This is a genomic window from Microbacterium sp. LWO14-1.2, assembly GCF_038397715.1.
Lineage (GTDB): Bacteria > Actinomycetota > Actinomycetes > Actinomycetales > Microbacteriaceae > Microbacterium.
This window is the reverse complement of the sequence record NZ_CP151633.1, coordinates 2409097-2522418: the sequence shown is the minus strand read 5'-3', so window position 1 is coordinate 2522418 and position 113322 is coordinate 2409097. Positions and strand designations below refer to the sequence as shown.

Annotated in this window: 102 protein-coding genes and 1 tRNA gene (2 of these 103 cut by a window edge); 31 read left to right on the top strand and 72 right to left on the bottom strand. The window is 69.7% G+C overall.

Features of this window, described 5'->3' with window-relative positions; all coding sequences use genetic code 11:
• Positions 1-902, bottom strand: partial view of an amidohydrolase family protein gene (locus tag MRBLWO14_RS12060; RefSeq protein WP_341933400.1) — the 5' portion only. 127 nt of this gene lie to the left of the window's left edge; the window shows 902 of its 1029 coding nt (coding positions 1-902); its start codon is at positions 900-902; the stop codon falls past the left edge of the window.
• A gap of 106 nt (positions 903-1008) precedes the next feature.
• Here MRBLWO14_RS12060 and MRBLWO14_RS12055 point away from each other — a divergent pair, with 106 nt between their 5' ends.
• Positions 1009-1932, top strand: a complete 924-nt coding sequence (locus MRBLWO14_RS12055) for a LysR family transcriptional regulator (protein ID WP_341933399.1) — start codon at positions 1009-1011, stop codon at positions 1930-1932.
• Here MRBLWO14_RS12055 and MRBLWO14_RS12050 read toward each other — a convergent pair.
• The 5 genes from MRBLWO14_RS12050 to MRBLWO14_RS12030 form a co-directional block, all read right to left on the bottom strand.
• Positions 1929-2588 carry a hypothetical protein gene (locus MRBLWO14_RS12050; protein WP_341933398.1) on the bottom strand — a complete coding sequence of 220 codons (660 nt, stop codon included), beginning with the start codon at positions 2586-2588 and terminating at the stop codon, positions 1929-1931. The two genes, MRBLWO14_RS12055 and MRBLWO14_RS12050, sit on opposite strands and share 4 nt — an antisense overlap.
• A 65-nt stretch (positions 2589-2653) precedes the next feature.
• On the bottom strand, positions 2654-3064 hold the full coding sequence (locus MRBLWO14_RS12045) for a hypothetical protein (RefSeq protein WP_341933397.1): 411 nt from the start codon (positions 3062-3064) through the stop codon (positions 2654-2656).
• Positions 3065-3201: 137 nt separating this feature from the next.
• A complete protein-coding gene (locus tag MRBLWO14_RS12040) occupies positions 3202-3891 on the bottom strand; it encodes an SDR family oxidoreductase (RefSeq protein WP_341933396.1) in 690 nt (229 codons plus the stop codon).
• 45 nt (positions 3892-3936) lie between these two features.
• Positions 3937-6135 carry an acetate--CoA ligase family protein gene (locus MRBLWO14_RS12035; RefSeq protein WP_341933395.1) on the bottom strand — a complete coding sequence of 733 codons (2199 nt, stop codon included), beginning with the start codon at positions 6133-6135 and terminating at the stop codon, positions 3937-3939.
• Between the two features lie 125 nt (positions 6136-6260).
• Positions 6261-7841: an ABC transporter substrate-binding protein gene (locus MRBLWO14_RS12030; RefSeq protein WP_341936195.1), complete on the bottom strand. Its 1581-nt coding sequence runs from the start codon at positions 7839-7841 to the stop codon at positions 6261-6263.
• Between the two features lie 281 nt (positions 7842-8122).
• Here MRBLWO14_RS12030 and MRBLWO14_RS12025 point away from each other — a divergent pair, with 281 nt between their 5' ends.
• Genes MRBLWO14_RS12025 through MRBLWO14_RS12015 form a run of 3 tightly spaced genes read left to right on the top strand, consistent with a single transcriptional unit; the run spans position 8123 to position 10592 of the window.
• Positions 8123-9391 (top strand): acyl-CoA dehydrogenase family protein, encoded by a 1269-nt coding sequence (locus MRBLWO14_RS12025; protein WP_341933394.1) that lies wholly within the window; start codon positions 8123-8125, stop codon positions 9389-9391.
• Entirely contained in the window at positions 9391-9876 is a 486-nt protein-coding gene (locus tag MRBLWO14_RS12020; RefSeq protein ID WP_341933393.1) for a flavin reductase family protein, read from the top strand. The genes MRBLWO14_RS12025 and MRBLWO14_RS12020 overlap by 1 nt, the downstream gene beginning before the upstream one ends.
• 11 nt (positions 9877-9887) lie before the next feature.
• Complete coding sequence (locus tag MRBLWO14_RS12015; RefSeq protein ID WP_341933392.1) at positions 9888-10592, top strand: helix-turn-helix domain-containing protein; 705 nt, start codon at positions 9888-9890, stop codon at positions 10590-10592.
• 6 nt (positions 10593-10598) lie between these two features.
• On the opposite strand, the gene MRBLWO14_RS12010 is transcribed toward MRBLWO14_RS12015, so the two are convergent.
• From MRBLWO14_RS12010 to MRBLWO14_RS11960, 11 genes are all read right to left on the bottom strand, one after another.
• Complete coding sequence (locus MRBLWO14_RS12010; protein WP_341933391.1) at positions 10599-11447, bottom strand: ATP-binding cassette domain-containing protein; 849 nt, start codon at positions 11445-11447, stop codon at positions 10599-10601.
• The gene (locus MRBLWO14_RS12005) at positions 11396-12406 is read right to left on the bottom strand and encodes an ABC transporter ATP-binding protein (protein WP_341933390.1); all 1011 of its coding nucleotides are present in this window, start codon (positions 12404-12406) and stop codon (positions 11396-11398) included. The genes MRBLWO14_RS12010 and MRBLWO14_RS12005 overlap by 52 nt, the downstream gene beginning before the upstream one ends.
• On the bottom strand, positions 12403-13266 hold the full coding sequence (locus tag MRBLWO14_RS12000) for an ABC transporter permease (protein WP_341933389.1): 864 nt from the start codon (positions 13264-13266) through the stop codon (positions 12403-12405). The genes MRBLWO14_RS12005 and MRBLWO14_RS12000 overlap by 4 nt, the downstream gene beginning before the upstream one ends.
• A complete protein-coding gene (locus MRBLWO14_RS11995; RefSeq protein ID WP_341936194.1) occupies positions 13263-14189 on the bottom strand; it encodes an ABC transporter permease in 927 nt (308 codons plus the stop codon). The genes MRBLWO14_RS12000 and MRBLWO14_RS11995 overlap by 4 nt, the downstream gene beginning before the upstream one ends.
• An 89-nt stretch (positions 14190-14278) precedes the next feature.
• On the bottom strand, positions 14279-15706 hold the full coding sequence (locus MRBLWO14_RS11990; RefSeq protein WP_341936193.1) for an amidase: 1428 nt from the start codon (positions 15704-15706) through the stop codon (positions 14279-14281).
• Positions 15706-16074 carry a hypothetical protein gene (locus tag MRBLWO14_RS11985; protein ID WP_341933388.1) on the bottom strand — a complete coding sequence of 123 codons (369 nt, stop codon included), beginning with the start codon at positions 16072-16074 and terminating at the stop codon, positions 15706-15708. Before MRBLWO14_RS11985 ends, MRBLWO14_RS11990 begins: the two co-directional genes overlap by 1 nt.
• A gap of 207 nt (positions 16075-16281) precedes the next feature.
• Entirely contained in the window at positions 16282-16875 is a 594-nt protein-coding gene (locus tag MRBLWO14_RS11980) for a hypothetical protein (RefSeq protein WP_341933387.1), read from the bottom strand.
• Between the two features lie 32 nt (positions 16876-16907).
• Positions 16908-17441 (bottom strand): DUF3237 domain-containing protein, encoded by a 534-nt coding sequence (locus tag MRBLWO14_RS11975; RefSeq protein WP_341933386.1) that lies wholly within the window; start codon positions 17439-17441, stop codon positions 16908-16910.
• Positions 17438-19123: an amidohydrolase family protein gene (locus MRBLWO14_RS11970; RefSeq protein ID WP_341933385.1), complete on the bottom strand. Its 1686-nt coding sequence runs from the start codon at positions 19121-19123 to the stop codon at positions 17438-17440. Before MRBLWO14_RS11970 ends, MRBLWO14_RS11975 begins: the two co-directional genes overlap by 4 nt.
• Before the next feature lie 38 nt (positions 19124-19161).
• Complete coding sequence (locus MRBLWO14_RS11965) at positions 19162-20817, bottom strand: ABC transporter substrate-binding protein (RefSeq protein WP_341933384.1); 1656 nt, start codon at positions 20815-20817, stop codon at positions 19162-19164.
• A 115-nt stretch (positions 20818-20932) separates the two neighbouring features.
• Positions 20933-21412, bottom strand: coding sequence for a MarR family winged helix-turn-helix transcriptional regulator (locus MRBLWO14_RS11960; protein WP_341933383.1), 480 nt, complete (start codon positions 21410-21412; stop codon positions 20933-20935).
• Positions 21413-21500: 88 nt separating this feature from the next.
• Here MRBLWO14_RS11960 and MRBLWO14_RS11955 point away from each other — a divergent pair, with 88 nt between their 5' ends.
• The 4 genes from MRBLWO14_RS11955 to MRBLWO14_RS11940 all read left to right on the top strand — a co-directional run bounded on the left by MRBLWO14_RS11955 (position 21501) and on the right by MRBLWO14_RS11940 (position 25406).
• Positions 21501-22433: an SDR family NAD(P)-dependent oxidoreductase gene (locus tag MRBLWO14_RS11955; protein ID WP_341933382.1), complete on the top strand. Its 933-nt coding sequence runs from the start codon at positions 21501-21503 to the stop codon at positions 22431-22433.
• Positions 22434-22438: 5 nt separating this feature from the next.
• Positions 22439-23326 (top strand): amidohydrolase family protein, encoded by an 888-nt coding sequence (locus MRBLWO14_RS11950; protein WP_341936192.1) that lies wholly within the window; start codon positions 22439-22441, stop codon positions 23324-23326.
• A gap of 19 nt (positions 23327-23345) precedes the next feature.
• The gene (locus MRBLWO14_RS11945) at positions 23346-23798 is read left to right on the top strand and encodes a MaoC family dehydratase (protein WP_341933381.1); all 453 of its coding nucleotides are present in this window, start codon (positions 23346-23348) and stop codon (positions 23796-23798) included.
• A gap of 66 nt (positions 23799-23864) precedes the next feature.
• Positions 23865-25406 (top strand): long-chain fatty acid--CoA ligase, encoded by a 1542-nt coding sequence (locus tag MRBLWO14_RS11940; protein WP_341933380.1) that lies wholly within the window; start codon positions 23865-23867, stop codon positions 25404-25406.
• A gap of 69 nt (positions 25407-25475) precedes the next feature.
• On the opposite strand, the gene MRBLWO14_RS11935 is transcribed toward MRBLWO14_RS11940, so the two are convergent.
• From MRBLWO14_RS11935 to MRBLWO14_RS11920, 4 genes are all read right to left on the bottom strand, one after another.
• Positions 25476-25814, bottom strand: coding sequence for a hypothetical protein (locus MRBLWO14_RS11935; protein WP_341933379.1), 339 nt, complete (start codon positions 25812-25814; stop codon positions 25476-25478).
• Between the two features lie 103 nt (positions 25815-25917).
• Positions 25918-26157, bottom strand: coding sequence for a hypothetical protein (locus MRBLWO14_RS11930; RefSeq protein WP_341933378.1), 240 nt, complete (start codon positions 26155-26157; stop codon positions 25918-25920).
• A gap of 477 nt (positions 26158-26634) precedes the next feature.
• A tRNA-Ser gene (locus MRBLWO14_RS11925) sits at positions 26635-26725 on the bottom strand.
• A gap of 125 nt (positions 26726-26850) precedes the next feature.
• Complete coding sequence (locus tag MRBLWO14_RS11920) at positions 26851-27897, bottom strand: hypothetical protein (RefSeq protein ID WP_341933377.1); 1047 nt, start codon at positions 27895-27897, stop codon at positions 26851-26853.
• A 95-nt stretch (positions 27898-27992) separates the two neighbouring features.
• Between MRBLWO14_RS11920 and MRBLWO14_RS11915 the strand changes: the two genes are divergently transcribed.
• Complete coding sequence (locus MRBLWO14_RS11915) at positions 27993-28769, top strand: hypothetical protein (protein WP_341933376.1); 777 nt, start codon at positions 27993-27995, stop codon at positions 28767-28769.
• A gap of 140 nt (positions 28770-28909) precedes the next feature.
• Here the strand turns inward: MRBLWO14_RS11915 and cydC are convergent, their stop codons facing one another.
• The 5 genes from cydC to MRBLWO14_RS11890 form a co-directional block, all read right to left on the bottom strand.
• Positions 28910-30589 carry a thiol reductant ABC exporter subunit CydC gene (gene cydC / locus MRBLWO14_RS11910; protein ID WP_341933375.1) on the bottom strand — a complete coding sequence of 560 codons (1680 nt, stop codon included), beginning with the start codon at positions 30587-30589 and terminating at the stop codon, positions 28910-28912.
• Positions 30586-32271 carry a thiol reductant ABC exporter subunit CydD gene (cydD, locus tag MRBLWO14_RS11905; protein WP_341933374.1) on the bottom strand — a complete coding sequence of 562 codons (1686 nt, stop codon included), beginning with the start codon at positions 32269-32271 and terminating at the stop codon, positions 30586-30588. Before cydD ends, cydC begins: the two co-directional genes overlap by 4 nt.
• 79 nt (positions 32272-32350) lie before the next feature.
• Positions 32351-33379, bottom strand: coding sequence for a cytochrome d ubiquinol oxidase subunit II (gene cydB / locus MRBLWO14_RS11900; protein WP_341933373.1), 1029 nt, complete (start codon positions 33377-33379; stop codon positions 32351-32353).
• 14 nt (positions 33380-33393) lie between these two features.
• Positions 33394-34809 (bottom strand): cytochrome ubiquinol oxidase subunit I, encoded by a 1416-nt coding sequence (locus MRBLWO14_RS11895; RefSeq protein WP_341933372.1) that lies wholly within the window; start codon positions 34807-34809, stop codon positions 33394-33396.
• A 90-nt stretch (positions 34810-34899) separates the two neighbouring features.
• The gene (locus MRBLWO14_RS11890; RefSeq protein WP_341933371.1) at positions 34900-35544 is read right to left on the bottom strand and encodes an ArsR family transcriptional regulator; all 645 of its coding nucleotides are present in this window, start codon (positions 35542-35544) and stop codon (positions 34900-34902) included.
• 100 nt (positions 35545-35644) lie between these two features.
• On the opposite strand from MRBLWO14_RS11890, the gene radA reads away from it, so the two are divergent.
• Positions 35645-37012, top strand: a complete 1368-nt coding sequence (gene radA / locus MRBLWO14_RS11885) for a DNA repair protein RadA (RefSeq protein ID WP_341933370.1) — start codon at positions 35645-35647, stop codon at positions 37010-37012.
• A 93-nt stretch (positions 37013-37105) separates the two neighbouring features.
• Here radA and MRBLWO14_RS11880 read toward each other — a convergent pair whose 3' ends face one another.
• The 5 genes from MRBLWO14_RS11880 to MRBLWO14_RS11860 form a co-directional block, all read right to left on the bottom strand.
• Entirely contained in the window at positions 37106-37516 is a 411-nt protein-coding gene (locus MRBLWO14_RS11880; protein ID WP_341933369.1) for a dehydrogenase, read from the bottom strand.
• Between the two features lie 324 nt (positions 37517-37840).
• A complete protein-coding gene (locus MRBLWO14_RS11875; protein ID WP_341933368.1) occupies positions 37841-38497 on the bottom strand; it encodes a hypothetical protein in 657 nt (218 codons plus the stop codon).
• Positions 38498-38538: 41 nt separating this feature from the next.
• The gene (locus tag MRBLWO14_RS11870; RefSeq protein ID WP_341933367.1) at positions 38539-39597 is read right to left on the bottom strand and encodes an ABC transporter permease; all 1059 of its coding nucleotides are present in this window, start codon (positions 39595-39597) and stop codon (positions 38539-38541) included.
• Positions 39594-41093 (bottom strand): sugar ABC transporter ATP-binding protein, encoded by a 1500-nt coding sequence (locus MRBLWO14_RS11865; protein ID WP_341933366.1) that lies wholly within the window; start codon positions 41091-41093, stop codon positions 39594-39596. Before MRBLWO14_RS11865 ends, MRBLWO14_RS11870 begins: the two co-directional genes overlap by 4 nt.
• A 70-nt stretch (positions 41094-41163) precedes the next feature.
• Positions 41164-42201 carry a substrate-binding domain-containing protein gene (locus MRBLWO14_RS11860; protein ID WP_341933365.1) on the bottom strand — a complete coding sequence of 346 codons (1038 nt, stop codon included), beginning with the start codon at positions 42199-42201 and terminating at the stop codon, positions 41164-41166.
• A gap of 244 nt (positions 42202-42445) precedes the next feature.
• On the opposite strand from MRBLWO14_RS11860, the gene MRBLWO14_RS11855 reads away from it, so the two are divergent.
• A complete protein-coding gene (locus MRBLWO14_RS11855; RefSeq protein ID WP_341933364.1) occupies positions 42446-43336 on the top strand; it encodes an AraC family transcriptional regulator in 891 nt (296 codons plus the stop codon).
• Between the two features lie 27 nt (positions 43337-43363).
• Here MRBLWO14_RS11855 and MRBLWO14_RS11850 read toward each other — a convergent pair whose 3' ends face one another.
• From MRBLWO14_RS11850 to MRBLWO14_RS11830, 5 genes are all read right to left on the bottom strand, one after another.
• A complete protein-coding gene (locus MRBLWO14_RS11850) occupies positions 43364-44296 on the bottom strand; it encodes an aldose 1-epimerase family protein (RefSeq protein ID WP_341933363.1) in 933 nt (310 codons plus the stop codon).
• On the bottom strand, positions 44293-47271 hold the full coding sequence (locus tag MRBLWO14_RS11845; protein ID WP_341933362.1) for a DUF5107 domain-containing protein: 2979 nt from the start codon (positions 47269-47271) through the stop codon (positions 44293-44295). Before MRBLWO14_RS11845 ends, MRBLWO14_RS11850 begins: the two co-directional genes overlap by 4 nt.
• Positions 47272-47472: 201 nt before the next feature.
• The gene (locus MRBLWO14_RS11840) at positions 47473-48435 is read right to left on the bottom strand and encodes a hypothetical protein (RefSeq protein ID WP_341933361.1); all 963 of its coding nucleotides are present in this window, start codon (positions 48433-48435) and stop codon (positions 47473-47475) included.
• 345 nt (positions 48436-48780) lie between these two features.
• On the bottom strand, positions 48781-49281 hold the full coding sequence (locus MRBLWO14_RS11835) for an amino-acid N-acetyltransferase (protein ID WP_341933360.1): 501 nt from the start codon (positions 49279-49281) through the stop codon (positions 48781-48783).
• A 98-nt stretch (positions 49282-49379) separates the two neighbouring features.
• Positions 49380-51908, bottom strand: coding sequence for an ATP-dependent Clp protease ATP-binding subunit (locus MRBLWO14_RS11830; RefSeq protein ID WP_341933359.1), 2529 nt, complete (start codon positions 51906-51908; stop codon positions 49380-49382).
• 227 nt (positions 51909-52135) lie between these two features.
• Between MRBLWO14_RS11830 and MRBLWO14_RS11825 the strand changes: the two genes are divergently transcribed.
• The 5 genes from MRBLWO14_RS11825 to MRBLWO14_RS11805 all read left to right on the top strand — a co-directional run bounded on the left by MRBLWO14_RS11825 (position 52136) and on the right by MRBLWO14_RS11805 (position 54507).
• Entirely contained in the window at positions 52136-52753 is a 618-nt protein-coding gene (locus tag MRBLWO14_RS11825; RefSeq protein WP_341933358.1) for a hypothetical protein, read from the top strand.
• On the top strand, positions 52753-53526 hold the full coding sequence (locus tag MRBLWO14_RS11820; RefSeq protein WP_341933357.1) for a hypothetical protein: 774 nt from the start codon (positions 52753-52755) through the stop codon (positions 53524-53526). The genes MRBLWO14_RS11825 and MRBLWO14_RS11820 overlap by 1 nt, the downstream gene beginning before the upstream one ends.
• Complete coding sequence (locus MRBLWO14_RS11815; RefSeq protein ID WP_341933356.1) at positions 53523-53753, top strand: helix-turn-helix transcriptional regulator; 231 nt, start codon at positions 53523-53525, stop codon at positions 53751-53753. The genes MRBLWO14_RS11820 and MRBLWO14_RS11815 overlap by 4 nt, the downstream gene beginning before the upstream one ends.
• 77 nt (positions 53754-53830) lie before the next feature.
• A complete protein-coding gene (locus tag MRBLWO14_RS11810) occupies positions 53831-54076 on the top strand; it encodes a type II toxin-antitoxin system VapB family antitoxin (protein WP_341933355.1) in 246 nt (81 codons plus the stop codon).
• Positions 54073-54507 (top strand): TA system VapC family ribonuclease toxin, encoded by a 435-nt coding sequence (locus MRBLWO14_RS11805; protein WP_341933354.1) that lies wholly within the window; start codon positions 54073-54075, stop codon positions 54505-54507. Before MRBLWO14_RS11810 ends, MRBLWO14_RS11805 begins: the two co-directional genes overlap by 4 nt.
• Positions 54508-54510: 3 nt before the next feature.
• Here the strand turns inward: MRBLWO14_RS11805 and MRBLWO14_RS11800 are convergent, their stop codons facing one another.
• Entirely contained in the window at positions 54511-54867 is a 357-nt protein-coding gene (locus MRBLWO14_RS11800) for a YbjQ family protein (RefSeq protein ID WP_341933353.1), read from the bottom strand.
• A gap of 101 nt (positions 54868-54968) precedes the next feature.
• On the opposite strand from MRBLWO14_RS11800, the gene MRBLWO14_RS11795 reads away from it, so the two are divergent.
• Positions 54969-55313 (top strand): hypothetical protein, encoded by a 345-nt coding sequence (locus MRBLWO14_RS11795; RefSeq protein WP_341933352.1) that lies wholly within the window; start codon positions 54969-54971, stop codon positions 55311-55313.
• Between the two features lie 176 nt (positions 55314-55489).
• The gene (locus MRBLWO14_RS11790) at positions 55490-56911 is read left to right on the top strand and encodes a dicarboxylate/amino acid:cation symporter (RefSeq protein ID WP_341933351.1); all 1422 of its coding nucleotides are present in this window, start codon (positions 55490-55492) and stop codon (positions 56909-56911) included.
• A 311-nt stretch (positions 56912-57222) separates the two neighbouring features.
• On the opposite strand, the gene MRBLWO14_RS11785 is transcribed toward MRBLWO14_RS11790, so the two are convergent.
• Positions 57223-58956: a sodium:proton antiporter gene (locus tag MRBLWO14_RS11785; RefSeq protein ID WP_341933350.1), complete on the bottom strand. Its 1734-nt coding sequence runs from the start codon at positions 58954-58956 to the stop codon at positions 57223-57225.
• Positions 58957-58997: 41 nt separating this feature from the next.
• Positions 58998-59288, bottom strand: a complete 291-nt coding sequence (locus tag MRBLWO14_RS11780; protein ID WP_341933349.1) for a MerR family transcriptional regulator — start codon at positions 59286-59288, stop codon at positions 58998-59000.
• Between the two features lie 125 nt (positions 59289-59413).
• Between MRBLWO14_RS11780 and MRBLWO14_RS11775 the strand changes: the two genes are divergently transcribed.
• The 3 genes from MRBLWO14_RS11775 (at position 59414) to MRBLWO14_RS11765 (ending at position 61466) form a co-directional block, all read left to right on the top strand.
• Positions 59414-59836: an Hsp20/alpha crystallin family protein gene (locus MRBLWO14_RS11775; RefSeq protein WP_251589176.1), complete on the top strand. Its 423-nt coding sequence runs from the start codon at positions 59414-59416 to the stop codon at positions 59834-59836.
• 252 nt (positions 59837-60088) lie between these two features.
• Positions 60089-61174 carry an LLM class flavin-dependent oxidoreductase gene (locus tag MRBLWO14_RS11770; protein ID WP_341933348.1) on the top strand — a complete coding sequence of 362 codons (1086 nt, stop codon included), beginning with the start codon at positions 60089-60091 and terminating at the stop codon, positions 61172-61174.
• Positions 61175-61259: 85 nt separating this feature from the next.
• Positions 61260-61466 carry a methyltransferase gene (locus MRBLWO14_RS11765; protein WP_341933347.1) on the top strand — a complete coding sequence of 69 codons (207 nt, stop codon included), beginning with the start codon at positions 61260-61262 and terminating at the stop codon, positions 61464-61466.
• A 39-nt stretch (positions 61467-61505) separates the two neighbouring features.
• Here the strand turns inward: MRBLWO14_RS11765 and pheA are convergent, their stop codons facing one another.
• Positions 61506-62456 carry a prephenate dehydratase gene (gene pheA / locus MRBLWO14_RS11760; protein ID WP_341933346.1) on the bottom strand — a complete coding sequence of 317 codons (951 nt, stop codon included), beginning with the start codon at positions 62454-62456 and terminating at the stop codon, positions 61506-61508.
• 171 nt (positions 62457-62627) lie between these two features.
• Between pheA and pgm the strand changes: the two genes are divergently transcribed.
• Positions 62628-64271 (top strand): phosphoglucomutase (alpha-D-glucose-1,6-bisphosphate-dependent), encoded by a 1644-nt coding sequence (gene pgm / locus MRBLWO14_RS11755; RefSeq protein WP_341933345.1) that lies wholly within the window; start codon positions 62628-62630, stop codon positions 64269-64271.
• Positions 64272-64541: 270 nt separating this feature from the next.
• Here pgm and MRBLWO14_RS11750 read toward each other — a convergent pair whose 3' ends face one another.
• The 6 genes from MRBLWO14_RS11750 to MRBLWO14_RS11725 form a co-directional block, all read right to left on the bottom strand.
• Positions 64542-65642, bottom strand: coding sequence for a glycerate kinase (locus tag MRBLWO14_RS11750; RefSeq protein WP_341933344.1), 1101 nt, complete (start codon positions 65640-65642; stop codon positions 64542-64544).
• Positions 65639-66697 (bottom strand): LacI family DNA-binding transcriptional regulator, encoded by a 1059-nt coding sequence (locus tag MRBLWO14_RS11745; RefSeq protein ID WP_341933343.1) that lies wholly within the window; start codon positions 66695-66697, stop codon positions 65639-65641. The genes MRBLWO14_RS11750 and MRBLWO14_RS11745 overlap by 4 nt, the downstream gene beginning before the upstream one ends.
• Positions 66698-66821: 124 nt before the next feature.
• Complete coding sequence (locus tag MRBLWO14_RS11740; RefSeq protein ID WP_341933342.1) at positions 66822-67685, bottom strand: sugar phosphate isomerase/epimerase family protein; 864 nt, start codon at positions 67683-67685, stop codon at positions 66822-66824.
• Positions 67682-68884, bottom strand: a complete 1203-nt coding sequence (locus MRBLWO14_RS11735; RefSeq protein WP_341933341.1) for a dihydrodipicolinate synthase family protein — start codon at positions 68882-68884, stop codon at positions 67682-67684. The genes MRBLWO14_RS11740 and MRBLWO14_RS11735 overlap by 4 nt, the downstream gene beginning before the upstream one ends.
• Positions 68881-70044, bottom strand: coding sequence for a Gfo/Idh/MocA family oxidoreductase (locus MRBLWO14_RS11730; RefSeq protein WP_341933340.1), 1164 nt, complete (start codon positions 70042-70044; stop codon positions 68881-68883). The genes MRBLWO14_RS11735 and MRBLWO14_RS11730 overlap by 4 nt, the downstream gene beginning before the upstream one ends.
• A 159-nt stretch (positions 70045-70203) precedes the next feature.
• A complete protein-coding gene (locus MRBLWO14_RS11725) occupies positions 70204-71211 on the bottom strand; it encodes a LacI family DNA-binding transcriptional regulator (RefSeq protein ID WP_341933339.1) in 1008 nt (335 codons plus the stop codon).
• Positions 71212-71282: 71 nt separating this feature from the next.
• Between MRBLWO14_RS11725 and galT the strand changes: the two genes are divergently transcribed.
• The 3 genes from galT to galE all read left to right on the top strand — a co-directional run bounded on the left by galT (position 71283) and on the right by galE (position 74734).
• Entirely contained in the window at positions 71283-72467 is a 1185-nt protein-coding gene (galT, locus tag MRBLWO14_RS11720) for a galactose-1-phosphate uridylyltransferase (RefSeq protein WP_341933338.1), read from the top strand.
• On the top strand, positions 72464-73642 hold the full coding sequence (gene galK / locus MRBLWO14_RS11715; RefSeq protein WP_341933337.1) for a galactokinase: 1179 nt from the start codon (positions 72464-72466) through the stop codon (positions 73640-73642). Before galT ends, galK begins: the two co-directional genes overlap by 4 nt.
• A 114-nt stretch (positions 73643-73756) precedes the next feature.
• Positions 73757-74734: a UDP-glucose 4-epimerase GalE gene (galE, locus tag MRBLWO14_RS11710; RefSeq protein WP_341933336.1), complete on the top strand. Its 978-nt coding sequence runs from the start codon at positions 73757-73759 to the stop codon at positions 74732-74734.
• 121 nt (positions 74735-74855) lie between these two features.
• On the opposite strand, the gene MRBLWO14_RS11705 is transcribed toward galE, so the two are convergent.
• The 4 genes from MRBLWO14_RS11705 to MRBLWO14_RS11690 all read right to left on the bottom strand — a co-directional run bounded on the left by MRBLWO14_RS11705 (position 74856) and on the right by MRBLWO14_RS11690 (position 79720).
• Entirely contained in the window at positions 74856-76181 is a 1326-nt protein-coding gene (locus MRBLWO14_RS11705; RefSeq protein WP_341933335.1) for an MFS transporter, read from the bottom strand.
• Entirely contained in the window at positions 76178-77086 is a 909-nt protein-coding gene (locus tag MRBLWO14_RS11700; protein WP_341933334.1) for a polysaccharide deacetylase family protein, read from the bottom strand. Before MRBLWO14_RS11700 ends, MRBLWO14_RS11705 begins: the two co-directional genes overlap by 4 nt.
• Complete coding sequence (locus tag MRBLWO14_RS11695) at positions 77083-78222, bottom strand: ROK family transcriptional regulator (RefSeq protein WP_341933333.1); 1140 nt, start codon at positions 78220-78222, stop codon at positions 77083-77085. Before MRBLWO14_RS11695 ends, MRBLWO14_RS11700 begins: the two co-directional genes overlap by 4 nt.
• Positions 78223-78286: 64 nt before the next feature.
• Positions 78287-79720 (bottom strand): gamma-aminobutyraldehyde dehydrogenase, encoded by a 1434-nt coding sequence (locus tag MRBLWO14_RS11690; RefSeq protein WP_341933332.1) that lies wholly within the window; start codon positions 79718-79720, stop codon positions 78287-78289.
• Positions 79721-79820: 100 nt separating this feature from the next.
• On the opposite strand from MRBLWO14_RS11690, the gene MRBLWO14_RS11685 reads away from it, so the two are divergent.
• The 3 genes from MRBLWO14_RS11685 (at position 79821) to MRBLWO14_RS11675 (ending at position 82100) form a co-directional block, all read left to right on the top strand.
• Positions 79821-80288, top strand: coding sequence for an Lrp/AsnC family transcriptional regulator (locus tag MRBLWO14_RS11685; protein ID WP_341933331.1), 468 nt, complete (start codon positions 79821-79823; stop codon positions 80286-80288).
• Between the two features lie 61 nt (positions 80289-80349).
• Positions 80350-81756: an FAD-dependent oxidoreductase gene (locus tag MRBLWO14_RS11680; protein ID WP_341933330.1), complete on the top strand. Its 1407-nt coding sequence runs from the start codon at positions 80350-80352 to the stop codon at positions 81754-81756.
• Entirely contained in the window at positions 81753-82100 is a 348-nt protein-coding gene (locus MRBLWO14_RS11675) for a cupin domain-containing protein (protein WP_341933329.1), read from the top strand. The genes MRBLWO14_RS11680 and MRBLWO14_RS11675 overlap by 4 nt, the downstream gene beginning before the upstream one ends.
• 9 nt (positions 82101-82109) lie before the next feature.
• On the opposite strand, the gene MRBLWO14_RS11670 is transcribed toward MRBLWO14_RS11675, so the two are convergent.
• From MRBLWO14_RS11670 to MRBLWO14_RS11595, 16 genes are all read right to left on the bottom strand, one after another.
• The gene (locus MRBLWO14_RS11670) at positions 82110-83681 is read right to left on the bottom strand and encodes a carboxylesterase family protein (protein ID WP_341933328.1); all 1572 of its coding nucleotides are present in this window, start codon (positions 83679-83681) and stop codon (positions 82110-82112) included.
• 27 nt (positions 83682-83708) lie between these two features.
• The gene (locus MRBLWO14_RS11665; RefSeq protein WP_341933327.1) at positions 83709-84641 is read right to left on the bottom strand and encodes a site-specific DNA-methyltransferase; all 933 of its coding nucleotides are present in this window, start codon (positions 84639-84641) and stop codon (positions 83709-83711) included.
• Complete coding sequence (locus MRBLWO14_RS11660) at positions 84620-85669, bottom strand: biotin/lipoate A/B protein ligase family protein (RefSeq protein ID WP_341933326.1); 1050 nt, start codon at positions 85667-85669, stop codon at positions 84620-84622. Before MRBLWO14_RS11660 ends, MRBLWO14_RS11665 begins: the two co-directional genes overlap by 22 nt.
• A 46-nt stretch (positions 85670-85715) precedes the next feature.
• Positions 85716-86453 carry a DUF1684 domain-containing protein gene (locus MRBLWO14_RS11655; RefSeq protein ID WP_341933325.1) on the bottom strand — a complete coding sequence of 246 codons (738 nt, stop codon included), beginning with the start codon at positions 86451-86453 and terminating at the stop codon, positions 85716-85718.
• A 323-nt stretch (positions 86454-86776) separates the two neighbouring features.
• Positions 86777-87631 carry an alpha/beta fold hydrolase gene (locus MRBLWO14_RS11650; RefSeq protein WP_341933324.1) on the bottom strand — a complete coding sequence of 285 codons (855 nt, stop codon included), beginning with the start codon at positions 87629-87631 and terminating at the stop codon, positions 86777-86779.
• Positions 87632-87654: 23 nt separating this feature from the next.
• Entirely contained in the window at positions 87655-88431 is a 777-nt protein-coding gene (locus MRBLWO14_RS11645; protein WP_341933323.1) for a copper homeostasis protein CutC, read from the bottom strand.
• 23 nt (positions 88432-88454) lie between these two features.
• A complete protein-coding gene (locus MRBLWO14_RS11640; protein WP_341933322.1) occupies positions 88455-90077 on the bottom strand; it encodes a helix-turn-helix domain-containing protein in 1623 nt (540 codons plus the stop codon).
• 16 nt (positions 90078-90093) lie between these two features.
• Positions 90094-91200, bottom strand: a complete 1107-nt coding sequence (gene menC / locus MRBLWO14_RS11635; RefSeq protein WP_341933321.1) for an o-succinylbenzoate synthase — start codon at positions 91198-91200, stop codon at positions 90094-90096.
• Positions 91197-92006 (bottom strand): GNAT family N-acetyltransferase, encoded by an 810-nt coding sequence (locus MRBLWO14_RS11630; RefSeq protein WP_341933320.1) that lies wholly within the window; start codon positions 92004-92006, stop codon positions 91197-91199. The genes menC and MRBLWO14_RS11630 overlap by 4 nt, the downstream gene beginning before the upstream one ends.
• Positions 91994-93133: a M20 family metallopeptidase gene (locus MRBLWO14_RS11625; protein WP_341933319.1), complete on the bottom strand. Its 1140-nt coding sequence runs from the start codon at positions 93131-93133 to the stop codon at positions 91994-91996. Before MRBLWO14_RS11625 ends, MRBLWO14_RS11630 begins: the two co-directional genes overlap by 13 nt.
• Positions 93130-96495 carry a serine hydrolase gene (locus tag MRBLWO14_RS11620; protein ID WP_341933318.1) on the bottom strand — a complete coding sequence of 1122 codons (3366 nt, stop codon included), beginning with the start codon at positions 96493-96495 and terminating at the stop codon, positions 93130-93132. Before MRBLWO14_RS11620 ends, MRBLWO14_RS11625 begins: the two co-directional genes overlap by 4 nt.
• A 55-nt stretch (positions 96496-96550) precedes the next feature.
• Positions 96551-97300 carry an ATP-binding cassette domain-containing protein gene (locus MRBLWO14_RS11615; RefSeq protein ID WP_341933317.1) on the bottom strand — a complete coding sequence of 250 codons (750 nt, stop codon included), beginning with the start codon at positions 97298-97300 and terminating at the stop codon, positions 96551-96553.
• Positions 97297-99132, bottom strand: coding sequence for a dipeptide/oligopeptide/nickel ABC transporter permease/ATP-binding protein (locus tag MRBLWO14_RS11610; protein WP_341933316.1), 1836 nt, complete (start codon positions 99130-99132; stop codon positions 97297-97299). Before MRBLWO14_RS11610 ends, MRBLWO14_RS11615 begins: the two co-directional genes overlap by 4 nt.
• 17 nt (positions 99133-99149) lie before the next feature.
• Positions 99150-100145, bottom strand: a complete 996-nt coding sequence (locus tag MRBLWO14_RS11605; RefSeq protein ID WP_341933315.1) for an ABC transporter permease — start codon at positions 100143-100145, stop codon at positions 99150-99152.
• 41 nt (positions 100146-100186) lie between these two features.
• Entirely contained in the window at positions 100187-101764 is a 1578-nt protein-coding gene (locus MRBLWO14_RS11600) for an ABC transporter substrate-binding protein (protein ID WP_341933314.1), read from the bottom strand.
• A 69-nt stretch (positions 101765-101833) separates the two neighbouring features.
• On the bottom strand, positions 101834-103255 hold the full coding sequence (locus tag MRBLWO14_RS11595) for a serine hydrolase domain-containing protein (RefSeq protein ID WP_341933313.1): 1422 nt from the start codon (positions 103253-103255) through the stop codon (positions 101834-101836).
• A gap of 141 nt (positions 103256-103396) precedes the next feature.
• Here MRBLWO14_RS11595 and MRBLWO14_RS11590 point away from each other — a divergent pair, with 141 nt between their 5' ends.
• From MRBLWO14_RS11590 to MRBLWO14_RS11580, 3 genes are all read left to right on the top strand, one after another.
• On the top strand, positions 103397-103837 hold the full coding sequence (locus tag MRBLWO14_RS11590) for a MarR family transcriptional regulator (RefSeq protein WP_341933312.1): 441 nt from the start codon (positions 103397-103399) through the stop codon (positions 103835-103837).
• A gap of 5 nt (positions 103838-103842) precedes the next feature.
• Positions 103843-105195, top strand: coding sequence for an MFS transporter (locus tag MRBLWO14_RS11585; RefSeq protein ID WP_341936191.1), 1353 nt, complete (start codon positions 103843-103845; stop codon positions 105193-105195).
• Positions 105196-105263: 68 nt separating this feature from the next.
• Positions 105264-105683, top strand: coding sequence for a hypothetical protein (locus MRBLWO14_RS11580; protein WP_341933311.1), 420 nt, complete (start codon positions 105264-105266; stop codon positions 105681-105683).
• Positions 105684-105717: 34 nt separating this feature from the next.
• On the opposite strand, the gene rocD is transcribed toward MRBLWO14_RS11580, so the two are convergent.
• The 6 genes from rocD to MRBLWO14_RS11550 form a co-directional block, all read right to left on the bottom strand.
• Positions 105718-106929, bottom strand: coding sequence for an ornithine--oxo-acid transaminase (gene rocD / locus MRBLWO14_RS11575; protein ID WP_341933310.1), 1212 nt, complete (start codon positions 106927-106929; stop codon positions 105718-105720).
• Positions 106926-107816, bottom strand: coding sequence for a dimethylargininase (gene ddaH, locus MRBLWO14_RS11570; protein WP_341933309.1), 891 nt, complete (start codon positions 107814-107816; stop codon positions 106926-106928). The genes rocD and ddaH overlap by 4 nt, the downstream gene beginning before the upstream one ends.
• A 247-nt stretch (positions 107817-108063) precedes the next feature.
• Complete coding sequence (locus MRBLWO14_RS11565) at positions 108064-109125, bottom strand: NAD(P)-dependent alcohol dehydrogenase (RefSeq protein ID WP_341933308.1); 1062 nt, start codon at positions 109123-109125, stop codon at positions 108064-108066.
• A gap of 1 nt (position 109126) precedes the next feature.
• The gene (locus tag MRBLWO14_RS11560; RefSeq protein WP_341933307.1) at positions 109127-109357 is read right to left on the bottom strand and encodes a helix-turn-helix transcriptional regulator; all 231 of its coding nucleotides are present in this window, start codon (positions 109355-109357) and stop codon (positions 109127-109129) included.
• Positions 109357-109791, bottom strand: a complete 435-nt coding sequence (locus tag MRBLWO14_RS11555; protein ID WP_341933306.1) for a hypothetical protein — start codon at positions 109789-109791, stop codon at positions 109357-109359. Before MRBLWO14_RS11555 ends, MRBLWO14_RS11560 begins: the two co-directional genes overlap by 1 nt.
• Before the next feature lie 157 nt (positions 109792-109948).
• Positions 109949-113322: the 3' portion of a proline dehydrogenase family protein gene (locus MRBLWO14_RS11550; RefSeq protein ID WP_341933305.1), read on the bottom strand. It continues 280 nt past the right edge of the window; 3374 of the gene's 3654 nt are visible here — the last part of the coding sequence; its start codon lies off the right edge, out of view; the stop codon is at positions 109949-109951.

Here is a 113322-nt window from a genome sequence, read left to right as displayed (position 1 = left end):
TCGAAATAATGCCCGGTGCGCGGGTCGATGTCGCGCACGGCACCGATCATCTCGCTGGCAAACAGGATGTTCCTCGTCGGAATGACTTCGGCCAGCAGATCGATCCCCGACTGGTGGTAGACACACGTGTCGAAGAACACGTTGCCCAGAAGATGCTCCTCGAGCTCCGGCTTCCCCAGTGCCATGGCCAGTCCACGAAAGCGACCCCAGTGATACGGGACCGCTCCGCCGCCGTGCGGGATCACGAACTTGAGGTCGGGGAAGTCGCGGAACAGATCGCCTTTGAGTAGTTGCATGAAGGCAGTGGTATCGGCACCGAGATAGTGGTCGCCGGTTGTGTGGAATACCGGCTTGCAAGACGTGCTGACGTGGATCATGGCCGGCAGCTCGTACTCCACGAGCTTCTCGTAGATCGGGTACCAGGATCGATCCGTGAGCGCGGGAGCCGTCCACAGCCCGCCGGCCGGGTCGGGGTTGAGATTGACCGTGACGACGCCGAGCTCTTCGACCGCACGCGTAATCTCGGCGACGCTCGTCGCGGGATCAGCCCCTGGGGATTGCGGGAGCATCGCGCCGGGGAGGAACCGGTCAGGGAAAAGCTCGCTCACCCGGGCGCACAGGTCATTGCAGATGCGCGCCCAGGTCTCGCTCACATTCAGATCGCCGATGTGGTGCGCCATGAAGGACGCGCGAGGGCTGAACAGGGTGAGGTCGCTGCCGCGGTCGTTCATCAGGCGAAGCTGGTTCGCCTCGATCGTCTCGCGGATATCGTCGTCGTCGATGCGGAGAGCAGCCGGATCGGGGGATTCTCCGTCGCCGTTCGTGAATGCGATCTGCAGATCCCGCCACGCACCGAGTTGAGCGGGGGCTGTCGTGTAGTGCCCGTGTACATCGATGATCACGGCGTGTCGTCCTTCTCACTGGAGGTGTGAATACTTCGAACGTAGATCGCCGCCGCTCAGCAGTCCAATAGATGCGTGCCGCCACCCGCATAGATAGGGTCTATTCGTGGACATCGTCGATCTGAACCAGCTACGCACCTTCGTCGTGCTCTACGAAATGCGCAGCGTGACCGCCGCGGCCGCGCGGCTTCATGTGACGCAGCCGACGGTGAGCTATACGCTGCGCCGTCTGCGGGAGCGCTTCGAGGATGACCTCTTCCGACGCGAGGGGCACGACATGGTCCCGACAGCCAGGGCGACAGCCCTCTTCGTGCCGTTGCACGAAGCACTCGCGCAGATCGACTCCGCGGTGGGCGACCCCCGTACGTTCGAGCCCGCAGGCTTTCGCGGAGAGCTCGTCATGGGGCTCACGTCCATCGGCGAACAGACGTTTCTCCCGCCGGTGATGGCCGCCCTGGCTCGACAAGGGTCTCGCCCCCACCTGAAGGTCGAACGACTAGACGCGGACCACGTGGAAGATGGACTCACCCGAGGCAAGATCGACCTCGCCATGACCGTCTCGATGGTCGGCAGCCCACGGCTGTGGCGCACGCACGTGCGCGCCGTGGAGTACGTCGCGCTCTCCTCGACGCGCCACCCCTTACCACCGACTGCTCCTGACATGTTCGACGGCCGACACTTCATCCGAGTGTCCGCCCGCGGGGGTCATGTCTTCCCGCTGCAGGCGTTGATCGAGCACGGACTGATGTCGCAGGTATCGCTCACCGTGGAGGAATACGCCACCGTACCCGCCGTGGTTCAGACGACCGACCTGGTGGTTTTGCTGCCGCGGCACGTCGCCGAGGTCTTCCGCGGATGGTTCCCTGACCTCGACATCACTGACCTCCCGTGGCCAGGACAGAGCACACCGGTTTCGCTGTACACCAGACGGGAGGCAGCACTATCCCCCGCGCAGAAATGGTTCCGGGAGCTCGTACGCGAGGCAGTGAGCACAGAGGAGTATCGACGCGCGCCGGCGGACGCCCTCTAAGGCTGCCGCTTTCGACCCCAACTCGCCTTCGTGGGGGCGAACGGACTCCGCACGTGGATCGACCAGGTCGAGTGCGGGTGTATCGAGAGAATCGCCTGCTCGTACCACGCGCGGGCATCCGGGTCGAGAGCAGCCAGGACAGCGTCCTTATCCACGTCATCCTCTGGTCGTGGTCGAAGCGCCTTCCACACGAGCTGCACCTCGGGAGCACCGGTGGGAACGCCGCCGATGTCGCGGACGGCACGATCCCACGGCAGCTGGAGCCGGGGGTCGCGCTTGTATACCCAAGCACGCTCCCCGCCGTCCTCGACGTTCACCTGGAGCACCCATTCCGTCGAAGAGTCATTCAAGATCTTCACACGATGAACGTCAGCGTCTTCGGGGACATCCCGGAAGAGGAGATGATCACAGTCATCGCCGATCGCCGCCCACGCGCTGAAGCGATCCGGCAGAGCTCGCACCAAAGCGGGCAGATCGTCACGGATAACGCTGATGTCGACGTCACCGCGCTTTCTGATCTCGCGCCCGACCCACCGGTCGAGAGCCACCCCTCCTGACAGCCACCACCGGATTCCCGCCGCGGACAGCAGATCGACGATCTCGCCCGCTGCGAGCGGTCGCCAAGGGGCGTCAGAGTGCGGGGTGGAGTCAGCCATGCGTCGAGAATAGGGCAAGAGCGGTGCCTTGTGATGAGCGGTCGGCGTCTATTCTCGGCAGGTGGTCAGCGACCGGACACCTTGCCGAAGAGCTGCGCGATCCCCGCGATCACCACGGGTCGAGCGGCGTGAACGCCACCGCCCATCACCGCGAGCGACGCCAGGAACAGCCCGAGGCCGAGCCAGCTCGCCGAGTCGTCGGCTGCGTAGATGTGGTTGAGGTTGCGCAGAGCCCCTGTCGCGAGGACGAGATCCCCGGGAATGATCTCGATTTCGAGGGCCCGGATCTCGGCGATGTCCTTCTGCTCCGACGACGATGCGGAACCGATGGCGGCTGGACGAAGCAGCACATTCACGGAGGCCCCGGGCACATCAGCCGTCCGGCGGGCGACGTTGCGCAGAACCGGCATCGCCAACTCCCCCGCTCCGATAACGAGGATCTTCCGCGATGATCCTTCCCGGTCTTGCGTGGTCATGTGCGTTCCATCCTCGGCGTCCCGAGGTCGGTGCCGAGTTCAGATACGAGCGTAAACCTTGACATCATTGTCAAGGTCTAATCTCGTCGATGGAGCGCTTGTGGGGTTCTCGGGAGAGCGACGGCGAACCCCGCGCATCAGCCCGGGTGCAGCTCAGTCACCACTAGCTCCGTAGGCGCAGCGTCACGGTCCCAGAGGCCTGCGAAGGACTCCGCCAGAATGCCTTCGATGCCGGCTAGGGATCTGACGCGGAACACCGCGCCGAACGACCTGACCTCGCCGTGATCATTCAACCCGTGCGCTCGAAGACCATGGTCGACAGCAAGCATCCAGGTCTCCGCTGCCGACTTGAGGGCGGCGTAGTTCGCAGAGCTGCCAGTCGGGCGGGAGACGACGACGGAAGAGACGATCGCCGTGCGACCGGCCGAGGACAGTCTCAGATCAGTGTCGAACGCTCGCGACACATGCCTCAGGGCACTGAGACTCGACTCCAACGACCTGTACGCTTCGTCGGTCTGCCCGGCGAGACCACCGCCCCCACTCCAACCGCCGACGAGATGGAGCACCCCGTCGACCCGCCCCCACGTGTCGAGGATTCGCTTGCGTAGCTCTGCGACCGATTCCTCGCTCGAGAGGTCCGCCCGCTGTACGTGCACCTGCGGGAGTTCGTCTCGGCACCGAGCCAGCTTCCCCGCATCCCGACCAACGATGATCACTTGTGCGCCGCGGTCGAGAAGCGCCTTCGCGGAGGCGAATCCCGAAGCGGACGTGCCCCCGGCGAGCAGCACGAGCCTGCCGGAAACGGGATGTTCGAGAGCGGTCTTCATCTGAGTTCCTCGTTCGTTCAATGCGACCCGCTTCTGCGGAGCGTTCTAGGAATCAGCCGCGGCGCCTTGCCGAAGTGCAGGAACCTGTCGAAGCGCAGGAACGCCATCTCCGCTCCGCTCCTGTGCGACCAGCAGCGCATCGACCACGAACGCGGCTCCTGAGGCCGGTTCGATGATCAGCGGGTTGAGGTCGCCCGCAACCAGGATGTCCTTCAAATCGACTGCCATCCACGAGAGCTTCACGAGGAGGTTGACGACGGATCCGACATCGACGACGGGATGAAGGTTCCTAAACCCATCAAGGAGCTGTGAGAGTCGAGTACCGTCGAGCAGGCGGCGCGCTGACTCCGGCGAGAGGGGCGCGATCGCATACTCCACGTCGTCGAGTAGCTCGACCAGCACTCCGCCGATGCCGATTCCTACAGCCACGCCGATGTCAGGGTCCGCGACGAAGCCGAGGAACGCTTCGATGCCCGTAGGGATCTGTCTCTGCACCTCGATGCCGCGAATTTCGGCATCTGGACGATGGCGATGCGCAGATCCGAGAATCGCCGCCCACGCGTCGCGCAGTTGCTCCTCATCCTGCAGGCCCAGCGCCACACCACCGACATCGGACCGATGGGTGATGTCGGGAGAATCGATCTTGGCCACGACCGGGTATCCGTTGCGCTCGCACCATCCGACCGCCTCGTCCACATCGCCGAACGAATGCGAACTGACGGTATTGATCCCGTAGACATCGAGAACCCGTCGCACGGAGTCCCGGTCGAGCACGCCCGATGTGCGCGCGAGAGAGCCGCGGATCTCTTCAACGATCGCAGAGCCGGGAACCGAGGACGGGCGGTCGAGCAGGCGCGGGCCTTGCCCTGCAACCTGAGCGGCTGCGCGGACGGCCGTCAAGGCGTTGCGAAGACCCCGGAGCACCGGGATGCTCGCGTCGGTCGTGGGCACCCGCACTGGATGCACGGTCATCGAGGAGCTGGAGGCAAGGAGCACGGGGACCTCGGCCTCAGCACTCAGTAGCGTGAAGGCGTCGACAATGTCGTCTTCGTACTCCAACTCGATCGCAGACAGGCTCGACTGCGCGTCGATGACACCGAGTACGACATCGACGCCCTCGTCCTCGCTGATGATCTGCAGGGTGCGCTGGAACGTGTCGTCGTCCGCATCCGCGCTCCCCCACGCATCGAGCGGGTTGATCGCGTGCATGTCCGGGAGGACTTCCTCGAGTCGCCGCTGCGTCTCCGGCGAGAAGCGCGCCAAAGTCGCGCCCACCTGTTCCGCCAGATCGGCTGCCAGGGCCGCCTGCCCTCCGGAGAGAGTGACGATTGCGGTCCGCCCCGCTCCGACGGCTCGCCAGTCGACGCGGGCGAGCAGATCGATTGCGGCGGCCAACTCGTCATAGTCCGCCAGAAGGGGCACGCCGATCTGCTCCATGTATGCGTCGATGACCGTTCGGTTGCTGAGCATCGCTCCGGTGTGAGCGAGCGTCGCCGCCCGCCCTGATTCGGAGGAGCCCACTTTCAGCGCCACGACCGGCTTACCGACCTCCCGTGCGGCTTCGACGGCCCGCGCCAAGCCTTCGGAGTCGTACACCGACTCCAGGATGAGTGCGATGACGCCTGTTCTGGAGTCCTCTGCGAGGTATCGCACGTAGTCGGCTGTGGTCAGGGCCGCTTCGTTTCCGGTCGACACGATGTGGGAGAAGCCGACGCCGCTCGTCGACCGCGCGACGAAGATCGCCCCCGACCCCGACTGCGAGACGATGGCGACGTTTCCGGCGGGAAGATCAGCGAGGATCCCCTCGTCCGCCCACAGCATCGTGCGGTCGTGGACGTTGATCAGTCCCATGCAGTTCGGCCCGTGGATGTGCATGCCGGAGCTGCGTGAGAAGTCGTTGATCGCCCGGATCTCATCAGGGGTGAATCCCACACTCATCACGAGTCCCGCCTTGACGCCGACAGCCGCGAGGCCACGCAACGCGGGGAGCACGGCGCCTGCGCGAAGGGTCACGACGACGAGGTCGGCGCCGGCCGCCTCGCTCACGTCTGAAAGCGCCTCGATGCCCTCGATCGTGCCACCACTCTGGCTGAGGACATCGATCCGGCCCCTGAACCCCCCATTACGGAGGTTGCGGAGCACCTGATTTCCGGTCGCGTCGGTCCGGGTCGAAGACGCGCCGACGACAACGACTCGCCTCGGGGAGACGAATGTGATCAGCGGGATGAGATCGGCGAGCGACATGAGGACTCCTTTTATGTAGCACTAACTATATAAAAAACTCGCGGGCTCGTCCAGCGACCGTGCCCAAGTCCGAGCGGTGGTCAGCCCGGCCGCTCCGGGCTGACCACCGCTCAACTCACAGGCGCCTAGTCGGCGCTCCCGATGAAGGACAGAGAAGGAAGGTTGACGTACACCGAAGAGGTGATCACGCCGCCCACACGATCGCTGACGAAGTTCACCTGGTATGGATTGACGATGGAGATTGTCGCGGCGCGCTCTTCGAAGCGATCCTGGATGTCAAGAGTGAGCTCGGTGCGGCGATCCTCGTCAAGCTCGGCGACAGCTTCACCGAAGAGCCCCTCAAGCTGCTCGTCCACGTAGCCATCCCAGTTGTAGAGGCCGTTGGGCAGGTAGTAGTAGCGGATCGAGGCAAGCGGCTCCTGCACGACGTCGCCACTGCTACTCAGGAGCAGATCGCTGTCGCCGCGCACGGCCGGATCGTACATCGCCTGAGCGTACTCGAGCGGCTGGAGTGCACGGATCGACACACTAAGGCCCGCCGCCTGCGCCTGGGCCTGAACGAGCTGACCGAGTTGAGAAGCCGTCTCGTCTCCGCTCGCCACGATCAGCTCGATCTCCTGATCCTCGACACCGGCCTCTTCGACCAGCTGCTTCGCCTTCTCCGGATCGTAGCCGCGACCGTCCGCGATCGCGGTCGTCCGCTTCTCTGTGCTGTCCCGCACAGAGGCCGGCCATGAAATGGGACTGATCGCGGTGCGCCACGGCTGGGCCGCACCATGGAAGACCGCCTGCGCGATCGCGTCCCGGTCGATCATCTGCTGAAAAGCCTGCCGCAGTGTTGCGTTGGTAGCGAGGATGCTGTCAGGGCTCGCGACACGGAGAGACCAGATCGTCGTGGTACCGCCGAAATACAACGAGCCCGTGTCGACGGCCTGCAGGGCGGGGATGGACGAGGCGGGAATCTCCCATCCACCGTCGACTTCCCCAGTCGCCATCGCCTGAGTGAGAGCACTCGTATCGGTGATGAAGGTGAGACGGACGGCGTCCGCTTTGGCCGCTCGGCCCTTGTCCCAGTAGTTCTCGTTCTTGACGAGCCGGATGTCGGTACCGACGTTCCACTTGGAGATCTCGAAGGGACCGGAACACATCAAGCCTCCCGCGGGAGTGCCGAGCGCCTCTCCGGCGTTCTCGCTGAACGCCTTCTCCATGACGACACCTCCGACTCCGACCATGGTCGGCAGGAAGGTGGCATCAGGTGCACTGAAGTCGATCGCGACCTCTGTGTCCGAGATGGCCGAGATGGCCGCGACGTTGGCGAACGTCGGCGCGAGGTAGGACGACGGCGAAGCAGCCCGGTTGAGACTGTAGGCGACGTCCTCGGTCGTCAGCGGTGCACCGTCCCAGAATGTCGCGTCGGTGCGGAGTGTGAACACGGCTCTAAGCGGAGACTCCTGCGTCACAGACGCGAGACCGGGTACGATCGCCCCCGACTCGTCGACTGAGAGCAGGGAGTCGCAGACGCTCGTGACGACAGCCATCGCCGAGTAGGTCGGGACGTTCGGCGGGTCCAGCGTCCCGGGCTCTCCTGACCCGAGGTTCCAGGTGATGGAGTCGACGGCTCCGTCCCCTCCCGGGGATCTGAGCACCGTCTTGACAGCGGTGTCCGGCGTCGTGTCAGGCACCGTCGCGGCGCATCCGACCACCATGCTCACGGTGGCGACGCTGACGGCGGCGACGAGTGCGGCCCTACGCTGGGCCCGGCGCGATCGATCCATGTCTCGTGCTTCCTCTCGACGTTCATCGTGAAGTCCTCGGGGCGGACTCCGGTTCCGTCATTGAAGCGCAGATCGACTTAAATGTGGTGACTTTTATATAACGATTGACTGATCACCGTGGATGCTCCCCTGATTAAAAAGTTCCTGTTGCGCTCGTCACTTTATTAATACAAGATGTTGCCAACCGTATCAATTATGTGACAGGAGATGCTGTGAGCACCGTCGTCAGCACTGCAGAGACCACCCTCCTCGAGCGCGTGACCGAGATCTTCCCTCTGGTTCGCGATTCCGAAGAGATCATCGAGAACGAGCGGAGGATGCCCGAAGAGATCACCAACGCGCTCTACGAGAACGGCATGTACCGCGCGTTCCTCCCCAAGGAGCTGGGTGGGCTCGAAGCGCACCCCGTCGAATGGCTTGAGGCCGTCGAGGCCCTCTCCCACGTGAACGGCTCGGCCGGCTGGCTCTGCATGCTGCACACCGGGCAGACCTGGGCCGGAAAGGAGGCCATGCAGCGCATCCTCGATGACGAACGCTGGATCATCGCCGGTAATGGAGGGCGTGCGGGAGGCGTGGCTCGCGCAGTCGAGGGCGGGTACTGGGTATCGGGTCGGTGGCCGTTCTCCAGCGGATCCCCCGAGGCCACACACCTCTTCGGCCTCTGCGTTCTCCATGACGACAATGGCGACGTCGTGCTCTCGCCGAAGGATGGGACGCCGTGGTTCGTGGTTCCCTACTTCCGCAGGGAGGACGTGACCCTGCACGACACGTGGGATGGCCTCGGTCTTCGCGGAACGGGAAGCGGAGACTTCTCGGTCGACCAGGAGGTCTTCGTGCCAGCCGACATGGTGGACGAGCGCGGCATCTGGGGCATCACCTATGGAACGCCGCACGAGAAGGGCCCGTTCATCCAGGCTGCGCACTCGGCTCATGCGCTCGGACTCGCAACCGCCGCGCTGGAGGAGTTGATCAAGCAGACGCATCTGAAGGCCCGACGCGGCTCCTACCGTCAGCTTCGCTTCGCGACCGACGAGAACCTGCACATCGCGATCGCTCGTTCCGACGCGCGGATCCGCGCATCGCGGCTGCTGCAGAACGACGTGATCTCCCGCGCATTCGAGAGTGCGCAGAACAACCGCTTCATCGACTACGAGCTCCGGGTGCTGATGGCGGAGATCAACACGTTCATCGTTCACGAGTGTCGCGATATCGTGAACACCCTGTTCGTCGAGAGCGGCGTCGGCGGCGTCGGAGCGAAGTCCCGGCTCGCGCGCATCTTCCGCGACATGGCGGTTGCTGCGAACCACATCATCATCGCTCAGAATCAGCTTCCCTCCGTGGGTGCCTACTGGATGACTCGCGACATGGAAGGCGGCCCCTTCATCGAGAACATCGAGATGTCTGCCATCTACCCTCCCCACCCGCAGTTCGCCGATCGCGCGAACATCCGGGTCGACCTCCCCACCCGGAAGCGGTCATGATGAGCACGCCGACACTGCCTACAGCGCCTCTGCTCGATTCACAGGCACTGCGTGGCGCGTTCTCGCGTTTCGCCACGGGCGTCACGATCGTCGGCTTCGAGGACCAGGAAGGTATCCACGGACTCACTGTCAACGCCTTCACCTCCGTGTCGCTGGATCCCCCTCTCCTTCTCGTGTCGATCCAGAAGACGTCTCGGTCACACGAGCGGCTCCTGCAGCAGTCGTTCTCGGTCAGCGTGCTCAACGACGCGCACGGCGCAACAGCGCGGTCCTTCGCCTCGAAGGACCGCTCCGGAGCGCCGGACTGGGATCGCTCCGGTCGGTTGCCTCGAATCTCCGGCGCGCTCGGATGGTTCGAATGCGATCATTGGGCACAGCACGACGCTGGTGATCACACCCTCGTGATCGGTCAGGTCTCTGACTTCGGGACAGCAGCTGGCGACCCGTTGCTATTCTTCAATGGTGCTCTCACCGGACTCAGCTGACGACTATGGCGATGCCGAGTTTCTTCGTGATGTCCCACGGGAAGCGGCGCTCTGAGTTGACGACGTCCGATTCCTCGACGACGGTGGAGCGGTCGATCGCTCTGCTCTGGGAGCTCTACGCGAATCCCGAGGGGCTGTCCGCTTCCGACCTCGCGCGTCGGCTCGACACCCAGCGCACTGCTCTCTATCGCCTATTGCGGCCGTTCCTGCGTACGCAGTTCATCCGCAGAGACGACCGCAAGCGCTACTATCTCGGATTCGGCATCACGGCGCTGGCTCGAGCGGTCGCAGAGCCCATCGAAAGCCTCGTGCGGGATACGCTCCAAAAGCTCGCAGATGCGACGGACTGCTCGGCGATGATCATCGCCGACACGGACGGCATCCTGGTCACCGTCGCCAGTGCCAGCCCGCAGCGTCCCGGAATGCATGTCGCCGCCCCTCCGGGGTTCGTGCATGAGAACAACGACGTCGCTCTCCGAGCGATCGACGCAGGCAGGGGGGGCGCTGCGGGGAACGATCTGCTCGCGGATGCCGCAAGACCATTCAGCAACGAGAATAGGGGGAGCGCGACGACCATTGCACTCCCCCTTCACGTGCCCATCATCGGATCGGACGCGTGCATACTCCTGGCCTCCGTCACCCCGTTCCGGCTCGACGACGTGCTCCCACTACTCTCGCATGCCTGCGAAGTCGTCGCTCACTCGCAGGACCCGTGACCTCCCTCACCGAGGCTGGCGCTGCGGCGGCGTCCAACCAGGGACCGGCACCGACTCGATGAGCCTGCGGGTATAGGCGGCCTGAGGATCGTCCAGCACCTGCTCGATTCCGCCCTCCTCCACGACCGCTCCGTCCCGCATCACCAGAACGCGATCGCAGATCTGACGGACGACCGCCAGATCGTGTGAAACGAACAAATACGCCAGCTGGGTTTCCTCGCGGAGATCACTGAGCAGCCTGAGCACCTGCGCCTGGACGCTGACGTCGAGAGCCGAGACCGCTTCGTCGAGGATCAACAGGTGCGGCTGCGGCGCCAGAGCCCGTGCGATGGCGAATCGCTGCCGTTGCCCTCCGGACAGATGCCGGGGATAGGAATCGGCATGGTGCGCCTCCAGCCCGACACGCTCTAGCAGCGTGCGCGCGAACTCGTTCGTCGATTGACCGGCCGGTGTGCCGTGGATGGCGAGGATCTCCGCGAGACACGCTCCGAGCTTCTGGCGAGGGTCCAAGGATCCGAACGGGTCCTGGAAGACCATCTGCACTCGACGGGCCTGGGCGCGGCGAGCGACCGCTGTCCGGGCGGGTCTCGTCTGCTCACCCCAGAAGGTGATCCGCCCCGCTGTGGTCCGCTCGAGTCCCGCGATCATTCGCGCGGTGGTGGACTTCCCCGAACCCGACTCACCGACGATCCCGACCGCCTCGCCGGCCATCAGGTCGAAACTCACGTCGTCGACGGCTCGGAACTCACCTCCGGGAGAGGGGAAGACCTTCGACACGTGTTCCAGTGAGACAAGAGATGCGGTCACTGTGCGGTCCTCTCCAGCCGGGTTCGAATCTCGTGAGTCCGCACGCATGCGGACACGCTGTCGTCGCCCACCGGCTGCAAGCGCGGTTCGCTCTCGACGCATTCGGGCTCGACGAAGCGGCATCGATCCGCGAAGGCGCAGCGATCGTGCACTGACGACGCGAGCGTCGGGACTCCCGGGATGCTGGCGGGAAGCTCGCGTCTCGTCAGAGAAGGACGCGCAGCCAGCAACGCAGAGGTGTAGGGATGCGTCGGGGTGCTCGTCACCGAGCGAGCCGGCCCCGCCTCGATGATACGCCCGGCGTACATCACCACCAGCCGATCGGTCGTGGCCGCAGCGAGATCGAGATCATGGGTCACGAAGAGGAGCCCGACATCGTGAGCCCGGATCACATCTCCGAAGATCGACATCACCTCCGCCTGAACGGTGACGTCGAGCGCGGTGGTCGGCTCGTCGGCGAGCAGGAGCTGAGGTTCGGGCATCAGGGCGGCGACGATCATCACGCGCTGCAGCAGACCCCCCGAGAGCTCGCCGGGGTACTGCTTCATCTGCCGCACAGGATCGCGGAACCCCACCTCTTCGAGCAGTCGCCCGGCGCGATCCCGCGCTTCGCGGCGGGAGAGACGACGATCGGCCACGACCGCCTCTGTGAGGAAGTCGCCGATGGTCCACAGTGGGTTGATGTGCGCTCGAGGATCCTGATAGATCATCCCCACCCGACGAGATCGAAACCTCGCGAGGTGCGAAGGTCGCATCGAGAGGACGTCCTCACCGTCGAACTGGATGGTGCCCTCGCTGCTGAAGCCCTTGGGCAGCTGTCCCATCACCGCGCGCAACGTCATCGACTTGCCCGAGCCGGACTCCCCTACGACGCCGACGGCTTCGCCGGGGCGCACGTCGAGGTCGACTCCGCTGAGGACCGGGATGAGCTCGCGCCCGACCCGATTGCGTACGTCCAGGCCCCGGATCGAGAGAAGCGGGGGACGAGGGTCTTCTGTGCGTGTCATCGACTCGCTCCCAGCATCCTCTGCAGACGTTCCCCCAGGAGGGTGAAAGAGATCACGGTGAGGACGATCATGACTCCGGCCGCTGTCGTCTGTTGAGGATTCCCGGCGAGGAGCTCGGTGCGGCCGGCGATGACCATGGCCCCCCATTCCGCGGTCGGCGGCTGGACTCCGAGTCCGACGAACGACAGCGCACCGAACTCGAGCAGCGCGACGCTGAAGCCGAAAGTGGCCTGAGCGAGCACGATCGGCATGACACCGCGCAGAATGTGCGCATTGATTCGCACGGTCGACACTCCAGAGAGTGCGAGCGCCTCGACGTAGGGGCGGTGCCGCTCCTGCAGCGCAGTTCCCCTGATCACGCGCGCCACATAGGGCGAACTCGCGAATGCCATGGCCAGCACGGGCGCCCAGAATCCGGCACCGAGAACCGTGACCGCGATGATGGCCACGATCATCCCGGGAATGGCGATGAACACGTTGAGAACCGAGGACGTCGCACTGTCCACGAACCCGCCGTACCAGGAAGCCAGCAGAGCGAGGAAGGTGCCGATGATGACGCTGATGCACACGATGAGCAAAGCCGCCGCGTAGCTGATCTGCGCGCCCCAGAGAATCCGGGAGAGCAGGTCTCGTCCGAGCGAATCCGTGCCGAGGAGGTGCGCCGGGCTCGGGCCTTGGTTGGCGGCGAGGAGATCAGTGGATTCCGGGGCGTACGGCGCGACCAGCGGCCCGATCACGGCCATCACGATAAGCGCCCCGCAGAGGACGATGAGGAAGATCGTGTACGGATCCAGGGCACGCAGGCGTGTCCGGCTCCATCGAGGAATGCGCAGAGCTGAGGTGATCCCGGCGAGTGTCATGCTCTCCCCTTTCGGGACCGGAGCGACGGATCCAGGAGCACATGGATCACATCGACCAGTGCCATGACGATCACGTACACGGCAACGACGATGACGGAGACCGCCGCGACCACAGGGACATCCTTTGTTCCCACGCTGCGGACGAGCAAGGATCCGATCCCGTCGAGCGTGAAGGCCGTCTCGACGATCACGCTGCCCGCGACGAGTGCGGCGAGGGTGAGACCTGTCGCTGTGACGATCGGGACCCCGGCATTGCGTAGCACATGCTTCCCGATCACCAGATGTCGCGGCAGTCCCCTGCCGATCGCTGTACGGACATGCTCCTTCGACCGCTGATCGTCGATGGACGCCATCGAGATCTGCGCCATGTAAGCGATCCACGACACCGAGAGCGCGATCGCCGGGAGGGTCAGATGCCAGAACCGATCCACGCCGGGCGCGCCCGCGCCGAAGCTCGGAAACCACCGCAGGTTCACTGCGAAAAGCCCGAGGAGCGCCGTCGCCGCAACATAGCTCGGTATCGAGATCAACAGGGCGATCAGTCCCGCGATCGCAGGCCTGATGCGCTGGGTGAGCCCGCCGATCAGACCGAGCGCGATACCGAGCAGCACGATCAGGACGGCGGCGTAGAGGACGAGTTGCAGAGTGACCTCTGCGCGAGGCGCGAGCACGGAGACGACAGAGTCCCGGTAGGTGTAGGAGGTGCCGAGGTCTCCACGCAGCAGACCTCCGATCCACTCGACGTAGCGCGCGATCAGCGGCTCGTCCAAGCCCAGCTGCTCTCGCATGGCCGCGCGGGCCTCGTCGGTCGCCTTCCCCCCGAGGATCTGAGCGATCGGGTCTCCCGGCGTGAGGGACAGCGCCGAGAAGACGAGGAACGACGTCACGAGTATCGTCGCCACGGGGAGCACGAGCCAGCGCACGAGCCGTTGGCGCCCTCTGGTCGCCGCAGAGGCGCGCCTTCCGATCGCCCGCACGCTCGCGGTCGATGGCCCCACATCGATCCCCGCTGTCACAGCCGGAACTCCGGGCGCAGGTGAGCCCACGGTTGCAGCGTCTCCCAGACGGCGGCCATCTGCAGAAGCCGCGCGTCGTGATGCTGAGGCATGTGCAGCTGCATGCCGACAGGCATCCCGTCGGAATCGAACCCCGCCGGCACCGTGATCGCGGGGATCCCGGCATGAGATGCGGGTTCGGTGTACCGATGAAAGTCGATCGCCGGGTGCGCGACGGGCACCCCGTCTATCTCGGTGTTGCCCCCCGCTGCGCCTGGATGCGGGAACGCCGCCACCGGGCTCGTGGGAGTGATGAGCAGATCGAACTCCTCGAACACGCGGTTGTAGGTCCGAGTGATTTCGGCTCGAGTCTCGGAAGCCGTGTGAAGGTGTCTCTCCAATGTGAGCCGCTGCGCCGCCTCGCTGACGCTGCGCATGGCGGGATGCGGCAGCGGAGCGTTCGGATCGAGGAAGGCGGGACCCCAGAAATCGATGAAGTACTCCACCGGGTCCGGCAGAGGCAGCTCGATGAGGTTGACCTCGGCTCCTGCGCCCGCCAGCACGTCGATGGCCCGACGGACGACGGCGGCCACCTCAGCACTCGGGGCCGCACCGGACGGGCTCTGCGCGTAGGCGATGCGGACACCGGCTAGGTCGGCGGGAAGGGCGCGCATGGCGCTGACGAAGTCGCGGACGGGCAACGGCGTCGAGAACGGAGCCGTTGGGTGATGCCCCGCCGTGACCTCCAGCAGAAGAGCCTGATCGACGACGGTACGGGTGAGCGGACCGTCGGTCACCGCCGAGTCCCAAGGATGCTCACCCGGGATCCAACGCAGCGAGGCTTTGAGCCCGACCACACCGCAGTAGGACGCGGGGATGCGCACCGACCCGCCGCCGTCTGAGCCCCAGGCGAGCTGTCCCATGCCGGATGCACTCGCCACTGCTGCACCGCCGCTGGATCCGCCGGCGGTGCGCGACAGCCGCCAAGGGTTGTTGGTGACTCCGGTGAGTGCGCTCTCGGTGACTCCGAGCATCCCGAACTCCGGGGTGGTCGTCTTGCCGATGAGGATAGCCCCAGCGCCTCGAAGACGGCCCACTGCGAGAGAATCCGCATCGGGGACGTGCTCGGCGAACTGCGTGCTGCCGAAGGTCGTTCTGATCCCCGCTGTGGCCGAGAGGTCCTTGACGGTGAGCGGCACGCCGAACAGCGGAGGCAGGTCTGCGGGATCTGCTCGCATCACCTCGTCGTCCGCACGCGCCGCCTGATCCATTGCCTGCTCGGCGAGGACCGTGACGAAGGCGTTCGTCTGCGCTTCGTGCTCATCGATCTGCTGAAGCGCGGCGGCCACCACCTCCGACGGCTTGACGCTGCGCGAGCGGATGAGGGACGCCACGTCTGCACCGGACATCCAGGCGAGTCCGTCGGAGCGCGGAATCGTCGACATCACGCCTCGTCCTCCTCGTCCACGCTCCACAGCGCCTTCCACGTCGCGACCATCGCCGGTCGCTCGGATCCCTCGATCTCCATGACGCAGTCGTAGGTGACGAGATAGCCGCCGGCTCGAGGCTGCAACTGCGTGATCTCACCCGCGACTCGCACACGGTCGGAGATGGTCACCGGAGACGTGAACCGGACTCGATCGAGACCGTAGTTCCACCCCGTCCACGCGTCCGCCTCCACGTACGACACCTGGCCCACGAGGTGATCCAGGAGCGCCAGCAGGTGGAATCCTTCCACCAGGCCCTCCGGATATCCTGCAGGATCGAACGGGCTCTCGGCCGGATCCAGGTAGGACGCCTTCTCGAAATGCATTCTGGCGTCGTCTGAGATCTCAAGCCATTCGCTGACGAACCGTCGTCCGACGAGACTCTCGATCTCGCTCCAAGGGGCCACGGCGCGCTCTGCGCTGGTTGGGATAGTGCTCACGGTGCTCCTCGGGTACTCACACTCATGGTCGGGTGAAAGCACTCTACGAAAAACCTCGCCGTTTGTATAGAGATCGTCACAAAATAATCATCGTCAGCCGTTCGCGCTCTGCTCACCCACCAGGCCGAGCGCCGCTAAGCCGCGCTCCACCACCGCTCGCTGACGCTCTTCCGTCCAGTACTGCGGGTGTTCGACCGCGGAGAGCACGGCTCCGTTGACGAGCATGCGAAGGAAGTCGATCGCCTCCCCCATCGCATCCTCATCGATCAGACCGTCGAGCCTCGCCCGGAATGCCGAACGGGCTCTGCCCTCCATCGAGTCGAAGAAGCCCGCTATCGCGCTGTTGTCCGCGGAGTGGACGAGCGCGACTCTGCAGCGCTCGATATCGATCTCCTCAGGCGTCAGCGGAACCATCCACAGCAGGTACGCGCGCAGGTCCTCGACACGGTCGCCGGTCAGAGGCAGCGATGCGACATCATCGTCGTAGTTCGTCGACAGCTCATCGATGATGCCGGCCAGGAGCGTCTTCCTGTCCGCATAGAAGTGCGTCACCAGCGTGATGGAGCCGTTGAGTTCACGCGCCAGCGCACGCAACGTCAGCCCGTCGGGGCCGCTGCGGGCGAGCACGCGCATCGCCGCCACGCTGATCTCATGCCTGCGCGCCGCATGGTCGACGATCTTCGGCATGATCTCTCCTCCGTCTGTAACACCCCGCCCGGTCAGAGCAGCTGGAAAACGCGGATCCGGATCCGCTGGCCTTCATCGCTCGCCACCCCGATGAACTGATTCTCCGCCAACCATCGGTACGTGGGCGAATCCGTTCGGAAAGTGAAGGCCGTACGAAAGTAGTACGAGCCTTCCTCGACGGGCTGCCCTGCCTCGAGAAGCTCCTCGACCTCGAGAGTCGCACGGAAGTAGCCCACGTTGGTGACGTCCACCACGACGCCATCACTCGTCTTGATGAGATACCGGGCCTCGACACGCGTCGTGTCCTGCCGCTTCACCGACCAGTCGCCGCCGCCCGAGAGCACCTCGCCGGAGAGGCGTGGCCCTTCGAAACTCCCCCCCGTGATGGGGGTGAACCACAGCTTCTCGTCTTCTCCGACACCGATGTGCCACCCCTCATCGATGTCGACGAGGATGTCGAAGGCGAACTCGAAGGACGGCATAGTCAGGTCGGGCATGGGGTTCCTTTTGTCGTGGTCTTTCGGGGGAGTCCTCCCGACGGGCGGGCGGACCGGGCGCGCAGTCACCGGGGCGACGGCAGAGATCCCGACACCACCGCGCCTGAGAAGACGACAGCCGTCGGCTGAACGGTCGCGAGCTCGTGGGCCGGGGTCGCGAACGGGTCTATGTTGAGCACGACGAGGTTCGCGAGTTTTCCCGGAGACACACTGCCGTAATCCTTCTCGATACGCAGCTGCACAGCGGCATCGATCGTGTATCCCCGCAGCAGTTGCGCGATCGACAGCGAGGCAGTACTAGCGGGACGCCGGCTCTCGGCGAATCGTTCAGGGTCGAGAGGCACTTCGGGATCTATGCGGGTGGCGGCGATCTGCATGCCGAAGAACGGTGCCGCCCGGTGGAGTTCGGCGGCGGACACCACATCGCTCGAGAAGGTCAGCCGGGCTCCGGAGTCGGCAATCGCGGTGAAGTCGTACATGCGCTCCCAGCGATGCGCACCGAGATGGCGTGCGGCTTCTTCCCCGAAGTATCCGCCGGACCAATGATTGGTCCAGTTGACGATGACCCCTAGCTCAGCGGGTCGAGCAAGGTCCGCCGGATCGACAAGCTCACAGTGAGCGAACGTGACCTGGAGGCTCCACTTGTCGCCCTCGGCCTCCGCCCGGGAGCGCGCACGCTCCACCGCGTCGCACGCCGTGCGGAAGGCCCTGTCACCGACCATGTGGATGTGAAGATCCACGGCCGCCCCGTTGCACAGGCGCATGCACTCCGCGAGGTCGTCGAGCTCCATCTGGATCGCGCCGAGCGGGCCGGCGTTGTCCTCGCTGAGCAGCGGGTCGAGGACGGCCCCGCTGCCGAGCTCATTCGTGCCGTCGAGGAACAGCTTGACGGTGCGTACCCGCACTCTGCTCGACGCGGAGTCGTCATCGAGCGCAGACACCGTCGCGAGCGCCTCGGGGAGATCACCGAGAGTTCGAAACCGTACCGCTCCCTCGTAGTGCAGGTGGAGGTCGCCACGGCTCTCCAGCTCACGCATCGCGGCGACGACCTCCGGCGTCTCGATGAGCGCGTCGAAGACGGCAACGACGCCGGTGCTTCCGAGGAAGTCCAAGACCGGGCGGATGATCTCCGGGGTCGGCTGCTCCGGCGGAGTCCAGCCCAGGGTCTCGTACATCCGCGGAAGGAAACGTACATGCGCGTTCTCGAATATGTAGCCTGTCGGACGTCCGTGGGCATCCCTCGCGAATCGTTCCAGGCCTGGCACGGGGTCGGGAGTGGTGTCGTCGACACCGAGGAGCTCCAGCATCCGGGTGTTGACCCAGCTCGCATGATCGCCGGCGTCCTGGACAAGCACCGGACGATCGGAGATCGCACGGTCGAGCAGCTCCTTGGTCGCACCGCCCTCACCGAGGAGAGCAGTCGGGAAGTACTCGAAGTACAAGTACGGCTCGTCCTCCTGAGGATGCGCCATCCCATACTCGCGGATGAAGTCGATGAGCTCATCCACGCTCTGCGTCTCGGGCAACTGTACGTGCCATCCACTCATCGCGACCAGCGCGGGGTGGGAGTGAGCATCGATCAGACCGGGGATCACCGCCCTCCCGTCGAGATCCACCACAGGAAGATCGATACTCCTGGGGAGATCGGAGGCGCGACCCACCCAGTCGAAGCGGCCGTCCCTGATCACAAGGGTGTCGGCCGCGGGACTCTGGTCATCGGAGGTGAGAATCACCGCGTTCGTCAGGATCATCCCGGACCTCTCCTCATCGTGAGCCTGGTCTCCCCGGTTCATTTGCCGTCACCTGTGCCGCCGAGGTAGGCGACAGAGGGCATCGACATGTACGCGAATGACGTGATCGCGCCACCGAGACGGTTGTTGAGGAACGTCGTGGTGTGGAGACTCAGCAGCGGGATCGCGGCCGACGTCATCTCTCCGATCTCTTGCGCCTCGATCACGAGGCGGGCGCGGTCTTCGGGGTCGACAGCCGCTCGGGCCTGATCGAGGAGACTGGTGAGCTCGGGGTCAGCGATCTGTGTGTAGTTGTACGGTGCACCTTCAGTCAGGGTGAATCCGAGCGGCTCCAGCGGCTCCGCCGTCGCGTTGAAAGACTCGCCGAGCATCAGATCCAAACCAAAGCGCTCGCGGACGACCGCGTCATACGCGGCGGTCGTGTAGTCGAGGGGCTGGAGCTCCTTGATCTCGATCTGGATGCCGACAGCCTCGGCGTCCTGCTGCACCAGTTGCGCCACCCGCGAGATGGTGGCCTGTCCCGTCGGCACACCCAGCACCAGCGTCTCCCCGGCATAGCCGGAGCCCGCGACGAGCTTCTTCGCGGCCTTGGGATCGAATGCCCGCGCGTCCGCCCACTTGTCATAAGCATTCTGGTAGAGCTCGCGTTGAGCGGTCGGCCACGTACGCGGGGTCACGGTGGTGTATAGAGGCGCCGCTGCTCCAGAATAGACGGTGGACGCGAGCACCTCCCTGTCGACGGCCTTCTGCAGGGCGTCCCTGAGGGCGACGTCGGCGAGCGGACCGTCCGCCCTCGCCACGTAAAGCTGCAGACTCTCCATCGACGGGCCGAAGTAGAGCTGCCCGTTCGAGGCTGTGCTGAGGGTCGGCACCGCCGAGGGATCGATGCGGTATGCGCCGTCGATCTCGCCGGTCGACAACGCCTGGGTCGCGGCCGTGCTGTCGGTGATGAAGGTGAACTTCGCACGATCGACGAGCAGCGGGAGATCTTCATTCCAGTAGTCGGGGTTGCGCTCGATGGTGATGTCGCTTCCGGAGCGCCACTCGTCGAGCATGTAGGGGCCGCTGCACATGATCCCTCCCGCCGCGGTCCCGAACGATGCGCCGGCCGTCTCGGCGAAGGAACGTTCGACGACAGCACCCGCGAACGTCGCCATCTGCGCGTTGAACATCGCGTCGGGCTGAGCAAACCGAACCGTCACCGTGACATCGTCCGTCTTCTCTACCTCGGCGACGCTCGCGAACAGGAAGGAGGTGGTCGCCGCCGGGTCTGCGGCTCGGTCCAGGCTATAGACGATGTCGTCTGCGGTGACGGGCTGGCCGTCCCAGAAAGTCGCCTCCGCTTCGATCGTGTAGACGAGCGTCAGGGGATCGGGGGCTTCGAAGCTGACGAGGTTCGGATGCAGCGTGTAGTCCTCATCGATCGCCAAGAGCGGGTCGCAGAGGTTCGCGACCACCGTCGCGCCCGAGTACGTCGCGGAGTCCCGGGGATCCAGGGTCGTCGGCTCACCATCAGGGAGGTTCCACGTGATCTCCGGCACCGCCTCCGCGGCCGACGGCGCACGGTCGGTCAATTCGACCTCGATCTCGGCAGGCCCTGTCGAGGTCGAGCATGCGGTGACGGACAACAGACCGGCAGCGAGGCTCGCGGCCATCCATGCTTTGCGGTACCGAGGGGACGTGCGTTCGGCCATGGTTGTCCTCCAGATGGGCGACTGTTCAGACTTTTATAGAACATTCGCTATTAAAAAAGCAAGAGCGCCGCCTCCTGTCGTGGATCACGCTGTCGAGACTCTGTGGACAAATGCATCAGTCGCGCGGCGTGAAGGCTACCTCGCGCAGGGTCGCGGCCAGGTGGCTCCGAGTCTCCTCGTCGAGCACCGAGTACAACCGCTCCTCCGCCGCACGCGCCGAGCGGTGGGCGATCCGGTGCAGGCGCACTCCGGCATCCGTCGCGACGACGACGTTCGCGCGGCGATCTCGTGGGTCAGGCTGCCGTTCGACCAGACCGTCTTCCTGGAGGTCATCGATGAGCGCCACGACCTGACTGGGGTCGAGCCGGAGGAAGTCGGCGAGCTCGCGCTGTGACGGACGCTCGCCGGACGCGGCGAGCGCGAGCACCGAGTAGGACCGCACACGCAGCCCGTGCGCGGCGAGCGCCACATTCCCCGCAGCGAGCGATAGGGCATTCGTCCGAGCGAGCAGGAAGCTGAGCTCATCGCCGAGGCTGCTGCCTCGCAATCGGTCGACAGCCGCGCTCACATCATCAGTCGGGATCGGAGAGGTCACGAAGTCACGATAACAAATAATGAGAGAACACACTGATTGACTTTCTCAATGATTGTGTGATTCGATCATCCTGATTCGAAAGGACACCATGTCTGTCAACGGAAAAGTCGCCATCGTCACTGGTTCGGGCCGCGGGCTAGGCCTCGCCTACGCGCAGGAACTCGCACGTCAGGGAGCCTCCGTCGTGATCAACGACGTCGATGCCGCCATCGCCGACGCCGCTGTCGATAACATCCGCTCGACGGGGGGGAAGGCCGTCGCCGTCGCGGCGCCTGTCGGTTCGGCAGACACCGCCCAGGCACTTGTCGACGCCGCTCTCTCCAGCTTCGGGCGCCTCGACATCCTGGTGACGAATGCGGGAGTCCTGCGCGACACGGTGCTGTGGAAGATGAGCGACGACGACTTCGACACCGTGATCGATGTTCACCTGCGCGGCACCTTCACCACCGTCCGCGCCGCCGTGACCCATATGCGAGAGAACGAGATCGCCGGCCGCATCATCTGCATCGGATCGCCGACCGGTCAGCGCGGCAACTTCGGGCAGACCAACTACGCGGCGGCGAAGGCGGGAATCGTCGGGATGGTGCGCACGTGGGCGCTCGAGCTCCGTCGCGCGGGGATTACCGCCAACGCGGTCATCCCCGTCGCCGCCACCGCGATGACCGCGACGGTGCCGTACTTCGCCGCCGCCGTCGAGGCGGATGCCGCAGGCCGGCCGATGCCGGACTTCTTCCGACACGACCTCGGCTTCGGCACTGCTGACGACGTCAGCGGACTCATCGCCTACCTGGCCTCGGACGACGCGGCCAGCGTGACCGGTCAGGCGATCGGCATCGGCGGCGACCGCATCCAGTTGTGGTCCCACCCCGAGCCCGTGGTCACGGAGTACCGCGAAGGCGGCTGGACGACCGCCGCGCTGGAAGAGAACTTCGCCACGCTGATCGGCGAGCAGCTGCAGGACGTCGGCGAGAAGTTCCCGCCGCTTCCCGCAGAACTCCAGCGTCCTGTTCCCCAGGATTGATGACCATGGCCCGCTACGAGTCGGCCATCGACCTCACGTCGATCACCGCCATCGACATGCACGTGCACATCGAAGTCGATGGACACGGGCACACGTCCCTTCCGACCGACCTCGCCGACGCCGCCTCTGCGTACTTCTCGACAGAGGGGCCGCGCCCCGATCTCGATTCGGTGGCCGCGTACTATCGCGATCACCGCATGGCCGCGGTCGTATTCACGGTCGACGCGACGACACAGCTGGGCCACAGGGGGCTCTCGAGCGAGGAGATCGCCGGGGGTGCGGCGCGCAACAACGACGTGCTGATCCCGTTCGGCTCAGTGGACCCGCGCCTCAGCGGCGAAGCCGTCGATCGCGCACGGCGCCTGATCGACGAACACGGCGTCCGCGGATTCAAGTTCCACCCGACCGTCCAGGGCTTCGATCCCAGTGACTCGACCTACTATCCGCTCTATGAAGTGCTGCAAGATGCCGGGATGGTCGCCCTCTTCCACACCGGACAGACGGGCATCGGAGCCGGGCTGCCAGGCGGTCGCGGTCTGCGTCTCGGGCTCTCGAACCCGATGCTGCTCGACCCGGTGGCTGCGGACTTTCCCGACCTACAGATCATCATGGCCCACCCGTCCGTGCCCTGGCAGGACGAGGCGCTGTCTGTAGCGACCCACAAGCCCAACACCTGGATCGACCTGTCCGGTTGGAGCCCCAAGTACTTCCCCGAGAACCTCGTGAGTCATGCCAACTCGCTTCTCCGTTCCCGCATCCTGTTCGGATCGGACTTCCCGCTCCTCACCCCCGAACGCTGGATGCGCGACGCCGAGAAGACCTCGCTCAAGCCCGAGGTGATGCCAGGGATCCTCAAGGACAACGCCGCACGCCTACTCGGTCTCACACGCTGACACCATCGAAAGGAACATCATGACCACCACCGTCGCCTATGCCGATGTCAACGGACTCGCCGGCTGCGATCTCGGCTGGTCCGAGTGGCTGGAGGTCACGCAGGACCGCGTGAACCTCTTCGCCGACGCCACCGACGACCACCAGTGGATCCACACCGATCCGGAGCGCGCGAAAGACGGCCCCTTCGGAAGGCCGATCGCCCATGGCTTCCTATCCCTGTCGCTCGTCATCAAGTTCTGGACCGAGCTTTTCGACGTCGAAGACGTCTCCACCAGGGTCAACTACGGTCTTGACAAGGTCCGCTTCATCTCCCCCGTCGTCGTCGGCGCTCAGGTGCGCGGCAACGCCGTGATCGCCGAGGTCACCGAAATCCCGGGAGGCTACCAACTCTCCGTCGACCACACCATCGAGATCCACGGTGCCGTCAAGCCCGCCGTCGCCACACGGAGTCTGTACCGCTTCTACGCGTAATACCCCCGGCGCTCGGCATCCGCCTCGCGCCGGCTCCACCCCGGCGCGAGGATGCGCCCTACCTCGATGAACAGAATGATGCACACAAAAGGATTGGGTGCCTGGCTCCCTCGCCGCCGTCTGCGAAACCCCGACAAGACGGCGATCGTTTTCGGAGACGGGCAGCGGCTCTCATACTCGCAGCTCGCACACTCGGCGGAGCGCGTCTCGCAAGTCCTCGTTGCACGCGGGGTGCGTGAGGGCGACAGCGTCGCCTATCTCGGCGAGAACAGCCCGGACTTCTTGATCACGCTGTTCGGGGCGGTACGTATCGGCGCCGTATTCGTCCCCGTCAACACTCGCCTCGCGATCCCCGAGATCGAACATGTCCTCTCCGACAGTGGCGCTCGCATCCTGATCCACGATCCGGAGTTCGCCCATCGGCTCGAGCGTCTGCTCACCGCTTCCGGAGCCCCGGCCCATGTTATCCGCACCGGCTCTTCGGGCCGCGATGGCACCCTCGGCCTTGCGCGGCTGATCGAGCAGGCCACAGACATACCGCCGTTGCATGCCGCAGACGACGACACTCCCGCAGCTATCGTCTACACCTCCGGAACCACAGGCCGGGCCAAAGGCGCCGTGCTCACACACGCGAACCTCACCGCGGTGGCCGTGAACAACCTCATCGACTACGACGTCTCCTCCGATGATGTCGCGCTGATGATCTCGCCACTGTTCCACGTCGCAGCATTGGGTATGGGCGCGTTGCCGGTTCTCCTCAAGGGCGGCACCCTCGTTCTCGAGAAGGGCTTCGATCCCGGCACGGCGCTGGATCTGGTCGAGCGCTACCGAGTGACGATGCTGTCCGGAGTCCCCACCACGTTCCAGCTCCTGGTGGATCACCCCGAATGGGGCTCGACCGACCTGTCGAGTCTCGACAAGCTGACCTGCGGAGGGTCTGCGGTGCCCTCGCGCATCCTCGCCGCCTATGAAGAGCGCGGGATGTCGTTCTCCCAGGGTTACGGGATGACCGAGACCTCACCGGGCGCGACCTCATTGTCTCCTGACATGACGGCGCATAAGCTCGGCAGCGTCGGTCTTCCGCACTTCTTCACCGACGTGCGGGTCGTCGACGAGAGTGGCGGGGCCGTCGAGACGGGGATCGTCGGCGAGATCCAGGTCGCGGGTCCCAATGTCTTCGCGGGCTATCACGGCCTTCCCGATGCGACTGCCGCCTCGCTCACCGCCGACGGATGGTTCCGCTCAGGTGATCTCGGATACGTCGATGACCACGGCTACCTCTACATCTCCGACCGACTGAAGGACATGATCATCTCCGGAGGGGAGAATATCTATCCCGCCGAGATCGAATCGCTCATCGCGGACATCGACGGGGTGACCGGAGCTGCCGTGATCGGCGTCCCCGACGAGAGGTGGGGCGAGGTGCCGATCGCGGTCCTCACGGTTCGAGATGGCTTCGACATTACGCTCGACACCATTCGCGGCACGCTGGAAGGACGTGTCGCCCGGTACAAGCTGCCCACCCGTGTCGAGATCGTCGGCTCACTGCCTCGAACCGCCTCGGGCAAAGTGCGAAAGCACGAACTGCGCGGGCTGTTTCCGCGGTAACGGCAGGGGTCTCAGGGCCCTATTCGTCGACGGCACCCAAGCACGCGGGTCTCAGCCGGACAAGGCGCATCATGTCGGCGATGAGAATCGCCTCATGATCACCCTTCGCCCACCGGAGCGTGAGCACGGAGTCGTCGGCATCGCCGTCTCCTCGTCGGAGAGCAGCCCCGCCACATCCACGACGCCGATTCCATCATGCATGTCGAGCGTCGTGAACTGCTTGCGGGGGCAGATCTCCAGCCAGCTGCGCAACCGATCGGTTCTTCCGGCCATGAGCGCGTGCAACATCAGCATCGGAAGCGCGACACCGTACCCCCAGTGTCCGCGTACGGACATCGCGAGCTGGACGCGGAAGTTCTCGTGGATCTCGGGGAGCATCTGCGTGCCCCGTTCACGGAGCGGCTCCATGCCGATGTCCAACACGTCCCACACATCGGGTTCGATGAAGAAGAAACTCGTTTTCGGGCTTTTGGCGGCGTTTGTGTTCGGCGTTGAGATCGTCGACTTGCTGTCAGCGACCGGACACCTTGCCGAAGAGCTGCGCGATCCCCGCGATCACCACGGGTCGAGCGGCGTGAACGCCACCGCCCATCACCGCGAGCGACGCCAGGAACAGCCCGAGGCCGAGCCAGCTCGCCGAGTCGTCGGCTGCGTAGATGTGGTTGAGGTTGCGCAGAGCCCCTGTCGCGAGGACGAGAACGACGTGGACGAGAATGAACAGCGCGAAGTAGATCATCACGGGGAAGTGCACGGCTCGAGCGAACCTGATGGGGTACACCCGATTCAGCCAGCGGGAACCGCCGGGCCGGAGATGCGACAGTCGGAATCCCGTCAGCGCGGCGAGGGGAGTGCAAACGCTGCGCGCGTCATTCCCCACATCTATTCCGCCGTCACGAGCGCAGCTGCCGCTAGCGCGATGCGATCAGACTGAACTCTCACCCGCAACTTCAACAGTCGTAACCATCCCGCAACAACCCCTGATAGACCCTCGCCGAAAATCTTGGGATCTTCGCCGTCATCTTGGTCGAGCCGCCTCGTCTTTACTGGGTTTGCCCCGAGGCACGGCGTCGTCGATGGCGGCATACGTAGCGATTGAGCCGACCCGGGCGGATCTGCGGCGAGAACCCCACCCTGGCTCGCGTTACTGCTGCGTTACCGCACGCCCCGATCGGAGCAGGACAAAGGCCCCGCATCCCAGTCTTTTCAACGGGATTCGGGGCCTTCGTGGTGGCGGTGACGGTGGGATTTGAACCCACGGTAGGGGGTTACCCTACACAACTTTTCGAGAGTTGCACCTTCGGCCGCTCGGACACGTCACCGCGGACAAGCTTACGACACCGCGCGCCGCGGCGCGAATCGGCATCCTTCCAAATCCTCGCGGAATTCCCGCACGGGGGCGCCACCTCACCCCGTAACAGGCGCGACCCAACCCGCGCACCCCGCCTCACCAGGGCAGCGCGACCTCCGCGTGCGTGCGCAGGATGCCCTCGGTCGTGCCCGCGGGCGCGCGTCCGATGCCGCACTCGGTCGCGACGCCGAACTCCGGCACGTACCGCTGCGCGACCGCGATGCGCTTCTCGGCCCCGGCCGCGGCGTCCTCGCGGTGCACGAGGCCGAGGTACAGCTCGCCGCCGTAGGCGAGGTCGGCGAGCGGCGCGAAGTACGCGTCGTCGTCGCGCTCGATCGGCACGGGCAGGTGCAGCCAGGTCAGCTCGCGCCCGGATGCCGCGACCACGGCGTTCGCGTAGCGCACGAGGTTCCCGGCATCCGTCGGCTCGAAGAAGTGCTTCTCGGCGACGTCGCCGTAGCAGAGGTGCACGCCGACCTCGACGTCTACCGGAACGGCGTCGATGAGTTCCGCGAGCTGGGCGACGAGCCCGGGGAACGGGTCTCCCTCCCACCACACGTCCATGACACGACCGAAGGCGGGCGCGGCCTCGATCACGCCCATCTCGCTCGCGACATCCCACTGGATCGCGAGGTCGTCGTGCGGGATCGCCGCGAGGATGCCGTCGAGCTCACGCCGCAGGGCGGCCGTGTACACGGGAGCGATCGCGGCGCGGTCGTCCCTGAAGAAGAACGAGGTCACCACCGCGACCGGCGTCGGCAGCGAGACCTGGAAGCGGGTGCCCTCCGGAACGACGCCCTCCCCGCGCAGACGCGTGAAGATCGCGTACGACTCGATCGCGGCATCCGCGTAGCCGAGGGCGGGAAGACGGATGCCGGCGGCATCCACCCCCTCGCCGATGCGCAGCGGACGCGCATCGATCCCGGCCGGGAACGGGACGGGTTCGTCGCCGATGCGCTCGATCCCCTCCGCCTCGCCGAGCACGTCGGGCTGGAACATGATCCAGTGGAAGCGCTTGCCCACCTCGCCGTCGGGGATGCGACGCAGCCGCGTGCCGAGGACCTCCGCCGCCGTGCGGATCGTCGTCTCGGCATCGTCGTAGTTCACACTGCCCACGAGGAGGGCGCCCTGCGGCTGAGTCATCTCCCCAGGGTATCCCCGCGGTTTTGTCCGGTCGCCGGGTCCCGGCGACGCCACGGCATCCAAGTTAGGATTGCCTAAACGGGAGGATGCGCACCATGGCTTTCATCACGTCGGCGGCTCTCGCCGAGACCGGATACGTCGTCCTCGACGATCACGACCAGACCGCCGACCCCGCCGAATGGCTCGACCTGCAGTACATCGGCTGGCGGTCGTCGGGCGTCACCCGCTTCGCACCGCTCGCCAGCTACGCGGGCGACATCGAGTGCAACGGCTTCTGGAACCACACCCCGCCCCGCACCGACAAGGACGGCGTGTGGGTGCCGTCGCAGGTCGCGCTCGCCCCGACGCTGCAGCGCCGCGCCCTCGAACCCGGTGCCGGCGTCGGCCGCTGCCGCGTGATCGAACTGCAGCCCAACACCTACGCCGACGCGATCTACAACCTGCACCAGGACGACAACAACCGCCTCAACGACGACGGCACCGGGTGGGTCGTCCGCGGGTACTACAACCTCACCGACGACCCCGACTCGCTGCTCATCCTGCGGTCCGACCGGTTCGACCCGGCGACCGAGATCAGGATGCCGCTGCACGCCGGATCCCGCATCATCGTCGACACGCAGCGTTTCTGGCACGCGGTGTGGCACCGGGGCGTCGCCCCGCGCTTCGCGCTCATCACCTCGTGGACCTCGGGTACGGAGCTCGACGCGTACATCGCGGCGAACCACGGCGATCCGCACCCGGCGACCGTGGACCTCGACCCGCAGCTCGTCGATGAGGCGCAGCAGGAACTGCACCGCCGCATCGAGGAACGCCGCCGCGTCTTCGAAGCGCAGGGCATCGTGATGGAACCCCGCGCCGATCTCAGCGTCTGACGACAGTCACCGCGTTTCGTCTCGTCGCTGCGCTCCTCGCTCAACGGCCCGCGGGGACGGGCACCGGTCGTTGAGCGAGCGGAGCGAGTCGAAGTCTGAGCGAGCGGAGCGAGTCGAAACGCGCCACGAGCCCCGCGGCGTCAGACCGTGCGGCCGTCGTCGAGGCGCACGACGCGATCGACGCTGCCCGCCGGCGGGGTGACATGCGAGATGAGCAGCACTGACTGCTCCCCCGCCGCGCCCAGCAGATCGGCGAGCAGGGCGTCCGAGGCGTCCGGATCGACGCCGGCCGTCGGCTCGTCGAGCACGAGGACGGGGAATCCGCGCAGCAGCGCCCTGGCGAGCGCGATGCGCTGAGCCTGTCCGCCCGACACGAGGCCGCCGCGGTCGCCGACCCGCGCGTCCAGTCCGCCGCGGTCGCGCACCCACTCTCCGAGGCCGACCCGGTCGAGCACGGCGAGCAGCTCCTCGTCCGTGGCGGTGTCCCTGGCGAACAGCAGGTTCTGTCGGATGTCCTCGTCGAACAGCTGCGGGCTCTGCTCGCACAGACCGATCGTCCGCCGCAGTGCCTCGCCCGACAGCGCCGACGCGTCGGTGCCGCCGACGGTGTAGGTCCCCTCCGCGCGCAGGAACCCCACGAGCACGGCGGCGAGCGAGCTCTTGCCCGCCCCGCTCGGCCCTGACACCAGCACCCGCTCCCCCGGTCGCAGCTCGAGGTCGACCCCGCGCAGCGCAGGCGCACCGCCCGGCCACTCCGCCCGCACAGCGTGCAACCGCAGCGCGGGCGTCCCGTCGATCTCCGTGTCGGCACCGTCGTCGGAACGCAGCTGCTCCGGCATCCGGTCGGGGAGCACGTCGACGATGCGCTCGGCGCTCGCGCGCACGCTGCGCCAGGATGCCGCGGCGATCGGCACAGCCCCGAACACCTCGAACACCACCATCGGCACGAGCACCGCGACCGCGAGCCACGGACCGTCGATCGCCCCGGTGACGAGACCGGGAGCGGCGGCGGCGAGCGCCCAGACGGAGGCCGCGCCCGCCACGGCCGACACGACTCCCGCGGCGACGGCCTGCGCGAGCGACGCCCGACCGACGGCGCGCCGCAGTGCGGCATCCGCCTGCTGCACCCGCTCGCGGGCCTGGGATTCGGCACCGTAGGCGAGCAGCACGTCGAGTCCGCCGATGTAGTCGGTGAGCGCGGCGGTGAGGTCGCCGCGGCGGGTCGACACGACGGCTTCGGCCCGCGAGCCGAACAGCCAGCCGAGACCGACTGCGGCCAGCGCGGCGACGACGAGGCACACCGCGAGCGTGAGCGCGGCGGGCACCGACACGAACAGCAGGAATCCGACTGCGCCGAGCGCGACGACGCCCGAGACCGCCAACGGCTGCACCACCCGCAGGGGCAGGTTCTGCAGGTTCTCGACGTCGTCGACGAGGGCCGACAGCACCCGTCCGTGGTCGGTGCGTCCGAGACCCGCGGGCGACAGGGGCGTGAGCCGGCGCACCATGTCGGCGCGCGTCGTCGACAGCTGCCGCAGGGCGGCGTCGTGTCCGCTCAGGCGTTCGAGATACCGGGTGACCGCGCGCGTCACAGCGAAGAACCGCACGCCGACGACCGCGATCGACAGGGGCACGAGCGAGTCCACGATCGACGCGCTGACGATCAGCCAGCCGCTCACCGCGAGGAGGCTCACCGCGGCGCCGGCCGACAGCACCCCCCACACGAGCCCGGGCAGGAAGCGCAGGAACGGCGGCTGCGCGAGCCTCAACACCTCGCGGATGCGGTCGGCGCGCGACACGGAGCGGATGCTGTCGCTCACACTCTCACCCCCAGCTCCACGATCCGGTCGGCGATGCGGCGGGCCGAGCGGCGGTGCGAGACGACGAGCACGGTGGCTCCGGCATCCGCGCGTTCGCGCAGCGAGTCCCACAGCCGCTGCTCGGTGTCGGGGTCGAGCGCGCTCGACGGCTCGTCGAGAGCGAGCATCGCGTCGGGCCGACGAGCCTGCCGGTACAGCGCGCGGGCGACGGCGACGCGCTGCGCCTGGCCTCCGGAGAGTCCGCTCCCCTGCACGCCGAGCTCCACCGAGGGGTCGAGGTCGTCGGCGCAGGCCGCGTCCAGCGCGCGGCGGACGGCGACGGCGTCCGGCGCCTCGTCGCCGAGGGAGACGTTCGCGGCGATCGTCCCGCGGCTCAGCTGCGGGCGCTGCCCCGCCCACGCCAGCCAGTCGGCGGGCGACAGCCCGCGAATGTCGATGCCGCCGACGGTGGCGGCCCCGTCGAACGCGACGGCCCCGCGCAGCGCGGCGAGCAGACTGGACTTGCCGGCTCCGCTCGGGCCCTCGATGAGCGTGATCGTTCCGGGGGTGGCGGTGAAGGAGACCGGCGGCAGGTCGCGCACGCGGAGTCCGGTGACCTCGAGCAGACTCCCGGCGCGTTTCGTCTCGTCGCTGCGCTCCTCGCTCACCGACCGGGGGGCGTCGCTGCGCTCCTCGCTCACCGACCTTCCCCCGGTCGCCCCGCGAGCGGGGCGAGACGAAACGCGGTGAGCCGGCGCCCGCGCCTCGTCGAGCACCGCGAAGACGTCCTCGGTCGCGGCCACACCCTCCGCGGCGGCGTGGAACTGCACGCCGACCTGGCGGATCGGCAGGAACGCCTCCGGGGCGAGCAGCAGCACGAACAGCCCGACCTCGAGCGACAGGTCACCCGACAGCAGCCGGAACCCCACCGCCACCGCGATGAGCGCGACGGCGAGCGACGACAGCAGCTCCATCGCAAAGCCCGACAGGAACGAGAACCGCAGCACCTTCATGGTCTCGCGGCGGTACTCGTCGGCCGTGTGCTCGATCTGCGCGGCGGCGCGACGCTCGCGGCCGAACAGCCGCAGGGTCGCGAGCCCCTGCACGGTGTCGGCGAACCGCGCCGCGAGCCGCTGCAGCGTCTGCCACTGGCGGCGCTGCACGGTGCGGGTCGCGATGCCGATGAGGATGAGGAAGAGCGGGATCAGCGGCAGGGTGATCGCGGCCGTCAGTCCGCTCGGCCAGTCCTGCCACCACATCACCGCGAGGATCACCGGGGTCGCGGTGACCGTGAGCACGAGCTGCGGGATGTACCGGGCGAAGTACGCGTCGAGCGCTTCCAGCCCGTGCCCTGCCGTGACGGCGAGCTCGGTGCGGTTCCGCTGCGCGAGCCACCCGGGGCCCAGTCGGCCGATCGCCGCGATGAGGGCTGCGCGCAGCTGCATCCCCGTCTTCGCCGCCGCCCGCGTGCCCGCCGCGTCGGACGCCGCGATCAGCGCGCCGCGCAGCAGCGCGAGACCCAGGAGCCACAGCAGGGATGCCGTCACGTCGCGTCCCGCGAGGGCGCCGGTCACGGCATCCGTCAGCATCCAGGCGAAGGCGACGGTGACCGCCGTCTGCACGACGCCGATCACGCCCGACAGGAGCAGGAACCCGCGTGCGGCGCTCGCATACCGGACGAGCCGGATGTCGACCGGTTTCACGCGTCGCCCCGATCCCCGTCGCACGACCAGGTCGTCGAGCGAGCGGAGCGAGACGAGGCGCACCAGCCGGACGGATCACTCACGCGTGCGCCGGAGCCCCCTCGATCGAGCGGCGGGTGACGCGCTTGCGGAACACCCAGTAGGTCCACGCCTGGTAGGCGAGCACGAGCGGGGTCGCGATCAGCGCCGTCCAGCTCATGATCTCCAGCGTATATCGCGTGCTCGACGCGTTCGCGATCGTCAGGCTGTAGGCGGGGTCGATCGTCGACGGCATCACGTACGGGAACAGCGCCGCGAACAGCATCACGACCGCGAGCATGACCGTGACCATGCCGGCGAAGAACGCCCAGCCGTCGCGCCGCACGAGCGACAGCCCGACGGCGGCGATCAGGGCGACCGCGGCGAGCGCCCCCGCGCCGAGCACGAGCCACAGCAGCGGCGCCTCGCGGTTCATGGCGATGACGGCCGTCCACACGACGGTGCCGGCGGCCGCGAGCACGGTGGGTCCGGCGACGAGCTTCGCGAGCCGATGCGCGTCCTCGTGCACGGGTCCATCGGTCTTGAGCGCGACGAAGAGCACCCCGTGCAGGAAGAACAGCAGCAGCGTGGTGACGCCGACAAGCAGCGCGTAGGGGTTCAGCAGGGCGAAGAACCCGCCGACGTAGATGTGGTCGGCGTTCAGCGCGACGCCCTGCACGATGTTGCCGAACGCGACGCCCCACAGCAGTGCGGGCACGACGGAGCCGATCACGATCATGCGGTCGAACCCGCGCTTCCACGCGAGGCTGTCGCGCTGATGGCGGTACTCGAACGAGACGCCGCGCAGGATCAGCGCGAGCAGGATCAGCAGCAGCGGCAGGTAGAACCCGCTGAACAGCGTGGCGTACCACTCCGGGAAAGACGCGAACAGCACGGCGCCGGCGACGATGACCCACGTCTCGTTGAGGTCCCACACCGGGCCGATCGTGTTGATGACCTGGCGGCGTGAGACGTCGTCCTTGCCGAGGAACGGCAGCGACATGCCGACGCCGAAGTCGAAGCCGTCGAGCACGAAGTAGCCGACGAAGAAGAAGGCGACGATGAAGAACCAGAGCGTTGCGAGATCCATGGTGTTCCTTCCTCTCAGTACACGACCGACGGCAGCTGGGCCGTCTCCTCGTGGGGTTGCTCGTCGGTGTCCGGGCCCTTCTGCGCGGCCTTGACGATGAGGCGCACCTCGACGATCGCGAGCGAGGCGTAGATCGCCGTGAACGCGATGAGCGAGATCAGCACGTCGACTCCGGTGACGCCGGGTGAGACGCCGTCGCGGGTGGTCATGAGTCCGAAGACGATCCACGGCTGGCGACCCATCTCGGTGAACACCCACCCCATGATGTTGGCGAGGAGCGCGAGCGGGAACGACCAGATCGCGAGCTTCCACATCCACGGCGCCGGAGGCTTCTTGGCGCCCTTGCGCGTCAGCCACAGGCCGACGACGGCGACGAGGCCGGCGGCCATGCCGAGGCCGATCATCCAGCGGAACGCCCAGTACGTGACCCAGAGGATCGGCGCGAACTCGGTGAGGCCGGTGTCGGCGAACGTCGTCGCGTACTCGGCGTTGAGGTCGTTGATGCCGTGCACGCACGCGTCGAACGTGTGCGTCGACAGCAGCGACAGCAGGTACGGCACGCGGATGCTGAACAGCTCGGAGCTGCCGTCGGGGGTGCCGAGCGTGAAGAGGCTGAAGGAGGCATCCGGCCCGCAGACCGTGTTGAACGTCGCCTCGGCCGCGGCCATCTTCATCGGCTGCGCCGCGTACATCGCGAGGCCCAGCTGGTCGCCCGTGAGCACGACGCCGGCGGTCGAGACGATCATCGCCCACAGGCCGAACTTCAGCGAGATGCGCATGGTGTCGAAGTGCTGCCCGCGGGCGAGGTGCCAGGCCGACACCGAGATCACGACGCCGGCCGCGAACATGAGCGCACCGAAGATCGTGTGCGGGAACGCGGCGAGCGCGACGGGGTTCGTGAGCAGCGCCCAGAAGTCGGTGAGCTCGGCGCGGTTCGTCTCGGGGTTGAAGACGTAGCCGACCGGGTTCTGCATGAACGCGTTCGCGGCGATGATGAAGTACGCCGACAGGATGCTGCCGATCGAGACGCACCAGATCGTGGCGAGGTGCAGCTTCTGCGGGAGCTTGTCCCAGCCGAAGATCCAGAGCCCGATGAACGTGGCCTCGAAGAAGAAGGCGAGCAGTCCCTCGAACGCGAGCGGGGCCCCGAACACGTCGCCCACGAACCGGGAGTAGTCCGACCAGTTCATGCCGAACTGGAACTCCTGCACGATGCCGGTGACGACGCCCATGGCGAAGTTGATGAGGAAGATCTTGCCGAAGAACCGCGTGAGGTGCAGGTACTGCACCTTCCCGGTGCGCACCCATGCCGTCTGGAAGATCGCCGCGACGAGCGCCATGCCGATCGTGAGGGGCACGAAGAGGTAGTGGTAGACGGTCGTGAGACCGAACTGCCATCGGGACAGTGCGAGCGGGTCGAGCCATTCCATGGGACCACTCCTTCTTCTCTGTCTGCGGGTACGCCGGTGAGAGGTCTGCCGCCCCCGTCGGGCGGCTGACCGTGGATCAGGTGACGCGCGCTAGGCGGCGGTCATCTCCGTGAGACGCAGCTGCACGACGCACTCCTCCGGCCGCGCGGAGTCCTCCGCGAGGTCGGTGGTGCGCACGGCCTCGGCGGCGAGCGGCCCACCGGCTTCGGTGAGCACCCCCTGCATGAGGCCGAGGTGCACGGAGCACAGCATCGGACGGTCTTCGGCACGACCCGCGGCATGCGGGCAGGGGCTGAGGTCGACAGTGAGCTGCTCGTCGTCGACGACGGGCTCGAAGCCGCTCTCCTCCAGGTGTTCGATCAGGGCGTCCAGCTGGTAGGTCGCGTCGCGACCGAGAGCGGATGCGGTGGCCGGCAGCATCCGACGCAGCAGATCGCCGCGCTGGGCCGCGGCCTTCGCCTTGTCGCGGGCGATCGGGCTGGATGCGTCGCCCGCGCCGGTGGCCGCACTGTAGAGGGTGCGCGGCCGGCCGCGGGTGGTGCGGTGCTCGGTGGCCTGGATGACGTAGCCGCCCTCGATGAGGCGCTGCAGGTGCTCGCGCACCGTGTTGGGATGCAGTCCGGTGGCCTCGCACAGCTCGCCGATCGTGCGCTCGGCACGGCTCTGCACCAGGTGCAGGATCCGCACCCGGGAGAACGTCGAGATCGGCCCGCAGACGGGCGCTCCGTTGGCCATGGATCCAGTATCCCGCGCCGGTCGGGGCCGTTCGAGGCTTCCGGCCGTGAATAATGCCCGCCGCGATAGGGATGTCGGATACCGGCGATAGCCTGGCTGCATGGCTGCCCGCAAACCCGCTCCTCCCGCGTACGTCTGCACGGAATGCGGGTGGACGACGGCGAAGTGGGTCGGCCGCTGCGCCGAGTGCCAGCAGTGGGGCACGGTGCAGGAGCAGGGCGCGCAGACGGGCATCCTCAGCCGCGTCACGCCGCTCGCGCCGAGCGCCGACCGGGCAGCGCGCCCCATCACGCAGATCACCACGACCGACGCGCCCCGACGTACGAGCGGGGTGTCGGAGTTCGACCGCGTGCTCGGCGGCGGCATCGTGCCGGGGGCGGCGATCCTGCTGAGCGGTGAGCCGGGCGTCGGCAAGTCGACCCTGCTGCTCGAGGTCGCCGCGCGCGCCGCGCAGGCGGGGCGGCGCGTCCTGTATGCGAGCGCGGAGGAGTCGCCGGCCCAGGTGCGGCTGCGCGCGGAGCGCACCGGCGCTCTGCACGACGAGCTGTACCTGGCGAGCGAGACCGACCTGGCGACGATCCTCGGTCACATCGACGAGGTCGCGCCGCAGCTCGTCATCGTCGACTCGGTGCAGACGGTGTCGTCGTCGCTGATCGACGGAGCGGCCGGCCAGCCGAGCCAGGTGCGCGAGGTCGCCGCGACTCTGATCCGCATCGCGAAGGAGCGCGGGCTGCCGATCATCATCGTCGGTCACGTCACGAAAGACGGGCAGGTCGCCGGCCCCCGGGTGCTCGAGCACCTCGTCGACGTCGTCTGTCACTTCGAGGGCGACCGCCAGACGTCGCTGCGCTTCATCCGGGCGCTCAAGAACCGTTTCGGCCCGACAGACGAGGTCGGGTGCTTCGAGATGACCGGAGACGGCATCGCCGAGGTCCCCGACCCCTCTGGCCTGTTCCTGTCGCAGGGCGAGACCGAGCCGGGCACGTGCGTCGCGATCTCCCTCGAGGGGCGCCGCGCCCTGCCGGTCGAGGTGCAGGCGCTGACCGTCAACACCACGGCGCCGAATCCGAGACGCGTCGTGAACGGACTCGACTCGTCGCGGGTGGCGATGGTGCTGGCGATCCTCGAACGCCGCGCGCAGATCAAGACCAGCACGCTCGACGTGTACGTGTCGACCGTCGGCGGGGTGCGGTTCACGGAACCCGCCGCCGACCTCGCTATCGCCATCGCCGTGGCCGGGTCGATCCAGCAGATCTCGGTGCCGCGCACCGTCGCCGTCGTCGGTGAGCTCAGTCTCGCGGGCGAGATCAGGCCCGTGACGCAGTCGGCACAGCGGCGGTCGGAGGCCTCACGGTTGGGTTACGAGCAGGTCGTCGACGACCGTTCGAAGACGCTGCGCGCCGCGCTCAACGACGTCAGGGCGCGCAACACCTCGCGCCGTCGCGAGGGCGACATCCCGCCCTTCTGACACGCCCCCGCGGCACGGCCCTCACCGCGCGAACCCACGGGTCGTTGACCGAGAACGGCGCAGCCGAGCGAGACGAAACGGTCCCTGCCCGGGTCAGGCGTCGAGGGCCTTGAGGATCTCCTCGGGCGAGGCCTGCATCGGGTGCGGTCCGGCGATGTCGAGGAACACCGTCGTGATCGGGTGCGCGGAGAGGAACTTCCGCAGCCAGTCGGCGCCGTAGATCCCCACGCCGGGCGGCAGGTTGGCCGGCTTGTTCTTCGCGTCGCTGAACAGCAGCAGCGCGAGGTCGCCGCTGTTCGGGTCGCGGTAGGTCCATACCTCGCCGCTGTCGAGCGGGTTGTCGCGGGCTCCGGGCGAGATGAGCGGCACGACGGTGGTGCCGTGCCGCAGGGCGAGGGCGACGGCCGCGACGTCCTGCTTCTCGAGCGCCTGGGCGAGAGCATCCGACCGGAAATCCTCGGGGGCGGGCTTGTTCTTGCCGTTCTTCGCCTTCTTCGCTGCCATGCCTCCAGCATATTCAGCGGACTCCAGGACGAGCCTCCGACGAGTCGGGCCCGGAGACAGAATGGGGCCCTCTCGAGTCCTCCATTGGGGACTGGGGTACTCGAGAGGGCCCAGGCTCTCTGGCGGCAGTGTCGAAGCGCTGGGGACGCTGTGAGTCGACGCCACTGGGGATGGCATAGCGCCGCAAAGATCTGGAGAGCCGTGTCAATGGTATCCCAAAGAGGGCTCGCAGTCACCATCGAAGCTGAATCCGGGTCGGTATTCACGCGCCGGACACGCACCGGAAAACTGCACCGGTATTCAACGATTGGGCTTGCGCCGAGGTCAGTACAGGAGGATCTGCTTGGTCGCCGCGGCGGCGAACCCGCCGATCTCCACGGCCACGTGGTAAGACGATCCGCCGCCGGGGGCGCGCGGACGGTTCTCCTGCGCGCAGGTCTCGACACTCGACCGCGTGCGGTCCCACACGACGGGGACCTTGCTCGTGACCGTCGCGCCGGCCGCGAGCGTGGCGATCATGCTGCTCGGGTTCTCCTGGCAGTCGGTCGACCGCCACCACACGTCGGCGCCGCTCGACACGGTGAACACCTGGGTGCTGGATCCGACGTCGATCGTGCAGTCGGTGGGGCCGTTGTTGGTGAGCGAGATCGACAGGTTCGGCAGCTGACCGGCCGCGTAGGTGTCGGCATCCGTCACAGCCGAGACCACGACGTCCTTCGCCTCGCACGCGACGACCCCGGGTGTCTCCTCCGCCACCGGCTCCTCGGAGGGGTCCGCGGAGGGAGTGTCGGTGGGTGCGGCATCGGTCGTCGGAGACGGCGACGCCGACGGGCTCGGCACGGGTGCGGTCTCGGCCGCGCTGGCCCAGGGCCGCGACACGAGCAGCCAGACCGAGATGCCGAGCACGGCGAGGAACAGGATCAGTCCGACGACGGCCACCAGCCGCCGACGGCGGTAGACGGCGGCGGACTGACGAGGCATGACTCCAGGTTAAGCGATCGAGCTGTCGATCTCCCGGAGCGTCAGCCCGGTATTCCGATGCGGCGCTCCCCCGACCGCAGCTGCTGGATCACGACGGCGATCACGAGCAGGGCGCCCTGCGCGACGTTCTGCCAGAACGAATTCACCCCGAGGATGGTCATGCCGTTGGTCAGCACGCCCAGCAGGATGACGGCGAGGATCGTCCCCGAGATGGTGCCCTTGCCGCCCTTGAGCGCTGCCCCGCCGAGCGCGGCGGCCGTGATGGCCTGCAGCTCCAGCCCCTCCGACCCGGAGATCGGCTGACCCGATCCGGTGCGGGCGGTGATGAGGATGCCGGCGATCGCCGCCACGGCACCGGTCACCATGTAGACGCCGATGATGTACCGGTTGATGTCGATGCCCGCGAGGCGGGAGGCGATGTTGTTGCCGCCGACCGCGTAGATGTTGCGGCCGACCGAGGTGTATCGCAGCACGATGTGGGCGAGCAGCGCGACGAGCAGCAGCACGAGGATGAGGGTCGGGATGCCGCCGATCGCGCCTCGTGCGAGGAAGACGAAGAACGGGTCGGCGCCGGTGTACCCCTGCGCGCGTCCGTCGGAGATGAGCTGCGCGATGCCCTTGAACGCCGCGAGGGTCGCGAGCGTCGCGATCACGGGGTTGACCCGTCCGAACACGATGATGCAGCCGTTCACGAGGCCGCACAGCACGCCGATCCCGATCGCGCCGGCCACCCCGAGCACGGGGCCGGCGGCGGTGAAGATCATGGCCGATGTCACCGAGGTGAGGCCGGCGATGGACCCGACCGAGATGTCGAGCGCCCCCAGGATGATGACGATGGTCTGCACCACCGCCAGCAGACCCATGATCGCGATCGCGGTGCCGATGACCTTGAGGTTCGCGACGCTGAAGAACAGCGGGTTCTGCAGTCCGATGACGGCGACGACCAGCACGATCGCGAGGATGAGCGACACGTTCTGCACGCCCACCCCGCCGAGGATCCGGTGCACCAGGGAGGGGCGCTCCGCGTCGGGTCTCTCGACCGTGGCCGCCGCGGCCGCACCGGTCTTCACGACCTCCGGGTTGTCGATCCTGTCGCTCATGCGGCGACCTCCTCGTCCATCGCGAGCGCGAGAATGCTCTCTTCGGTTGCCTGGGCGCGCGGGAGCTCTCCCGTGATGCGGCCGTGGGCCATGACATAGATGCGGTCCGAGACGCCGAGCACCTCGGGGAGTTCGCTGGAGACGACGATCACCGCGACGCCCTCGTGCGCGAGACGGTCGATGATCGCGTAGATCTCGGCCTTGGCACCGACGTCGATACCGCGCGTGGGCTCGTCGAGCAGCAGCATCCGCGGTGCCGTGGCGAGCCATCTGGCGAGCACCACCTTCTGCTGGTTGCCGCCCGAGAGGCGTCCGACGAGCTGCTCCGTGCCGGGGGTGCGGATGCGGAGCGAGTCGACGTAGCCCTGCGCGAGCGCGGTCTCGGCGGAGTCCATGACGAAGATCCAGCGGGAGAGCGATCGGAGCACGGCGAGGGCGGCGTTGTCTCGCACGCTGCGTTCGAGCAGCAGCGCCTCGGCCTTGCGCTCCTCGGGGGCGAATCCGATGCCGGCGCGGATGCTGTCGCGCGGGCTCCGGAACCGCTTGGCCTTCCCGTCGACGCGGATCGTGCCGCCGTCGACGGGCAGATCGCCCGCGATGGTCTTCATGAGCTCGCTGCGTCCGGCACCGACGAGACCGGCGATGCCGACGACCTCTCCGACCCTCACCTGCAGCGAGATGTCCTGCACGAACTCGTTCGACACGTTGTCGAGCTCGAGCACGACCTCGCCGAGAGCGGCGGGCTCGCGGTGGAAGAACTGGGTCAGGTCGCGGCCGACCATCATGCGCACGAGCTCGTCGTGGTCGGTCTCGTCGACGGTCTTCGTGCCGACGTACGCACCGTCGCGGAGCACGGTGATGCGGTCGGCGAGCTGGAAGATCTCGCCCATGCGGTGCGAGACGTAGCCGATCGCGACGCCTTCCTCCTGCAGTTGGCGGATGAGCGCGAAGAGCAGCGTCACCTCCTCATCGCCGAGCGACGAGGTCGGCTCGTCGAAGCAGATGACCTTCGGTCGGGCGATCACGGCGCGCATGATCTCGACGATCTGGCGCTGTGCGGGAGAGAGGTCGGCGCCGAGCGTGCGGGCGTCGATGACGCGGTCGAACCCCCATCGGCGGAGTTCCTCGGTGGCGGTGCGTTCGAGGTGGCTGCGGCGGAACCCGCCGGCGCCGAGCGCCCCGATGTAGATGTTCTCGGCGACGGAGACCCAGGGGACGATCTCGGGCTCCTGGGCGATGACGCGCAGCCCGGCGTCCCGGGCGTCGGCGGGGCCGGAGAACGTCACGGCCTCTCCGCCGATCGACAGCTCGCCGCCGTCGGGCTGGTAGTCGCCGCCGAGGATCTTGAGGAGCGTCGACTTGCCCGCCCCGTTCTCGCCCATGAGCGCCGTGACCTCGCCGGCCCGGAGCTCCAGCTCGACGCCGCGCAGGGCGCGCACGGGGCCGAACGACTTGGTGATCGCCTGCGCGCGCAGCGCGACGGCCTGATCGGTCATGGTGTCCTCTCGTGATCGGATGCCGGGAACGCGGGGCGGCCGTGCTCACGGCCGCCCCGCGGGTGGGGCGTCAGGTGCAGACGACGCCCTTCTCCTCCCAGTTGGAGGCATCGACGATCTCGGTGTTCGCGACGGTCTTCGGTGGCAGCTCGGTGCCGTTGCGCAGCAGGTCGACCATGGAGGTGACGGCGGCCTTGCCGACCTCGACGCCCGAGATGAAGAGCGCCGACTTGTTGCCCGTCTCCTGTCCGGCGTTCCAGTCCTTGCAGGTCAGGTATGCGCCGAGTCCGACCCCGACGATGTCGGCGGGGGCGACGCCGGCGTTCTGCAGGGCCGTCACGACGCCGGTCTCGTTCTCGTCGTTGCAGCCCCAGACCACCCAGTGCTTCACGCCGGAGTTGGCGGTGATGACGGCACCCGCCTTGTCCTGCGCGTCGGTGGCGGAGTTGTCGGTGCCCACCTCGATGACCTCCGGTCCGTCGGAGACGGCCTTCGAGAAGGCGTCGATAGCGCCGTCGACCCGCTCGACGCAGTTCGGCTGGTCCTGCTTGTAGGCGGAGAGGATGCGGGTGTCGGCGGCCGTCCATCCGGCCTCCTGGTAGAGGCGAGCGGCGTCCGCGCCGACCTTCTCGCCCATCGAGGTGCCGTCGAAGCCGGTGAACGGCGCGGCGTCTCCCTTGGCGTCGACGATCGGGTCGTCGGCGGCCATGAGGGGGATGCCGGCGTCGGCGGCGAGCTGGATCACCTGGGGGCCGATCTGCGTGTCCGGCACGACGATGATGATGCCGTCGACGCCCTGGGCGATCGCGGCCTCGACCTCGGAGATGGCCTTGTTCGAGTCGGTGCTGACGTCGACGACGTTGATGGTGACGTCGCCGTCCTCCTTGGCCGCCTCCTTCGCGCCGTTCGCCTCGTCGATGAAGTACTGCTGGTCGCCCTGCTTCTGGATGAGGGCGATGGTGAGCGGGCCGTCCGACGTGCCTCCGCCGCCGGCGGCGGGCTCGGCGGTCTCCATTCCGGACGAACAGGCGGTGAGCGCTGCGAGCGCGAGGACGGCGGCGCCGCCGGCGGCGGTCCGCGCCCAGAGGCGGCTGCGGGTGGCGAACATTGAGACTCCTTCGTCTTCGTGCGTGACCGGCCAGGACGACCGGCAGGTGTGCGGAACAGATCGAACGTACATCGCGCGACCTGCGCGCGTGGAGGACGATCAAACGGATCATATGGACGTTCCTCTGACTCCACCACACCGCCGTTCACACTGACCTTCTCGTACCGTGATCGTCCAGGGGCATTAGCCTGGCAGTATCGGTCGCTGCGGCGACCCGTGTCACCGCCGACCCTCAGGACAGCTCATGGACGAGACGCCTATCATCCCTCCCCCGCATTACCGGATGGAGGGGTTCGAGCATCAGCGTCTGTGCGTGCTGCCGAGACCCCTCGTCGACAGCGCGCTGAACACGGCGGGCACGCGCCGCCTGCTCGTCACGGATGCCGGGTACTTCCCGCGCGCCCGCGGTCACCGACGGGTGCGGCCGCGGGGTGCCGCCGAGACCGTCGTGCTGCTGTGCGTGGCCGGGCGCGGCACCGTGACCATCGCGGGCGAGTCGCATGCGCTCACCCCGTCGACGTCGATCGCGATCTCGGCCGGCACTCCGCACTCGTACGAGGCGTCGGACGACGACCCGTGGAGCATCTGGTGGCTGCACGTGCGAGGGACGGATGCCGCGGAGCTCGCCGCGCAGACCCTCGGCCGACAGAGCCCCACCACGCGGCTGCGCTCGATCGACCGGGTCGTCGCCCTGTTCGACGAGCTCGTCACGGTGCTCGAGAGGCGCCTGTCCCCTCCGCAGCTGCTCGTCGCCTCGGGCATCGCCTGGAGCCTGCTCACCCGCATCGCGGCCGACAGCATCCTGCCCGGCGAGGGGTCCGCGCTGGAGCGGGCGATGCGGTACCTCGAGTCGCGCATCGACGGCAACATCCAGGTCGCGGAGCTCGCGGCACTCGTCGGCATGTCGCCGTCGCATCTGAGCGCGCTGTTCCGTCAGGCCACGGGGAGCGGTCCGGCGGCGTTCCACACGTCGCTGCGCATGACCCATGCGCGCAATCTGCTCGACACGACCTCGCTGTCGGTGCGCGAGATCGCGACCGCGGTCGGCTACACGGATCCGCTGTACTTCTCGCGCCACTTCCGTCGGCTGCACGGAGTGAACCCGACGAGCTACCGCGCTCAGCACAAGGGCTGAGCTCAAGGGCAGCAGGCGGATGCCGCGTCACCGCCCGACGCTGCGGATCACCCACCCCGCGCCCGTCGATCCGCCGGGCGGCACGACGAGGAGGTCCTGGCCGGAGCGGAACGCGTCGGGCGGGCAGGTCGTGGGTTCGACCGCGAGGCCGGCCCGGTGGTCGGCTCCGACGCCGTGGTCGGCCGTGTAGACCTGCACCCACGGGCACCGCGCGTCCCACTCGACCTCGGCGCCGCGTCCGTCGTCGTCGGTGAGGCGCGCGCGAGCGCGTCCGTCGCGGAGGGCCAGACCGGTGAACGCGTTGTTCACGACCGCGTCGCCGATGCGACGAGGACGGCGGAAGTCGCGGTCTCCCGCGTCGTCCCCGAGCGCGACGAGGCGGTCGGGCAGCATCCGGTCCTCGGTCACGAGCAGCACTCGCGCGGCATCCAGCTCGAAGGTCAGCGCGTCGATGGAGCGCGCCCCCGCAGTCCCCGCGGTGAGGTACGGATGCCCGCCGAGCCCGACCGGCACCGCGGTGCCGCTCTCGTTCGTCGCCGTGACCTCCTGCGCGAGACCGTCCGGCCCGAGCCGGAACTCCACGTCGATCCGCACTCGCCACGGATACCCGGGCTGCGGAGCGACGACCGCCGAGAGCACAGCGCGGTCGACGGCCGAGTCGACCACCGCGAAGTCGGTCCACGCGACGAGGCCGTGCGCAGCGGTTCGCGTCTCCGGCTCGTTCTGCACGAGCCTGTGCACGTCGCCCTCGAACGCGTACTCGCCGTCGGCGATCCGGTTCGGCCACGGCGCGAGCAGCGCACCGCGCATCGCCGGGCGCACCTCCCCCGCCGCGAACGGCACGATCAGGTCGACGCCGTCGTACTGCAGCACGCGCACCGTCGCCCCGACGCCGGCGATCGAGGCGCGGTAGCGGCCCGACCGCAGCTCGACCTGGACGCCCGAGAGCGGCGTGCTCACGACTCGTCCTCGCCCTCCTGCGTGAACAGCAGCAGTTCGGGCAGGCTCGTGGCGAAGTAGTCGGTCACGCCGTCGTCGCGCTTCGCGACCGGCGGCACGTAGGCCGCGCGAGCCTCGCCGAGCGACGCCGGCGGGTCGGTGCGCGGCATCCCGAGCGCGTCGAGCGTGAGATCCCAGGTCGCGATCGCCTGTCCCTCCCCGCCCTCCCACGGTCGGAAAGGACGGGTGAGCAGGATGCGGTGGGCGCGCGCTGCATCGCCTTCGGCCACCAGCAGCCTCGCGTACTCGATCGTGAAGTCGTCGCGCGTGAGCACGAGCTCCTCCACCGGACGCAGCGCGGCGAGGCGCCGCGACGCGTCGTGACCGAGGCGCGCCGCGAGCTGGTCCTGCTCGTACCGGATCCGCGCGTCGTGCGGCGCGAGCTCGACCGCCTCGGCGTACAGCGCCCACGCCCGGTCGGCGTCGTGCTCGACGTTGTAGGCGGCGAGCCCCGCGTTGCGCAGCAGCACGGCATCCCGGTGTCCGCTGTCGATCGCCCTGTTCCACGCCGCGGCCGCGTCGCGTCGGCGGCCGTGCGCATAAAGCAGCATGCCGAGGAGCGAGAGGGCGACGCCGTCGGACGGGTCGGCCGCGATCGCGCGCTCGAGGGCCTGCAGCGCGTCGAGGCCGAACGGGAAGGCCCAGCGCTGATCCGCCGCGCGGGCCCTGGCCCGGTGACGCGCGGCCCCGGCCCGGTCGCCGCGGTCGTCGAGGATCGCCGCCGCGACGTAGTCGGCCACGGGGCGGACGTTGCCCGACCGACGCACGGGAGCTGCGACGGCCGCATCCAGCAAACGCAGCGCATCATCGCCGGCACCGGCGAGCGCCAGGTCGAGGGCGACGTCGAGCAGCAGTCCGGCGTCGTCGTCGAGGTCGCGCCCGGCGAGCACGCGCAGAGTCGCGTCGAGCGGATCGACGGCCAGCGCCCGCCGCGCGATCGCGCCTGCCTCGGCGGCATCGCCGTGCGCGCGCACGGCCAGCACCCGGAGCGCGGTGCGGCGGGTGTCGTGACCGACCGTGGCGTCGAGCTGGTCGAGCACCCGCAGGGCGGCGCGCACGCGCCCCGTGCGCAGCAGCGACCGCACGAGCTCGACGCCGGCGGCGGCTGCCCAGGATCCGTCCCAGCCGGCCTTGCCGAACATCCGCTGGGCCTCGTCCTCGCGCCCGAGCCGGGCCAGGGCGAGCCCGGCGAGGTAGTAGGCCTCGGTGTCGGTCGGGTTCGCATTGCGACGCGTCAGCCGGGCGATCGCGGCACGCGCGTGCTCCAGCGCGCCCTCGAACCGCCCTGCCCTGAACGCGCGGTCGGCGAGGGCGAGATGCGTGCGGGCGTCACCGGGGTCGATCCGCAGCGCGGCCCGCCAGTACGGCAGCGGCGAGCGGGTGGGGTGACGGTTCTGGGCGAGGTGCAGCCCTGTGAGGTACAGCTCCTCGACACTGTCGATGTCGTCGGGGCCGGGCGGCTCCTCGGCCACCCACGGTTCCTCGTCCGGGGCGTCCGACGGCTCCCAGCGCACGAGCAGCCGGCCGTCGGCGTCGAGGAGCTCGACCGACAGATCGGGCGTGGGCGCGGCATCCGAGTCCAGCGTCTGCGGCTCGCCGGGCACGAGATCGGCCGTGCGCTCGGCGATGACGCGCTCCCCGTCTCGGATGCGGAGCACTGCACCGACGCGCGGGCTCGTCACGGCGAACCGCGCGGACACCGTGCTCTCCCGCGCGACGTGCACGGCGGCATCGGGAGTCGCCTGGTGCGCGGCGCCGATCGCGGGAATCGGATACCAGTACTGCGAGAACACCTTCGTCTCGCCGGGCAGCAGCCAGGCGAAGTCCGGCTGGTTGTCGGTGTAGACGCCGGCCATGAGCTCGACGTACGGACCGTCGGCATCCGTCAGCTGGGCGTCCCAGGCGTGGCCGAACGGCGCATCGCCCCACGTCCACTGCTTCTTGCCCGGGGCGTGACGGCGTTCCGCCCAGTGCACGAAACCGGCGCCCGCAACGTGGTCGTAGCCGCCGAAGAAGTCCTGCTGCGAATCCACGATCATGTACGACGTCGGCACGGGGATGTTCCGGTAGAAGTCGATGCGATCGGCGCCCTCGTGCTCGGCGGCGAGCGCCGGGTAGTCGACGCCGTAGTACGGGCGGTCGGCGCGCGGGAACGCGGTGAGCGCACGCCGCGCATGGTCGGCGACGTACCGCACGTCCTCCGGGAAGAACGACTGGTAGTCGTCGTGCACGCGGGCCGCGACGTTCGCCCACCAGAGGAACGACTGCCGTTCGCTCGTGCGGTTGTGCAGGCGGACGACGAGCTCGACCACCGCGCTCCCCGGACGCAGGCGGATGCCGTGCTGCGCCGACATGCGGGTGAAGGGGTCGTGGTCGTGGCACCAGACGGTGACGGATCCGTCGTCGGCGCTCTCGATGGACGTCTCGACGGGCAGGTAGGTGCCCGGCCTGTGGTGCTGGGGCCAGTTGAACTCCACGCCGCCGCTGATCCACGGGCCGGCGAGGCCGACGAGCGCGGGTTTGATGACGTTGTTGCGGTAGAAGAAGTCGTAGCCGGTGGTCTTGTCGACGCCGATGTGGATGCGCCCGCCGAGCTCGGGCAGCACGACGAGGCGCAGGTACTCGTTCTCGAGGTGGATCGCCTGCCACGCGCGCATGACCGGCTCGTCGGCGATGTGCTCGGTGAACGGGATCGGATAGACCTTGCCGCTCGACCCCTGGTACACCCGCTGGTCGAGGTAGAGGGGATGGATGCTGGGCTCACCCGCCTCGTAGGTGCGGATCTGCAGCGGCTCGCTCCACGCCACCGCGGCGCCGCGATCGAGAGCCTGACGCACGGTGCCCGTCGCTTCGGGCAGGACGATCCTGTGATCGATCGGCGCCTCCGTCGTGGGCGGGTCCATGGTCGATCCGACGTCGGGGCGGCGGTCGTTCATCTGAGGGTCCTCCGTGCAGCAGCGTGCCGCCGACATCGCTCCATCGACGACAGGACGCATGGTCCTGCCACGAAGCTAGCCGCGCCGCGAGCGCGTCCCCATGGTGCGAACGGGGAAGAACATGGACGATCCGATGGATCGCCCCGCCTCAGAGGTGACGCGTTCCGTCTCGCCGCCCCTCAGGGGACCAACGTCAGAAGATCACTTCCTGCACTTCACGATCGAGGGGATCATCGACGGAATGTCGAGCTGTAGGCACCTTCCGTCGCCGACGGCGTTCGATGCGGTCGTGGCGATGATGCCGACCGCCGCCGCAGAGGCGGCGTACACCGCGGCCACGATGGCCGGAGCCGCAGGACCGGCCGCCGCGGCGATGGCCGCCCCCAAGCCGACAACGCCCGCAATGATCACTCCCTGATCGCGCATCCCCCGGGTCTCAGCCTTTGAATACGTCAGGCGAATGAAATAACCCATCCACTTCACTTCGGGATCCGCCACCACCGGAAATGCCGTCACCGCGTCGAAGTCGATCGACTGCGTCAGGGTTGAGCCATTCAGATGGTATGAGGTCGGAATCGACACGCCGTTCGCATCCACTGCCCAGGCTGGCTCGATCTGGGCAATGACCATCTCGACTTCTACATCGTCCGTCTGAGCCTCTTCCGGCCCGGGCGCAACGAGATTGATACCTCCGTCCGCCCGAGGCTCCGCGGCTACGCCGGGAGGGACCTCGATCGCAAAGTCGTAGGACGACGGCGCCTCCTCATCTGGAATTACGACGACTGCCCGCGCAGAGATCGCGCCGCCGCTATCGGACTCTGCGCGGGGCTGGGTATATTGCGTCGTCACCAAGGGTTCATCTCCCAGCGTCTGCGAGGTATCATCCGTGAATTCTGCGTTACTGGGCATACCTATCGACATGGCGTTTCCATCAGCATCCTCGAATTCGATGCTCTCAGCATTCGCGTCTCGCGATACCGACACGCTGAGGTCGGGAACCAGCGCGTGACTCTCGAGCACGCGGTCCGCACCGGGTGCTCCCGCGAGCAATTGCTCGATACTCGGCTCAGCGGTGCTCTCATCCACGACGGCCGTGAGCGAACCAGTCAACGACAAGGTGACTACCGCAGCGATGGAAATGGCTGCGCGGAGTTTGGGGGCCATCTTTTCTCCTCGATTGCGTACGATGATGCCGTGGAGATAATGTGGATGACCCTCATCATTCTCGCCAGCTTCGGCGTTATTTCTCTTGCAGTGCGACGCAAGAGATGACGCCGGCCCTCGGTACCGAGGGATGAAGTCAAGGTACGCGTCAGGAGCGAGGTCGAATAGCCCCGACCGTGCGGATTGCAAATCGGGTTCCGGAATATGGGAATTTTGATCTCACTGCGATTCCCGTAAAGATCGGCGGCGGCACTGGCTTGCGCCTTGGATCAAGTCGCATGGCGATCCTCGGAGGCGGCAATCGCCCTGCGCGATCCGATGGATCGCCCCGCCTCAGAGGTGAGGCTAGAGCCGCTTGAGCATCCGCGTGTTGCCGAGCGTGTTCGGCTTCACGTGCGCGAGATCGAGGAACTCCTCGACACCCGCGTCACCGCTCCGCAGCAGCTGGGAGTAGACGTCGGAGTCGACGACCTGCTCTCCGATCGGGGTGTAGCCACGGCGCCCGAAGAAGTCCACCTCGAACGTGAGGCAGAACAGGCGACTGAGTCCGAGCTCCCGAGCCTGCTCTTCGAGACGGTCGACGATCGCGCGACCGACTCCGTGGTGCAGCCAGTCGGCGCGCACCATGAGGGTGCGCACCTCGCCCAGGTCCTCCCAGAACACGTGCAGCGCGCCGCAGGCGATGAGCTCGCCGTCGGCCTCGGCGACGACGAACTCCTGCACGGCGCCGTAGAGCACCGCGAGGTCCTTGCCGAGCAGGATCCGCTGCTCGACCATCGGCTGCAGGAGGTCGCGGATGCCGAGGATGTCGGCGCTGCGCGCCGGCCGGACGATGTACTCACTCACCCGTCCAGCCTAGAACCGAAGGTCCGCCGCCCGCCGGGAAAACCCCGGGTACGCACGAGGGGCGGATGCCGCAGCATCCGCCCCTCGTGTGTGGGTGATCAGTCGTTGCCGGTGATCGCGAGGTCCGGCGTCGCCGAGATCTCGCCGCCGGTGTTCACGCCGACCGCGACCTTCTCGCCGCGCGGGCCGTGCTCGAACAGGAACTCGCCGTCCTTCGCATCGACCTTGACGTGGTCGCCGGGGTTGAGCTCGCCGTGCAGGATCTTCTCCGACAGACGGTCCTCGACCTCGTGCTGCATCGCGCGACGCAGCGGACGGGCGCCGAGAGCCGGGTCGAACCCGATCTCGATGAGGCGCTCCTTGGCGGCCAGCGAGAGCTCGATCGTCATGTCGCGGTCCAGCAGACGCTCGCCGAGGCGCTTGGTGAACAGATCGACGATCTGCACGAGCTCCTCCTTGTTCAGCTGCGGGAACACGATGATGTCGTCGACACGGTTCAGGAACTCGGGCTTGAAGTTGCGCTTCAGCTCCTCGTTGACCTTGCCCTTCATCCGCTCGTAGGTCGTGGCGTTGCTGCCCTCGATCTGGAAGCCCACAGGGCCACCGGCGATGTCACGAGCACCGAGGTTGGTGGTCATGATGATGACGGTGTTCTTGAAGTCGATCACGCGACCCTGACCGTCGGTCAGACGACCCTCTTCCAGGATCTGCAGGAGCGAGTTGAAGATGTCCGGGTGCGCCTTCTCGATCTCATCGAAGAGCACGACGCTGAACGGCTTGCGGCGCACCTTCTCCGTGAGCTGACCGCCCTCTTCGAAGCCGACGAACCCGGGAGGGGCACCGAACAGACGGGAGACCGTGTGCTTCTCACCGAACTCGCTCATGTCGAGCGAGATGAGTGCGGCCTCGTCGTCGAACAGGAACTCCGCGAGCGCCTTGGCGAGCTCGGTCTTTCCGACACCGGTCGGGCCGGCGAAGATGAACGAGCCGGAGGGGCGCTTCGGGTCCTTGAGTCCGGCGCGCTGACGACGGATGGTCTTGGAGAGAGCCGCGATGGCCTCCTCCTGACCGATGACGCGCTGGTGCAGCGCCTTCTCCATGAAGACGAGCCTGGAGGACTCCTCCTCGGTCAGCTTGAACACGGGGATGCCGGTGGCCTGGGCGAGCACCTCGGCGATCAGGCCCTCGTCGACGACCGCCTGGGTCGCGACGTCACCCGAACGCCACTGCTTCTCGAGGCGCAGGCGCTCGGCGAGGAGGCTCTTCTCCTCGTCGCGCAGCGATGCGGCCTTCTCGAAGTCCTGCTCCTCGGAGGCGATCTCCTTCTGCTCGCGGACCTTGGCGATCTTCTCGTCGAATTCGCGCAGCTCGGGCGGGCTCGACAGGATCGACAGGCGCAGGCGGGCGCCGGCCTCGTCGATCAGGTCGATGGCCTTGTCGGGCAGGAAGCGGTCAGACACGTAGCGGTCGGCGAGGTTCGCCGCCGCGACGATAGCGCCGTCGGTGATCTGCACCTTGTGGTGCGCCTCGTAGCGGTCGCGCAGCCCCTTCAGGATGTTGATCGCGTGAGGCAGGCTCGGCTCATTCACCTGGATGGGCTGGAAGCGGCGCTCGAGCGCGGCATCCTTCTCGAAGTGCTTGCGGTACTCGTCGAGCGTGGTGGCGCCGATGGTCTGCAGTTCGCCGCGCGCGAGGAGCGGCTTGAGGATGCTGGCCGCGTCGATCGCGCCCTCGGCGGCACCCGCACCCACGAGGGTGTGGATCTCGTCGATGAAGACGATGATGTCGCCGCGCGTGCGGATCTCCTTGGTGACCTTCTTCAGGCGCTCCTCGAAGTCACCGCGGTAACGGGACCCGGCGATGAGCGAGCCGAGGTCGAGCGAGTAGAGCTGCTTGTCCTTCAGCGTCTCGGGGACATCGCCCTTGACGATCGCCTGGGCGAGGCCCTCGACGACGGCGGTCTTGCCGACGCCGGGCTCGCCGATCAGCACGGGGTTGTTCTTGGAGCGGCGGGAGAGGATCTGCATGACCCGCTCGATCTCCTTCTCGCGCCCGATGACCGGGTCGAGCTTGTTGTCGCGGGCGGCCTGGGTGAGGTTGCGACCGAACTGGTCGAGCACCTGCGACCCGCCCTGCGCACCCGAGGGGGTGTCGTTGGACTGAGCGCCGACGGATGCCGGCTCGCGGCCGGGCGCACCCGACAGGAGCTGGATGACCTGCTGGCGCACCTTGTTGAGGTCCGCGCCGAGCTTGACGAGCACCTGTGCGGCGACGCCCTCGCCCTCGCGGATGAGACCGAGCAGGATGTGCTCGGTGCCGATGTAGTTGTGGCCGAGCTGAAGCGCCTCACGGAGGCTGAGCTCGAGCACCTTCTTGGCGCGCGGCGTGAACGGGATGTGGCCGGTCGGCTGCTGCTGACCCTGGCCGATGATGTCCTGAACCTGCTCGCGGACGGCGTCAAGGGAGATGCCGAGACTCTCGAGCGCCTTGGCGGCGACGCCCTCGCCCTCGTGGATGAGACCGAGCAGGATGTGCTCGGTGCCGATGTAGTTGTGGTTGAGCATCTTCGCCTCTTCTTGGGCGAGGACGACCACACGACGGGCTCGGTCGGTGAATCTCTCGAACATGCTGTGACTCCTTATTCGCACTGGGGCGAAGCGAGGATCCCTCGACGGTCTCCGCGCCTGTACATCGAGAGTAACCACCGCGCGCAGGCAGTATGCCCGTGTTCGCCGTCGGCATATCGCCGGGTCGCCGGATGACGAGCGGATGCCGGAGCCACTGTTGACGCGCATATCGAAAGTCGATATGTTAACGATTGTCGGTAACAACGATAGTCGATAAGGAGCGGACCATGTCCTCCACGAAGAACGACCGCGCGCTGAGTCGCGGCGACGTCGCATCCCTCGTCGGATTCTGCGTCGCCGGCGCCGTCATCGCGATCTACTTCACCGTGTTCTCGATCATCCGGATCGTCGAGCTGGCCCGCGGGACGGACGTCCCGGTGCCGGTCGAATTCCGCGGCGACAGCGTCGACCTCCCCCTGTCGACCGGCGGAACCATCGCGGTCGGCCTCGACAGCGGCACGATCATCGCACCGCAGCTCCCCCTCGTCGCCGTCGTGCCAGGCATCATCGCGCAGGTCGTGCAGATCATCGCCGTGGTCGTCGTGATCGCATGCCTGATCCTGCTCGCCCGCAGCACCATCGGCGGGAGGATCTTCGGCCGGGGGCGCACGGCGCTCGTCGCGACCGCCGGCATCACCGGGCTCCTCGGCTTCTCGGGGGTGCGCTTCTTCGACAACATGCTCGCGAACGCCACCGTGGCGCGCCTCACCGACAACGGCATCGACAACGCCGTCCTCACGGTCGAGCCGTTCACGTTCATCCTCGCCGCGTTCGTCGTGGCACTCATCACCACGGTCTTCTCCATCGGCGACCGCCTGCAGAAGGACACGGAGGGACTCGTCTGATGTTCACCTTCACTTCGGAGACCGTCTGGCCGGCGCTCGCCAACATCGCGATCGCTCTCGCGGTCTTCGCCGTCGTGATCCTGCTCGTGGTGTGGATCGGGCGCCGCCGGGGCAGCACGACCATCGCACTCGACGCCACGCTCGTCCTGACCAGCGTGTGGGCGCTCGGATCCGTCGTGGGGGCGGTCGTGTACGTCGTGAAGGCCTTCACCGTCGACTGGGCCGAACTCGACGGCGCGACCACCGTGTACCTGGACTGGCCCGACGGCATCCCCTGCTCGGTGTACGGCGATGCCGCGACGACCATGCTCACGTGCGGTTCGGAGTCGCTGACCTCGTTCGTCGTGGGCCACGCCTCGCTCGGACTGCGCCTGCTCGCCGCCACCTCGCACGTCACGGGCCTCGTCTTCGAGACGACGCCGGTCGTCGTGCTGGCCGTCATCTGCTTCAACACACTGCGCGGACGTGCATTCACTCGGACCCTCACACGTGCCCTCGTCGGCGGAGCCATCGCGATGCTCGTCTTCGGCATCGCATCCGACCTGCTCAGCGGCATCGCCGCCACGGCGGGATTGCGCGAGGCGCTCCCCACCGACAGCGAGTGGTACCCGTGGGGATATCAGGTCACCGTGACGCCCCTGCCGTTCTACGGAGCGCTCCTCCTCGCCGCTCTCGCCGGCGTCTTCCGGCAGGGGATGAAGGTGCAGCAGGAACGCGATGCGCTGCGGCGCGAGAACGAGACGCTCGCCGACGACACCCGGGGCCTCGTATGAGCCCGGCCGAGAACGACGACGAGCTCACCGGCATCCACTGCCGTCTCGACGAGCTGCTGGCCGAGCGCGGCATGACACTGACCGAACTGAGCACACGCGTGGGCGTGAGCATCGTGAACCTGTCGGTGCTGAAGAACGACAGGGCCAGGGCGATCCGCTACTCGACGCTGCGGGCGATCTGCGACGCGCTGCAGTGCGAGGTCGGAGACCTGCTCGTGCTGGCCTGAGACTCGAGTGCTGTGCGAATGTCGATCCGAGAAGTCGGTCCAGGCAGATGTCTGCGGTAGGGCGTATGCTGGTCTGCATGCGGACCACGTTGAACCTGTCTGAGGCCCTCGCGGCGGAGGCGAAACGTCGCGCGGCGAGCGAGGGACGAACCCTCACCAGCTTGATCGAGGAGGCGCTGCGAGATCGTCTCGCGCGAAGTGAGACGCCCGCAGCAGCTCAGCCGCTTCCGACCTTCGGCGACCCGAGCACCTCGCGTTTCCTCGTCGACATCGATGACCGCGATGCCCTGTGGGAGGCGCTCGACGAGGGTCAGGGCCGGTGATCGTTCCCGACGTGAACATCCTCGTCTACGCGTTCCGCGCGGATGCGGACGAGCATCACATCTACGCGCCATGGCTCAACGAGACACTGGCGCGGGAGCCTCTCGGCGTCTCCGACACGATCCTCAGCGGATTCTTCCGGATCGTGACCCATCCGCGCATCACCACGTCACCCGCGCCCATCGCGGCGGCGATGGCATTCACCCGCAGCCTGATCGCAGGTCCCCGCACGCAGTGGCTCACTGCCGGAGCGCCGGCGTGGGAGCGGCTCGATGCGTTGACTTCGACGGATGCCGGCATCCGCGGCAACCTCGTCCCCGATGCGTACATCGCCGCGCTTTGTCTCGCGAACGGCGCCCGCCTCGCGACCCGGGATCGCGGTTTCGGGCGCTTCCCGCAGCTGAAGTGGTTCGATCCGGCGACCGTCGCCTGAGGTTCAGGCGACGGGCGGCTGCGGAGGCTGGGGCGCGGGCGGCGTGAGGGGTTCGACGACGACGGCGGTGCCGTAGGCGCAGATCTCGGTGAAGTTCGCGATCGATCCCGCGTCGAACCGCATGGCGACGATCGCGTTGCCGCCGCGCTGCTGCGCCTCGGTCCACATGCGCCCCATCACCACCTGGCGGGCCTCGTACATGACCTGTGTGTACTCGGGGATCTCGCCGCCGCCGAGGGAGCGGAACCCCGCGGCGAACCCCTGCCCGAAGTCGGTCGAGCGCACCGTGAGGCCCATGACCTCGCCGAGCACCTGGGTGATGCGGTAGCCGGGGATGTCGTTCGTCGTCACCATGAACATGACGCCATGGTGACAGAGCGCGAAGTGCGGGAACAGATCATGGCGTGGTGATTTCTCCCCATGCAACCCCCTCTATGAATTCGCTGTGCGCCAATATTCTGATGAGCATGAAGCTCAACGACCGGAACCTGCGCCCCGCCACCCGCCTCCTCATGGCCCTGCCCGTCGCGGCACTCGCCTTCTCGCTCGCCGCCTGCGGCGGCCCCTCCCGCCCGTCCGCTGACGACGTCGCCGACGGCATCCAGAAGGTCTACACCGACATGGGCATGGGCGACGCGATGACGGATGACGTCGCGCAGTGCTTCGCCGAGAAGCTCGTCGACTCCGACCTGAGCAACGAGACCCTGAACTACATCGCCAACGGCGAGGACAAGCAGTCCAGCGAGGAGGACAAGGATCTGACCACGAAGATCCTCACCGACAACATCCAGGAGTGCGCGGCCTGACCCCGCGAGTTCTCCTCGAAGGATGACGGATGCTCGGCATCCGTCATCCTTCGTCATATCGGCCCGGGGAATGTCAGCGCACTCCTAGCGTTGAGCGATATGGCGTGCATTCGCGCGCATCGTTCTGTTTCTCGCGCGCACCCCAGGCGCGCATCGATCCTGGAGTTCCCCACCCCATGAGCACCACTGCGCGCACCAAAGCGCCCGACACTCGCGGGCCGGTCCGGAAGCTGCTGACCTCGTTCGGCTTCCAGATCCTCGCCGCCCTCGTCCTCGGCATCGCCGCGGGCCTCATCGCCCGCCAGCTCGGCGCGACCGCCACCGAGCCGAACGGCCTCTCCGCCACGCTCGACACGATCGGCAGCTCGTACGTGACGCTGCTGCGCGCCGCCGTCGTGCCGCTCATCTTCACCGCGATCGTCGCCAGCATCTCGAACCTGCGTCGCGTGCAGAACGCCGCCCGCCTCGCCGGACAGACCCTGCTCTGGTTCGCGATCACCGCCTTCATCGCGGTGACCATCGGCATCGTCCTCGGCCTCGTCATCCAGCCCGGCTCGCGCGCCGGCGACGGACTCGAGCCCAGCGACCCGTACACGGTCGGCACCTGGTGGAACTTCCTGCTCGGTCTGATCCCGCAGAACTTCCTCGGGATCGGCGTGAGCACGAACCCGGGCGCCACCGACGGCACCTTCACCTCGAGCGTGAACTTCAACATCCTGCAGGTCATCGTCGTCGCCGTCGCCGTGGGCATCGCCGCGCTGAAGGCCGGTAAGAAGGCCGAGCCGTTCCTCGCGTTCACCGAGTCGCTGCTCAAGGTCATCCAGCGCGTGCTGTGGTGGATCATCCGCATCGCCCCGATCGGCACGTTCGGCCTCATCGGCGCTGCCGTCGTCAAGTACGGCTGGGAGAAGCTCGCCGCACTCGGCTGGTTCGCGATCGCCGTGTACATCGGCCTCGCGATCGTGCTGTTCGTCGTCTACCCCGTGCTCGTGAAGACGCACGGCCTGTCGATCAAGCAGTACTTCTCGGGCGTGTGGCCCGCCGTGCAGCTCGGCTTCGTCAGCCGCTCGTCGATCGGCACGCTGCCCCTCACCGAGCGCGTGACCGAGCGCAACCTCGGCGTGCCCCGCTCGTACGCGTCGTTCGCCGTGCCGTTCGGCGCGACCACGAAGATGGACGGCTGCGCCGCGATCTACCCCGCCATCGCCGCGATCTTCGTCGCCCAGTTCTTCGGCATCGAGCTGAACTTCGTGCAGTACCTGCTGATCGTGCTCGTCTCGGTCGTCGGATCCGCCGCCACGGCCGGCACCACCGGGGCGACCGTCATGCTCACGCTCACGCTGTCGACCCTGGGGCTGCCGCTCGAGGGCGTCGGCCTGCTGCTCGCGATCGACCCGATCCTCGACATGGGCCGCACCGCGGTGAACGTCGCCGGGCAGGCGCTCGTCCCGGCGATCGTCGCCAAGCGCGAGGGCATCCTGAACGAGGAGCTCTACAACGCGCCGCGCGAGGGCCTTCCCTTCGCCGACGACAGCGACGACGACGCGGACGAGGCGGATGCCGCGGCATCCACCACCGCGCCCGCCGGAGCCCGCTGACCCGCGGTCCGCTGCTCGAAGCGCCTCGCCCCTCCCGGGCGGGGCGCTTCTGCGTGCGCCCCTTGTCTCGCGCCCGCCCTGGTGCCCGGTCCCTCCCCGTCCCTCCCCGTCCCTCCCCGTCCCTGGCGCCGAAACCCATCACCCGCGTCGAAACCCACCCCGGGCGACGTCTCGCGTGGTGGGTTTCGACGCTCGTGGTGGGTCTCGGCGGGGAGGATGCCGCGGGACGGGACGGCCGGGCGGGAGGGACGCGGGGCGGGGAGGATGCCGCGGGGCGGGGTCAGGCGCGACCCTGCTGCGGCGGGGCTGAGTCAGGCGCGACCCTGCTGCCGTGTGGCGCCGCGGGTGTCGAGGGCCAGCTCCTCGGCATCCATCGCGGCGAGCAGCTCGCGCATGACCTCCTCGTCGAGGTTGCCGGCGTCGCGCTCCTCCAGCAGGATCTCCCGCCGCACCTGCAGCCACCCCCGCGAGAGCGCGGCGAGGTCGTCGAACGAGGGGCGGCGCTGCACGGCATCCTCCACCTCCTGCGCCTCGTCGGTGTCGCGCTCGACCCGCGTCATGCGGCGTGTGAAGGCGTCGAACATCTCCAGATCGACGTGGCCGTGCGTGGCCTCCCATTCGGCGCGCTTCTCGGCGAGGTACTTCTTGCCCGCCTCGCGGCTCTTCGCCTTGACGGCCTCGAGCGCCCTCTCATCGTCCTGCTCGTCGACGTCGCTCGCGATGCCGAGTCCGCGGATCAGCACCGGCAGCGTCAGCCCCTGCAGCAGCAGCGTGCCGACCGTCACGATGAACGCCACGACGACGATCGCGTGCGAGGGCTCGGTGCCGAGCGTCGCGAGGTCGGCCGCGGCGAGCGCGGTCGCCAGGGTGACGACGCCGCGCATGCCGGCCCACGAGATGATGGCGTTGTCCTTCCAGGTGAGCTGCAGCCCGGCCATGCGGTCGCGCACGATCTTCGACCGCATCTCCTCGGGGTCGTACTCGCGCCAGCGCTTCGACTCCCGGCGCCTGTCGTCGAACGCCCCCGATTCGACCGCGCGATCCCACCGGGCGAGCCGTCGGCGGTCCTGGAAGTTCGCCCACGCATTCGTCGGGTACACGTACAGCGGGCGCACGACGAGCACCACGAGCAGTACGGCTCCGGAGAGCAGCAGGATGCGGCCGACCTCCTCGCCGCCCAGGTCGCGCAGCACCCGCGGGAACTGCAGTCCGATGTACGCGAACACGAAGCTCTCGAGCAGCAGGTCGGCCGACAGCCACAGCGGCTTCTCCTGCTGCCGGGTCGTGTAGTCGGTGCGCGGCGAGTTGTAGCCGACGAAGAGTCCCATCGCGACGACCGCCAGCACGCCGGAGCCGAGCAGGTGCTCGGCGATCGCGTAGGCACCGAATGGGGCGAGCAGCCCGAACGTGCCGATCACCACGGCATCGTTGATGCGCATGCGCAGCTGGTGCAGCACCGCGCCGAACATGAGTCCCACCGCGACGCCGACCCCGACCGCGAGAAGGAACTGCCAGATGCCGTCCCACACCGTGAGTGTCGCGCCAGCGAGGATCGCCGCGAACACCCGGTACAGCGTCAGCGAGGTCGCGTCGTTGATGAGGCTCTCACCTGACAGCACCGTCATGATGCGGCGAGGCAGACCGAGCTTGCGGCCGATCGCCGCGGCGGACACGGCATCGGGCGGGGCGACGATCGCACCGAGCAGCAGCGCGCCGGGGAGGGTGAGCGACGGAAGGATCCACCACGCCACGAAACCCACCGCGAGCGCCGTCAGCAGCACGAGGCTCACGCCCAGACGCCGGATCTGCGGGAGGCTGCGCTTGAACCCCACGAACGACACGTCGAGAGCAGCCGAGTACAGCAGCGGCGGCAGCACGAGATTCAGCAGCAGGTGCCCGTCGATCTCGACGTCGGGCACGAACGGGAGGAAGGATGCCGCGAGCGCGACGACCGTCACCAGCAACGGCGCAGGCCACCCCCGCCATCGAGCGATCGCCGCCACCACGACCGCACCGACGAGCACGTAGAAGATCTCGGCATCCATGCCCTTAAGGTACTGCGCCGACTCGGCGGGCCGTGCGCTCCTCAGTCGGAGGTCTCGGCCTCGCGCAGGGCGGCGCGGAATCCGACGTTCTCGTCCTGCAGGGCGAGCACGCGCGCGATGCCGACGATGTTGAGGCCGTCCTCGCGCAGTTCCGCCGCCCGACGCAGGCGGTCGATGTCGTCGTCGCTGTAGCGGCGGGTCCCGCCGTCGCTGCGGGCGGGAGTCAGCAGACCCTTGCTCTCGAAGAGCCGGAGCGTGGCCTCGGGAAGATCGACGAGCTGCGCGGCGACGGCGATGCCGTACAGGGGTGTGCGGGGGTCGCGCTGGGCCATTCTGAGAGTTCCCTCGGATCGACTTGCGAACTGGGCTGCAGGTGTTCTATAACAAATCTACAGCAAAAGATGCAGATTACCTGCATCGACTCATCGCCCTCTGGGCCGCACGAAAGGAGAACCTCATGGCACTGACCTTCGACCCCTTCAGCCAGCTCGATCGCTTCGCCGCGAGCGTGCTGGACTCCGTTCGCGCACCCCGGCTGATGCCGGTGGACCTCTATCGCGACGGCGACCGCTACATCTTGCACGCCGACCTGCCGGGGGCCGATCCCGGCTCGATCGACGTCGATCTCGACGGCGGACAGCTCACGATCCGCGCCCAGCGCACCGCAGACACCCGCGAGGGTGTGCGCTGGCTGGCCCGTGAGCGCGGCGCCGGATCGTTCCTGCGCCAGTTCACGCTCGGCGACGGTGTCGACCTCGACGGCATCAGTGCCTCGTACGAGAGCGGCGTGCTGTCGGTCATCATCCCGGTGAGCGAGCGCGCCAAGCCGCGCAAGATCACGGTCGAGTCGACGGAGCAGCGTCAGGCGATCGACGCCTGATCGACCGGGGCGGGGCGGGACGGCGGCGTCCCGCCCCGCGCCGCGTCTCTCGCCCCGCCGCGCCGCGCCGCCCCGCGCCGCCCCGTCACGCCCCGCGATCCCCCGTCACGATCGCCGAGCCACCCCTCATGCGCCGAGCCACCCCCGCGTGTGCCGCGCGCACGGGGGTGGCTCGGGCGAGAGGGGGTGGTTCGGCGAAGGGGCGGCGACGTGTCAGGCGGCGGTGTCCCTGCCACACACATACACACACACATGCTGCCGCTCGGGAATGCCCGCGCCCGGCTCGGCGTTGGGGTCGGGGTGACTGCTCTCTCCGTTCTCGACCTCGTCCCGGTGCGCACCGGGCAGACCAGCGCCGAGGCCATCGCGGCCTCCCTGTCCCTCGCCGAGACGGCCGACCGGCTGGGTTACCGCCGGTTCTGGTTCGCCGAGCACCACAACATGCCCGCCGTGGCGTCGACGACTCCCCCGGTGCTGATCGCCGCCGCCGCGACGCGCACCTCGACCATCCGCCTCGGATCGGGCGGAGTCATGCTGCCGAACCACGCGCCGCTCATCGTGGCGGAGCAGTTCGCCGCGCTCGAGGCCATCGCCCCCGGCCGTATCGATCTGGGTCTCGGCCGCGCACCGGGCAGCGACCCCGTGATCACGCAGCTGCTCCGTGGATCGGGCACGACCAGCGACGTCGAGCAGTTCCCCCGCCACGTGCAGGACATCGGCGCGCTCGTCTCGGGCGACGGCGCGACCGTGCGATTCACGTCGGGTGGCGAGTACACCGTGCGAGCGACTCCTGCTGCGACCGGCGCCCCCGAGGTGTGGCTGCTCGGGTCGAGCGACTACTCCGCGCAGCTCGCCGCCGCGCAGGGCCTGCCCTACGTGTTCGCGAACCACTTCTCCGGGCAGGGCCTCGAACGGGCGCTCGACCTCTACCGCAGCGGCTACCAGCCCAGCGAGGAGCACCCCGAACCGCGCACGTTCCTCACCGTGAACGCGGTCGCGTCGCCCACGCAGGAAGAAGCGGAGGCTCGCGCCCTGCCGCAGCTGCGCATGATGGCGCGGCTGCGGTTGAACAAGCCGCTCGTCGCCCTCGAAACAGTGGAGGAGGCGCTGGCCGCCGAGACGGACGCCGCGACCGACCAGGTCGTCGAGGCCGCGCGTTCCCGGTGGTTCGTCGGTACCGGTGAGTCGGTGGCCGCCGAGGTGCGCTCGTTCGCGTCGACGTACGGCGTCGACGAGGTCATGCTGTCGCCCGTCGCCGGCGCGTACGAGGCCGAGCCGCGCGACAGCGCAGCCGGTCGCGCGCAGACGCTCGAGCTCGTCGCCGCGGCGATGCGCTAGCGCACGGCATCCTGCCACTCCCGGCAAGGGCTGGTTTTCGCCCGCTGCGGGGCGTAGCGTCGGCCGCAACGGAAGGGGTTCGACGATGAGCACCAAGACTCTGGCACTCTGGGTGGCCTACGGGACGAACGGCGTGGTCGGCAGCATCCGCCACGACGACGAGGGATACACGGTCGTGATGGCGGGTTCGGATGCCGCGGCCGGCACCTTCCCGAGCCTCGCCTCCGCGAAGGGGGCTCTGCACTCGAAGATGCGGCCGGGCAGCGCCTGGCCGATGTTCGTCGAGCACTGAGCCGCGGCGAGACGCGGGAACGGACGGCCGCAGCGCTCGCTACGCCTCCGGCTCGCCGGAGAGGATGCCGCGCAGCCAGTCCCGCGCCTCGACGAACACGTCGTCGGCGTAGCGGTCGGGGTACTGCACGATCTGGCGGTCGGCGCGCGGGTACGACCCGAGGAACACGACGCGGGGACTGAACCGGCGGATGCCGAGCAGCGCGTCGGCCATGCGCTCGTGCGAGATGTGCCCGTCGGCGTCGATGACGAATCGGTAGCGTCCCAGTTCGTCGCCGATCGGCCGCGACTCGATGAGCGACAGGTTGATGCCGCGGGTCGAGAACTGCTCCAGCATCTCGAGCAGCGAACCGGGGTGGTCGTGCGGCAGCTCGACGATGAGCGAGGTCTTGTCGGCGCCGGTGGGCGCGGGAGCGGTGGTCGTCCGCGTGACGAGCACGAACCGGGTGACGGCCTGCGCGTTGTCGCCGATGCCCTCCGCGAGCACGTCGACGTCGAGGTGCTTCACGATGCCGGGCGCGGCGATCGCCGCCTGCGCGGGCAGCGATCCGTCGAGCACGCCGATGGCCGACGCGACGTTGCTCGCCGCCGGCACGTGCGAGTGCGACGGCACGTTCGCGCCGAGCCAGCCGTGGCACTGCGCGTAGGCGACGGGATGCGCGGCGATCACCTGCACGTCCGCCAGCGTCGTGCCTCGCGGCGCGACGAGCACGAAGTTCACCGGCACGAGGTACTCGCCGATGATGCGGAGCCCGGGGAGCGTCGCAAGGGCATCCTGCGTCGTGGAGACACCGCCCTCGATCGAGTTCTCGATCGCGATCATCGCCGCGTAGCTGCGACCCTCGAGCACGTCGGCGAGCGCCTCGCCGACGTTGTGCACGGCACGCCAGTCCTGACCCCGCGCCTCGGCGACCTGGTCGAGCGCCGCCTCCGTGAACGTTCCGGCAGGGCCCAGATAGCTGTAGGTGCGGCGTTCAGTCACGCGTTTCACCTTAGCCCGCGGCAGACCGGGTCGAGAATCGCTTTCGAATCGCGCGAATGGCTGCTTCCGAAGCGGAAAATCCACCAGGTGCGCGATTCGAAAATCGAGACGTGGTCGCACCGGGTCGACGGGCGTGTCAACGGGGATGCACTCCGGCCGAGTTGAGGGCAGACTGTCTGCATGACGAGCCGTGCCGGCCTCCCCGCGGAGGACACTGACCTGATCGACGTCGACGAGCTGATCGCCGCTTACTACGATCGGACGCCGAATCCCGATGTCGCCGCCGAGCGGGTGGTCTTCGGCACGAGCGGTCACCGCGGCTCCTCCCTGTCGAACAGCTTCAACGAGAACCACATCCTCGCGACCACACAGGCGATCGTCGACTACCGGGCCGCGCAGGGCATCACCGGCCCCCTGTTCCTCGGCCGCGACACGCACGCCCTGTCGCTGCCGGCCGAGCGCAGCGCCATCGAGGTGCTCGTCGCGAACGGCGTCGACGTGCGGGTCGACGCCCGCGACTCGTGGGTTCCGACGCCCGCGCTCAGCCACGCCATCCTCACCTACAACCGCGACCTGGCATCGGATGCCGCGGGTCGCGCCGACGGCATCGTCGTGACCCCCTCGCACAACCCTCCGCGCGACGGCGGCTTCAAGTACAACCCGCCGCACGGCGGACCCGCAGACACCGACGCGACCGGGTGGATCGCCGATCGAGCGAACGAGCTCATCGCGAACGGCCTCGACGGAGTGAAGCGCGAGAGCTTCGCCGACATCGACTGGGATGCCCTGCCGAGCTACGACTTCCGCGACGTGTACGTGCGCGATCTCGCGTCGATCATCGACGTCGACGCGATCCGCCGCGCGGGTGTGCGGATCGGCGCCGACCCCCTCGGCGGCGCGTCGGTCGACTACTGGGCGCACATCAAGGAGGTCCACGACCTCGACCTCACCGTCGTGAACCCCGAGGTCGACCCGACGTGGCGCTTCATGACGCTCGACTGGGACGAGAAGATCCGCATGGATCCGTCGTCTCCCTCGGCCATGGCCTCGCTCGTCGCCAAGAAGGGCGACTTCGACGTGCTCACCGGCAACGACGCGGATGCCGATCGCCACGGCATCGTGACCCCCGACGCCGGGCTCATGAACCCCAACCACTACCTCGCGGTCGCGATCGATTACCTGTTCTCGCACCGCGCCGAGTGGCCCCGCGACGCCGCGGTCGGCAAGACGCTCGTGTCGTCGATGATCATCGACCGCGTCGCTGAGTCGCTCGGCCGCCGCCTGCTCGAGGTGCCGGTGGGCTTCAAGTGGTTCGTCCCTGGCCTGCTCGACGGCACCGTCGCGTTCGGCGGTGAGGAGTCCGCCGGCGCGTCGTTCCTCCGCAAGGACGGCAGCGTCTGGTCGACCGACAAGGACGGCATCCTGCTCTGCCTGCTCGCCGCCGAGATCATCGCCGTCACGGGCAAGACGCCCTCGGAGCGCTACCGCGAGCTCGAAGAGGCCTTCGGCTCGTCGGCGTACCAGCGGGTCGACGCCCCGGCCACCCCGGAGCAGAAGGCGACGCTCGGCAGGCTCGCACCGGATGCCGTCGCCGCCACGACCCTCGCGGGCGAGGAGATCACGGCCAAGCTGTCGCACGCGCCAGGCAACGGCGCCGCCATCGGCGGGCTCAAGGTGCAGACCGAGCACGCGTGGTTCGCGGCCCGCCCGTCGGGCACCGAGGACGTCTACAAGCTGTACGCGGAGAGCCTGCGCGGCCCCGAGCACCTCGCCGAGGTGCAGGAGGAGGCGCGAGCCGTCGTCTCCGCCGCGCTCGGAGGCTGAGTCGGCGCGTTTCGTCTCGCTCCGCTCGCTCAACGACCCAGAGGCTCCGCTCGCTCAACGACCTTCCCGGGGCATCCCCCGCGGGCCGTTGAGCGAGGAGCGCAGCGACGAGACGAAAGGCGGCGAACGACCGGAGAGGGTCCGCCCGCTCAACGACCCGAGAGGCTCCGCTCGCTCAACGACCTTCCCGGGGCATCCCCCGCGGGCCGTTGAGCGAGGAGCGCAGCGACGAGACGAAAGGCGGCGAACGACCGGAGAGGGTCCGCCCGCTCAGCGCGAACGGGCGAGGAGTGCGCCGGCCTCGCGCAGCCAGCGCGCGGGCTCGGCGAGCGCGGCAGCCGACGATCCGGCGAGTGCGGTGAGCGAGGCGGATGCCGCGAACAGCGTCGTGTCGGAGTCGTCGGTGATGCGACCGGCGGCGAGCAGTGCGGTCGCTCCGGCGGATGCTGCGAGTCCGGCGATGAACGACGGGACCTTGCCGTCGCCCGACTGCCCGTCGTAGGAGCCCTCCCCGGTGACGACGGCGTCGGCACCGCGGATCGCCGACTCGAGCCCGACCAGGTCCGCGACCTCGGCCGCCCCGGGCGCGAGGACGGCGCCCCAGGCGACGAGCGCCGCACCGGTCCCGCCGGCTGCGCCACTGCCCGGCAGCGAGGAGTCGAGGCCGAGGAGGTCCGCGAGGCGCGCGAGCGCGGCATCCACCCGCTCGATGTCGTCAGGCAGCAGCCCCTTCTGCGGACCGAAGACCGCCGCCGCGCCCCGCGGGCCGACGAGCGGATTGGTCACGTCGGTGAGCACGCGCACCTCGGGTGCCGTCCGCAGCCCGTCGAGGTCGACGGACGCGAGGTCGAGCAGTCCGCGGGCTCCCCGGGCGACGGGTGCTCCGGTGGCATCGAGAAACCGCGCCCCGAGGGCGGTCAGCATCCCCGTTCCCCCGTCCGTCGACGCGCTCGATCCGATGCCGACGATGACGCGCGAGACTCCGTGGTCGAGGGCCGCGGCGATCGCCTGACCGAATCCGGTCGTGTCGGCGTCTGCGGGGCGCAGCTCGTCGAGCAGTTCGATCCCCGAGGTCGAGGCGAGGTCGACGACGGCGGTGCCGCCGGGTGTCTCCGCGTCGGCCGGGAGCAGCAGCCACGCGGTGTCGATCGCTGCTCCCGCGGGGCCGTCGACCGTGACGGGCATGCGCTGCGCGCCGGGCACCGCCGCCGCGAACGCCGCCACCGTGCCCTCGCCGCCGTCGGCCATGGGCCGGTGCACGAACTCGGCATCCGGTTCGACGGTCGCCCACCCGTCGGCGAGCGCCGCCGCCGCATCCGCCGCCGTGATCGTGCCCTTGAAACTGTCGGGAGCCAGCACCACCCTGGTCATGCGCCCACCCCCGGGGTGCTCGCCCGCACGATGACCTCGAGCGGCAGCGGCGTCTGCTGCCAGTCGGCGTCGACCGTCGCGCGGAAGGCCTGATATCCGATATCGCTGAGCGGCATGCGCACGGTCGTGAGCGCGGGGGTGACGTCGTTGCTCGACGGCACGTCGTCGAAGCCGCAGACCGCGATGTCGGCCCCGACCTCGCGCCCGGCGGCGCGGATCGCCGACATGGCCCCGATCGCGATCACGTCGCTCATGCCGAACACCAGGGTTCCCGGTTCGACGCCGTCGGACAGCGCCGCCGCCATCGCCTCGGCACCGGACTCGCGCCGGAAGTCTCCGCGGAGCACGCGATCGACGCGTCCGCCTGCCCGCTCGAACCCGCTCATGAAGCCGGCGACGCGTTCGTCGGAGGTGAGCACGCCCGGTGCCGCGCCGACGACGATCGCCGACCGGTACCCGAGGGCGCCCATCTGCAGGCCCAGCTCTTCGGCGCCCGCACGGTTGTCGATCTCGACGTGGCGGTTGTCGCCGACACGGGCGCCGAACGTGACGACCCTGCTGCCGAAGCGTCCGAACCCGTCGAGCTCGGCCTCGGTCGCGGAGTAGTCCTCGCCGCTCGTGCGCGAGGCCGCGATGATGAGCCCCTGCGGGCGCTGTCCGCGCAGCGCTCGCACGATGCGGGCCTCGCGGGCCGGGTCGCGCTCGGTGATCGAGATCGTGACGACGAGGCCGTGCTCGTCCGCGCCCTTCGCGACGCCGGCGGCGATGAGTCCGAAGTAGGGGTCGGCGATGTCGGCGACGAGCAGCGCGATCACGGGCGACGTGCCTCGCGCGGTGGCCTGCGCCGAGACGTTGGCCGTGTAGCCGAGGGCTGCGGCCGCCTGTTCGACGCGCTCGCGGAACGACTCGGCGACCTTGCGCTCCGAGCCGTTCAGCACACGGGATGCCGTGGCCAACGACACCCCGGCCTCCCGCGCCACGTCGTGCAGCGTCGGGGCCGCGCCTCGCGGTGTGCGCGGCTGGCGCACGCGGGAAGGGCTTTCCGGCAGGGTCATGCCCCGAGCCTAGTGGTCGGTGCGGCGGCGGCGTCCGGCCCGTTCGACGGACGTGTCCCCGGATGACGGGCGGGACCGCCCACCTGCGGCATGCCAGTCCCCGGCCCGCCCCTCCGCCGCCCGGTCACGGCAGGTGCGGCGACACCGCGGACCCGAATGCCTCCGCCGTGCGCCGCACGACTCGCGCGGGGTCGTCGGCCCACACGTCGGCGTGGAAGATCTCGACCTCGATATCGCGGTCGTACCCGGTCTCGACGACCGCGCGCGTGAGCGACCCGAAGTCGATGATCCCGTCACCGGGGTAGTGCCGCGACAGCAGCACGTCGGCCGGCAGCGGCGTCTTCCAGTCGCACACCTGGTACGTCGCGATGCGACCCTCGCGTCCGGCGCGAGCGATCTGATCGAGCACCTGCGGGTCCCACCAGATGTGGAACGTGTCGACCGCAGCTCCGACGACGTGCGGCGCGAAGTCGGCGGCGAGGTCGAGCGCCTGGCCGAGGGTCGAGACGACCGCGCGGTCGGACGCGTACATCGGATGCAGCGGCTCGATCGCCAGCGTGACACCGGCCGCCTCGGCATCCGGCGCCAGCGCGCCCAGGGCGTCGCGCACCCGCTCGCGGGCCCCGAGGAGGTCCCGGGAATCGGCCGGCAGGCCTCCCGCGACGAGCACGAGCACGGCCGTCGACCCGTCGGCGCCCGCCGCCGCGAGCGTCGCGGTCTCCTCGATCGCGCGCCGGTTGTCGTCGAGGGCCGCGACCCGCTCCGGCCCATCGGGGAGCGTGAAGAACCCGCCGCGGCAGTGCGTCGTGAACCGCAGCCCGGAGTCGGCGAGCATGCGCGCGGCGACGTCGAGGCCGACGTCGTTCACGGGCTCGCGCCAGAGGCCGATGGCCTGGATGCCGGCATCCGCCGTCACGCGCAGGGCCGTCGCGAGGTCGGCGTGCTTGATGGTCGCCTGGTTGATGCTGAGGCGCGGGTCGACGGTCATGCGTGCGCCTTCCCGAGGTCGACGCCGTTCAGGCGCAGCATCCCGTGCCAGCGCTCCCGCGCGAGCTCCGGGTCCTCCAGGGCGAGCGAGGCGTTGGCGAGCTCGACGATGCGGCTGAGGTGCGGGAGGCTGCGCGCGGAGTGCAGGCCGCCGACCATCTGGAACGCCGGCTGGTGTCCGTTCAGCCAGGCGAGGAACGCGACGCCGGTCTTGTAGTAGAACGTCGGAGCGGCGAACACCTGACGGCTGAGCTCCTCGGTCGGGCCGAGGATGTCGAGGTAGCGCTGCGGGTCTCCGGCATCGAGCGCCTGGATCGCGGCCGACGCGACCGGGGTGATCGCGGCGAACGCGCCGAGCAGGGCGTCGGAGTGCGTGCGTTTCCTCTCGCGCGGCTCGCTCGACGGCGAGTGGCCGCCGATGAGGCCGACGTAGTTGAAGTCGTCGCCCGTGAACATGCGCACGCCCTCCGGCAGGCGCTCGCGCACCGAGATCTCGGATTCGGCGTTCAGCAGGCTCATCTTCACCCCCGCGACCTTGTCGGGGTGCTCGCCGATGATGTCGAGCAGCACGGAGGATGCCGTCTGCCAGTCGCTCGCACCGAAGTAGCCGTCGAGCTCCGGGTCGAAGGCCGGACCGAGCCAGTGCAGCACGACCGGAACGGTCGCGCTCGCCAGCACCTCGCGGTACACGCGGCGGTAGTCGTCGGCATCCGTTGCCGCGCGTGCGACATGACGGGACGCCATGAGCACCGGACCCGCCCCCTGCTCCTCGGTGAAGTGCAGCTGCTCCTTGTACGCGTCGATCACCCGGTCGAGGGGGATGCGCTGCTCGTCGACGTGGTCGGTGTTGACCCCGACGACGACCGACGCCCCCTCCTCGCGGGCGACCTCGGCGCTGCGGGCGATGAGCTCGCGCACGGCGGCGGGGTCGAGACCCATGTTGCGCTGCGCGGTGTCCATGGCGTCGGCGACGCCGAGTCCCCACGAGTACACGTTGCGGCGGAACGCGAGCGTGGCGTCCCAGTCGATGTCGGCCGGGCGGCCCGGCGTGTTGTCGGCGTGCACCTTCGGCACGACGTGGGCCGCGGCGTAGGCGACGCGGCTCCGCAGCGGAGCGGTGGGTCGTGCGTAGCCGGCGCCGTCCTGCAGCGGGGTGTCGGACAGCGACCCGTCCGGCGCGAGCAGTCGGAGCGCGCTCATCGCAGCGTCAGCGGCTCGAGCGGCACCTTGCGCCCCTCGGCGGAGGACGTGAGGCCGGCCTCGGCGAACTGCACGCCGCGTGCGCCGGAGAGCAGGTCGAACGGGTACGCCGTGCCCTCGACGTACGAGACGAGGTACTCCTGCCACTGCTGACGGAATCCGTTGAGGAACACGTCGTTGGTGGGCACCTGCTGCCAGTCGGCGTCGTAGTCGTGGCCGTCTTCGAGGTCGGGGTTCCACACCGGCTTGGGCGTGGCGTTGCGGGGCTGGATCTTCGCGCCGAACAGTCCGACGACGGCGGATCCGTGCGTGCCGTCGACCTGGAACTCGACGAGTTCGTCGCGGTTCACCCGCACGGTCCAGCTGGAGTTGATCTCGGCGATGATGCCGCCCTCGATCTCGAAGATGCCGTACGCCGCGTCCTCGGCGGTCGCGGTGTAGTGCTCACCCTTCTCGTCCCAGCGGTCGGCGATGTGCACGGCGGCCTGCGCGTACACGCTCGTGACCTCTCCGAACAGGTTCTCCAGCACGTAGTTCCAGTGCGGGAACATGTCGACGATGATGCCGCCGCCGTCTTCCGTGCGGTAGTTCCAGCTCGGACGCTGGGCGGGCTGCCAGTCGCCCTCGAACACCCAGTACCCGAACTCGCCGCGCACCGAGAGGATGCGGCCGAAGAACCCCGAGTCGATGAGGCGCTTGAGCTTCTGCAGACCGGGCAGGTACAGCTTGTCGTGCACGACGCCGGTCTTCACCCCGGCCTCGTCGGCGAGACGAGCGAGCTCGATGGCCTCGTCGAGCGATTCGGCCGTGGGCTTCTCGGTGTAGATCGCCTTGCCGGCGGCGATCGCCTTGCGGAGCGCCGACGCCCGGGCCTTGGTCACGAGGAAGTCGGCGTAGATCTCCCACTGCGGGTCGGCCAGCACTGCGTCCAGATCGGTCGTGTAGTCGTCGATGCCGTGCTTCGCGGCGAGCTCGGCGAGCTTCGCCTCGCTGCGACCGACGAGGAGCGGCTTGACCGTGACGCGGGAGCCGTCGGGCAGCTCGATGCCGCCCTCCTCGCGGATCGCGAGGATCGACCGCACGAGGTGCTGCCGATAGCCCATGCGCCCCGAGACGCCGTTCATGATGATCCCGATCTCGCGGGTCGTGGCCTGTGCCATGCTGGTCCGTCCTGTCGATGCCGTCGCGACCGCGGTCGCTGTGGGTAAACGCTTTCCGACAGCATGGCATGTGATCGAGGCTGGGGGCAAGAGATCGCGGAAAACGCTCTCCGCCGATCCGGCGGCGCTCGCGTCAGCGCACGGTCGAGGGCCCGCGCGTCAGCGCTCGCTGGCCCGTTCGACGAGGGAGGCGGGGACCACGGATGCCGCAGCCACGGGCGATCCCTCGATCTCGCCGACGAGCAGCTCGACCGCGCGCTGCGCGAGAGCCTCGAAGTCCTGCCGGATCGTCGTGAGCGGAGGACGGTAGTTCGCGGCATCCGGCACGTCGTCGAAGCCGATCACCGCAACGTCGTCCGGCACGCGGCGGCCCGCATCGGCGAGTGCCCGCAGCAACCCCAGCGCCATCTGGTCGTTGGCGCAGAAGACGGCGGATGCCCCGGCCAGCGCCGCACCCGCCGCATACCCCGCCTCGGACGACCAGTCCCCTCGCACGACGTCGGGCTGCTCGGCATCCGCCGCGCTCAGCGTCTCGCGCCAGCCGCGCTCGCGCTCGGCGGCGGCGAACGACTCGGCGGGGCCGGCGAGGTGATGCACCGTGCGGTGACCGAGGTCGAGCAGGCGCTGCGTGGCGGCAGCCGCTCCCCCGGCGTGGTCGCTGTGCACGACGACGAGGCCGGATTCCGCCGGAGCGTCGACCACGACCAGTCGCAGCCCGAGGGGGCGCTGCGCCGCGGGCACGAGCGCCGAGGCCTCGTTGAGCACGATGGCGCCGTCGACGCCCTGCTCGGCGAGGCGCTCGAAGGCATCGGCCACACCCGCGGCGGCGGTCACGAGGGTGAGGGCGTAGCCGCGCTCGGCTGCCGCTTCGGCCGTGGCCTGCAGCATGCGGGAGTTGCCGACCGTCGCGAGCGTGGTCACGACGAGGCCGATGGTCTGCGAGCGCCCGGTTCGCAGCGCGCGGGCGGCGCGGTGCGGGCGGTAGCCGAGCTCGGCCATCGCCCGCTCGACGCGCTCCCGCGTCGCCGGGTCGACGCGCGGACTGCCGTTCACGACCCGCGACACCGTCTGGCCGGAGACGCCGGCGCGGGCGGCGACGGCGGCCATCGACACACGGTCGCCCGATGTCCCGCGATGCGGGCGGGCGGGATGGGTCTGCTCGCTCATCGTCCGCCCTCCGTGCTCATCCCGGTTGATCCATGTTGACGTTATCACGCGGCGCGACCTACCATGTTGACGTGAACACGCACGATGCCTCCGCGCTGCCTGCCGAGACCCTGACCGCCGGCGTTGTGAAGCGCACGACCAGTCTGGCCGACGGCCGCGAGCTGCTCTACTTCGACGATCCGGGCACGACCCTCGGACCCGAGCGCGCGGTCGATGCGAGGGCCCTCGACCCCCGCGGCGAGACCGCCACCATGCGCCTCGACGTGCTCACCGGCGACTGGATCACCGTCGCGGCGAACCGGCAGAACCGCGTCATGATGCCGAGCGCCGACGCCGACCCCCTCGCCCCGCAGTCGCCGACCAACCCGTCCGAGGTCCCGTCGCGCTACGACGTCGCGGTGTTCGAGAACCGCTCCCCCGCCTTCGGCCCCGCCCTCGCCGAAGCGACCGGCACGGCCCCCGGCGCGAACAACGCACCGCGCGGCCTCGACGACCTGGCCGCCCTCGGTCTCGGCCGCACCCGCACCTCGGTGGGACGCTGCGAGGTCGTGTGCTTCAGCCCCGAGCACACCGGATCGTTCGGCACGCAGACCGTCACCCGTGCACGGACCGTGATCGAGGCGTGGGCCGACCGCACCGCGGCGCTGTCGCAGCTGCCGGGAGTCGAGCAGGTGTTCCCGTTCGAGAACCGCGGCGAGGCGATCGGCGTCACCCTGCCGCATCCGCACGGACAGATCTACGCCTACCCCTACGTGACGCCGCGCACCACGCGTCTGCTCGACTCCATCGACCGCACCGCGCCCGACCTCTTCCAGCGGATCCTCGATTCGGAGCGCGGGTCCGACCGCGTCGTGCTGCAGGGCGAGCACTGGACCGCGTTCGTGCCGTTCGCCGCACGGTGGCCGCTCGAGGTGCACCTCGTGCCGCACGAGCACGTCGCCGACTTCGCCGCCACGACCGCCGCGCAGCGCGACGAGCTGGCGCCGCTGTACCTGCGGCTGCTGCGCGGCGTCGACGCACTGTACGACACCCCGACTCCGTACATCGCCGCGTGGCACCAGGCCCCCGTGCACGTCGGCCGCGACAGCGTGCGGCTGCACCTGCAGCTCACGAGCCCGCGGCGCGCGGCCGACAAGCTGAAGTTCCTCGCGGGCTCCGAGGCGGCGATGTGGGCCTGGGCCGCCGAGATCACGCCGGAGCAGGGCGCCGCCCGACTGCGCGACGCGGTCGAGAGCGTCGGCGAGGTCACCGCATGAGCACCGCGCACGAGCAGGCCACGAGGCTGCTGGCGGATCTCACCGACGCGGCGACGGAGGGCGTCTGGTCGGCGCCGGGCCGCGTCAACCTCATCGGCGAGCACACCGACTACAACGAGGGCTTCGTCCTGCCGTTCGCGATCCCGCACCGCACGGTGGCCGCCGTCGCACGACGCCGCGACGACCGCATCCGCGTCGCCTCGACCTTCACCGAGGAGCCGGTCGAGGTCGCGCTCGCCGAGCTCGACGAGCTGTTCCCCACGGCGCCCGGCTCCGCGCCGCGGGTTGCGGAGTGGGCCGCCTACCCCCTCGGCGTCGCATGGGCTCTGCGCCGGGCCGGCATCGAGAGCTCGGGCATCGACATCGCGATCGCCTCCGACGTCCCGGTGGGCGCCGGACTCTCGTCATCCGCCGCGATCGAGGGGGCCACGGCATCCGCTCTGAACGAGCTGTGGGGCGCAGGGCTCGACCGCACCGCGCTCGCCCGCATCGGCCGTCGCGCCGAGAACGAGGCCGTCGGCGCTCCGACCGGGATCATGGACCAGATGGCCGCGATGCTCGGCGAATCCGACGCCGCGATCTTCCTCGACTGCCGCTCGCTGGACGCGGTGACGGTGCCGGTCGGACTCGCCGACGCCGGGCTCGAGATCCTCGTGATCGACACCCGGGTCTCGCACGCCCACTCGACCGGTGGGTTCCGCGAACGACGGGCGTCGTGCGAACGGGGCGCGGCGCTGCTCGACGTGCGCAGCCTGCGCGACGTCTCGACCTCCGACCTGCCCCGCGCCGAGCGGGTCCTCGATGACGTGACCTTCCGCCGCGTGCGTCACATCGTGACCGAGAACCAGCGCGTGCTCGACACCGTGCGGACCCTCCGCGAGCACGGTCCGCGCGCGATCGGCGACCTGCTGATCGCCTCGCACGCGTCGATGCGCGACGACTTCGAGATCTCGGTCCCCGAGCTCGACACCGCCGTCGAGGCGGCCGTCGAGGCGGGGGCGATCGGCGCGCGCATGACGGGCGGCGGCTTCGGTGGGGCGGCGATCGCGCTGATCGAGCGCGACGCCGAGCGGGCGGTGACGGATGCCGTGCGCGCCGCGTTCGCGGCATCCGGGTTCGCGGAGCCGACCGTGTTCACCGTCGTGCCGTCGGCGGGTGCCGGTCGCGACGCCTGACCCTTTCGAGTAGCGCGAATGGCAGTCCGCAGCCCCTGAGAACTGCAATTCACGCGATTCGAAAGCGCCTGAGAAGATGGGTCGAGCCGCGGACGACGCGGCAGGAGGAGGATCATGTCCTGGATCGTCACCGGCGGAGCCGGCTACATCGGCGCCCACGTCGTCCGAGCACTCGCCGAGGCGGGGCTCTCCCCCGTGATCATCGACGACCTCTCGAGCGGCGTCGCATCGTTCGCACCGGAGGGCGTCCCGTTCGTGCGGGGCACGATCCTCGACCGGGAGCTCGTGGAGCAGACGCTGCGCGAGCACCACGCCGAGGGCGTCATCCACGTGGCCGGGTACAAGTACGCCGGTGTCTCGGTGCAGCGCCCGCTGCACACCTACGCGCAGAACGTCGAGGGCACGCGGGTGATCCTCGAGGCCATGCAGGCGACCGGCGTGCAGAACATCGTGTTCTCGTCATCGGCCGCCGTGTTCGGCACCCCCGACGTCGCACTCGTCGTCGAAGACACCGCGAAGCGCCCCGCGAGCCCCTACGGCGAGTCCAAGCTCATCGGCGAATGGCTGCTGCGCGACCAGGCCATCGCGACCGCCGACTCGGACGCGCCCCTGCGGCATACCTCGCTGCGCTACTTCAACGTCGTCGGCTCGGCCGACCCGACGGTGTACGACGTCAGCCCGCACAACCTCTTCCCGATCGTGTTCGAGGCGCTCATCGAGGGGCGCACCCCGAAGATCTTCGGCGACGACTACGACACGGAGGACGGCACGAACGTGCGCGACTACGTGCACGTCGGAGACATCGCCGCCGCGCACGTCGCCGCCGCCCAGCGGCTCGCCGCGGGAGAGCCGATCGAACCGGCGTACAACCTCGGATCCGGTGACGGCCTCAGCGTGAAGCAGATCATGGATGCCGTCGCCCGCGTCACCGGCATCGACTTCACGCCGGAGATCGGCCCCCGCCGCCCCGGCGACCCCGACCGCATCGTCGCCACCGGAGAGCTCGCCGCGCGCGACCTCGACTGGAAGATGCGCTACTCGGTCGACGATATGGTGCGCACGGGCTGGGAGGCGCGGCGCCGGGCGAGCTGACCGCCCCGCACCCACCCACCCCTCTGGGCCCGAGCCACCCCGGTGCACACGTGGCAGAGAGGGGTGGGTCGGTAAGAGAGGGGTGGGTCGCGGCACGAGCTGACGGTGCCACCCGCTCGGGTCAGACGTCGCGCGCGCGGATCGGATACAGCCAGAAGCACACCCACGCAAGCGCCGTGAACACGAGCGGCACGACGGCGACCATGAGCCGGATGCCGCCGTCCACCGTCTCGGGCTGCGCATCGCCGAGCGAGGCGTCGAAGCCCGACGACGTGAGCACGACCGCCGCGACGACCGCCTGCAGCACGACCGAGCCGCGCACGACGAAGCCGTTCACCCCGAAGTATGCCCCCTCGCGGCGGTGGCCGGTGCGCACGGCATCCTCGTCGATGATCTGCGACAGCACGACCTCGAGCAGCTGCAGCAGGCCGCCCACGCCGACGCCCACGGCGACGCCGATCAGCGCGGCGGCGAGAACGCTCGTCGGCAGCAGGTAGCCGAGCACGGCGACGCCGAACACCGCGACGCTCCACAGCAGGGCCGTGCGCGGCGAGGTGCGGCGCACGACAGCGCTCCACAGCACGATCGACGGGATGGCCGTGACGAAGATCGCGCCGAGCAGCAGGCTCCCGTCGCCCTCGGCGGCGCCCAGCGAGTACCGCACGTAGAAGGGGATCGCGGCGAGGATGACGGCGATCGACGTCTGCACGAACAGCGAGCCGAGCACGTAGGGCACGAAGGCGCGGTTCGCGAACGTGTAACGCAGCTGGTCGCCCCACCGCATGGCCTCGGAGGCCGCCTCGGGAACGCGGCGCTCGATCATGCCGCCCGCGAACGACCAGACGAACAGCGCCAGACACACGGTCGACAGCACGACGGCCATACCCGGCCATCCGATGCGGTCGTAGAGCACGGGCGCGCCCGCCGTGCCCAGCACCATGCCCAGGATCGCGAAGATCTGCCGGGGCACGTTCCCCCGCGCGCGCTCCTCGGTCGTGCGGAAGATCTCGGGGAACAGCGCCGAGATGTTCAGCACGACGACCACGAACGCGATGTCGTAGACGGCGACGACGACGAGGAACCAGACGATGAGCCCCGGAACGGGCAGCTCCGGCGGCATCCACACGAGGGCGAACGCGACCACGAGCGGCACGATCCCGAGCCCGATCCACGGGATGCGCCTCCCCCACGGGGTGCGGATGCGATCGGAGAGCGCCCCCACCACCGGGTTCAGCACGGCGTTGAGCACCCCGTGCGCGATCATCGCGGCGGCCACCCACTCCGGCGGGACGCCGAGATGCGTGACGTAGAAGTAGACGACGAACGCCGAGAACGTCTGCGTCATCAACTGGGTCGGGAAACCCGACGCCCCGAACGCGACGGTCTGCGCCCTCGTCGGGGCGGCGTCGAGCCTCCGGTCGCGCAGCCGGGTCGTCAGTGAGGTCATGCCCGTCCCTTCCGCTGCAGATCGCGCAGGGCGCGCCAGCCGATCCGCACGAGCCCCTCCTCGGCGATCGCCTGATGCACCGCGGGGTCCGACAGCAGCCGCAGCTCGTGTCCGCGCTTCTCGGCCGCGAAGTCGACGGCGGATCGCAGCTCGACGTCGTCGACCATCGGATGCAGGTAGATCTCCGTCACACCCGCGGGGATGGCGCGCAGCAGGGCGATGAATCCGTCGCGCACCTGCTCGTACGTCTCGCCAGGGGCCTGTTCGAACGGATGCGTCCACAGCCGGTCGACGATCTCGACGCCCCGCGCATCGGCGGCCGCGGCCGTCTCGGCGAGCTTCGCCTGCATCGTCGCGTCGTCGTCGGCCCCGGCCATCTCCCGCGGCAGCCGGAACGGCAGCCCGTGCCGCGCGGCGAGGTCGAAGACCGGACCGAGGAAGTCGCGCCCCGTGAGCAGTCCGTAGACCGATCCCATGTGGTTGTCGAGATGCGTGACGTCGACCCCGGCATCCAGCGCGGTCTGCAGCTGCGCCGCGAGCTCGGCGGCGACATCGGTCTCGGCGGCGTGCTGCTCGACAGCCAGCACATCGGCCGGGAAGAACCCCGCCGCGTCGACCAGCGTCGTGCCGGTGCCCGTGAGCGGGCGCCAGCGGTACCGCGTCCACTCGCTCGTGAGCACGAGGTGCACGCCCACGTCGAGGTCACGACGGGATGCCGCGAACGCCAGCGCCTCCGGCGACCACGCGCACGGCACCATCACGGTCGCCGAGTCGATCGCGCCGTCGCCGAGCAGCCGCATGATCGCGGTGTTCGCGGCATGGCACATGCCGAAGTCGTCGGCGTTGAGGATGACGGCTCTCGCCCCCGGCGCGAGGCCCAGGCGGTCGGCGAGGTCGGAGCTCATCTCCCGGCCTTCTCGGCCGCGGGCACGAGACGCGAGAAGACCGTGGCGCGCAGCGCGGCGGCCGACTCCTGCACGGCACCCACGAGGGGCGCCTCGGGGCCGAACGACGAGACGATGAAGCGCATCGGCAGCTGGGCGGCGAACTCGTCGGCGACCCGGGCGACCGCGTCGACGAGCACGGGGTGCGCTGCGGTGCCGCCGAGGATGAACGCCTCGGGGTCGAGGATCAGCGCGACGCTGCCCGCGGCGATCGTGAGGCGGCGACCCATCTCGGCGGCCATGGCGATCGCGGCCTCGTCACCCGCGGCTGCGGCCTCGAGGTGCTGATCGATCGTCTCGTCCGGGTCGCGGCTGTGCGTCAGTGCGAGATCGCGCACCACGGCATCGCCGAGCACGGGAGCGCCGATCGGCAGCGGCGTCTGCGGCAGGTACATCACCTCACCTGCGACGCCTGAGAAGCCCCGATGCAGCCGCCCGTCGATGACGATGCCGCCGCCGAGACCGCCGTCGAGCAGGAGCAGGGCGAAGCTCGCGAGCTCGGCGCCGCGGCCGTCGCTGAGCTCGGCGAGCGCGGCGAGGTTCACGTCGTTCTCCACCCGCACGGGGCAGCCGAGTCTCGTCGAGAGCGCCGCGCGGAACGCCCCGCCGTCCGGCCCCTGGTCGTCGCGGATCCCGCCGTCGGCCGTCACGATCCCCGGCACCCCGACGACCGCCACGTGCAGCGGACCGTTGACCGACGCGAGGCAGGCGTCGATCAGCTCGGCGATGTGCTCGACGCGGTCGCCCTTGAGCGGGAAGGGGGCGTGGTTCTCGACGCGCACCGCGCCCGTCGCATCGACGAGCGCGATGTGTGCGGCGACCGTGTCGACGTGCACGGCGGCGGCGAAGCCGAGGGCCGGATGCAGTGCGACGCGGCCCGCCGCCGGTCCCCGCGTCTCTCGGTCGACGCCGGCCGGGGCGACGGCATCCGTGCCCTCCAGCATCCGGAGCACCTGGGTCACCGCGGTGCGCGAGAGTCCCGTCTCGGTCATGAGCTCCGCCCGGGTGAGGGGTCCGCGGCGGGCGAGCGATTCGAGGATGGCGCGCCCGTTGAGGGTGCGCAGCAGGGTCTGCGGACCGGCGAGCGGTCGTGCCATGAGGATCCCCCCGGAGTCGACGTGCGACCCAGCATAGACACATCGCGTCCCACTGGTCGAGCGGTCATTCCAGTGCTGTCATCACATGCTTCAGGCGGGTGTAGTCGTCGAAGCCGTACTGCGAGAGATCCTTGCCGTAGCCCGAGTGCTTGAAGCCGCCGTGCGGCATGTCCGACACGAACGGGATGTGGGTGTTGATCCACACGCACCCGAAGTCGAGGTCGCGCGAGAACCGCATCGCCCGCGTGTGGTCGCTCGTCCACACCGAGGAGGCCAGCGCGTACGGCACGTCGTTGGCCATCGCGAGCGCCTCCTCCTCTGTGTCGAAGGCCTGCACGGTGAGCACCGGGCCGAAGATCTCGCTCTGCACGGCCTCGTCGTCCTGGTGCAGACCCGTCACGATCGTCGCCTCGTAGAAGTAGCCGCGGTCGCCCTGGCGGCGTCCGCCCGTGGCGATCGTCGCGTGCGCGGGAAGGCGGTCGACGACGCCGGACACCTGCGCGAGCTGCGCGGCGCTGCTGAGCGGCCCGTAGAGCACGCCCTCCTCGTGCGGACCGCCCGTGCGGGCGTCCGTCCTCGCCTTCTCCACCAATGATGCGACGAAATCGTCGTGCACAGAGGAGTGCACGAGCACGCGGGTGGCGGCCGTGCAGTCCTGCCCGGCGTTGAAGAACGCGCCGGTGACGATGCCCGAGGCCGCCCTGTCGAGGTCGGCGTCGGGGAAGACGATCGCCGGCGCTTTGCCGCCGAGTTCGAGGTGCACGCGCTTCACGTCGGCGGCAGCCGAGCGTGCCACTGCAATGCCCGCCCGCACCGACCCGGTGATCGCGACCATCTGCGGCGTCGGATGCTCGACGAGCGCCACCCCGGTGTCGCGGTCGCCGAGCACGACGTTCAGAGTGCCGGCGGGCGTGTGCACGGCCACGATCTCGGCGAGCAGCAGCGTGGTCAGCGGGGTCGATTCGGCGGGCTTCAGCACCACGGTGTTGCCGGCGGCGAGCGCTGGCGCGATCTTCCACACCGCCATGTTGAGCGGGTAGTTCCACGGCGTGACCTGGCCGATCACGCCGATGGGCTCGCGGCGCACGAACGAGGTGTGGCCGGCGAGGTACTCGGCGGCGGCGCGACCCTCGAGGCTGCGGGCGGCGCCGGCGAAGAACCGCAGCTGGTCGATGGACTGCAGGATCTCGTCGGCGACGAGGCTGGCCCGCGGCTTGCCGGTGTCCTTGGACTCCAGGTCGGCGAACTCCTCGGCGCGGGCCTGCATCTCGTCGGCGATGCGGAACAGCGCGAGCTGCCGGTCGGCCGGTGTCGTGTCGCGCCAGATCGGGAGCGCGGCGGCGGCCGCCGCGTACGCGGCGTCGACGTCGGTCGCGTCGGATACGGGCAGCTCGCCGTAGGTCTCCTCCGTCGCCGGGTCGATCAGCGGCATCCGCCCTGCGCCGTTCACGGGAACGCGTCGACCGCCGATGAAGTTCTGCAGGGGTTCTGTGGCCATGCCCGCCATGCTAGCGAGAGCGTCACGAATACAGAAGAGCAACCTGAGAATGACGATGGAATCAGTTGCCAATCGCCGAGCCTCCTGTCAATATCGACACATGAGCGGCCCTTCTAAGCAACCGATGCTCGATGACATCTCGAAGCGCATCGTCGAACTCCTGCAGGAGGACGGACGCCGGCCCTACGCCGAGATCGGCCGCGAGGTCGGTCTCAGCGAGGCCGCCGCCCGCCAGCGCGTGCAGCGGATGACCGAGGCCGGCATCATCCAGATCGTCGCGGTCACCGACCCGATGCAGCTCGGATTCCACCGGATGTCGATGATCGGCATCCGCGTCACCGGCGACCCGCGCGCGGTCGCGGAGCAGCTGACCGAGATCACCGAGCTCGCGTACGTCGTCGTGACCCTCGGCACCTTCGACATCCTCGTCGAGGCCGTGTGCGAGAGCGATGCCGATCTGCTCGACCTCATCGCCACGCGCATCCGCACCATCCCCGGCGTCATCCACACCGAGAGCCTGCTCTACGCCGGGCTTTACAAAGACCTCTACAACTGGGGCACGCGCTGACCGCGCGTCCCTCCCCGCCGTCCGCCCGTCCGTCCGTCAGCCGATCCGCACCGGAGTGATCATGGGAACCACCGTCTTCGAACGCCAGCGCCCCTCGGATGCCGTCATCGACGCGTCCCTGCAGGGCACCGCGCTGAGCGTGTTCTGGCTCGACGACGTCGAGCGCCCCGCGCACCCGCGCCTCACCGGGACCATCGCCGCCGACCTCGTGATCGTCGGCGGCGGGTACGCCGGACTGTGGACCGCGGTGCGCGCCAAGGAGCGCGACCCGCAGCGTCGGGTCGTGCTTCTCGAGGCGTCGCGCATCGCGTGGGCGGCCTCCGGACGCAACGGCGGCTTCTGCGAGGCCAGCCTCACGCACGGCCACGAGAACGGGGCGACCCGGTGGCCGCACGAGATCGACCGGCTCGAAGAGCTCGGCCTCGAGAACCTCGACGGGATCGCCCGGACCGTGGAGCGGTACGGGATGGATGCCGACTTCGAGCGCACCGGCGCGATCACGCTCGCCGTCGAACCGCACCAGGTCGACTGGCTCCGCGAGGAGGACGGCTTCCTCGACCGCGAGGCCGTGCAGGCCGAAGTGCATTCGCCGACCTTCCTCGCGGGCGCGTGGGACCGCGATGCCACGGCGCTCGTGCATCCCGCGAAGCTCGGCCTCGAGCTCGCGCGCGTCGCCGCCGACCTCGGCGTCGAGATCTTCGAGCACTCGCTCGTGCGAGGCATCGAGGGCGATGGCACCGGACCGATGACCGTCGTCACCCGCGACGGCGGACGCGTCATCGCCGACGACGTCGCGCTCGCCACGAACGTCTTCCCGTCGCTCCTCAGGCGCAACCGGCTCATGACCGTCCCCGTGTACGACTACGTGCTGATGACCGAACCGCTGAGCGACGAACAGCTCACGTCGATCGGCTGGTCGAACCGCCAGGGCCTCGCCGACAGCGCCAACCAGTTCCACTACTACCGCCTCACCGCCGACAACCGGATCCTCTTCGGCGGCTACGACGCCGTGTACCACTTCGGCGGCAAGGTGCGCCCCGAGTACGAGGACCGGATGGAGAGCCACCGCAGACTCGCCTCCCATTTCTTCACGACGTTCCCGCAGCTCGAAGGGCTGCGCTTCACGCACCGCTGGGCGGGCGCCATCGACTCGTCGAGCCGGTTCTGCGCCTTCTTCGGCACCGCCCGCCGGGGCCGGGTCGCCTACGCGACCGGCTTCACGGGGCTCGGCGTCGGCGCCGCCCGGTTCGCCGCCGACGTCATGCTCGACGAACTCTCGGGAGAGCAGACCGAACGCACGGAGCTGGCGATGGTGCGCGAGAAGCCCATCCCGTTCCCGCCGGAGCCCGCCGCCGCGATCGGCATCAACCTCGTACGCGCCGCGATGGACCGCGCCGATCACAACGAGGGGAAGCGCAACCTGTTCCTCAAGACCCTGGACGCCGTCGGCATGGGATTCGACTCGTGACCGCGCTTTCGGCGGGAACGGGAGTGGATGCCCCGGCGCTGCCGCTCGCGCACGCGCCGCTTCCGGCATCCGATGTCGCGTCGGGGTCTCCGACGACCGCGACCGTCGCCCTCGGGGAGATCCGCGGAGTGGAGATCGGCGTCTGGGAGATGACGCCGGGCACGGCATCCGACACCGAGGCCGACGAGGTCTTCGTCGTTCTGTCGGGCCACGCCCGCATCGCGTTCCTCGACCCGGCCCTGCCGGCGATCGAGGTCGGACCGGGGTCGGTCGTGCGTCTCGCCGAGGGCATGCGCACGGAGTGGACGGTCACCGAGACCCTGCGCAAGATCTACGTCGCCTGACCCGCGAATTCACTGTCCCGGGGTTCGCTCCGCCGACCACCCTTCGTCGGAACGACGTCGATCTTCGTTCGCGCGAACGAACAGGTCGTCTCGGGGTCGACCGACCGGATCAGCCGCCCGCAGCGGCCGGACGGTCGCGTAGGCGTCGGCGACGTCGCGGGCCTCGCTGTCGTAGACGCGCACGATCCCGGCATCCCCCTCGTGTCGCGGCCAGCCGGGATCGCCGCCGGCGATGAACGAGACGGCCGCCGCGTGCACCTCGTCGGCCAGCCGCTGCGGCGGGTTCGGCCCGGCGAGATTGTCGATGCGCGGGCCGTCGAGGCAGTCGAAGAAGAACGGCACGTCGAGGCAGTGCTCCGCGAAGCCGAAGCGTCCGGACGGCCACGAGAACCGGTACACCCAGGTCGGAGCGTCGCCGCGGTCGGACGAGACGCGCAGCACGCCGACCCGGAACATCCGGTCCGTGAGCACTCGACCGGCGAGCCGCGGCTTGCCGAGCCGCACGATGTCGTCGTTCGCCGCCAGGTACTCGGCCCGCACCGCGCGCGGCAGACCGAGCCGATCGAGCACGACGTTCCGGGGCACCCAGCGCAGAGCCTTCGCCACCGCTCCGCCGAACACCATCGTGAACTCGTCGTCGGTCGCGCCGAGCACGAGCGGCTTGTCGGCCCCGACACCGGCGCGCAGCGATTCGCGCGTCGGCCGCGTGATGAGGTCGCCGTCGACGGCGGGTCCGAGCGGCAGCCCCTGATCGACGAGGCTCGCGATCTCGCGGGGGTTCAGGTGCGTGGCCCGCTTCTGCAGCGTCAGCAGGCGCAGCTCGTCGACACCCGACAGCCCCGCGACCGTGGGATCGACGCCGGCCGAGGCGGCGAGCGCCCGGCCGAACGTCTCGGAGCGGGATGCCGCGACATCCGTCAGCGCGGCCGACACCGCGTACACGCGCTGGAACAGGTGCTGCGCGCTCTCCATGCCGAGCAGGGTGAGCACGGCCCCGCCGCCCGCCGACTGCCCGGCGATCGTGACGCGCGCGGGGTCTCCGCCGAACGCGGCGATGTTCTGCTGCACCCACTCGAGCGCGAGCAGCCAGTCGCGCACCCCGCGGTTCGAGGGGGCGTCCTCGATCCAGCCGAACCCTTCGAAGCCGAGGCGGTACGAGATCGTGACCGTGACGACGCCGTCGCGGTTGAAGTTGCGTCCGTCGTACCAGGGGCTCGCGGGGGAACCTGTGGTGAAGCCGCCGCCGTGGATCCACACGAGCACCGGGAGCCCCGCGGCATCCGGGTCGGGAGTGAAGACGTTCACGTTGAGAGTGGAGTCGCCCTCGACGCTGGGCTCCGGGATGAGCGTGTCGCCCTGGTCGCCGCGCTGCGCGGTGGCCCCGAACTCCAGCGCGTCGCGCACGCCCTCCCAGGACGCGTGCGGCACGGGGGCGGCGAAGCGCAACGGCCCGATGGGCGGCTCGGCGAACGGGATGCCGAGGAACGCGGCCGACCGCGGCGCCCCTCGCCCTCCCGTGGTGGGGCGCCAGCGCCCGCGCACACGACCGGCAGCGGTGTCGACCTCGACGAATTCGCTCATGCCAGCAGTCTGCCGGATGCGGTCGCGTCAGCCGTGAACGACGTCGGCGTGCGGCATCCGCTCGGTCATGACGCGCACGGCCTCGGGGTTGTCGTCGACGAGCACGGCGTCGCGCCCGAGGGCCGACGCGACGGCGCCGGTCGTGCCGCTTCCGGCGAAGAGGTCGAGCACCCGATCGCCCGGCCGACTCGACGCCCGCACGATGCGCCGCAGGATGCCCTCGGGCTTCTGCGTCGGGTACCCCGTCTTCTCCCGTCCGGTCGTCGGCACGATCGTGTGCCACCACACGTCGGTGGGCAGCTTGCCCCTGGCGGCCTTCTCGGCCGTGACGAGTCCGGGGGCCATGTACGGCTCGCGGTCGACGTCGTCGGAGTTGAACACGTACTCGCGCGGGTTCTTCACGTACACGAGGATCGTGTCGTGCTTGGTCGGCCAGCGCCGCCGCGACTTGGCGCCGTAGTCGTACGCCCAGATGAGCTCGTTCAGGAAGCAGTCGCGGCCGAACACGGCATCCAGCATCACCTTGGCGTAGTGCGCCTCGCGGTAGTCGAGGTGCAGGTACAGCGTGCCGTCGTCGGCGAGCAGCCGCCACGCCTCTTCGAGGCGCGGCATGAGGAAGGCGCCGTAATCGTCGAAACGGTCGTCGTACGTGCGCAGCATCCCGCGCACGCGCTCGTAGCGGTGGCCGTGGAATCCGTGCCGCACCTCGGTCGGCGGCGCCGGCTCGGCATCCCCGGGATCTCCGGCATCCGCTTCCTGCTCCGCATCCGACGCCGTGCGGCGCGCGGTGACGATCTGCCGCTCCTGCGCCCGGCCCGTGTTGAAGGGCGGGTCGAGGTAGACGAGAGTGAAGGATGCCGAGGGCAGCGTCGCGGCGACGGCGAGGTTGTCGCCCTGGATGACGGTGACGGCGCCGAGCGCGGGCGGCTGCCCGTCGGTCACGGGACCCGGTGCAGCCACGCGTCGGTCGCGAACTTCGACTCGACCAGCGCCTCGGCGTCGGCGTACTCGTCGGCGGTGATCCCGCCGTCCTCCGCACCCGTCACGGTACGGAACGTGTCGGTGAAGCGCTCGATGATCTCGGCCCGCGAGAGTCCGGTCTGGCTGCGCAGCGGGTCGACGCGCTTCGCGGCCGAGGTGGTGCCCTTGTCGCTGAGCTTCTCGCGACCGATGCGCAGCACCTCGGTCATGGTCTGTCCGTCGATGTCGTACGACAGCGTGGCGTGGTGCAGCACCCCGCCGTTGGCCAGGCGCTTCTGCGCGGCGCCGCCGATCTTGCCCGAGGAGCTGGCGATATCGTTGAGCGGCTGGTAGACGGCGTCGATCCCGAGCGAGCGCAGCGCCTGCAGCACCCAGTCGTCGAGGAAGGCGTAGGAGTCGGCGAACGTCATGCCCTGCACGAGGGATGCCGGCACGTACAGCGAGTACGTGATGATCTGCCCTGCGGCCATGAGCATGGCACCGCCGCCGGAGATGCGGCGCACGACGTCGAAGCCGTGGCGCTCCGCGCCCTCCGGGTCGACCTCGTTGCGGTACGACTGGAAGGAGCCGATCACGACGGCCGACTGGTCCCACTCCCAGATGCGCAGGGTCGGGCGGCGTCGTCCTTCTCCGACGCGCGAGGTGAGCACCTCGTCGAGCGCCAGGTTCATGCGGGGCGACACGGCCTTCTCGTGCACGATCTCCCAGTCGAAGTCGCGCCAGCCGGGGGCGGTGACGAGGGCGCGGCGCACGGCCGTGCCGACGGCCTCGGGGGTGAAGCCGAGCAGTTGGGCTCCTTCCGGGAGCGCGGCGCGCACGGCGGCGGCGATGGCCGTGGCGTCGGACTCGATCGGCAGTCCGGTGACGGCGGCGTCGATGTCGGCGAGAGCGGTGTCCGGCTCGAGGAAGAAGTCCCCGGCGAGGCGGAACCGGGCGATCCGGCCGTCCTCCACCTCGAGGTCGACGACGACGAGCTTTCCCCCTGGGACCTTGTATTCACCGTGCACGGTTCCAGCTTAAGGCGCTGGTCGGCCGCTGTCCCGGTTCAGGGGTTCAGCGCCCGAGGACGACGGCGCGCTCGCCCGCGCGGATCGGCAGCGACCAGCGGTTGGCGGCGGGCGGCTGCGGGCACACGTACTGGTCGGAGAACGCGCACGGCGGGAGGTAGGCGCGGTTGAAGTCGATCAGGGCCGCGCCGTCGGCATCCGGCTCGTCGATCGGCAGGAACCGGAACCGGTACGTCTCGGTGCCGTTCGTCCCGTCGGCGAAGACGGCGGTGAGACCGCCCTGCGGCGCTCGTGTGGCCGACAGGGTGAGCGGGATGCCGTCGAGCTCGAAGTGCAGCCGGCCGGCGAGCTCCTGCTCGTGCGTGGCACCGTCGATCGCCGTGATCGCGACGGTCTCGCCCGGCGTCTCCTCGAACCGCGCCGCGACCCGCCAGCCCTCCCGTGGCGGGTACGCGTCGATGCCGCTGAAGCGCTCGCGCTCGGGGCGCCGGGGGTTGAACACCCGCAGAGCGAGGCTTCCGCGACGGTCGAACACGCGCAGCTCGCGGCGTCCGATGCGCAGCGTCTGCGGGCCGTGCAGGGTCACGGTCGACCCGGCCGTGCCGAGGTCGCTGCCGCGGATCCCTCCGTCTCCCGTGAGCGCCCACAGCCCGGGGACCCCCTCCACGGCAGCCGGCTCGGTGATGAGCCAGTTCGTCGACTCCAGCGCGGCAGGACCGTACTCAGCACCGGCATACCGCTCTCGCGACTCATGCCAGCTGCGCCACTCCTCCTCGAAGCCCACCGCGCTCCCTCCTCGCCGATCGACGCCCCTCTCGTCGCGAATCTATGCGGAGGAACGGATGCCGGGCGCGTGAGGCGTCACGCGGATTCACCCGCTGTCACACGGGGTCACGCGGGGTCACGCGGAGACATCTCCCACGGCATCCCGCGAGGTCATCGACGGGGAGGGCGCGGGGCCGGCGCACACGCTGTGCAGGAGATCACCGCCAGCGAAGGACCCTATCGCGCGGGATCTCCTGCGGAACGCGCGATCTCCTGCGGAACGCGCGGTCTCCCGCAGAACGCGCGGGACGGCGCGGGCAGGGCGCGCGCGGGGATGCGGGCTCAGCGCGCGGGGATGCGGGCGTCGAGCCAGGCCAGCACGTCGGCGCGGACCTCGGCCTGGTTCAGCTCGGCGAAGATCTCGTGCCGTGCATCCGGGTAGACGAGGGTCGTGACGTCGGTGAGGCCGGACCGGGTGCGGTACTCCTCGGCGAGCCGGTGCACGCTGCGGGGTCCGCCGACCGGGTCGTCGCGGCCGACGAGCAGCAGCAGCGGGATGTCGTGGCCGAGGTCCTTCCGCGGTCGGCCGTAGAGCCGCGCGGCCTCGATCGGGCCGAACAGTTTCAGCAGCGGCACGTCCGTCGTGAGCGGGTCGTCGTGGAACGCCGCCCATACCTCGGGGTCGCGGCTCAGCCACTCGAGCCCCGTCGCCTCCGGTCCGGCCCAGCGCGCGTTCAGCGGCGCCGCGTTGAGCGAGCCGGGCATGCGCAGCGCCGACCCCGACAGGATCACGGCGTTCCAGGCCTCGGGGTGGTCGTTCACGAGCATCTGGGCGAGGAACGATCCCCACGAGTGCCCCAGCAGCACCAGCGGCAGGTCGGGATGCTCGTCGGCGATGATGCCGGTGAGCTGCCAGACCGCGGCGACCGCGGCCCGCAGACCGCCCTTGCCGAGACGGCCGAGCTTCGCCGGCCCCTCGTGCTGACGGATGCCGGTGCGACCGTGTCCGCGATGGTCGTCGGCGTACACGTGGAAGCCGGCCTCGGTGAGCGCGGTGATCAGCGCCCCGTATCGCCCGGCGTGCTCGCCGACGCCGTGCAGCAGCTGCACGACGCCCCGCGCCTCGCCGACAGCCTCGTGCACGTCGTAGACGATGGCGATGCCGTGGGCGTCGGTGAACTCGCGTGTATCCGTCACGCCCCCACCCTACTGACCGCTGCTCAGCGTGACGAGGCGAGCGCGGCGACGACCGCGCGGGCCGTGTCCAGGTCGGTGACCTCGTAGCCGCCGACGCCGTCCGCCGCCGAGCCCATGCGCACGCCGCCCTCCTCGCGCACGGTGCGCTTGGCGGAGAAGTGCAGGGCGTCGACGCCGGCTCCGGCGAGGGCGGCCGCGCTCGCGGCATCCACTCCGCTCCCGGCCATGACCTCGATGCCGCCTGCTGCTTCCGCGACCATCGCGCGGAGCGTCTCGATCCCGTCGATCGCCGCCGACGCGCCGCCCGAGGTGAGCACGCGACGGAGTCCGAGCGCGCGCGCCGCGGCGAGGGTCGCGACGGGGTCGGCCGTCACGTCGATCGCACGGTGGAGGGTGACGGATGCCGCGCCTGCGGCGTCGCGCAGGCTGGCCATCGCGACGAGGTCGAGGGCGCCCGCGGCATCCAGCGCCCCGACGACGACGCCGTCGGCGCCCGCGTCGACAGCTCGGCGCACGTCGCGCTCGGTGACCGCGATCTCGTCGGCGTCGTAGTGGAACCCGCCGGGACGCGGACGCACGAGCACGTGCACCTCGACGCCGAGGTCGCGAGCGGTCTCGATCGCGAGCTCCAGCGTCGCGGGCGACGGCGTGAGTCCGCCGAGCGGGAGGGCCTGGGCGAGCTCGATCCGCGTCGCCCCGACGGCGCCAGCGACCCGCACTCCCGCGGTGTCCTGGACGGCGATCTCGACGGCGATGCCGGCAGCCGGATCGATCGTGCCGGCGGAGGGGGCTGAGGTCATCCGTCCATTCTGCCCGAGCGCCGTCAGCGCACGGGCAGTGTGCGGATCTCGAGCATCGCGGCGAACCGGGCGTCGGCGTCGTCGAGGTCGAGGCGTCCGACCTCGGCGACCCGCCGGAGCCGGTAGCGGAAGGTGTTGGCGTGCACGAAGCATGCGGCGGCGGCCGCGGTGACGTCGCCGAAGTGGTCGAGCCAGGCCGTCAGGGTGTCGACGAGGTGCGCGTCGTGGCGCGTGTCGTAGTCGATCAGCCGGGCGAGCGGACCCGAGGCGAGGTCGCCGCGTGCGCTGCGCAGGTCGCGGAGGTCGAGCAGCAGGGAGTCGGTCTCGACGTCGGCGATGCGGGCCAGGCTGCGCTGCCGAGGGGCGCGTTCGACCACCACGCGCAGCGCACGGTGGGCCTCGGCGCGCGAGCGCGCGATCTCGGCGACGGTCGCCGCGGGGCGGCCGATGCCGATCACGGCGGGGATGCGGTCGCCGACCCGCTGCAGGAAGTCCTCGGCGAGGCGGACGGAGCGATCCTCGGCCGCGGCGTCCGCGACGGGCAGGATGCCGTAGACGGTGTCGCCGACCAGGGCGACGGCGGCGCCCTGCTGCACGGCGGAGAGGTGCAGCGCGAGGGCGTCGGTGAGGCGTTCGCGCTCGGCGATGGAGTCGTGCTCGGTGCCGTCCTCGCCGCGCGGCGCGAGCGCCGTCGCCATCACCCAGACGCGGCGGCCGGCGAGGCCGAGGCGTCCGAGCGCGTCCTGCGCATCGGGCCCGCCGTCGAGTGCGCGGCTGACGAGCTCGGCGCGCAGGCTGCGCTGCGCGTCGGCTCCCGCGCGGATCCGCAGCAGGTGCAGGGCCACGAGCTTGGTCGCGTCGCGCAGGGTCGCTGAGCGCTCCTCGGTGAGCGGCCCGTCCATGGCGGCCCAGATCGAGCCGAGCACCTCGTCGCCCGCGCGCACGGCGATCGCGATGCGCTGCGTCGAGACGCCCTCGCCGAGGTGGACGGGGTCGACGACCACCGGGGCGTCGCCGCGGTACAGGTCGCGGAAGACGCCCATCTCGGTGAGCACGCGGGCATAGCGGTCGGGCACCTGCCGGCCGATGATGGTCTCGACGCGCGAGGGGTCGGCCGCCTCCTGCCCGCCGGAGAACGCGAGCACCCGCGACGACCGGTCCTCGATCGTCACGGGCGCGTCGAGCAGCGCGGCGATCGCGTTCGCCACGGCGAAGAGGTCTCCCGACGACACCCCGCCCAGCGATTCCGCGGGCGTCTGCCCCACGTCGTCCTCCGCGAGCAGCGAGCGCAGGAGGGCGGCCAGCTGCGTCCACGTCGCGCCGCGGGCGAGGCCGAGGATCGCGATGCCTGCGTCGTCGGCGGCATCCCGCACGACCTGCGGCAGCTCGGTCGAGGCGCGGACGACCACGGCCACCGCTCCCCGCTCCCCCGCCTCGCGCACGAGCGCCGCGAGCTCGTCGGCGTCGCGCAGCGCGACCGCGAGCACGACGGCGCCCTGCGGATAGACCGGCTCGTCGAGCGGATCATGGATGACGATGCCGCCGATCTGCCGGTCGACGTCGATGCGGCCGTACTCCACGTCGAGCAGCGTCACACCGAGATCGTCGATCACGCGACCCCAGCTCGACCGTGACAGCGCGCTCATATCGGCGAGCATAACCTCACATCGGAAGCCACTCGGTCCAGGTCGTGAGCTCGTCGAGGATCTCCGGGATCGGGGTCACTCCGAGCCCCGGACCCTGCGGCACCGAGAGGCTCCCGTCGCGCATCACGAACGGTTCGGTGAGGTCGACGCGGTAGAAGCGGTCGCTCGCGGAGACGTCGCCGGGCAGCACGAATCCGGGCAGGGCGGCGAGTGCGACGTTCGCCGCCCTGCCGATGCCGCTCTCGACCATGCCGCCGCACCAGACCGGCACACCCTGGGCGACCGCGAGGTCGTGGATGCGGCGCGCTTCGAGGTATCCGCCGACACGGCCCGGCTTGATGTTGATGACACTCGTGGCGCCGAGGCGGATCGCGGCGGCAGCGGTCTGCGCCGAGGTGATCGACTCGTCCAGGCAGATCGGCGTCTTCAGCATCCGCGCGAGATCGGCGTGCCCCACAATGTCCTCCTCCTCGAGCGGCTGCTCGATCAGGAGGAGGCCGAAGTCGTCGAGGCGGGCGAGGTGCTGCGCGTCCCGCAGGGTGTAGGCGGTGTTCGCGTCGACCTGCAGCAGCACCTCGTCGCCGAAGCGCTCTCGCACCGCGCGGACGACGTCGACGTCCCACCCCGGCTCGATCTTGAGCTTGATGCGCACGTACCCCTCGGCGAGATACCCGTCGACCGCGTCGAGCAGCCGCGGGATCTCGTCCATGATGCCCACCGACACGCCACACGGCACGGTGTCATGCACAGCGCCCAGCTCGCGGGCGAACGACCGCCCCTCGGAGCGCAGCTCGGCGTCGAGCACGGCCGTCTCGACGGCGGCCTTCGCCATCCGGTGTCCCTTGAAGGGAGCGAGCCGCTCGCCGATCATGTGCGCGCCCGAGATCTCGGCTCCGGTCAGCGCGGGCACGATGTAGCGGCGGATCATGTCGACCGCGCCCTCGGTGTACTCGGGCGAGTACACGGGGTCGGGCAGGGTCACGCACTCGCCCCACCCGTCGACGCCGTCCACGACGGCCCGCACGAGCAGGATGTCCTTCGCCGTCTGCGTGCCGAACGATGTGCGGAACGGGGAGACGAGCGGCATCGCCACCCGTCGCAGCTCGATCCCGTCGATCTTCATGCCGTGGTCCTCTCCGGTCGGATGATGTACCCCTCGGTGCGGTCGAATCCGACGATCCGTCCGCCGGCGTCCAGCGCGCGGGTGAGCTGCTCGCGCACGCGCAGACGCCAGACCTGCGCCTCCGCCCTGTCCTCCCGCCGTGTGCGCTCGATGTCGGGCGGCACCGCGACGGTGCGGTCACCAGGCATCCGCGTCTCCGGCTGCGGGGAGCTGCCGTGCGCGCGCAGGGCGACGCCCGCGTCGCGGAGCTCCCACCGCATGAGCAGCCGGTCGGTCTCGTCGTCGCTGTTGACTCCGTCGGTCATCGCGCCGTAGAAGTCCGAGAGGTACTCCTGCGGCCGCGCGCCGAGCTTGGTGATGTTGAAGTGGGCGTTGCGGGCGACGAGCGGGTCGAACGTCCACTCGATCGCATCGATGCCGCGGCCGAGGGCCCAGGCCCGCTGGTGCTGCTTGAGCGCGAATCCGATCGAGCGCCCGGCGCTCTCCGCGGAGATCCCGGCGATGTGGCTGTACAGCGCGTGGCGCTCCGGATCGGCATGGAAGGCGATCGCGACCCCGACGAGGCGGTCGTCGGCGAACGCGCCGCCGATGTAGTTGCCCGCCTTGCTCAGCGCCCGCATGAGCTCGGGCGGCACGACGGGGTTCTCGGGCGAGCGCCGCCAGATGCGTGACAGCAGGGCGATGGCCTCGGCATGCTCGCCGACCGCCCCGAGCTCTCTGATCGAGACGCCGGATGCCGCGGCGGCGCAATCCGCATCGCGCTGCGCGGACGACACGACCGCGTCGTCGTGCATCAGTTCTGCCATGGTCCGTCCGTTCTCGAGATCTCTGCGACCATGTCGGCCAGCAGTCGCGTTCGGGGCAGGATCTCCGCCACGATCGCGTGTTCGTCGTCGGCGTGCGCACCGCCCCCGACGGCCCCCATGCCGTCGAGGGTCGGCACCCCCGCACCCGCGGTGAAGTTGCCGTCGCTGCCCCCGCCGACGGCGACCGCCCGCACGTCACCCAGTCCGTACGCCGCACCGAGCCTCGCCGCGAGGTCGGCGAGCGCCTGCGACATCTCCCGCGCGAGCGGCGGGCGGTTGATGCCGCCGTGCACGGTGATCGCCGCGCCGGGCACGGGCGAGGCGTAGGCGCGGAGCGCCGCATCCACCCGGTCGAGCTCGGCCGCCGACCACGCCCGCACGTCGATGCGCAGCGTCGCCTCGGCGGGCACGGTGTTGCCCGTGGTGCCGGAGTCGGCGCGCGTCGGGGTGACGGTCGTGCCGGCATCCGCATCGGCGAGAGCACCGATCGCGAGCACCAGGTGCGCGAGCGCGACCGTCGCGTTGACGCCCTTCTCCGGTTCGAGACCCGCGTGCGCCGCCCTGCCCCGCACCGCGATCTCGTACATGCCGACGCCCTTGCGCGCGCCCTTCCAGGCCCCGTTCTCCGAGGCCTCGGTGACGAGCACCGCTGCGGCGCCGCGCGCCGTCTCCTCGATGAGCGCGCGGGACCTCTCCGACCCCGTCTCCTCGTCGCCCGTGACGAGCACGGTCACGCCGTCGCGGTCGTCGAGCGCGGCGACCGCGTGCAGCACCATGGCGAGCCCCGTCTTCATGTCGAAGGACCCCGGCCCTCGCAGCACTCCGTCGACGATGCCGAACGGCAGCCGGTCGAGGGTGCCGTGCGGCCACACGGTGTCGTGGTGGGTCAGCAGCAGCACCCGCGTCGCGGCGCCGAAGCGCCACCGCAGATGCGTGCAGCCGTCGATCACGAGACGCTCTGGCTCGACACCCAGCAGCTCGGTGCCGACCTGGGCGACGACGTCGGCCGACCGAGCGACGGCCGCGTCGTCGCCGGAGGGCGACTCGCACTCGATCAGCCGGCGGATCGTGGAGACGAGGGCTGCCTCCGTGAGCGCGTCGACGACGAGCGGGGACGGGATGCTCATGCGCCGCTCGACACCTTCGGGGTCGCCCGTGCGCCGAAGTGCAGGTACTCCTCGCCCGTCGGCAGCGTGTAGAACGTCGCCGTCATCCACGTCTGCGTCCCGGGGGCGCGGAGCGCGAAGACGCCGTCGCTGTACGGCGTGAGCGCGTACTCGTCGACCGGGTCGGGCTCGAGCTCGGCGAGAGGTCCGAGCACGGTGGTGCGGAGCATCGGGCCGTCGTCGCCGACGAACACCTCCGCCCGCACCGAGGCGCGCTCGTACGTGCCGACGAACGGCGCGATGTCGACCTCGACCGGCTCAGCGGGCGGTTGGACGGTGGCCTGCATGGTCACGCCGGAGAGCTCGGCGAAGATCTCGCGGTAGAGGTCCTCGTAGAGATCCCGCGTGTGGCCGCCGTTCGTCAGCAGCGTCACGGCGACACCCGACTCGGCGTGCACGCGCAGGAACGCGGCCTGGCCGATCGTGTTGCCGTCGTGCCCGTACAGGCGCTCGCCGTTCCAGTCGAAGCGGATCCAGCCGAGGCCCCACGAGTCGCCGAGGATGTGCTTGTCCGGCACCTCGGCCTGGAACGCCTGCATCTCGGCGACCGTGGACTCCTCGAGCAGACGGGTGCCGTCCGCCGCGACGCCGCCGGCCAGGTGCAGCCGCGCGAACGCGAGCACGTCGGCCGCCCGCGCGGTGATGAGTCCGGCCGGGCCGAGCGAGCGCGGCAGCGCCCACACCGGTGCGATGACGGGGTTCTCCCCGCTCTCGACGTGTCCGACGGCGGCGGAGTGCAGGATCGCCTCCTCGGGCAGAGTCACGGTGTGCGTGAGTCCGAGCGGCGTGAAGAGCAGGTCGCGCATCGCGGCATCCCACACGCTGCCCGTGGCGCTCTCGATCACGCGCCCCAGCAACGAGAAGCCCGAGTTGCAGTACGACCAGGTCGCGCCGAGCGGGTGGTTCACGCCGATCTCGGGGAACAGCTCCGTGTACTTCTCCAGGCAGTCGTCGCCGCGGCCGGTGTCGGTGAACACGTCGCCGTCGATGCCGCTCGTGTGGGTGAGCAGATGGCGCACCGTGACCCCCCTGGTGAACTCCTCGGTCGCGAGCTGCAGGTCGGGCACGATCTCGACCACCGGGGTATCGAGCGTGAAGGCCCCCTGCTCGATCAGCCGCATGACGGCCGTCGCCGTCCACACCTTCGAGATCGAGCCGATCTGGAAGACCGAGTCGGGCAGCACGGTCGCCGACGCCGCTGGCAGGTCGGCGTTGAGCGTGCCGGTGGCGGCCGTCACGACCTCGTCACGCCCCTCGGGGTCGTAGCGCAGGATGCCGAGCTGCGCACCCGGCACGTCGTGCAGCCGCGCGAGCTCGTCGAGCCGGTGCTGCCAGTGCGCGGCGTCGATCGCCGCCGGGCGCGCACCGCGGGTGCTCCCGGCGAAGCGCTCGACCCAGTCGACGATGCGGCGCGCGTAGTCGACGCGGTGGCTCGGTGCGCCGAGCAGCGGGAAGACGTGACTGCCGCCCGGGTAGATGACGAGCTCGGTGGGGACCCCGCGCTCGCGCAGCGCGTAGTGCCACTGCTGCGCCTGGTGCACGGGGCATCGCAGGTCCTTCTCTCCGTGCAGGACGAGCGTCGGCGTCGTCACGTTCTCGACGGCCGAGTACGGCGACATCGCGGTGAGCGTGTCGCGGTCGGCCGAGGCCCACGGCATGACGCCCAGCTCGAGCACGCTGAGCATGTGGGCGTCGTCGCTCGTGCCGCCCATGCTGAACAGGTCGGCGACGATGCCTCCGGCGACCGCGGCGGCGAACCGGTCGTCGTGACCCGTGAGGTAGGCCGTCATGTAACCGCCGTAGCTGTAGCCGGCGACCGCGAGGCGAGCGGCATCCGCCGTCCCCTCCGCGACGAGCTCGTCGACCGGCTCGAGGAAGTCCTTGGCGTCGGAGACGCCCCAGGCGGCGTTCACCCCGCGCCAGAAGTCCTCGCCGTACCCGTCGCTGCCGCGCGGGTTGATCATGAGGATCGTCCATCCATCGGCCGCGAGCTGCTGGTGGTAGAGGTGCATCTCGTCGACGGCGCCGTTCCATGCGTTGTGCGGCCCGCCGTGGATGTCGACGAGCAGCGGGGTCGCGCCCGTGACGGCGGGATCGCGCACGATCCAGCCCTGCACGACGGTGCCGTCGCTGATCGTGAACTCACGGCTCTCGCGCACGAACAGCTCGGCGCCATCCGGCGCGTCGCCGTGCGCGGTGAGCACGGCGCTCGTGCCCGCCGCGAGGTCGAGGCGCAGGATCTCGCCGAACGACGTCGGCGTCGTGAGCGCGATCGCCGCGGTGTCGCCCGCGACCGACAGGCCGCTCACGACCTCATCGGTGCCGCCGTGCACGAGTCGGGGCGCACCGCCCGTGACGGGCACGGCGTAGAGGTGCGTCGCGCCGCGGTCGCGGATCGCGAAGAGGATGTCGCCGGAGGCCGTGACCTGCGGCAGCGCGCCGGGGTAGGCGGGGGCGCCGGGCATGACGTTGCGGTCGAGATCGCCCGCCGCGTCGACGACGTCGCCGGAGTCGAGGTCGACGACGAAGAGCCCGGCGTGCCCCTCCGGCTCGCCGTTCCAGCCGATGACGACGAGGCGGCTGCCGTCGGGCGTGAACGAGACCGTGCCCGCGTAGCCGTCGGCGAACGCGAGGGTGCGGGGGCGGGCTGCGGGGTCCGCGGGGTCGAGCGCCTGCACGGACGAGCGGAAGGCGAGGTCGTCGGCGCCGTCGGGACGCGCGACGTAGGCGAGGACGCTGCCGTCGGGCGACCATGCGGGGCTCCCGACGCCGGAGACGCCGTCGGTGAGGCGTCGCACGCGGCCCTTGGCCAGGTCGAGCACGTGCAGCTGGTCGGTCACGCCGCGGGTGAACCACGCGCCGTCGACGAGGTAGTCGATCCCGCTCGTGACGATCGGGGCCTTCTCGCGCTCCGCGCGCTGCTCGTCGCTCTCCCCGGCATCGGGCGCGGAGCGCGGCACGACCGCCGCCGTGAAGGCGATGCGCGTGCTGTCGGGGCTCCACACGGGCACACCGGCGCCGAGCGGGAGGGTCGTGCGCTGCTGGGGCTCGCCGCCGCCGAGCGGCAGCGTCCACAGCTGGCCGTCACGGAGGAAGGCGACGTGGGCGCCGTCGGGCGAGAAGACCGGGCTCGAGTCGGAGGGACCGCGCGTGAGCGCCCTGGTGCCGCTCTCGTCGGCGATCCACAGCGAACTCGTGCTGCGGTCCTCGTCGACGTCTGTCGCGCCGAGCACGTACACGACGCGGTCTCCGGCGGGCGACAGCGTCGGCTGACTCGGCACGGTCAGAGCGAGAGCGTCGTCGATACTCATTCTGCGGGTCACGGGGACTCCTTCGGTTGCGGCGCTCGTGGCACCGGCTGGCGTGTGGGTCTGGCGGTCAGGGGGTGTACTGGATCGGTCGGGGGATCGCGGCGAGCAGCTGCCGCGTGTACGCGTCGTGCGGATCGTCGAGCACGGCGTCCGTCGGCCCCTGCTCCACCACGCGGCCGTCACGCATGACGGCCATGTGCGAGGCGACGTACCGCACGACCGCGAGGTTGTGCGAGATGAAGAGCATCGAGAACCCGAGCTCGTCCTGCAGCTCCCGGAGCAGGTTGAGGATCGCGCCCTGGATGAGCACGTCGAGCGCGGACGTGATCTCGTCGGCGATGAGCACGCGCGGCCTGCCGGCCAGCGCGCGGGCGATCGCGATGCGCTGCCGCTGACCGCCCGAGAACCGCGAGGGACGCGCATCGGCCTTGTCGGGGTCGAGCTGCACGAGCTCGAGCAGTCGCGCGGCCTCGGCGGCCCGCTCCCGTCTGGTCATGCCGGACGGCATCATCTCGGCGATGCTCGCCCCGACCGGCATCCGCGGGTCGAGCGAGGAGTACGGGTCCTGGAAGACCATCTGCAGAGGGCGAGGCCCCCGCCTCGGGATCGGTGCGCCGTCGAGCAGGATGTGCCCCGAGTGCAGGGGCACGAGCCCGACGGCCGCCCTGGCCAGGGTCGACTTGCCCGACCCCGACTCGCCGACGACGCCGGTCACGCCGCCCTCGGGCACCGTGAGCGAGACGCGGTCCACCGCGGTCATGGCTCCGCGGCCGACGCCGTAGCGCACCGAGACCTGATCGAACACGAGCTCGCTCATCGGGTGCCCACCTCCTCGTGATCGCCGCCGGCGGCATCCACCGGCTCCGGCCCGCCCGCGGCATCCGCCTCGGCGTCCGCCGTGCTGCCGGCGTCCGCTGCCCGCCCCTCCTCCGCCGCGAGCGTCGCGAGGGTCGCGAGGGGGCGGTCGAGGTCGGTCGCCATGTGCGGCACAGCGGCGAGCAGCGCCCGCGTGTAGGGATGCCGCGCCGACGACAGGTCGGTCGCGGGCAGCGACTCGACGATCTCCCCGGAGCGCATCACGAGCACGCGGTCGCACAGCTCGGCCACCACGGAGATGTCGTGGCTGATGAAGAGGATCGACGCGCCGTCCTCGTCGCGGATCGCGCGCAGCAGATCGAGCACCTGGCTCTGCACCGTCACGTCGAGGGCCGTCGTCGGCTCGTCCGCGATGATGAGGCGCGGCGACACCATGAGGCCCATGCCGATCATCGCGCGCTGGCGCATGCCGCCGGAGAACTCGTACGGGTACTGCCGCACGCGGCGCTTCGGCGCGGTGATGCGCACGGCGGCGAGCCGGTCGGCCGCCCGGTCGAGCGCCTCCCGTCGGCTCAGGCCGGCGTGCTCGGTGGCGACCTCGGCGAGCTGGGCGCCCATCCGCATGGTCGGGTTGAACGACGACATGGGGTCCTGGAACACCATCGCCATCGAGGTGCCGAGCAGTCGGCGCAGAGCCGGACCCTCGGCCGCCTGCAGATCGACACCGAGGAAGCGCAGAGCGGATGCCGTGACCCGCCCCGGCGGGTTCACGAGCCGCGCGACGGCGAGCGCGGTCATCGACTTGCCAGACCCTGACTCGCCGACGATCCCGACGATCTCCCCGGCGCCGACCCGGAAGTCGATCCCCCGCACGGCGTGCACCACGGTGCCGTCGGCGGCCTCGAAGTCGACGCGCAGGTCCTCGACCTCCAGCACCGCCCCGTCCTCCGCCGCGGGCGCCACGGCCTGCGCGGCGGTGCGGCCGAAGGGCGTGCGGCGGCGGATGCGAGTCGCGGTGCGCAGCAGCGCGTCGTCGGCGAGACCAAGGCTGCGGGCGGCCGATTCGCCGGTGAGGTTGAAGGCGAGTCCGGCGATCACGACCGCCAGACCGGGGGCGAGCGCGGCGAGCGGGTTCGCGTAGATGCCGCGCAGGCCGTCCATCATCAGGCGTCCCCAGTCGTACTCCGGGGGCTGCACGCCGAGACCGAGGAACGACAGTCCGGCGAACGCGAGCAGGGTGCCGCCGGCGCCGATGGTCGAGTTGACGATGAGCGGCTCGCCGATGTTCGGGAGGATGTGCCGGAACAGCACGCGTACGCGGCCGATTCCGCCGACGCGGGCGGCCGCCACGAAGTCGCGCGCCTCGATGCCGGCGATGAGGTTCTGGCAGAGGCGGGCGAACGACGGGGCGCCGGCGAGGCCGAGCGCGAAGACCGCGGCCGTGGCCGTGCTGCCGAAGATCGCCGCGAAGAAGAGGGCGAGCAGCAGTCCGGGGAACGCGACCGCGATTCCCGTGAACCAGGTCATCGCGCGGCCGAGCACCGGCCCGAGCAGCAGCGGGGCCACCCCGAGGATGAGGCCGGCGACGACGGCGACGAGCGTCGCGAGCAGCGCGAGCACGATCGACAGACGCGTCGCCACGATCGTGCGGAGCAGCAGGTCCCTGCCCAGGTTGTCGGTGCCGATGAGGTGCTCGGCCGAGGGGCCGGCCAGCAGGTCGCCGGTGTCGGTGACATCGGCCTGCTCGCCCCAGATGAGCGGGGCGACGATGGCGGTGAGCACGACGATCGCGAGCAGCGCCAGCGCCAGCGCCCCGAGCGGGGTGCGCATCATGTTCGCGAGTGTGCGCCTCATGCCTCGGCCGCCGTCGACTGGGGGTCGAGCACCGCGAGCGCGGCGTCGACGAGGGTGTTCACGAGCAGCACGCCCACGCCGTAGACGAGCACGGTGCCCTGCACGAGCGGGTAGTCCTTGGTCTGGATCGAGCTGACGATCGTGCTGCCGAGCCCCGGCCACGCGAACACCGTCTCGACGAGCACGGTGCCGGCGACGAGGCCGCTCAGCAGCAGCCCGCCGAGCGTGAGCGTCGCGGTCACGGCGTTCGGCAGCACGTGTCGCAGGGTGATGCGCGGCGCCCGCAGCCGCTTGGCGTGCGCGGTGCGCACGAAGTCGGCATCGAGCACGGAGAGCGCCTCGATGCGGAGGATGCGGGCGAGGATCGCCGCCGGCCCCAGCGCGAGCGCGAGCACGGGGAGGATGTACGACAGCGGTCCCTCGCGCCCGGCGACCGGCAGCCATCCGAGCTGGACGCCGAACACCGCAACGAGGGCCACCGCCAGGAGGAAGTCCGGGATCGATCCGATCACGACGCTCGTCGAGCTGAAGCCCACCTCGAGGCCCCGGGCCCTGCCCCGCTGCGTCGCCACGGCGACAGCCATGCCCAGCGGGATGGCGATGAGCACGGCGAGCACGAAGGCCAGCAGGGCGAGGGTGAGCGTGGCGGGCAGCCGCTGCGCGATCGTGTCGGCGACGGGCAGCTGCGACCCGATCGACACCCCGAGGTCCCCCGTGAACACCCCGCGGATGTAGTCGAGGTACTGCTGCCAGATCGGGTCGTTGAGCCCCAGCGATTCGCGCCGCGCCTCGACGACCGCGGCCGGGGCCGTCGGCCCCAGCGCCGCGCGGATCGGATCCCCGGGCACCAGGTGGATCATGAGGAAGGATGCCGTGATCAGGATCCACAGCGAGACGAGCAGCCGACCGGTGCGGCGGAGTGCGAACCTCAGCCAGCGGTGGTCGCCGACGCGCTTGTCGTCTTCGGCGATGCGGGTGGTCAGTGTCGTCATGTCGTCGATTCGATCCGAGGGTCGAGGGCGGCGCGGGGCTCTCAGCCGACCAGGCGGATGCTGGTCGGCTCGATCACGCCCGTCCAGTCGAACTCGGCGCCGTTGCCGAACATGTACACGGTGGCGTTGGCGAACGGCACGAGGTCCGCTGCGGCGAACAGCGCGCTCTCGGCCTCCTGCCAGACGTCGCAGCCCTCGCTGCCGTTCAGCTCGGACGCGCGCGTCACGGCATCCGTGTACTCGGCGTTCTCGATCGCCGAGAAGTTCGAGCCCTCCGGCGGCACGGTGCCGCTCACGAAGCCGATGGCCTGGTCGGGGCTGTTGACGCTGAGCGTGAGCCAGCCGATGTCCCAGGCTCCGGTGCTGAACGTCGCCTCCAGCAGCGCGGTCTCGTCCTGCTGCTTGCCGTCGACCTCGGCGCCGATCTCCTCCCATGCCGAGAGCGCGAGCTCGGCGGCCGCCGCGGCGGCGGCACCCAGGCTGTTCTCGTAGAGGAACGTCAGGCTCAGGCGCTGCCCGTCCTTGGCGCGCACGCCGTCCGATCCACGCACCCATCCTGCCTCGTCGAGAGTCGCGTTCGCGGCGTCGACGTCGAACTCCGGGCGCGACTCGGAGATCGCGTCGTACGTGCAGACGGTCGGCTCGACGACGGCGAGGGCCGTGGCCGGTCCGCCCTTGCCCGCGGTCATGACGTTCGCGAGCTCGTCGAAGTCGACCGCCTGGGTGAGCGCCAGTCGCACGGCCGGGTCGCTCGTCGGGTGCCCCTCGGCGTGGTTGTACCACTGCTCGCCGGCGATCGCGGTGCCCTCGCGCTGGAAGAGGTTCGCGCTGATCGCGCGGTCGGCGTCGGGGCCGGTGAGCTGGGCCGCGTTCGCCTCGCCCGAGAGCAGCAGGTTCGCCGCGGTGGTGCCGTCGGAGACGACCCGCACGTTCACCTTCGCCGGGATGCCCTCCTCGTCGACCGTGGCACCGCCGGGACCCCACGCGTAGTCCTCGCGCAGCTCGTACGTGTAGTGGTCGTTCGGCACGGCCTCGGTGAGCACGTACGGGCCGGTGCCGTCGGTGCCGGCCGCGAGCCCGTCGCGGTCGTTCAGCGAGGTGTCGCACACCATGGGCAGGCCGGAGAGTCCGAGCAGCAGGAACGGCGACGGGCTCGACAGGGTCATCGTGACCGTGTCGCCCTCGGCGGTGCTGGTCACCCCGACGGGCAGGAAGGCCCCGAGGAAGCCGCTCTGGTTCGCGGGGTCGGAGATCCAGTTCAGGTTGTCGGCCGCGCTCTGGGCGGTGAACGGCGTGCCGTCGCCGCAGGTGATGCCGTCCTGGATCTTCAGGGTCGCGGTGAGGCCGTCGACCTCCCACTCGGTGGCGAGCTGGCTGCGCACCTCGCCGTCGGCGTCGACGCTCACGAGCGTGTCGTAGGCGAGCTTGCTGATGTCGAACAGCGCGCTTCCCGCGGAGAGCTGGGGGTCGAGGCTGCCCGGATCGGAGCCGAGGATCTCGGTGAAGGTGCCTCCCTTCACCGGCTCACCCCCTCCTCCGTCCGAGCCGCATCCGGTGAGCACGGTGGCGAGAGCGGTCACGGCGACGACGGCGGTGACGGCGGTGCGATTCGGTGTCATGACGTTCCTCCAGGCAGTGGGTTCGTGCTTATCGGGGTGCACGCCGCGTGGCGACGAGGGTTCGGATGGTCAGCGCGACCGCGGCACGGCGCGGCCGAAGTGGATGTACGAGGCGCGGCCGTCGTCGGCCGGTTCGAGGAACGCGAGCACGAGGTGCAGGCCGTCCTTGCGTTCGCGGGCGATCAGCGAGGCATCGCCGTAGGGCACGAACTCGTCGGTCGAGGGCTCGGCGCCGAGTGCGCGCAGCTCGGGCGTGGGGCGCTGTTCGAGCCAGAGTCGGCCCTCCGCGTCCTGCGAGACCTCCATCTCGACGGTGGAGTTCGCGTACACGCCGAGGTAGCCGCTCACGTCCGGGGCGGACGACTCGGATGCCGCGGCGGGCGCCGCGTCTGCAGACGGCACGGGCGCCTCGGGAAGACCCGCTCCGGTGAGCTCGCGCAGCAGCGGATCCACGAGGTCGTGGAAGAGGCCGGCACCGTCGCCGCCGTTCGTGAGCAGCACGACGGCGACACCCGCCGCCGGCGCGATCCGCAGGAACGACGACTGGCCCACCGTGTTGCCGTCGTGTCCGAACAGCACGGAGTCCTCGTCGCGATCGATCTCCCACCCGAGGCCCCAGGCCGCTCCCATGCCGGCGACGCGCGGCAGGCGCACCTCCGTCGTGCGCATCGCGTTCGCGGCGGCCTGCGAGACGACCGCCTGCTCCTCATCCGACGCAGGCGAACCAGCCGCGGCACGGAGGTGCGCACGGGCGAACACGGCCAGGTCCTCGGCGGTCATCGCGAGCATCGACCCCGCCGGCTCGTTCGAGCGCGCCATCGCCCAGAACGGTGCGGGCTGCGGTTCGCCGCCGTCTCCGGCATCCACGTGTCCGACTGCGACGCGGTGCAGGATCGCCTCGTACGGGCTGGGCGAGACGCTGCGCAGGCCGAGCGGTGTCGCGAGGTGCGTGAGCAGCGCCTGCTCCCAGCTCGTGTCGCGCAGCCGCTCGATGAGCCGGCCCAGCACCACGTAGCCCGCGTTGCTGTACGAGAACAGCGCGCCCGGTTCGAAGATCTGCGCCGCCTCGGCGAGCAGCTCGACGTACTTCTCGACGGCGTCGTCGCCGCGACCGGTGTCGGTGAAGATGTCGCCCTCGATGCCCGAGCGGTGGCTGAGCAGGTGCCGCACGGTGATCGCCGCGGCGGCGGCCTCGTCGGCGAGCGCGAACTCCGGCAGGTACGTCCGGACGGGTGCGTCGAGGTCGACGAGCCCTTCGTCCACCAGCTGCATCACGAGCGTCGCGGTCCAGACCTTCGTGATCGATCCGATCTGGAACACGGCGTCCGTCGTCGCCTCGATCCGCGTCGCCGTGCTGAGGAGTCCGGCGGCGTGGGTGACGATCTCGCCGTCGACGAGGACCGCTACGGATGCCGCGGGCACTCCGCGCGCCTCGACCAGGGATCCGAGAGTGGACCGCAGGTGTTCACCGACCGCGTGGGGGCTCTGCATGGCCTCACTCTAGGCACCGCGTCGCCGATCGACGTTGGTCCGCTCCGACGGAACAGAATGCGGCGCTTCGTCTGATCCGACGAACCGGTGGGCGGAGCAAGCCCTTGTCCGGGCGCGGAGATTAGATAGACTATCTAAGTAATGTCTGCGTCCGATGACTCCCTCCACCTCACCGCGACAGACCTGCGCCTCGCCACCTTCCGGCTCGCCCGCCGCCTTCGGTGCGCCCGAGCCGTCGACGCGATGAGCGACGCGCAGCTCGCCGTGCTCGCGACCCTGCGCCTGCACGGACGACGCACCATCACCGCCCTCGCGGATGCCGAGCGCGTCACCGCCCCGTCGATGACGAGCATGATCAACGGCCTCGCCGAGCAGGGCTACGTCGTGCGCATCCCCGACGAGGAGGACCGCCGACGCGTGCAGGTCGACATCACCGAGACCGGGTCGGCGATCGTCGCCGAGACCATCCACCGGCGCGACCAGCTACTCGCCGGCATGCTCGCCGAGCTCGACTTCACCGAGGACGAGCTCTCGACGCTGCGCGAGGCCAGCGCCCTGATGCGGCGGGTGGTCGACCGATGAGCGCCATGTTCCGCTCGTTCGCGAACGTCAACTACCGCATCTGGTTCGCGGGCGCCCTCGTCTCGAACGTCGGCGGATGGATGCAGGCGACCGCCCAGGACTGGGTCGTGCTCACCGAGCTCACCGACAACGACGCCGCGGCCATGGGCGTCACGATGGCCCTGCAGTTCGGCCCGCCGCTCGTGCTCGTGAGCCTCACCGGATGGGTGGCCGACCGCTTCGAGCGGCGCCGCATCCTCCTCGCGACGCAGACCTCGCTGCTGCTGCTCGCGATCGCCGTCGGCGTCCTGCTGCTGAACGGGCTCATGACGCTGCCGATGATGTTCGGCTTCGCGGCGGCCTTCGGCGTCGTGAACGCGTTCGACGCCCCCGCGCGTCAGGCGTTCGTCTCCGACATGGTGTCGGTCGGCGACACCTCGAACGCGGTCGCCCTGAACTCGGCATCCTTCAACCTCGCCCGTATGATCGGGCCGGCCGTCGGCGGCCTGCTGATCGTCGCGATCGGGTCGGGCTGGGTGTTCATCGCGAACGCCGCGACGTTCCTCGCGATGCTCGTCGCCCTGCTCCTGCTCCGCACCGGCCAGCTCGCACCGCGCCTCAAGGGCCGCAGTCGCGGAGGCCTCGCCGCCGGATTCCGCTACGTGTGGGGGCGCAGCGATCTGCGCGTCGTGTTCGTGACCGTGTTCCTCATCGGCGCATTCGGCATGAACTTCCCCATCTTCGCCTCGACCATGGCGCTCGAGTTCGGTGCCGGCGCAGACGGGTACGGCGTCCTCAGCTCGATCCTCGCGATCGGCTCGCTCGCCGGAGCACTGCTCGCCGCCCGCCGCGACCGCGCCAGGGTGCGCGTCGTGATCTTCGCGGCCGGCGGCTTCGGCGTCGCCGCGTTCGTCTCCTCCGCGATGCCCACCTACCTCACGTACGCCATCACCCTCACGTTCACGGGCTTCATGATCGTGACCCTGCTCACCACGGCCAACGGCTACGTGCAGATGACGACCGACCCCGCGCTGCGCGGACGGGTGCTCGCGCTCTACATGGCCGTCATCATGGGATCGACCCCGGTCGGAGCGCCCATCGCGGGATGGGTGGCCGACACGTTCGGCCCCCGCAGCGCGATCATGCTCGGCGGCACGGCCGGTCTCGTCGCATGCGCGATCGGCACGATCTGGGTCATCACGTCCGGACGCCTCCGTCGCGCCGAGGATCGCCGCTTCCTGCTGACCCTCGACGAGACCCGTCCGCTGAGCGTCATCGACGAGCCCGAACTGGCCGAGCCCGCGGCATCCGCCGAGCCCGTCGACTACAGCGAGAAGGCCACAGCGACCACCCCGATCCGCATCGCGAAGCAGGACTGAGGCGGATCGCCCGGCGCGGGTTTGTCAACCCCTCGCCGCCCCGCGCCCAGCGGCGTAACGTCACGCACATGGACGACAACACAGGACGCACTCCGCACCCCGAGCAGCCCGCAGAGGGCTCCCCCGACATCAACCCCGAGCACAACACCGCCCCCGACGGCCGCGACGCCGACGACCTCGACGGCGGCGCGCAGGGCGCAGCCCAGGGCGGCGCGATCCAGGGCGACAACGCGCACGGCGAGTCGCCGCGCGGCGCGATCCAGGGCGAGGCCGCAGACGGCGACCCGCAGGGCGCGTCGCAGGGCGGGGCGATCCAGGGCGACAGCTCGCACGGGGAGTCGCCGCACGGCGCGATCCAGGGCGACGCGAACCCCGACCGCGACGTGCCCCTGGGCGGCGACGACACGACCGCCGCGCAGCTCGACGCCGACAACGACGTGGAACGCGACACCCTGCGCACCCTCGACCCCGAGGACCCGCCGGCCTGAGTCGAGGCCGGGGTCGGCGCGACGACGGCCGGGGCTAGGCGCCCAGCACGTGCTTGAGCTGCTCCACCGCCCAGTCGAGCTCGGTGGCGCGGATGACGATGGGCGGCGCGATGCGGATCGTCTGCCCGTGCGTGTCCTTCACGAGCACGCCGCGGTCGAGCAGGCGCTCCGCGATCTGACGCCCGGTGCCCTTCGCCGGGTCGATGTCGACGCCGGCCCAGAGCCCGGCGATGCGCACCGCGGTCACGCCGTGCTCCTTCAGCGGCTCCAGCGCCGCCGCGAGGTGCTCGCCGAGCGCGCGGGCGCGCTCCTGGAACTCGCCGCTCTCGAGCATCTCCACCACGCGCAGCCCCACGGCAGCCGCGAGCGGGTTGCCGCCGAACGTCGAGCCGTGCTCGCCGGGCTGGATGACGCCGAGCACGTCACTGTCGCCGACCACGGCGGAGACGGGCAGGATGCCGCCGCCGAGCGCCTTCCCGAGCAGATACAGGTCGGGCACGACGCCTTCGCGGTCGCAGGCGAACGTCTCCCCCACGCGGCCGAGGCCCGACTGGATCTCGTCGGCGATGAACAGCACGTTCTTCTCGTCGCAGATCTCACGGATGCGGCGCAGGTACCCCTCGGGCGGGATGATCACTCCGCCCTCGCCCTGGATCGGCTCGATGAGCACCGCGGCGGTGTCGGCCGTGATGGCGGCGGCGACGGCATCCGCGTCCCCGTAGGGCACGACGTCGAAGCCGGGCGTGTACGGGCCGAACCCGTCGCGCGCCTGCTCGTCGTCGCTGAAGCTCACGATGGTCGTGGTGCGCCCGTGGAAGTTGCCCGCGGCGACGATGATGCGCGCGGCGCCGTCGGCGATGCCCTTGACCCGGTAGCCCCACGCGCGGGCGACCTTGATGCCGGTCTCGACGGCCTCGGCTCCCGTGTTCATCGGCAGCACCATGTCCTTGCCCGCAAGCTCGGCGAGGGCTGCCGCGAACGGCTCGAGGCGGTCGCTGCGGAACGCGCGGCTCGTCAACGTGACGCGGCCGAGCTGCTCGGTGAGCGCGGCGACGAGGGCGGGATGCCGGTGGCCGAAGTTCACGGCCGAGTACGCCGCGAGCAGGTCGAGGTAGCGCTTGCCCTCGACGTCGGTGACCCATGCGCCCTCACCCCGCGCGATCGTGACCGGCAGCGGGTGGTAGTTGTGCGCGACGTGCGGCTCCGTGCCCTGCTCGGCCACAGCGCTCGCGTCGACCGCGGTCACTTCGCACCCCGCAGCTCGAGCGTGCAGCACTTGATGCCGCCGCCGCCGAGCAGCAGCTCCGACAGGTCGACCATGATCGGGTTGTAGCCGCGCTCGCGCAGCTGCTTCTCGAAGCCCACCGCCCGCGGCGAGATGACGACGTTGTATCCGTCGCTCGCGGAGTTCAGGCCGAACACGGCGCCGTCCTCGTCCGACACGAGGATCGCATCGGGGAAGCGCTTCTCGAGCTCGGCGCGGCTCGCGTCGTCGAAGGCGCCGGGCAGGTAGGCGATGTTGGCGTGCTCGGGTCCGCCGTTCTCGACGCCCTGCACGGGGTCGAGCACCGCGATGGCCGTGTCGAGGTGGTAGAAGCGCGGATCGATGAGGTTCAGCGACACGACCTCGCGGCCGAAGACCTCGCCCACCTCGCGGTGGCTGTCGCCGGTGGAGCGGAACCCGGTGCCGGCGAGGATCACGTCGCCGACGAGCAGGAAGTCGCCCTCACCCTCGTTGACCTCTTCGGGCATGACCGTGTCGAAGCCCGCGCCGCGGAACCACTCGGCGAATGCGGGCGCCTCGCCCTGGCGCTCCACGAAGCGGAACTCGGGCACGTAGGCGCGGCCGTCGATCACGAAGCCGCCGTTGGCGGTGTAGACCATGTCGGGGTATCCGGCGAGCGGCTCGATGAGCTCGACCTCGTGGCCCAGCTCCAGGTACAGGTCGTGCAGCTTCTGCCACTGTGCCACGGCCCGGTCGGTGTCGGTGGGCTTCGAGGGCTCCATCCACGGGTTGATGGAGTAGTTCACGGTGAAGTGCGACGGCTTGCACATCAGGTAGCGGCGGTGGTGCGCCGTGCGCGCGGTGGCTTCGGTGGCGGTGGCCTCGGACGCAGTGGTTTCGACAGACATGGAGCTCCTCGAACGGATGCGGCGGACGCTGTCCAGGGGCCCGGCGGTCCTTCGACCCGTGCCGCTCCGAGGGAGTCGGCGCTCGGGGAAGATGCGACTCGAGCACGCCGACACCCATTGTGTCACCCGTCGCCTGACCGGGGCCAGAGCGCTGAGCGGTTTCGAATCGCGCACCTGGCAACTTTCGACCCCCGAGTTCTGCGATTCAGGCGATTCGAATCGGCCGGCATCCGCGAGTCGACGCCGACTACTCCGCGCCGCGCACGACCACCTTGCCGACCGTGTGCCCTGCCTCGACGTGGGCGAGCGCCGACGAGGCGCGCGCGAAGCCGTATTCGCGCTCGATCACCGGCGTGATGCGCCCCTCGGCGGTGAGGTCGAGGAGTGCGGTCAGCACCTCCGCCCGCGGCGTCGCCATGAGCGAGCGGATGCGGCGACGCGACCCGATCGAGCGCAGGGCGGCGGCGAGGATGCGGGGCATCGGCCCCAGCACGTGCCCGCCGTTCCCGGCGGTGAGCACGACCCGCCCGCCGTCGCTGACGAGACGCTGCAGGTCGCGCAGCGGGATGCCGCCGGCGATGTCGACCACGGCATCGAAGTGCCCGCCGGGCAGCGTCGACAGGGGTGTGCGACGGTGGTCGATCGTGCGCACGGCGCCGAGGTGCTCGACGAGAGGCGCGTTGCGCTCCCCGCACGTCGCCCACACCTCGGCCCCGCGCAGGGCGGCGAGCTGCACGGCGAATGTGCCGACTCCGCCCGAGGCGCCGATCACGAGGACGCGCCCCGGCGCGGCATCCGGGTTCCCGCCGATCGAGCGGATGCCGACGCCGGCGAGGTCGAGCGCCTGCCAGGCCGTGCCGGCGGCCACCGGGAGGGTGGCGGCGATCCCGGAGGCCACATCGGCGGGCACGGGTACGAGGCGGGATGCCGGGACGGCGACGTGCGAGGCCAGCCCGCCCCCGCCGACCAGTTCGCCCACGACCCGGGTGCCGAGATCGATGCCGATCACGTCGGGGCCGAGCTCGACGACGGTGCCGGCGACCTCCATGCCGCGGACGGGGTGCTTCGGCTTCGTGAGGCCGAACACCGGGCGCACGAGCAGCGGGTCGCCGAGCAGCAGACGCACATCGCCGGCGTTGAGCGAGGTCGCCTCGACCCGCACGACCACCTCGCCGCGGCGCGGTACGGGCATCGGGATCCCGGTGAGTCGGACCCCGTCGGCGGGGCCGTACGTCTCGCGGCTCCACGCGGGGATGGTGCTGTGAGTGGCGGACGGAGCATCGCGGTGAGTGGGGTTCGCAGCGGACATGTCAGCCCTCCTTCGGGGTGGTGTCGGGGTACTGGAAGAGATCGTCGAGGCCGACGCCGAACGCGCGGGCGATCTGGAAGGCGAGCTCGAGGGTCGGCGAGTACTTCTCCTGCTCGATCGCGATGAGGGTCTGGCGCGTCACCCCGATCGAGCGCGCGAGCTCGGCCTGGGTCAGCCCCGCGGCCTCGCGGTGCGTGCGGATGCTGTTGGAGACGAGGGTGGGCTTGACCATCAGACGAGACCCCGACGGTAGGCGATGGCGCGGGCCACGCCGCCGACCACCGCTGACACCGCGAAGCCCGCGAACATGGCGTTCGCGATCCAGAACACGTCGGCGCCGATCGCGCACAGGGCGATCACGGCGAGCCCCGCGATCACGAGGAATCCCTGCTCCACCCGGCCGCCCATGCGGCTGATGTCGCGGTCGCGGATGTCGGATCTGCCGACGCCGTCGGGGTCGCGCGCGCCGGCGACGATCCCCCAGACGACGCTGACCACGATGGTGGCGACGATGCCGACGCCGATGGTCCACAGCATCGGCGGCAGCCAGTCGATCTCGGCGACCGGGGTACTCGCGGCCTGCTGCAGCACGATGACGATGTACGCGGGGATGACGAGCACGCTGACGATCAGCCCCGCCCAGACGTTGCGCTCCTCGTAGACCATGACCGCTCCTCATGTAAAAGATTGTTTACATGAGGGACGGTACGCCGCCCCCGCGCAGGTGTCAAGAATCTTTTACATATCGCATTTCGAATCGCCTGCTTTGCAATCCCGAGGGTCGTCGGGTGGTAATTCGCGCGATTCGAATCGGCGGGCCCGCTCAGATGACCTCGGCGCTCCAGTCGTCCGGGTTGCCGTAGCGGTGGGCCGTGATGGCGATGGCCTGCTCGTGCACGAAGGGCAGCAGCTCGATGCGCGCCGCCGACGTCACCTCGCCGTCGTACACCGCGAGGTCGGGGTCGCCGCCGACGGCGCCGGCGAGCGATCGGCGCAGCTCGCCGACCGACGCGCGCGTGCCGACGAGCCGGACGCGCGACGGGTGGCCGTCGGCCTGCATCCGCTCGATCCAGTCCTCGTCGCTCTCGAGATAGACCGTGGCCCCCACGTCTCCGAGCGCGTGGCGCACGGCCGCGGGCAGCCCGACCGGGGTCGACAGCGTGAACGGGGCGCCGGCGCGCACCGCCGCGATGACGACGCGCAGCAGCTCCTGCCAGCCCGCGTCCGACGTGGCGCGGATCCCTACGGGCACCGGCCGGTACCGGAAGAGGTTCCGCTCGACGCCGAGCCGCGACACGTCGCGCACCTTGCCGAACTCGCGATCCCAGGCGAGCGCATCCGAGAGCGCCGAGCGACGCAGCCACTCGAACGCCTCGTAGTCGAGCGACGGCTGGGCCGACTCGATCAGGGCCGTGATCCGGGCATCGAGGCCGCGCAGATGCAGCGTGCTCGACACCGGGCCCGTGGCCCGCGACCGCCACGATCCCAGGCCGATGAGGTAGTTCGGGCCGCCGGCCTTCGCGCCGGGTCCGACCGACGAGCGCTTCCAGCCGCCGAACGGCTGACGCTGCACGATCGCGCCGGTGATGCCGCGGTTCACGTACAGGTTGCCGGCCTGCACGCGGTCGAGCCACAGCGCGAGCTCGGCGGGGTCCTGCGTGTACAGCCCCGCGGTGAGACCGTATGCGACGGCGTTCTGCAGCTCGATCGCGCGCTCGAGGGTCGGGGCGTGCATGACGCCGAGCACGGGTCCGAAGAACTCCTCGGTGTGGAAGCGCGATCCCGCCTGCACGCCGACGCGGATGCCGGGACGCCACAGTCGTCCGGTCTGATCGTCGGCGGAGACGGCCGGCTCGATGAGCCACTGCTCCTCGCCCTCGAGTTCGGTGAGCGCCCACGCGAGCTTGCCCTGCGGACGCTCGATCACGGGTCCGACCTCGGCCAAAGGGTCGGTCGGCCAGCCGACGTGCAGCGATCGCGTCGCGTCGGCGAGCTGACGGGCGAACCGCTGCGAGCGCCCGACCGGTCCGACGAGGATGGCGAGGGATGCCGCCGAGCACTTCTGCCCCGCGTGCCCGAACGCGCTGCGCACGAGGTCGGACACCGCGAGGTCGAGGTCGGCCGACGGGGTGACGATCATGGCGTTCTTGCCGCTGGTCTCCGCGAGCAGCGGCAGGTCGGGACGCCAGGAGCGGAAGAGCGCCGCGGTCTCCCAGGAGCCGGTGAGGATGACGCGGTCGACGCCCTGGTGCGTGATGAGCTCCCGCCCCAGGTCGCCTTCCTCGATGTCGACGAGGGCGAGCGCGTCGCGCGGCACGCCCGCCTGCCACAGGGTCTCGGCGATCACCGCGGCGCAGCGGCGCGACTGCGGCGCCGGCTTGAACACGACGCCCGAGCCGGCGGCGAGCGCGGCGAGCACTCCTCCCGAGGGGATCGCGAGCGGGAAGTTCCACGGCGGGGCCACCACCGTGACGCCCGCCGGCACGAACGAGGCGCCGGCGACGGCATCCAGTTCTCGAGCGGTCGCCGCGTAGTAGCGCGCGAAGTCGACGGCCTCGCTGACCTCGACGTCGGCTTCGGCGAACACCTTGCCGGTCTCGGCCGCGGCGACCTCGATGAGGTCGCCGCGGCGGCTCTCGAGCGCGGCGGCCGCGCGCAGCAGCACCTCGGCACGCTCGGCGGCGGGGCGCGCGCCCCACTGCCCGCCGGCACCCCGCGTGCGCGCGATCGTGGTGTCGAGCACGCCGGCGTCGTCGACGCGAGCGGCGGCGATCGTGTCGTCGCCGAGCGTCGACGACGCGATCCGCTCCCGCACCCCGACCGCCCACTCGCGGTTCGCCGGCAGGGCGGGATCGGTGTCGGCGGTGTTCGAGAATCCGGGGGCGCCGTCGCCCGCGCGGTCGAGTTCGCGCGGCGAGTACACCGCCGTCTCCAGGAACGGGGCGCCGGTGTCGTCGGATCCGCGCGAGATGCCGAGCACGGCCTTGGTGAGGTCCTCCTCCGGCGCGGGGGCGACGGGGGCGGGCCGGACCGATTCGTGCACGGGCGCGAGGCGGTCCTGCGTGCGACGAGGCCCGGTGCGCAGCGTGGGCGACGTCGAGCGCTCGAGCGCGTCGAGGAAGCGGTCCTGCTCCCGCACGAACAGCGCCTGGTCGTCGCCCAGCCGGAAGGCCGCGGAGAGGAAGTTCTCGGGAGAGGCGTTCTCCTCCAGGCGCCGCACGAGGTAGCTGATCGCGACGTCGAACTCGTCGGGCCTCACCACGGGCACGTACAGCAGCACCTCGCCGACCTCGCGGGAGACGGCCTGCACCTGTCCCTGCGCCATGCCGAGCAGCATCTCGAACTCGATCGGGGGCTGGGAGCCGGGACCCGCGCCCGCCCCCGTCGCTCCACGCACGCCCCGCTCTCCAGCGAGCAGCCACGCGTACGCGATGCCGAACAGGTTGTGCCCGGCGATCCCGAGCCGCACCGCCGCCACGTTCTCGGGGCGCAGCGCCCAGTCGAGGCAGCGCAGGTAGTTCGCGTCGGTGTCGACCTTGGTGTCGTAGGTCGCCGTTGGCCAGCCGTGCATGGTCGCCTCGACGCGCTCCATCGCGAGGTTCGCCCCCTTCACGAGCCGCACCTTGATCGGCGCCCCGCCGTGCGCGACGCGCTCCTGCGCCCAGGCCGTGAGCTCCTGCAGCGCGGGTAGCGCGTCCGGCAGGTATGCCTGCAGCACGATCCCAGCCTCGAGCCCCTGCAGTCGCGGGTCTTCGAGGATGCGCGTGAACACGGCGATGGTCAGATCGAGGTCGCGGTACTCCTCCATGTCGAGGTTGATGAAGGTGCGGTCGGACGCCGCCGTGAGATACAGCGGGAGCAGGCGGTCGACGACGGCCTCCACGACCTCGTCGAACGCCCACATCGAGATGTGGCTGATGATCGCCGAGACCTTGACCGAGACGTAGTCGACGTCGGGGCGTCGGATCAGATCGTGGATGCCGTCGAGCCGGCGCTTCGCCTCGGCCTCGCCGAGCACGGCCTCGCCGAGCAGGTTGAGGTTGAGGCGCGCACCGGACTCGCGGATCTTCGCGATGGCCGGGCCGAGCTTCGCGGGGCGCGCGTCGACGACGAGGTGGCCCACCATCTCGCGCAGCACGCGGCGAGCGATGGGCACGACGGGTGCGGGCAGGATCGGCGCGACGCCGCCACCCAGCC

What these genes read in the sequence shown, in the direction of transcription:
- MRBLWO14_RS11690 (WP_341933332.1), bottom strand. Translation starts at nt 79,720, where the DNA reads ATGGCCACAGAACCCCTGCAGAACTTCATCGGCGGTCGACGCGTTCCC.
- MRBLWO14_RS11730 (WP_341933340.1), bottom strand. Translation starts at nt 70,044, where the DNA reads ATGGCACAGGCCACGACCCGCGAGATCGGGATCATCATGAACGGCGTC.
- MRBLWO14_RS12005 (WP_341933390.1), bottom strand. Translation starts at nt 12,406, where the DNA reads ATGACACGCACAGAAGACCCTCGTCCCCCGCTTCTCTCGATCCGGGGC.
- MRBLWO14_RS11855 (WP_341933364.1), top strand. Translation starts at nt 42,446, where the DNA reads ATGGACGAGACGCCTATCATCCCTCCCCCGCATTACCGGATGGAGGGG.
- MRBLWO14_RS11990 (WP_341936193.1), bottom strand. Translation starts at nt 15,706, where the DNA reads ATGTCGACGATTCCGCGCTCCGACGGACTCGCCTGGATGTCCGGTGCA.
- MRBLWO14_RS11935 (WP_341933379.1), bottom strand. Translation starts at nt 25,814, where the DNA reads ATGGAGCCGCTCCGTGAACGGGGCACGCAGATGCTCCCCGAGATCCAC.
- MRBLWO14_RS12030 (WP_341936195.1), bottom strand. Translation starts at nt 7,841, where the DNA reads ATGGTGGTCGGATGCGCCGCGACGGTGCCTGACACGACGCCGGACACC.
- MRBLWO14_RS11790 (WP_341933351.1), top strand. Translation starts at nt 55,490, where the DNA reads ATGAGCACCACTGCGCGCACCAAAGCGCCCGACACTCGCGGGCCGGTC.
- MRBLWO14_RS11875 (WP_341933368.1), bottom strand. Translation starts at nt 38,497, where the DNA reads ATGCCTCGTCAGTCCGCCGCCGTCTACCGCCGTCGGCGGCTGGTGGCC.
- MRBLWO14_RS11980 (WP_341933387.1), bottom strand. Translation starts at nt 16,875, where the DNA reads ATGCCGAAGATCGTCGACCATGCGGCGCGCAGGCATGAGATCAGCGTG.
- MRBLWO14_RS11615 (WP_341933317.1), bottom strand. Translation starts at nt 97,300, where the DNA reads ATGAGCGAGCTCGTGTTCGATCAGGTCTCGGTGCGCTACGGCGTCGGC.
- MRBLWO14_RS11740 (WP_341933342.1), bottom strand. Translation starts at nt 67,685, where the DNA reads ATGACCGTCGACCCGCGCCTCAGCATCAACCAGGCGACCATCAAGCAC.
- MRBLWO14_RS12050 (WP_341933398.1), bottom strand. Translation starts at nt 2,588, where the DNA reads ATGGCTGACTCCACCCCGCACTCTGACGCCCCTTGGCGACCGCTCGCA.
- MRBLWO14_RS11780 (WP_341933349.1), bottom strand. Translation starts at nt 59,288, where the DNA reads ATGGCCCAGCGCGACCCCCGCACACCCCTGTACGGCATCGCCGTCGCC.
- ddaH (WP_341933309.1), bottom strand. Translation starts at nt 107,816, where the DNA reads ATGTCTGTCGAAACCACTGCGTCCGAGGCCACCGCCACCGAAGCCACC.
- MRBLWO14_RS11695 (WP_341933333.1), bottom strand. Translation starts at nt 78,222, where the DNA reads ATGGCACGACCGCTCGCCGGTCCGCAGACCCTGCTGCGCACCCTCAAC.
- MRBLWO14_RS11595 (WP_341933313.1), bottom strand. Translation starts at nt 103,255, where the DNA reads ATGCAGAGCCCCCACGCGGTCGGTGAACACCTGCGGTCCACTCTCGGA.
- MRBLWO14_RS11625 (WP_341933319.1), bottom strand. Translation starts at nt 93,133, where the DNA reads ATGAGCATCCCGTCCCCGCTCGTCGTCGACGCGCTCACGGAGGCAGCC.
- galK (WP_341933337.1), top strand. Translation starts at nt 72,464, where the DNA reads ATGAGCACCGCGCACGAGCAGGCCACGAGGCTGCTGGCGGATCTCACC.
- MRBLWO14_RS11775 (WP_251589176.1), top strand. Translation starts at nt 59,414, where the DNA reads ATGGCACTGACCTTCGACCCCTTCAGCCAGCTCGATCGCTTCGCCGCG.
- MRBLWO14_RS11735 (WP_341933341.1), bottom strand. Translation starts at nt 68,884, where the DNA reads ATGAGCGCGCTCCGACTGCTCGCGCCGGACGGGTCGCTGTCCGACACC.
- MRBLWO14_RS11880 (WP_341933369.1), bottom strand. Translation starts at nt 37,516, where the DNA reads ATGGCAGCGAAGAAGGCGAAGAACGGCAAGAACAAGCCCGCCCCCGAG.
- MRBLWO14_RS12020 (WP_341933393.1), top strand. Translation starts at nt 9,391, where the DNA reads ATGAGCACGCCGACACTGCCTACAGCGCCTCTGCTCGATTCACAGGCA.
- MRBLWO14_RS11680 (WP_341933330.1), top strand. Translation starts at nt 80,350, where the DNA reads ATGGGAACCACCGTCTTCGAACGCCAGCGCCCCTCGGATGCCGTCATC.
- MRBLWO14_RS11705 (WP_341933335.1), bottom strand. Translation starts at nt 76,181, where the DNA reads ATGACCTCACTGACGACCCGGCTGCGCGACCGGAGGCTCGACGCCGCC.
- MRBLWO14_RS11985 (WP_341933388.1), bottom strand. Translation starts at nt 16,074, where the DNA reads ATGCATTTCGAGAAGGCGTCCTACCTGGATCCGGCCGAGAGCCCGTTC.
- MRBLWO14_RS12035 (WP_341933395.1), bottom strand. Translation starts at nt 6,135, where the DNA reads ATGTCGCTCGCCGATCTCATCCCGCTGATCACATTCGTCTCCCCGAGG.
- MRBLWO14_RS11685 (WP_341933331.1), top strand. Translation starts at nt 79,821, where the DNA reads ATGAGCGGCCCTTCTAAGCAACCGATGCTCGATGACATCTCGAAGCGC.
- MRBLWO14_RS11605 (WP_341933315.1), bottom strand. Translation starts at nt 100,145, where the DNA reads ATGACGACACTGACCACCCGCATCGCCGAAGACGACAAGCGCGTCGGC.
- MRBLWO14_RS11895 (WP_341933372.1), bottom strand. Translation starts at nt 34,809, where the DNA reads ATGGAATGGCTCGACCCGCTCGCACTGTCCCGATGGCAGTTCGGTCTC.
- MRBLWO14_RS11765 (WP_341933347.1), top strand. Translation starts at nt 61,260, where the DNA reads ATGAGCACCAAGACTCTGGCACTCTGGGTGGCCTACGGGACGAACGGC.
- MRBLWO14_RS11580 (WP_341933311.1), top strand. Translation starts at nt 105,264, where the DNA reads ATGGACGACAACACAGGACGCACTCCGCACCCCGAGCAGCCCGCAGAG.
- MRBLWO14_RS11670 (WP_341933328.1), bottom strand. Translation starts at nt 83,681, where the DNA reads ATGAGCGAATTCGTCGAGGTCGACACCGCTGCCGGTCGTGTGCGCGGG.
- MRBLWO14_RS11950 (WP_341936192.1), top strand. Translation starts at nt 22,439, where the DNA reads ATGGCCCGCTACGAGTCGGCCATCGACCTCACGTCGATCACCGCCATC.
- MRBLWO14_RS11770 (WP_341933348.1), top strand. Translation starts at nt 60,089, where the DNA reads ATGCTGCCGCTCGGGAATGCCCGCGCCCGGCTCGGCGTTGGGGTCGGG.
- MRBLWO14_RS11590 (WP_341933312.1), top strand. Translation starts at nt 103,397, where the DNA reads ATGTCTGCGTCCGATGACTCCCTCCACCTCACCGCGACAGACCTGCGC.
- MRBLWO14_RS11865 (WP_341933366.1), bottom strand. Translation starts at nt 41,093, where the DNA reads ATGACCGATCAGGCCGTCGCGCTGCGCGCGCAGGCGATCACCAAGTCG.
- MRBLWO14_RS11600 (WP_341933314.1), bottom strand. Translation starts at nt 101,764, where the DNA reads ATGACACCGAATCGCACCGCCGTCACCGCCGTCGTCGCCGTGACCGCT.
- MRBLWO14_RS11840 (WP_341933361.1), bottom strand. Translation starts at nt 48,435, where the DNA reads ATGGCCCCCAAACTCCGCGCAGCCATTTCCATCGCTGCGGTAGTCACC.
- MRBLWO14_RS11940 (WP_341933380.1), top strand. Translation starts at nt 23,865, where the DNA reads ATGAACAGAATGATGCACACAAAAGGATTGGGTGCCTGGCTCCCTCGC.
- galE (WP_341933336.1), top strand. Translation starts at nt 73,757, where the DNA reads ATGTCCTGGATCGTCACCGGCGGAGCCGGCTACATCGGCGCCCACGTC.
- MRBLWO14_RS11920 (WP_341933377.1), bottom strand. Translation starts at nt 27,897, where the DNA reads ATGACTCAGCCGCAGGGCGCCCTCCTCGTGGGCAGTGTGAACTACGAC.
- MRBLWO14_RS12000 (WP_341933389.1), bottom strand. Translation starts at nt 13,266, where the DNA reads ATGACACTCGCCGGGATCACCTCAGCTCTGCGCATTCCTCGATGGAGC.
- cydB (WP_341933373.1), bottom strand. Translation starts at nt 33,379, where the DNA reads ATGGATCTCGCAACGCTCTGGTTCTTCATCGTCGCCTTCTTCTTCGTC.
- MRBLWO14_RS12045 (WP_341933397.1), bottom strand. Translation starts at nt 3,064, where the DNA reads ATGACCACGCAAGACCGGGAAGGATCATCGCGGAAGATCCTCGTTATC.
- MRBLWO14_RS11825 (WP_341933358.1), top strand. Translation starts at nt 52,136, where the DNA reads ATGTCCTCCACGAAGAACGACCGCGCGCTGAGTCGCGGCGACGTCGCA.
- MRBLWO14_RS11630 (WP_341933320.1), bottom strand. Translation starts at nt 92,006, where the DNA reads ATGGCAGAACTGATGCACGACGACGCGGTCGTGTCGTCCGCGCAGCGC.
- MRBLWO14_RS11815 (WP_341933356.1), top strand. Translation starts at nt 53,523, where the DNA reads ATGAGCCCGGCCGAGAACGACGACGAGCTCACCGGCATCCACTGCCGT.
- MRBLWO14_RS11640 (WP_341933322.1), bottom strand. Translation starts at nt 90,077, where the DNA reads ATGAGCGCGCTGTCACGGTCGAGCTGGGGTCGCGTGATCGACGATCTC.
- MRBLWO14_RS12010 (WP_341933391.1), bottom strand. Translation starts at nt 11,447, where the DNA reads ATGCGTGCGGACTCACGAGATTCGAACCCGGCTGGAGAGGACCGCACA.
- MRBLWO14_RS11700 (WP_341933334.1), bottom strand. Translation starts at nt 77,086, where the DNA reads ATGAGCTCCGACCTCGCCGACCGCCTGGGCCTCGCGCCGGGGGCGAGA.
- MRBLWO14_RS11725 (WP_341933339.1), bottom strand. Translation starts at nt 71,211, where the DNA reads ATGAGCGAGCAGACCCATCCCGCCCGCCCGCATCGCGGGACATCGGGC.
- MRBLWO14_RS11915 (WP_341933376.1), top strand. Translation starts at nt 27,993, where the DNA reads ATGGCTTTCATCACGTCGGCGGCTCTCGCCGAGACCGGATACGTCGTC.
- MRBLWO14_RS11610 (WP_341933316.1), bottom strand. Translation starts at nt 99,132, where the DNA reads ATGATGCGCACCCCGCTCGGGGCGCTGGCGCTGGCGCTGCTCGCGATC.
- MRBLWO14_RS11845 (WP_341933362.1), bottom strand. Translation starts at nt 47,271, where the DNA reads ATGAACGACCGCCGCCCCGACGTCGGATCGACCATGGACCCGCCCACG.
- MRBLWO14_RS11795 (WP_341933352.1), top strand. Translation starts at nt 54,969, where the DNA reads ATGAGCATGAAGCTCAACGACCGGAACCTGCGCCCCGCCACCCGCCTC.
- MRBLWO14_RS11750 (WP_341933344.1), bottom strand. Translation starts at nt 65,642, where the DNA reads ATGACCAGGGTGGTGCTGGCTCCCGACAGTTTCAAGGGCACGATCACG.
- MRBLWO14_RS11745 (WP_341933343.1), bottom strand. Translation starts at nt 66,697, where the DNA reads ATGACCCTGCCGGAAAGCCCTTCCCGCGTGCGCCAGCCGCGCACACCG.
- MRBLWO14_RS11585 (WP_341936191.1), top strand. Translation starts at nt 103,843, where the DNA reads ATGTTCCGCTCGTTCGCGAACGTCAACTACCGCATCTGGTTCGCGGGC.
- pgm (WP_341933345.1), top strand. Translation starts at nt 62,628, where the DNA reads ATGACGAGCCGTGCCGGCCTCCCCGCGGAGGACACTGACCTGATCGAC.
- MRBLWO14_RS11870 (WP_341933367.1), bottom strand. Translation starts at nt 39,597, where the DNA reads ATGAGCGACAGGATCGACAACCCGGAGGTCGTGAAGACCGGTGCGGCC.
- MRBLWO14_RS11970 (WP_341933385.1), bottom strand. Translation starts at nt 19,123, where the DNA reads ATGATCCTGACGAACGCGGTGATTCTCACCTCCGATGACCAGAGTCCC.
- MRBLWO14_RS11810 (WP_341933355.1), top strand. Translation starts at nt 53,831, where the DNA reads ATGCGGACCACGTTGAACCTGTCTGAGGCCCTCGCGGCGGAGGCGAAA.
- menC (WP_341933321.1), bottom strand. Translation starts at nt 91,200, where the DNA reads ATGAAGATCGACGGGATCGAGCTGCGACGGGTGGCGATGCCGCTCGTC.
- MRBLWO14_RS11860 (WP_341933365.1), bottom strand. Translation starts at nt 42,201, where the DNA reads ATGTTCGCCACCCGCAGCCGCCTCTGGGCGCGGACCGCCGCCGGCGGC.
- MRBLWO14_RS11645 (WP_341933323.1), bottom strand. Translation starts at nt 88,431, where the DNA reads ATGACCTCAGCCCCCTCCGCCGGCACGATCGATCCGGCTGCCGGCATC.
- MRBLWO14_RS11555 (WP_341933306.1), bottom strand. Translation starts at nt 109,791, where the DNA reads ATGGTCTACGAGGAGCGCAACGTCTGGGCGGGGCTGATCGTCAGCGTG.
- MRBLWO14_RS11945 (WP_341933381.1), top strand. Translation starts at nt 23,346, where the DNA reads ATGACCACCACCGTCGCCTATGCCGATGTCAACGGACTCGCCGGCTGC.
- MRBLWO14_RS11785 (WP_341933350.1), bottom strand. Translation starts at nt 58,956, where the DNA reads ATGGATGCCGAGATCTTCTACGTGCTCGTCGGTGCGGTCGTGGTGGCG.
- MRBLWO14_RS11965 (WP_341933384.1), bottom strand. Translation starts at nt 20,817, where the DNA reads ATGGCCGAACGCACGTCCCCTCGGTACCGCAAAGCATGGATGGCCGCG.
- MRBLWO14_RS12015 (WP_341933392.1), top strand. Translation starts at nt 9,888, where the DNA reads ATGCCGAGTTTCTTCGTGATGTCCCACGGGAAGCGGCGCTCTGAGTTG.
- MRBLWO14_RS11820 (WP_341933357.1), top strand. Translation starts at nt 52,753, where the DNA reads ATGTTCACCTTCACTTCGGAGACCGTCTGGCCGGCGCTCGCCAACATC.
- MRBLWO14_RS11955 (WP_341933382.1), top strand. Translation starts at nt 21,501, where the DNA reads ATGTCTGTCAACGGAAAAGTCGCCATCGTCACTGGTTCGGGCCGCGGG.
- MRBLWO14_RS11560 (WP_341933307.1), bottom strand. Translation starts at nt 109,357, where the DNA reads ATGGTCAAGCCCACCCTCGTCTCCAACAGCATCCGCACGCACCGCGAG.
- MRBLWO14_RS11890 (WP_341933371.1), bottom strand. Translation starts at nt 35,544, where the DNA reads ATGGCCAACGGAGCGCCCGTCTGCGGGCCGATCTCGACGTTCTCCCGG.
- radA (WP_341933370.1), top strand. Translation starts at nt 35,645, where the DNA reads ATGGCTGCCCGCAAACCCGCTCCTCCCGCGTACGTCTGCACGGAATGC.
- MRBLWO14_RS11830 (WP_341933359.1), bottom strand. Translation starts at nt 51,908, where the DNA reads ATGTTCGAGAGATTCACCGACCGAGCCCGTCGTGTGGTCGTCCTCGCC.
- MRBLWO14_RS11800 (WP_341933353.1), bottom strand. Translation starts at nt 54,867, where the DNA reads ATGTTCATGGTGACGACGAACGACATCCCCGGCTACCGCATCACCCAG.
- MRBLWO14_RS11565 (WP_341933308.1), bottom strand. Translation starts at nt 109,125, where the DNA reads ATGTCCGCTGCGAACCCCACTCACCGCGATGCTCCGTCCGCCACTCAC.
- MRBLWO14_RS12040 (WP_341933396.1), bottom strand. Translation starts at nt 3,891, where the DNA reads ATGAAGACCGCTCTCGAACATCCCGTTTCCGGCAGGCTCGTGCTGCTC.